Origin of the sequence: Salipiger sp. 1_MG-2023, assembly GCF_030547555.1 — a bacterium.
GTDB lineage: Bacteria > Pseudomonadota > Alphaproteobacteria > Rhodobacterales > Rhodobacteraceae > Salipiger.
In genome coordinates this window covers 56530-139954 of the sequence record NZ_JAUOQN010000004.1, presented here as the reverse complement: position 1 = coordinate 139954, position 83425 = coordinate 56530, and the positions used below count along the sequence as shown (strand labels likewise).

77 protein-coding genes (1 of these 77 cut by a window edge) are annotated in these 83425 nt (G+C 64.1%); 45 read left to right on the top strand and 32 right to left on the bottom strand.

The annotated features are described in order from the left end of the window. Positions 1-231: 231 nt before the first annotated feature. The 3 genes from typA to mnmA all read right to left on the bottom strand — a co-directional run bounded on the left by typA (position 232) and on the right by mnmA (position 3764). Positions 232-2049, bottom strand: a complete 1818-nt coding sequence (gene typA / locus Q4543_RS03900; protein WP_303436441.1) for a translational GTPase TypA — start codon at positions 2047-2049, stop codon at positions 232-234. 69 nt (positions 2050-2118) lie between these two features. Next, positions 2119-2448: an SMR family transporter gene (locus Q4543_RS03895; protein WP_216004780.1), complete on the bottom strand. Its 330-nt coding sequence runs from the start codon at positions 2446-2448 to the stop codon at positions 2119-2121. Positions 2449-2621: 173 nt separating this feature from the next. Next, positions 2622-3764, bottom strand: coding sequence for a tRNA 2-thiouridine(34) synthase MnmA (gene mnmA / locus Q4543_RS03890; RefSeq protein ID WP_303436440.1), 1143 nt, complete (start codon positions 3762-3764; stop codon positions 2622-2624). Between the two features lie 139 nt (positions 3765-3903). Between mnmA and Q4543_RS03885 the strand changes: the two genes are divergently transcribed. The 4 genes from Q4543_RS03885 to recG all read left to right on the top strand — a co-directional run bounded on the left by Q4543_RS03885 (position 3904) and on the right by recG (position 9451). Then, the gene (locus Q4543_RS03885) at positions 3904-4209 is read left to right on the top strand and encodes a DUF1153 domain-containing protein (RefSeq protein WP_216004782.1); all 306 of its coding nucleotides are present in this window, start codon (positions 3904-3906) and stop codon (positions 4207-4209) included. A gap of 110 nt (positions 4210-4319) precedes the next feature. Beyond that, positions 4320-5036, top strand: coding sequence for a response regulator transcription factor CtrA (ctrA, locus tag Q4543_RS03880; RefSeq protein WP_216004783.1), 717 nt, complete (start codon positions 4320-4322; stop codon positions 5034-5036). Positions 5037-5102: 66 nt separating this feature from the next. Further along, a complete protein-coding gene (ligA, locus tag Q4543_RS03875; RefSeq protein ID WP_303436439.1) occupies positions 5103-7364 on the top strand; it encodes an NAD-dependent DNA ligase LigA in 2262 nt (753 codons plus the stop codon). Further along, a complete protein-coding gene (gene recG / locus Q4543_RS03870) occupies positions 7361-9451 on the top strand; it encodes an ATP-dependent DNA helicase RecG (RefSeq protein ID WP_303436437.1) in 2091 nt (696 codons plus the stop codon). Before ligA ends, recG begins: the two co-directional genes overlap by 4 nt. Positions 9452-10014: 563 nt before the next feature. On the opposite strand, the gene Q4543_RS03865 is transcribed toward recG, so the two are convergent. Beyond that, entirely contained in the window at positions 10015-10467 is a 453-nt protein-coding gene (locus tag Q4543_RS03865) for an iron-sulfur cluster assembly scaffold protein (RefSeq protein WP_303436436.1), read from the bottom strand. Between the two features lie 69 nt (positions 10468-10536). On the opposite strand from Q4543_RS03865, the gene hisI reads away from it, so the two are divergent. Beyond that, positions 10537-10896, top strand: coding sequence for a phosphoribosyl-AMP cyclohydrolase (gene hisI / locus Q4543_RS03860; RefSeq protein WP_303436435.1), 360 nt, complete (start codon positions 10537-10539; stop codon positions 10894-10896). Here the strand turns inward: hisI and gluQRS are convergent. From gluQRS to trmFO, 3 genes are read right to left on the bottom strand one after another with little or no spacing between them, the layout of a single operon-like run. Next, entirely contained in the window at positions 10877-11743 is an 867-nt protein-coding gene (gluQRS, locus tag Q4543_RS03855; RefSeq protein ID WP_303436434.1) for a tRNA glutamyl-Q(34) synthetase GluQRS, read from the bottom strand. The genes hisI and gluQRS overlap by 20 nt on opposite strands. Position 11744: 1 nt before the next feature. Continuing rightward, positions 11745-11966 (bottom strand): hypothetical protein, encoded by a 222-nt coding sequence (locus Q4543_RS03850; RefSeq protein WP_216004789.1) that lies wholly within the window; start codon positions 11964-11966, stop codon positions 11745-11747. Further along, positions 11963-13315, bottom strand: coding sequence for a methylenetetrahydrofolate--tRNA-(uracil(54)-C(5))-methyltransferase (FADH(2)-oxidizing) TrmFO (gene trmFO, locus Q4543_RS03845; protein WP_303436433.1), 1353 nt, complete (start codon positions 13313-13315; stop codon positions 11963-11965). Before trmFO ends, Q4543_RS03850 begins: the two co-directional genes overlap by 4 nt. A gap of 267 nt (positions 13316-13582) precedes the next feature. Between trmFO and trpB the strand changes: the two genes are divergently transcribed. Further along, complete coding sequence (gene trpB, locus Q4543_RS03840) at positions 13583-14809, top strand: tryptophan synthase subunit beta (RefSeq protein ID WP_303436432.1); 1227 nt, start codon at positions 13583-13585, stop codon at positions 14807-14809. Between the two features lie 39 nt (positions 14810-14848). Here trpB and hpt read toward each other — a convergent pair whose 3' ends face one another. After that, the gene (hpt, locus tag Q4543_RS03835) at positions 14849-15391 is read right to left on the bottom strand and encodes a hypoxanthine phosphoribosyltransferase (protein ID WP_303436431.1); all 543 of its coding nucleotides are present in this window, start codon (positions 15389-15391) and stop codon (positions 14849-14851) included. Between the two features lie 90 nt (positions 15392-15481). Between hpt and Q4543_RS03830 the strand changes: the two genes are divergently transcribed. Beyond that, positions 15482-15928, top strand: a complete 447-nt coding sequence (locus tag Q4543_RS03830) for a type II toxin-antitoxin system RatA family toxin (RefSeq protein ID WP_303436430.1) — start codon at positions 15482-15484, stop codon at positions 15926-15928. Positions 15929-15967: 39 nt separating this feature from the next. Here the strand turns inward: Q4543_RS03830 and Q4543_RS03825 are convergent, their stop codons facing one another. From Q4543_RS03825 to Q4543_RS03815, 3 genes are read right to left on the bottom strand one after another with little or no spacing between them, the layout of a single operon-like run. Beyond that, the gene (locus Q4543_RS03825; RefSeq protein WP_303436429.1) at positions 15968-16444 is read right to left on the bottom strand and encodes a CinA family protein; all 477 of its coding nucleotides are present in this window, start codon (positions 16442-16444) and stop codon (positions 15968-15970) included. Then, positions 16441-16926, bottom strand: a complete 486-nt coding sequence (locus tag Q4543_RS03820) for a phosphatidylglycerophosphatase A (RefSeq protein ID WP_303436428.1) — start codon at positions 16924-16926, stop codon at positions 16441-16443. The genes Q4543_RS03825 and Q4543_RS03820 overlap by 4 nt, the downstream gene beginning before the upstream one ends. Beyond that, the gene (locus tag Q4543_RS03815) at positions 16923-18062 is read right to left on the bottom strand and encodes a bifunctional 2-C-methyl-D-erythritol 4-phosphate cytidylyltransferase/2-C-methyl-D-erythritol 2,4-cyclodiphosphate synthase (RefSeq protein ID WP_303436427.1); all 1140 of its coding nucleotides are present in this window, start codon (positions 18060-18062) and stop codon (positions 16923-16925) included. The genes Q4543_RS03820 and Q4543_RS03815 overlap by 4 nt, the downstream gene beginning before the upstream one ends. Positions 18063-18240: 178 nt before the next feature. Between Q4543_RS03815 and dusB the strand changes: the two genes are divergently transcribed. The 10 genes from dusB to hflX all read left to right on the top strand — a co-directional run bounded on the left by dusB (position 18241) and on the right by hflX (position 30920). Next, complete coding sequence (gene dusB / locus Q4543_RS03810; protein WP_303436426.1) at positions 18241-19245, top strand: tRNA dihydrouridine synthase DusB; 1005 nt, start codon at positions 18241-18243, stop codon at positions 19243-19245. Further along, positions 19242-20327, top strand: a complete 1086-nt coding sequence (locus Q4543_RS03805) for a nitrogen regulation protein NR(II) (RefSeq protein ID WP_303436425.1) — start codon at positions 19242-19244, stop codon at positions 20325-20327. Before dusB ends, Q4543_RS03805 begins: the two co-directional genes overlap by 4 nt. Further along, on the top strand, positions 20328-21701 hold the full coding sequence (locus tag Q4543_RS03800) for a response regulator (RefSeq protein ID WP_216004799.1): 1374 nt from the start codon (positions 20328-20330) through the stop codon (positions 21699-21701). A 247-nt stretch (positions 21702-21948) separates the two neighbouring features. After that, a complete protein-coding gene (locus tag Q4543_RS03795; RefSeq protein WP_303436448.1) occupies positions 21949-24180 on the top strand; it encodes a PAS domain-containing sensor histidine kinase in 2232 nt (743 codons plus the stop codon). Then, a complete protein-coding gene (locus Q4543_RS03790; RefSeq protein WP_303436423.1) occupies positions 24177-25595 on the top strand; it encodes a sigma-54 dependent transcriptional regulator in 1419 nt (472 codons plus the stop codon). Before Q4543_RS03795 ends, Q4543_RS03790 begins: the two co-directional genes overlap by 4 nt. 2 nt (positions 25596-25597) lie before the next feature. Beyond that, positions 25598-26191 (top strand): hypothetical protein, encoded by a 594-nt coding sequence (locus Q4543_RS03785; RefSeq protein WP_303436422.1) that lies wholly within the window; start codon positions 25598-25600, stop codon positions 26189-26191. 165 nt (positions 26192-26356) lie between these two features. After that, entirely contained in the window at positions 26357-27733 is a 1377-nt protein-coding gene (trkA, locus tag Q4543_RS03780) for a Trk system potassium transporter TrkA (RefSeq protein ID WP_303436421.1), read from the top strand. 3 nt (positions 27734-27736) lie between these two features. Beyond that, positions 27737-29251, top strand: a complete 1515-nt coding sequence (locus tag Q4543_RS03775) for a TrkH family potassium uptake protein (protein WP_303436419.1) — start codon at positions 27737-27739, stop codon at positions 29249-29251. Between the two features lie 158 nt (positions 29252-29409). Continuing rightward, complete coding sequence (hfq, locus tag Q4543_RS03770) at positions 29410-29649, top strand: RNA chaperone Hfq (RefSeq protein WP_076703775.1); 240 nt, start codon at positions 29410-29412, stop codon at positions 29647-29649. Positions 29650-29666: 17 nt separating this feature from the next. Continuing rightward, the gene (gene hflX, locus Q4543_RS03765; RefSeq protein ID WP_303436446.1) at positions 29667-30920 is read left to right on the top strand and encodes a GTPase HflX; all 1254 of its coding nucleotides are present in this window, start codon (positions 29667-29669) and stop codon (positions 30918-30920) included. A 61-nt stretch (positions 30921-30981) separates the two neighbouring features. Here the strand turns inward: hflX and Q4543_RS03760 are convergent, their stop codons facing one another. Both Q4543_RS03760 and Q4543_RS03755 read right to left on the bottom strand, forming a co-directional pair. Next, entirely contained in the window at positions 30982-31911 is a 930-nt protein-coding gene (locus tag Q4543_RS03760) for a phosphotransferase family protein (protein ID WP_303436418.1), read from the bottom strand. Between the two features lie 32 nt (positions 31912-31943). Next, positions 31944-34415 (bottom strand): penicillin acylase family protein, encoded by a 2472-nt coding sequence (locus tag Q4543_RS03755; protein ID WP_303436417.1) that lies wholly within the window; start codon positions 34413-34415, stop codon positions 31944-31946. 116 nt (positions 34416-34531) lie between these two features. Between Q4543_RS03755 and Q4543_RS03750 the strand changes: the two genes are divergently transcribed. Beyond that, positions 34532-35404 (top strand): NAD(P)-dependent oxidoreductase, encoded by an 873-nt coding sequence (locus Q4543_RS03750; protein ID WP_303436416.1) that lies wholly within the window; start codon positions 34532-34534, stop codon positions 35402-35404. A 170-nt stretch (positions 35405-35574) separates the two neighbouring features. On the opposite strand, the gene Q4543_RS03745 is transcribed toward Q4543_RS03750, so the two are convergent. Next, entirely contained in the window at positions 35575-36000 is a 426-nt protein-coding gene (locus Q4543_RS03745) for an OsmC family protein (RefSeq protein WP_303436415.1), read from the bottom strand. A 608-nt stretch (positions 36001-36608) separates the two neighbouring features. On the opposite strand from Q4543_RS03745, the gene Q4543_RS03740 reads away from it, so the two are divergent. The 6 genes from Q4543_RS03740 to Q4543_RS03715 all read left to right on the top strand — a co-directional run bounded on the left by Q4543_RS03740 (position 36609) and on the right by Q4543_RS03715 (position 44581). Then, positions 36609-39467, top strand: a complete 2859-nt coding sequence (locus Q4543_RS03740; RefSeq protein WP_303436414.1) for an Rne/Rng family ribonuclease — start codon at positions 36609-36611, stop codon at positions 39465-39467. 199 nt (positions 39468-39666) lie between these two features. Continuing rightward, a complete protein-coding gene (locus Q4543_RS03735; RefSeq protein WP_216004810.1) occupies positions 39667-40410 on the top strand; it encodes a cytochrome c biogenesis CcdA family protein in 744 nt (247 codons plus the stop codon). A gap of 122 nt (positions 40411-40532) precedes the next feature. After that, on the top strand, positions 40533-41756 hold the full coding sequence (locus Q4543_RS03730) for a hypothetical protein (protein ID WP_303436413.1): 1224 nt from the start codon (positions 40533-40535) through the stop codon (positions 41754-41756). Continuing rightward, positions 41753-43105 (top strand): cytochrome P450, encoded by a 1353-nt coding sequence (locus Q4543_RS03725; RefSeq protein WP_303436411.1) that lies wholly within the window; start codon positions 41753-41755, stop codon positions 43103-43105. The genes Q4543_RS03730 and Q4543_RS03725 overlap by 4 nt, the downstream gene beginning before the upstream one ends. An 89-nt stretch (positions 43106-43194) precedes the next feature. Next, positions 43195-44100: a fructose bisphosphate aldolase gene (locus Q4543_RS03720; RefSeq protein WP_303436409.1), complete on the top strand. Its 906-nt coding sequence runs from the start codon at positions 43195-43197 to the stop codon at positions 44098-44100. Between the two features lie 226 nt (positions 44101-44326). Continuing rightward, positions 44327-44581, top strand: coding sequence for a hypothetical protein (locus Q4543_RS03715; RefSeq protein ID WP_303436408.1), 255 nt, complete (start codon positions 44327-44329; stop codon positions 44579-44581). Position 44582: 1 nt separating this feature from the next. On the opposite strand, the gene Q4543_RS03710 is transcribed toward Q4543_RS03715, so the two are convergent. After that, the gene (locus Q4543_RS03710) at positions 44583-45203 is read right to left on the bottom strand and encodes a YitT family protein (protein ID WP_303436407.1); all 621 of its coding nucleotides are present in this window, start codon (positions 45201-45203) and stop codon (positions 44583-44585) included. A gap of 98 nt (positions 45204-45301) precedes the next feature. Beyond that, on the bottom strand, positions 45302-45829 hold the full coding sequence (ssb, locus tag Q4543_RS03705; protein ID WP_303436406.1) for a single-stranded DNA-binding protein: 528 nt from the start codon (positions 45827-45829) through the stop codon (positions 45302-45304). 244 nt (positions 45830-46073) lie between these two features. Here ssb and Q4543_RS03700 point away from each other — a divergent pair, with 244 nt between their 5' ends. Next, entirely contained in the window at positions 46074-46691 is a 618-nt protein-coding gene (locus tag Q4543_RS03700; RefSeq protein ID WP_303436405.1) for a lytic transglycosylase domain-containing protein, read from the top strand. Positions 46692-46792: 101 nt separating this feature from the next. Continuing rightward, complete coding sequence (locus Q4543_RS03695; protein WP_303436404.1) at positions 46793-47926, top strand: cytochrome-c peroxidase; 1134 nt, start codon at positions 46793-46795, stop codon at positions 47924-47926. Here Q4543_RS03695 and Q4543_RS03690 read toward each other — a convergent pair. Next, a complete protein-coding gene (locus Q4543_RS03690) occupies positions 47923-49587 on the bottom strand; it encodes an ABC transporter substrate-binding protein (protein WP_303436403.1) in 1665 nt (554 codons plus the stop codon). The genes Q4543_RS03695 and Q4543_RS03690 overlap by 4 nt on opposite strands. Positions 49588-49920: 333 nt before the next feature. Continuing rightward, entirely contained in the window at positions 49921-50808 is an 888-nt protein-coding gene (gene miaA / locus Q4543_RS03685; RefSeq protein ID WP_303436445.1) for a tRNA (adenosine(37)-N6)-dimethylallyltransferase MiaA, read from the bottom strand. 112 nt (positions 50809-50920) lie between these two features. Here miaA and pyrH point away from each other — a divergent pair, with 112 nt between their 5' ends. Further along, entirely contained in the window at positions 50921-51646 is a 726-nt protein-coding gene (pyrH, locus tag Q4543_RS03680) for a UMP kinase (protein WP_216004820.1), read from the top strand. An 87-nt stretch (positions 51647-51733) separates the two neighbouring features. On the opposite strand, the gene Q4543_RS03675 is transcribed toward pyrH, so the two are convergent. Together Q4543_RS03675 and Q4543_RS03670 are read right to left on the bottom strand one after the other, a co-directional pair. Further along, positions 51734-53086 carry a TrkH family potassium uptake protein gene (locus Q4543_RS03675; protein WP_303436402.1) on the bottom strand — a complete coding sequence of 451 codons (1353 nt, stop codon included), beginning with the start codon at positions 53084-53086 and terminating at the stop codon, positions 51734-51736. A gap of 9 nt (positions 53087-53095) precedes the next feature. Then, complete coding sequence (locus Q4543_RS03670; RefSeq protein ID WP_303436400.1) at positions 53096-53758, bottom strand: TrkA family potassium uptake protein; 663 nt, start codon at positions 53756-53758, stop codon at positions 53096-53098. Positions 53759-53907: 149 nt separating this feature from the next. On the opposite strand from Q4543_RS03670, the gene frr reads away from it, so the two are divergent. From frr to lpxB, 12 genes are all read left to right on the top strand, one after another. Next, on the top strand, positions 53908-54471 hold the full coding sequence (gene frr, locus Q4543_RS03665) for a ribosome recycling factor (RefSeq protein WP_216004823.1): 564 nt from the start codon (positions 53908-53910) through the stop codon (positions 54469-54471). Positions 54472-54506: 35 nt separating this feature from the next. Then, positions 54507-55232: an isoprenyl transferase gene (locus tag Q4543_RS03660; RefSeq protein WP_303436399.1), complete on the top strand. Its 726-nt coding sequence runs from the start codon at positions 54507-54509 to the stop codon at positions 55230-55232. Continuing rightward, on the top strand, positions 55229-56017 hold the full coding sequence (locus Q4543_RS03655) for a phosphatidate cytidylyltransferase (protein ID WP_303436398.1): 789 nt from the start codon (positions 55229-55231) through the stop codon (positions 56015-56017). Before Q4543_RS03660 ends, Q4543_RS03655 begins: the two co-directional genes overlap by 4 nt. Beyond that, positions 56014-57180: a 1-deoxy-D-xylulose-5-phosphate reductoisomerase gene (gene dxr / locus Q4543_RS03650; protein WP_303436397.1), complete on the top strand. Its 1167-nt coding sequence runs from the start codon at positions 56014-56016 to the stop codon at positions 57178-57180. The genes Q4543_RS03655 and dxr overlap by 4 nt, the downstream gene beginning before the upstream one ends. Positions 57181-57213: 33 nt before the next feature. Further along, positions 57214-58542, top strand: a complete 1329-nt coding sequence (gene rseP / locus Q4543_RS03645; RefSeq protein ID WP_303436396.1) for an RIP metalloprotease RseP — start codon at positions 57214-57216, stop codon at positions 58540-58542. Between the two features lie 124 nt (positions 58543-58666). After that, positions 58667-58792 (top strand): hypothetical protein, encoded by a 126-nt coding sequence (locus Q4543_RS03640; RefSeq protein ID WP_303436395.1) that lies wholly within the window; start codon positions 58667-58669, stop codon positions 58790-58792. Positions 58793-58928: 136 nt separating this feature from the next. Continuing rightward, positions 58929-61304: an outer membrane protein assembly factor BamA gene (bamA, locus tag Q4543_RS03635; RefSeq protein ID WP_303436394.1), complete on the top strand. Its 2376-nt coding sequence runs from the start codon at positions 58929-58931 to the stop codon at positions 61302-61304. 1 nt (position 61305) lies between these two features. Further along, positions 61306-61896, top strand: coding sequence for an OmpH family outer membrane protein (locus Q4543_RS03630; protein WP_303436392.1), 591 nt, complete (start codon positions 61306-61308; stop codon positions 61894-61896). 69 nt (positions 61897-61965) lie between these two features. After that, on the top strand, positions 61966-62427 hold the full coding sequence (fabZ, locus tag Q4543_RS03625; RefSeq protein WP_216004830.1) for a 3-hydroxyacyl-ACP dehydratase FabZ: 462 nt from the start codon (positions 61966-61968) through the stop codon (positions 62425-62427). Then, a complete protein-coding gene (gene lpxA / locus Q4543_RS03620) occupies positions 62424-63209 on the top strand; it encodes an acyl-ACP--UDP-N-acetylglucosamine O-acyltransferase (protein ID WP_216004831.1) in 786 nt (261 codons plus the stop codon). The genes fabZ and lpxA overlap by 4 nt, the downstream gene beginning before the upstream one ends. Beyond that, the gene (locus Q4543_RS03615) at positions 63206-63994 is read left to right on the top strand and encodes an LpxI family protein (protein WP_303436391.1); all 789 of its coding nucleotides are present in this window, start codon (positions 63206-63208) and stop codon (positions 63992-63994) included. The genes lpxA and Q4543_RS03615 overlap by 4 nt, the downstream gene beginning before the upstream one ends. Further along, complete coding sequence (gene lpxB / locus Q4543_RS03610) at positions 63994-65148, top strand: lipid-A-disaccharide synthase (protein ID WP_303436390.1); 1155 nt, start codon at positions 63994-63996, stop codon at positions 65146-65148. The genes Q4543_RS03615 and lpxB overlap by 1 nt, the downstream gene beginning before the upstream one ends. Before the next feature lie 51 nt (positions 65149-65199). Here the strand turns inward: lpxB and Q4543_RS03605 are convergent, their stop codons facing one another. Beyond that, entirely contained in the window at positions 65200-65826 is a 627-nt protein-coding gene (locus Q4543_RS03605; protein ID WP_303436389.1) for an invasion associated locus B family protein, read from the bottom strand. A gap of 416 nt (positions 65827-66242) precedes the next feature. Between Q4543_RS03605 and Q4543_RS03600 the strand changes: the two genes are divergently transcribed. Beyond that, on the top strand, positions 66243-67763 hold the full coding sequence (locus Q4543_RS03600) for a helicase HerA-like domain-containing protein (RefSeq protein ID WP_303436388.1): 1521 nt from the start codon (positions 66243-66245) through the stop codon (positions 67761-67763). A gap of 2 nt (positions 67764-67765) precedes the next feature. Here Q4543_RS03600 and Q4543_RS03595 read toward each other — a convergent pair whose 3' ends face one another. From Q4543_RS03595 to Q4543_RS03575, 5 genes are all read right to left on the bottom strand, one after another. Further along, a complete protein-coding gene (locus Q4543_RS03595) occupies positions 67766-69928 on the bottom strand; it encodes a PAS-domain containing protein (protein ID WP_303436387.1) in 2163 nt (720 codons plus the stop codon). Positions 69929-69990: 62 nt separating this feature from the next. After that, on the bottom strand, positions 69991-71154 hold the full coding sequence (locus Q4543_RS03590; RefSeq protein WP_303436386.1) for an FIST N-terminal domain-containing protein: 1164 nt from the start codon (positions 71152-71154) through the stop codon (positions 69991-69993). Positions 71155-71183: 29 nt separating this feature from the next. Next, entirely contained in the window at positions 71184-71888 is a 705-nt protein-coding gene (locus Q4543_RS03585) for a response regulator transcription factor (protein ID WP_216004838.1), read from the bottom strand. An 84-nt stretch (positions 71889-71972) separates the two neighbouring features. Next, a complete protein-coding gene (locus tag Q4543_RS03580; RefSeq protein ID WP_216004839.1) occupies positions 71973-72089 on the bottom strand; it encodes an entericidin EcnA/B family protein in 117 nt (38 codons plus the stop codon). 40 nt (positions 72090-72129) lie between these two features. Next, positions 72130-73950: an extracellular solute-binding protein gene (locus tag Q4543_RS03575; RefSeq protein ID WP_303436385.1), complete on the bottom strand. Its 1821-nt coding sequence runs from the start codon at positions 73948-73950 to the stop codon at positions 72130-72132. A 376-nt stretch (positions 73951-74326) separates the two neighbouring features. On the opposite strand from Q4543_RS03575, the gene Q4543_RS03570 reads away from it, so the two are divergent. The 3 genes from Q4543_RS03570 to Q4543_RS03560 are packed head-to-tail and all read left to right on the top strand — an operon-like array spanning position 74327 to position 76316. After that, entirely contained in the window at positions 74327-75100 is a 774-nt protein-coding gene (locus Q4543_RS03570; RefSeq protein WP_303436384.1) for a 3-hydroxybutyrate dehydrogenase, read from the top strand. Continuing rightward, a complete protein-coding gene (locus Q4543_RS03565; RefSeq protein ID WP_303436383.1) occupies positions 75097-75285 on the top strand; it encodes a hypothetical protein in 189 nt (62 codons plus the stop codon). Before Q4543_RS03570 ends, Q4543_RS03565 begins: the two co-directional genes overlap by 4 nt. Further along, positions 75282-76316: a patatin-like phospholipase family protein gene (locus Q4543_RS03560; RefSeq protein WP_303436382.1), complete on the top strand. Its 1035-nt coding sequence runs from the start codon at positions 75282-75284 to the stop codon at positions 76314-76316. The genes Q4543_RS03565 and Q4543_RS03560 overlap by 4 nt, the downstream gene beginning before the upstream one ends. A 3-nt stretch (positions 76317-76319) precedes the next feature. Here the strand turns inward: Q4543_RS03560 and Q4543_RS03555 are convergent, their stop codons facing one another. The 4 genes from Q4543_RS03555 to Q4543_RS03540 all read right to left on the bottom strand — a co-directional run bounded on the left by Q4543_RS03555 (position 76320) and on the right by Q4543_RS03540 (position 80016). Next, entirely contained in the window at positions 76320-77348 is a 1029-nt protein-coding gene (locus tag Q4543_RS03555; RefSeq protein WP_303436380.1) for a PHB depolymerase family esterase, read from the bottom strand. An 84-nt stretch (positions 77349-77432) separates the two neighbouring features. Continuing rightward, a complete protein-coding gene (locus Q4543_RS03550) occupies positions 77433-78140 on the bottom strand; it encodes a DUF502 domain-containing protein (RefSeq protein ID WP_303436378.1) in 708 nt (235 codons plus the stop codon). Between the two features lie 68 nt (positions 78141-78208). Next, positions 78209-79126, bottom strand: coding sequence for a pseudouridine-5'-phosphate glycosidase (locus Q4543_RS03545; RefSeq protein ID WP_303436377.1), 918 nt, complete (start codon positions 79124-79126; stop codon positions 78209-78211). Then, the gene (locus tag Q4543_RS03540) at positions 79123-80016 is read right to left on the bottom strand and encodes a PfkB family carbohydrate kinase (protein WP_303436376.1); all 894 of its coding nucleotides are present in this window, start codon (positions 80014-80016) and stop codon (positions 79123-79125) included. Before Q4543_RS03540 ends, Q4543_RS03545 begins: the two co-directional genes overlap by 4 nt. A gap of 191 nt (positions 80017-80207) precedes the next feature. Between Q4543_RS03540 and aroQ the strand changes: the two genes are divergently transcribed. Beyond that, a complete protein-coding gene (aroQ, locus tag Q4543_RS03535) occupies positions 80208-80651 on the top strand; it encodes a type II 3-dehydroquinate dehydratase (RefSeq protein ID WP_303436375.1) in 444 nt (147 codons plus the stop codon). After that, positions 80648-81412 carry a LuxR family transcriptional regulator gene (locus Q4543_RS03530; protein ID WP_303436373.1) on the top strand — a complete coding sequence of 255 codons (765 nt, stop codon included), beginning with the start codon at positions 80648-80650 and terminating at the stop codon, positions 81410-81412. The genes aroQ and Q4543_RS03530 overlap by 4 nt, the downstream gene beginning before the upstream one ends. Before the next feature lie 464 nt (positions 81413-81876). Here Q4543_RS03530 and tsf read toward each other — a convergent pair whose 3' ends face one another. Then, entirely contained in the window at positions 81877-82758 is an 882-nt protein-coding gene (tsf, locus tag Q4543_RS03525) for a translation elongation factor Ts (protein ID WP_303436372.1), read from the bottom strand. 130 nt (positions 82759-82888) lie between these two features. Next, positions 82889-83425, bottom strand: the 3' portion of a protein-coding gene (rpsB, locus tag Q4543_RS03520; protein WP_303436371.1) for a 30S ribosomal protein S2. Its footprint extends 228 nt past the window's final position; only the last 537 of its 765 coding nucleotides appear in the window; the start codon falls outside the window, past its right edge; it ends in the stop codon at positions 82889-82891.

The following is an 83425-nucleotide window of genomic DNA, read 5'->3' as shown; positions in this document are numbered from 1 at the left end:
CCGTGACCGAGGCTGTAGGATAAGTGTGTCCGGGGGAAGGGGCAGCTTGGCCATCAGCGGCTTTGTGCAACAGAGCCTCAACATGACCTAAGAACGGCTTGCTGAAACACTTCTGGTGTCAGGCCTAATCTAAAGTCTTCATAATGTGGGTGTAATTCAATTCAGGTTAGTCCATACAAAAACGCCCTCGCAAGAATGCGAGGGCGTTTTAGATCTAGTGCATTATAGGCCTTACTGCCCCTTGGACATCCGCTTGCGCTCGTTCGGATCGAGGTAGCGCTTGCGCAGGCGGATCGCGTTGGGCGTTACTTCGACCAGTTCGTCGTCGTTGATGTAGGCGATGGCCTCTTCCAGCGACAGGGTCACGGGCGTGGTCAGGCGGACCGCTTCATCGGTGCCCGAGGCGCGCACGTTGGTCAGCTTCTTGCCCTTGAGCGGGTTCACCTCAAGATCGTTGTCGCGCGAATGCTCGCCGATGATCATGCCGGTGTAGACCGGGGCCTGCGCGCCAAGGAACATCTTGCCGCGATCTTCGAGGTTCCACAGCGCATAGGCCACCGCCTCGCCGTTTTCCATCGAGATCAGAACGCCAGCGCGGCGGCCTTCGATCGGACCCTTGTGCGGGGTCATGCCGTGGAACACCCGGTTCAGAACGCCGGTGCCGCGGGTGTCGGTGAGGAATTCGCCGTGATAGCCGATCAGACCGCGCGAGGGCACATGCGCGATGATCCGCGTCTTGCCCGCGCCAGCCTGACGCATCTCGACGAGTTCGCCCTTGCGCACGCCGGTCAGCTTTTCGATTACCGCGCCGGAGTATTCGTCATCGACGTCGATGGTGGCTTCCTCGACCGGCTCCATCAGCTTGCCGTCGATTTCCTTCATGATCACCTGCGGGCGCGAGATCGACAGTTCGAACCCTTCGCGGCGCATGTTCTCGATGAGAACGCCCATCTGAAGTTCACCGCGACCCGAGACCTCGAAAGCCTCGCCGCCGGGGGTGTCGGCGATCTTGATCGCGACGTTGCCTTCGGCTTCCTTCATCAGACGCTCGCGGATGACGCGGGACTGCACCTTCTTGCCGTCACGGCCCGCCAGTGGCGAATCGTTGATGCCGAAGGTGACGGTGATGGTGGGCGGATCGATCGGCTGCGCATCGAGCGGTTCATCCACCGCCAGCGCGCAGATGGTGTCAGCCACGGTCGCCTTGGTCATGCCAGCGAGCGAGACGATATCGCCCGCGAGACCTTCGTCGATGTCCGACTGCGCAAGGCCACGGAAGGCCTGCACGCGGGTGACGCGGAACTGTTCGATCTTTTGGCCGATGCGGCTGAGCGCCTGCACGGTCTGGCCAACCTTGACCCGACCGGTTTCAACGCGGCCGGTCAGCAGGCGGCCGACGAACGGGTCAGAGCCCAGCGTGGTGGCCAGCATGCGGAAATCTTCGTCCTGACGCTTGACCTGCTTGGGGGCGGGCACGTGGTTGACGATCAGGTTGAACAGCGCCGAGAGATCCTTGCGCGACCCGTCCAGCTCGGCATCGGCCCAGCCGTTGCGGCCCGAAGCGTACATATGCGGGAAATCCAGCTGATCCTCATCGGCATCCAGCGATGCAAACAGATCGAAGCATTCATCCAGCGCGCGGTCGGGTTCGGCGTCGGGCTTGTCGACCTTGTTGAGCACCACGATCGGGCGCAGCCCGAGCGCAAGCGCCTTGGAGGTCACGAACTTGGTCTGCGGCATCGGGCCTTCGGCGGCATCGACCAGCAGGACAACACCGTCGACCATGCTCAGGATACGCTCGACCTCGCCGCCGAAATCGGCGTGGCCGGGGGTGTCGACGATGTTGATGCGCGTGCCTTTCCACTCGACCGAAGTCGGCTTGGCGAAAATGGTGATACCACGCTCGCGCTCAAGGTCGTTGCTGTCCATCGCGCGTTCGGCCACGGCCTGATTTTCGCGGAACGCGCCCGACTGTTTGAGCAGCTCGTCGACGAGGGTCGTCTTGCCGTGGTCAACGTGGGCGATGATCGCGATATTGCGAAGGTCCATAGGGCAGCCTTTGAAAGGAAGGGAGTTTGGAGCTTCGCCTAGCGTCATAGCGCCCGGATTGCCAGCCCCTTAATGCCCGGTCGTGGCGGAAAACAGGTTGATCACAAGGATTCCGGCAAGGATCAGCCCAATCCCGGCCACTGCCGGCAGGTCCAGCCGCTGCCCGAAGGCGATGAAACCGATTACCGCGATCAGCACGATGCCAAGGCCGGACCAGATCGCATAGGCGACCCCGACGGGCATGAATTTCAGCGCCATCGACAGCAGGTAGATGGCGATGGCATAGGCAACCACCGAGAGCGCCGACGGGCCGAGGCGGCTAAATTGCTGGCTCGCCTGAAGCGCAGAGGTGCCGATGGTCTCGGCCAGGACGGCGATGGCAAGAATGAGGTAGGGCATGACTTGTCCGTTCGTGTGCAAGCGGCAGGGCTTGCGCAGTCATGACGCGGATTTCACGCGCTGGCCAGTTAGAAGCTATCGATTGTGGCTGGGCAGGTATCCGGCGCCCGGTTCGCAGGCACCGCCGGAGGGGCGGTTGGCGCTCCTCCGGCAGGGTCGATTTGAAACCGCACTCAGTTGCCGCGCCAGATCCAGCCGCCGCCAAAGATGCGGGTGCCCTCGGGGTCGTAAAAGACGCAGGCCTGACCGGGGCTGATGCCTTCTTCTGCGGTGATCAGCTCGACGGTGGCTTCGGTGGCCGAGATCGGGCGCACGATGGCATCGCGCGGCGGGCGAGTCGAACGTACCCGGACCGACAGATGCCATTCTTCGCGGCTGGTGAAGGGCTCGTCGCCCAGCCAGTTGATCTCTCGGACGGGAACCGAGCGGGTGGCAAGCATGTCCTTGGGCCCGACGATGACCTGCTTGGCGTCGACATCAAGCTTCACCACGTACAGCGGCTCTTCGAGACCGCCGATGCCAAGGCCACGGCGCTGGCCGATGGTGTAATGGATCACGCCCTTGTGGGTGCCAAGGACGCGGCCATCGGCATGCACGATCTTGCCCGGATCGGCGGCGCCGGGGCGCAGCTTTTCGATCACGGCGGCATAATTGCCGTCGGGCACAAAGCAGATGTCCTGACTGTCTGGCTTGTCGGCGACGCTCAAACCATATTTCGCCGCCAGCGCGCGGGTCTCTGCCTTGCTTTTCAGATGCCCCAAGGGGAATCGCAGGAACGACAGCTGTTCGGGCGTGGTCGAGAACAGGAAATAGCTCTGGTCGCGGTTGGCATCGGCGGCCGAATGCAGCTCGGGGCCACCGCACCCGTCCATGCGCTGGATGTAATGCCCGGTCGCCATGCAATCGGCATCAAGGTCCTTGGCGGTTTCCAACAGATCCTTGAACTTCACCCGCTCGTTGCAGCGGATGCAGGGCACCGGGGTCGCGCCGCCAAGGTAGCTTTCGGCAAATTCGTCGATCACCGCATCCTTGAAGATGTTTTCATAATCAAGAACATAGTGGGGAAAGCCCATCTGTTCGGCAACGCGGCGCGCATCGTGAATGTCGACCCCCGCGCAGCAGGCGCCTTTCTTGGCCAGCGCCGCGCCGTGATCGTAGAGCTGCAGCGTCACGCCGATCACGTCATAGCCTTCCTCGGCGAGCATGGCGGCCACGACCGAGCTGTCGACGCCGCCTGACATCGCCACCACCACGCGCGTCTCCGAGGGCGGCTTGGGCAGGCCGAGCGAGTTCAGGGTAGGGGCGTCGAGGGGCATGGCCTCCTCCTTCGGACAGATCTGCGGGAACCGGGGAAATATAGGAAAATGCAACTCATTCTCAAGTGGTCGTTTTAGATGGCGTTAAATTGTGTCGGGTCAAATGGGTCAAAGCCGGAAAGACTGGGGCATAAGTTCAATGTATCTAAAGAAAATCGACGGACCTCGCGCGGTCCACCTTCCCGATGGCAGCGTGATGACGCGGGCCGATCTTCCACCGGTCGAAACGCGCCGCTGGGTGGCATCGCGCAAGGCGGCCGTGGTCAAGGCGGTGCGCTTCGGCCTGCTCTCCGAGAGTCAGGCGATGGAGCGCTATACTCTATCGGAAGAAGAGCTGGCAGAATGGATGGAAGCCGTCGCTCACCATGGCGAAGAGGCCTTGAAAGCGACGCTCGTCCAGAAGTTTCGCAGCCCCGGCGTCGATGGCGCTGAAGATAACGCCTGAATATGTGCAACCATCAGTTGTAATTTGCAATCGTTCACGTACAGTAAAGTTCCATTAACCTATTTCCGACAGTGTCGGGTCAAAGGGACAGAACAAGCGGAGAACGGATTATGCGCATCCTTCTGGTGGAAGACGACCCGACCACGTCGAAGAGCATCGAACTTATGCTAACCCATGCCAACCTGAACGTCTATTCGACCGATCTGGGCGAAGAAGGCATCGATCTGGCAAAACTGTACGATTACGACCTGATCCTGCTCGATCTCAATCTGCCAGACATCAATGGTCACGAGGTCTTGCGGCAATTGCGCCAGTCGCGGATCAACACGCCGATCCTGATCCTGTCGGGGGCCGATGACACCGAAAACAAGATCAAGGGATTTGGCTTTGGGGCCGACGATTACCTGACCAAACCCTTCCACCGCGACGAGCTGGTGGCGCGCATTCATGCGATCATCCGCCGCTCGAAAGGGCATTCCCAATCGGTGATCCGGACAGCCAAGATTTCCGTCAACCTTGACGCGAAGACGGTCGAGGTGGCGGGCAAGCCGGTCCATCTGACCGGCAAGGAATACCAGATGCTCGAGCTGCTTTCGCTGCGCAAGGGTACGACACTGACGAAAGAGATGTTCCTGAACCATCTCTACGGCGGCATGGACGAGCCGGAACTCAAGATTATCGATGTGTTCATCTGCAAGTTGCGCAAAAAGCTCTCCGAGGCGACCGGCGACGAAAATTACATCGAAACGGTGTGGGGGCGTGGCTATGTGCTGCGCGATCCCGAGCCGCGCGCTGGCGACCCCCCGGCGATCGCCGCCGCCGGCTGATCGGCTGGACGAGACCGGACTTGCGCCCTATCACTTGCCCGAACGTCGTAAGCAGGGGGCGCAACCATGGCCACGGATGCAATGCAGGACATCGCGGTCGATATGTTGACCGAGGCACAGGCGCGGGATGAACTCTCGCGCCTTGCCTCTGTATTGACGGCGGCGAACCAAGCCTATCATACCGAAGATTCCCCCGATCTGAGCGATGCTGATTACGACGCATTAAAGCGCCGTAACCTTGCGATCGAAGAGCGTTTCCCACAGCTCAAGCGCGCCGACAGCCCAAGCGAACAGGTTGGCGCGCCGCTGGCCGAAGGGTTCACGAAACTCGCGCATTCGGTGCGGATGATGTCGCTGGCGAACGCCTTCGACGCAACCGAGATCGAGGACTTCGACCGTTCGATTCGGCGCTATCTCGGCTTGGCAGACGATGCGCCGCTGGCCTTCACCGCCGAGCCGAAGATTGACGGGCTGTCGCTGTCGCTGCGCTATGAAAAGGGCATTCTGATTCAGGCTGCTACGCGGGGCGACGGTGCGGTTGGCGAGAATGTCACGGTCAATGCCCGCACGATCGACGATATTCCTCAGACGCTGTCGGGTGCGCCGGACGTGCTCGAAGTGCGCGGCGAGGTCTACATGAGCCACGCGGATTTCTCGGCGCTCAATGCGCGTCAGGAGGCGCGCGGCGGCAAACGCTTTGCGAATCCCCGCAATGCCGCCGCCGGCTCGCTGCGCCAGCTCGATGCCGAAATCACCCGCTCCCGCCCGCTGAAATTCTTCGCCTATGCTTGGGGAGAGCTCTCCGAGCCGCTCGCGCCGACGCAGATGGGCGCCATCGAGCGGCTGTCGGCGCTCGGCTTCAGCATCAACCCGCTCACCAAGCGGTGCGACGGTCCGACCGAGATGCTGGCCCATTACAGCGCCATCGAAGAGCAACGCGCCACGCTTGGGTATGACATCGACGGCGTGGTCTACAAGATCGACGATCTGGCGCTTCAGGCGCGGCTCGGCTTCCGCTCGACCACGCCACGCTGGGCCATCGCGCACAAGTTCCCAGCCGAACTGGCATGGACCCGGCTCGAATCCATCGACATTCAGGTCGGACGGACCGGGGCGCTGTCTCCGGTGGCGCGGCTGACTCCGGTGACGGTGGGCGGGGTCGTGGTCTCGAACGCCACGCTTCACAACGAGGATTACATTGCCGGGCGCGACGCCACGGGCGCGCCGATCCGCGATGGCAAGGATATCCGTATCGGAGACTGGGTGCAGGTCTATCGCGCCGGCGACGTCATTCCCAAGCTCGCGGATGTGGATCTGGGCAAGCGCCCGCCCGGGTCCGAGCGCTTTGTGTTTCCCGAAACCTGCCCTGAATGTGGCTCCGACGCGATCCGCGAGGACGGGGACGCGGTGCGCCGATGCACGGGCGGTCTGGTCTGCCCAGCGCAAGCGGTCGAGAAACTCAAGCATTTTGTCTCCCGCGCCGCCTTCGACATCGAGGGGCTTGGCGCCAAGCAGGTGGAACAGCTCTATCGCGACGAGTGGATCGCCGAGCCGGCGGATATTTTCTCGCTGAAAGAGCGGTTCGGCAGCGGCCTGCAGCAACTTCGCAACCGTGAAGGCTGGGGCGAAAAAAGCGCGAACAATCTCTTCGATGCCATTGATGAAAAGCGAAAAATCCCGCTTGGAAGGCTGTTGTTCTCGCTCGGTCTGCGCCATGTTGGCGAGGTTGTCTCGAACGATCTGGCCCGCCACTACCTGTCATGGTCGGCGCTGATCAACGCGCTGGACGCCGCGCGAGCCGCCGCCGTCCGCTACCGCGAGGCGGAGCAGGCGGTCACGCGGGAACGTCAGGCCGCAGCCGCTGAAGGGCGCCGCGCAAAGCTCAAGGAAACCCGCGATGGCTGCTGGGCGGCGGAGCCGGCGATCCCGGCAGAGGCCCGCGCGGCATGGGATGAATTGATCGGCATCGACGGTATCGGCGAGACCGTCGCTGTGTCGCTTGTCACCTCGTTCGGCCAGCCGACCGAGCGCGTCTCGATCGACCGGCTGGCGGCATGCCTCGACATCCAAGACGCCGAGCGCCCGGCGAGCGACGGCAGCCCGGTGGCAGGAAAGACCGTCGTCTTCACCGGCACGCTCGAACGCATGACCCGCGCCGAAGCCAAGGCCCGTGCCGAGGCGCTTGGCGCCAAGGTTTCGGGCTCGGTGAGCAAGAAGACCGACATCGTCATCGTCGGGCCGGGCGCCGGATCCAAGGAAGAAAAGGCCCGCGAACTTGGGGTCGAGATCATGGATGAAGACGCCTGGCTGGCGCTGATCGGCGCATGAGCCAACGGCCCGAACCGCTCTGGCCGCTTTTCGCCGAGCTGAAAACGCTTGACGGAGTCGGCCCAAAGACCGCCAAGGCGCTGGAAAGCGGCGGCATCGAGGCGCCGCGCGATCTGCTGTTCACGCTGCCACACGGGGTCATTGATCGACGCCCGAAACCGTCGGTTCAGGATGCGGAGCTGCCCGGCGTCGTGACGGTCGAGATCACGGTCGGTCGCCACATGCCATCGGCGCGCAAGGGCGGGCCGTACCGGATTCATGTCGAGGATTCGCGGGATCACTTTCAGTTGGTTTTCTTCCATGGTCGCGGCGATTACCTGCAACGCATTCTGCCGGAAGGCGCGCGCCGCATCGTGTCAGGCCGGGTCGAACGCTTCGACGGCATGGCGCAGATGGTCCACCCTGAACATGTGCTGCCGGTCGACGAGGCGGAGTCGCTCCCCGCGTTCGAGCCGGTCTATCCGCTGCTCGGCGGGGTGACACAAAAACTGATGGCCAAGGCGCTTGCCGATGTGCTGGCGCGCACGCCCGAGCTTGCCGAATGGATCAACCCGGGCCTCAAAGCCCGTGAGGGCTGGCCGGATTGGCGCTCCGCGCTGCTCGAGGCTCATGCACCGACCGGCGGGGCGGATCTTGTCCAGACCGTCCCGGCGCGGGCGCGTCTGGCTTATGATGAACTGCTGGCGCATCAGCTGACCTTGGCCCTGGCGCGCTCGCGGCGGCGCGCGGCCAAGGGTTTGGTCAGCGTCGGCAACGGGGCGCTGCGGCGCAAGGTGCTGGCATCCCTGCCATTTCGCCCGACCGGCGCGCAGATGCGGGCGATGGACGAGATTGCCGAGGACATGGCAAGCCCGGAGCGGATGAACCGGCTTTTGCAGGGCGACGTTGGTGCGGGCAAAACGCTGGTGGCGCTGATGGCGTTGCTGATCGCGGTCGAGGCGGGCGGGCAGGGCGTGATGATGGCGCCCACCGAAATCCTTGCGCGGCAACATCTTGAAGGGCTGCGCCCACTGGCTGAACAAGCCGGGGTGGTGCTGGAGCTGCTGACCGGGCGCGACAAGGGCGCCGAGCGGCGCGCCAAGCTCGAGGCCCTCGCGCGCGGGGACATCGGCATTCTCGTGGGCACGCATGCGGTATTTCAGGCCGATGTTCAGTTTTGCGATCTGCGGTTGGCCATCGTGGACGAGCAGCATCGGTTCGGGGTCCGGCAACGTCTCGAATTGGGGCGAAAGGGCGCTGCGGCCGACGTTCTGGTGATGACGGCAACGCCGATTCCGCGCAGCCTTGCCTTGGCGCAATACGGCGACATGGACGTGTCGCTGCTGGACGAGAAACCACCCGGGCGCAAACCGATCCGCACAGCGCTGGTGTCGAGCGAGCGTATGGAAGAAGTGGTCGACCACCTGCGCAAGGCGGTTGCCGAAGGGCGACAGGCCTATTGGGTCTGCCCGCTTGTCGAGGAAAGCGAGGTCACCGACCTGACCGCCGCCGAAGAACGTTTCCGGCATTTGCGCGCCGCGCTTGGCGAGGGCGTGGTGGGGCTTGTCCACGGCCAGATGCCGCCCGCCGAAAAGGACGCGGCGATGGCCCGCTTCGTTTCCGGCGAAACGCAGGTGCTTGTGGCGACCACGGTGATCGAGGTCGGAGTCAATGTGCCCAACGCATCCATCATGGTCATCGAGCGGGCGGAATGGTTCGGCCTAGCTCAATTGCACCAGTTGCGTGGGCGGGTTGGGCGCGGTGAGGCGCAAAGCACCTGTCTGTTGATCTACCAGCCGCCGTTGAATGCGTCGGGGACCCGGCGGCTGACGACGCTGCGCGAGACCGAAGACGGGTTTCGCATTTCGGAGGTCGACCTCGAGATGCGAGGGGCTGGCGATCTGATCGGCACGGCACAGTCGGGCCTGCCAAAGTTTCGCATCGCCGACCTGGAACACCAGGCCGGCTTGATGGCGATGGCCCAAAGCGACGCGCGAAAGCTGTTGCACGACGATCCGGGTCTGGAAAGCACCCGCGGCCGGGCGGCGCGGATGCTTTTGTGGCTCATGCGGCAGGATGAGGCGATCAGGCTGATCTCGGTCGGCTGAGGGAATGTTTGGGAAACGATCCGCCCGAAATCTGTGCCATTTTTGGGGATACAATCACCTATACTGCCTTTGTTCGCTTATGTTCTCATAAAGTTCTTTACAGAACGTAAAGGAAATGAGAACAAATAGGCAACAAACGACAGACAAGGGAGTTTACAGAATGATCAAGACCCTTTTCCGCGCGATGAGCCGCCCTGAATGCAACGTGCTTCAGGATATGATCGGCGCTCTGTGCCTTGTTGTCATCCTACTTGGGGCGCTGCATCTGCCCAGCCTCTGACGTTTCAGTCCGCTTTCTGCCTGCGGTCTTTCTCCTGTCAGGTCGCGCATTCCGTCCCGGATGCGCTGCGCCTGTCCCTGCAAGGCCTTGGATCTGCCCGATCCATCATAGGTCTGTCCTGCGGGAGCAGAGATACGCCACTGACCGCCGCCTTCGTTGTCCTGAAGTGCGGCGGTTTTTTTTATGCAGGGCGACAGGCGTGCTACAAGCTGCCAAGATCCGGCTATTTATGCTGGTCAATCAGTTCCGATCAGGCGATCGCCGTCACATCTCTTGCATGGTCCTAACCGGCACGGGCTTCTTCGGCCGCGTGCACCGCCTCGCTTGCCGCGTCGAGCGCCAGCAGGATCGACGCATGCCGATTCTTGTAGGTCTGCGCCGGGCGCAGCACCTCGAGCCCGTCGAAGGGCGCGGGCGGTGTCGGGCCGTCGTCCTTGAGCATGGTGCGCAGCCCGTCGCGCGCGGCGTCGATCTGCGCCGGGGTGCAGCCGATGATCGCCGCGCCAACCACCGAGGCCGAGGCCTGCCCAAGCGCGCAGGCCTTCACGTCCTGCGCATAATCGGAAACCTTGCCCTCATGCATCGACAGATCGACCGTCACCGTCGAGCCGCAGAGCGGCGAGCGCTTCTTGACGCTTGCATCGGGCGCCTCCAGCCGCCCGGTCCGCGGGATGTCGGCAGCAAGGGCAAGGATGCGCTGGGAATACAGCTTGATGAGGTCGGTCTCGGTGGACATGGCTTTCCCTTCTGGATCGTCTTTCCTAAATAGGGTTTGACGCCGCCGCTGCAAAAGGAAAATTCCGTCATGAGCTTTGATCCCAAGACTTTGGTCTATGACAGCCGCGGGTTGATCCCCTGCATCGCACAGGATGAGGCCAGCGGCGAGGTGCTGATGATGGCGTGGATGAACGCCGAGTCGGTGGCAAAAACTCTGGCCAGCGGGCGGGTGACCTATTGGTCTCGCTCGCGCGCCGCGTTCTGGATCAAGGGCGAAAGTTCGGGCCATGTGCAGGAACTGGTCGAGCTGCGGCTGGATTGCGATCGCGACTGTCTGCTGGCGCTGGTGCGGCAGACCGGCCCAGCCTGTCACACCAACCGGCGTTCATGCTTTTACACGGCGATCCGCGAAGGCGACGAGACGGAAATCATGGCGCCGATGACGTAAGGCCGACCATGGCGCGAATGTCGGCGGGGCTACGGCCTTCGGCGCGGAACAGCGCGATGGCGCGGGCGTCGTCGCGTTTCGCCAGCCGTTTGCCAGCGTCGTCGCGGATCAGCGCGTGATGGTGATAGACCGGCGTTGGCAGCCCGAGCAGGCGTTGCAGCAACGCATGGATGCGGGTGGCATCGAACAGGTCTTCGCCGCGCACCACATGGGTGATCTGCTGGGCGGCATCATCCACCACCACCGCAAGGTGATAGGCCGCGCCCATGCCCTGACGGGACAGCACAACGTCGCCGATGCCCTCGATCATACGCGCGCGCGGCGTTGCGATGAGGCCGGTCTCGGCCAAAGGCCCGGCGCCGGTTTCGGTAAATGGCGCCGGGCCGATGGCGCAGGCGCGGCGAATGTTCAGCCGAAGCGTCGCATCGCGCGGGCGCGGGCCGGTGGGCGTATGTGCGGGGCGGCAGGTGCCGGGATAGACCAGCCCGTCGGGGCCGGTGAGCGGCGCGCTTTCCTGCGGCGCGGACAAAGCGTCGCGAATGTCGCGGCGGGTGCAGCTGCAGGGGTAGAGCAGTCCTTGCTGCCATAGCAGATCGAGCGCGGCGTGGTATTCGGTGCTATGCTCGGATTCGCGGCGGCAGGGCTCGGGCCAGTCGAGCCCGAGCCAGCGCAGATCGTCCTTGAGCTGCGCCTCCCATGCGGGGCGGGCGCGGGATTGGTCCAGATCGTCGATGCGCAGCAGGAATGTCCCGCCAGCGGCGCGCGCCATATCCTGCGCCGTCAGCGCGGAAAACGCATGCCCAAGGTGCAGCGGCCCCGTTGGAGAGGGCGCGAACCGGGTGATCATCTTAGTCTTCGTCGCGCCAGGCCCGTTCCAGACGGCGGGTGCGGCGTTCCTCGCCGGATTGGTAGATCAGCACCCAAGCCAGCAGGATGAACATCGGATGGGTCAGCCCGCCGGAAAAGATGATCGCCGGAATCCAGATGATGAAGACGATGATCGACAGAAAGATCCGCCCGATCAGGAAGATCGACAGCGGCGGCAGGAAAAGCGCGAGGACGTAATTCATGCGGGAACCTCCTGTGCGGCGAGCCATGTCTCCCAGTCGGCCTTGGCCCGGTCGGTGTAAGCCTTGTAGCGGTCCTTGCGGCCACGACGCCCGCCCTTGATACCCTCGAGCGGGCGGAACAGGCCGAAGTTGACGTTCATCGGCTGAAAGCTCTTGGCCTCGGCGCCGCCGGTTATGTGATGGATCAGCGCCCCATGGGCGGTGTCCTGCGGGATCACGGGCAGAGGGCGGCCCAAGATCTCGGCCACGGCCATGCGGCCTGCGGCAAGGCCCATGGCGGCGGATTCAACATAGCCTTCGACCCCGGTGATCTGCCCGGCAAAGCGCAGATGCGGCTTGGAGCGCAGGCGCATCTGGTTGTCGAGCAGCGTTGGCGAGTTGAGGAAGGTGTTGCGGTGGATGCCGCCCAGCCGTGCGAACCGGGCGTTTTGCAGGCCGGGGATCATCCGCAGAACCTCGGTTTGCGCGCCGTATTTCATCTTGGTCTGGAAGCCGACGATGTTGAACAGCGTTCCGAGCGCATTGTCGCGGCGCAGCTGCACCACGGCATAGGGCTTGTCGTCGGGCTTGTGCGCGTTGGTCAGGCCTATGGGCTTCATCGGGCCGTGGCGCAGGGTTTCGCGGCCACGCTCGGCCATGACCTCGATCGGTAGGCAGCCATCGAAATAGCCTGCGGTTTCGCCTTCGTGGAATTCGGCCTTTTCGGCGGCCAGCAGCGCGTCGATGAAGGCCTCGTATTCGGGCTTGGTCATCGGGCAGTTGACGTAGGCGCGCTGTTCTTCTTCGGTCTCGCCCTTGTCATAGCGCGATTGCAACCACGCCGTGTCCATGTCGATGCTGTCGGCATGGACGATGGGCGCGATGGCATCGAAGAAGGCCAGCGCATCGGTGCCGGTCTCGGCGGCGATGGCCTGGCCCAGCGCGTCCGAGGTCAGCGGGCCGGTGGCGATGATCCAGTGGCCGCTGTCGGGCAGGGCGGTGATTTCCTCATCGCTGCGGCTGATATTGGGGTGGGCCATCAGCGCATCGGTCACCGCCTGGCTGAACGCCTCGCGATCGACCGCCAGCGCGCCGCCAGCGGGCAGACGATGCTGCCCGGCCATGGCCATGACGATGCCGCCCGCGCGGCGCATTTCCCAATGCAGCAGCCCGACGGCGTTCTGCTCGTCGTCATCCGAGCGGAAGGAATTGGAGCACACCATCTCGGCGAGCTTGCCGGTGCGGTGGGCGAAGGTTTCAACGCTGGGGCGCATCTCGTGGATGACCACCTTGAGGCCAGCCTGCGCGGCCTGCCAGGCTGCTTCGGATCCGGCCATGCCGCCGCCGACGATATGGAGTGTCTGTGTCATGACTGGGCAGATAGGCGATCGCGGGTGCAAAGTTAAGAGGGGATGCGTGCGATGGGCAGCGAGCAGGCGCCCGGAGTGGTCGCGGCGCTGTTGGGACCTTTGGGGCAGCGTGGCGACGGTTCGAAACGGCACAAGGGGGCGCTGCCCCCGCCCTTCGGGCTCCCCCGGGATATTTCGGGCCAGAAGAAACCGGGCGCGGGTGCGGGGGCTGGTCAATGCCGGGCGATCTGACTAGTTATGCTGAACTGCGAGACGGAGAGGCGCACGATGGACGATCTATTCAATTCCTTCATGAATGGCCCCGACGAGAAGGGCCGGTTCGGCATACACGGCGGGCGGTTTGTGTCCGAGACGCTGATGCCCCTGATCCTGTCGCTCGAGGCGGAATACGAGCGCGCCAAGACCGATGACAGCTTCTGGGCCGAGATGAGCGATCTGTGGAAGCACTATGTCGGGCGGCCCTCGCCGTTGTATTTCGCGCAGCGCATGACCGACGAGCTGGGCGGCGCGAAGGTCTATCTCAAGCGCGACGAGCTGAACCACACCGGTGCGCACAAGATCAACAACGTGCTGGGGCAGATCATTCTGGCCCGCCGCATGGGCAAGACGCGGATCATCGCCGAGACCGGCGCCGGGCAGCATGGCGTGGCGACCGCCACCGTCTGTGCCAAGTTCGGGTTGAAATGTGTGGTCTACATGGGCGCGCATGACGTTGAGCGGCAAAAGCCCAACGTGTTCCGCATGAAGCTGCTGGGCGCCGAGGTGGTGCCGGTGACCTCGGGGCGCGGCACGCTGAAGGATGCGATGAACGATGCGCTGCGCGACTGGGTGACCAATGTGCGCGACACGTTCTATTGCATCGGCACGGTGGCGGGGCCGCATCCCTATCCGGCGATGGTGCGCGATTTCCAGTCGATCATCGGCAAGGAAGTGCGCTGGCAGCTTCCCGAGCAGGAAGGCGAGGGTCGTTTGCCTGACACGGTGATTGCGGCCATCGGCGGCGGGTCGAACGCCATGGGGTTGTTCTACCCGTTCCTTGACGATGCCTCTGTCAACATCATCGGCGTCGAGGCGGGCGGCAAGGGCGTTGACGAAAAGATGCAGCATTGTGCCTCGCTGACCGGCGGGCGCCCCGGTGTGCTGCATGGCAACCGCACCTATCTGCTTCAGGATGACGACGGGCAGATCCTGGAGGGGTTCTCGATTTCGGCGGGGCTGGATTATCCCGGCATCGGGCCGGAACACGCCTGGCTGCACGATATCGGGCGGGCGAAATATGTCTCGATCACCGATGCCGAGGCGCTGGAAGCATTCCAGTTCTCGTGTCGGACCGAAGGCATCATTCCCGCGCTGGAACCGAGCCACGCGCTGGCACATGTGATGAAGATCGCGCCGACGCTGCCCAAGGACCACATCATCGTGATGAACATGTGCGGACGCGGCGACAAGGACATCTTTGCCGTCGCCGAACATCTTGGCCAGAAGCTGGGCTGAGGTTGCGGGCGCGGGGCACAAGACCCCGCGCCGGACCATTCAGTCTTCGGGGAAACGGACCTTGCCGATGAACGGCAGGTTGCGGTTTCGCTGCGCGAAGTCGATGCCGTAACCCACGACGAATTCATCGGGAATTTCGAAGCCGATCCAGTCGGCCCGCAGGTCGACCTCGCGCCGCACCGGCTTGTCCAGCAGGGCGATGGTGCGCAGCTTGCGCGGCTCTCGCGAGCGCAGCAGCCGCAGCACGTGGCTGAGCGTGAAGCCGGTGTCGACGATATCCTCGACCACCAGCACATCGCGCCCTTCGATGGGCGAGCGCAGATCCTTGAGGATGCGCACCTCGCGGCTCGACTGCATGGCATCGCCATAGGAGGACGCTTCGAGGAAATCCACCTCGATGGGCAGGTCGATCTCGCGCACCAGATCGGCAATGAAGACGAAACTGCCGCGCAGCAGGCCCACCACCACCAGCTTGTCGGTGTCGGCGTAGTCGCGTCCAATCTCGCGCGCCAGTGTTTCGATTCGCGCCGCGATGGCCTTGGCCGAGATCATCTCGTCGACGACATAGGGCCGCTGTGTCATGTATTCCCCGCAATCCGCTTGCAAATTCGCGCGCAGCATAAGAAACAGCCCGGGATTGTCACGCCGGAAACGGGGCCTAGAACCAGCGATATGCCAACGCATTCCGAAACAAGGCACCTGCCTTACACCGCCCAGCAGATGTACGACCTTGTGGCCGACGTTGAATCCTATCCGCAGTTTCTGCCCTGGACCGCGGCGGCGCGCATCCGCTCGCGCACGCCAGAGGGCGCGGCCGAGGTGATGCTGGCGGACCTCGTCATCAGCTTCAAGGTTTTCCGCGAACGCTTTGGCAGCCGCGTGACGCTGTATCCGGCCGAGCGGCGCATCGACACCGAATATCTCGACGGTCCGTTCAAGCACATGATTTCGAAATGGCGCTTTCAGGACAGCCCGCAGGGCGGCGTCGAAGTGCATTTCTTTGTCGATTTCGAATTTCGCAACCGTCTTCTGCAAGGGGCGGCGGGGATGTTCTTCTTTGAAGCGATGCAGCGCATCGTCAAGGCGTTCGAGCGGCGGGCCGATACGCTTTACGGCTAGGGCGGGATGAGCGCGATGTCCGCGCAGCCTTTCCGACCCTCAGTCGGTCAGCGCGTCCACCAGCAATTCCAGCGCATGGTGGGTGGCGGCGGCGCGTACGCTGGCGCGGCCTAGCGCCCCGAAGTCGACGGTTTGCGTGGCGATCCCGCTGGCGCTGGCCAGCGCGAAACAGACGCGCCCTTCGGGTTTCAGCTCCGAGCCTCCCGGCCCGGCGACGCCCGAAATCGCGATGGCAAGATCGGCCTTGGCGGCGGCAAGCGCCCCGGCGGCCATCTCGCGCACCACCTGTTCGGACACCGCACCATGCGCCTCGAGCGTCTCGTGGCGCACCCCGAGCATGTCCTGCTTGGCGGCGTTGGAATAGGTGACCATGCCGCGATGGAAGATATCCGAAGACCCGGCGATGTCGGTCAGCGCGGCGGCAACCATGCCGCCGGTGCAGCTTTCGGCGGTGGTCACCGTCAGGCCGCGCTCTCGGGCGCGGAGCAGGATGTCTTTGGCGAGAACTTCGGTCACATCAGCACTCCGTGGGCGATACCGGCCAGAACGATGGTCACGACAGCAGCGAACACCCCCGCGATCACGTCGTCAAGCATTACTCCCAGCGCGTCGCCGCGCCGGTCTGCCATGCCCACCAGCCACGGCTTGCGGATATCGAACAGCCGGAACAGCGCAAACCCCGCGATCCAGCCGGGATAGAGCTGCCAGTACTCCACCCCCATCATCGCCGCGCCGTATGCCACCGGGAACAGCGCGATCCACTGGCCGACGACCTCGTCGATGACGATCCACGAAGGGTCGTGATCGTCGCCGGTGGCGATGATGGCTTTGGTGGCGATCAGCCCCGCCACAAAGGCGATCAGCGTCGCACCGAGCAGCAGCCAGAAGCCTCCCGCCAGCAACAGAACATAGCCGACGGGCAGGGCGGCCAGAGATCCCCATGTGCCGGGCGCGGGCCGCAGGTAGCCGACACCGAAGAATGACGCGATGAGCTTCATGGTTTCACCAGTGTTGCGGTTGCTATGGCGGCGATGCCCTCTTCGCGCCCGGTAAAGCCCAGCCGCTCCGATGTGGTCGCCTTGATCGAGATCCGGTCGCAATCCATTCCGGTGATCCGCGCCATTTCCGCTGTCATGTCAGCGGCATGAGGCCCGATCTTCGGGCGCTCGCAGATCAGCGTGAGGTCGATGTTGGAAATCGTAAAGCCTTTGGCCCGCGCCAGTTCCACTGCATGGCGCAGGAAAATCTCGGAGGCCGCGCCCTTCCACTGCATATCGGAGGGCGGGAAATGGCGGCCGATGTCGCCCTCGGCCATGGCGCCGTACAGCGCATCGGTGACCGCGTGCATTCCGACATCGGCGTCGGAATGGCCTTGCAGCCCGCGCCCGTGCGGAATCTTGATGCCGCACAGCACGACGTGATCGCCCGGTCCAAAGCGGTGAACGTCGTAGCCATTGCCAAGACGGATATCCATCGGGGTGTCTCCATGGTCGAGAAAGGCCAGCGCGCGGGCGAAATCGCCGGGCGTGGTGATCTTGAGATTGCGCTCTTCGCCCGGAACGATGGCCACGTCCAGACCGGCGGCGCGGGCGACTTCGACATCGTCGGCGGCCCCGCCGCTATGGGCGGCATGGGCGGCGGCGATGGCGTCAAAGCGAAAGCCCTGCGGGGTCTGCGCCCGCCACAGGCCGCTGCGATCCTGCGTGCCGCTCACCCGCCCGTCAGCGCCCGTCCAGAGCGCGTCGGTGATGGCCAGCGCCGGGGCCGCGCCGTCGGCCTGTGCCAGCGCCGCGATCACCGCATCGATGACATGGCGCGACACGCAGGGGCGGGCCACATCATGGATCAAGACCGCATCCGGAGACTCGTCTTTCAACGACTCAATCCCTGCGCGAACAGAGCCGGCCCGATCGGCCGCGCCAGTGACCAGCCGCACCGGCAGACCGGCGCAACAGGCCTCGGCCCTTGCGCGGTCTTCGGGGTGGATGACCAGCACCAGTAGCGGAAGGTGAGAGAACGCCTGCAAGGTCCATGCCGCGACAGGCTTTTCCCCGAGCATCTGCCATTGTTTCGGCTCACGGCCGCCCGCTCGTGTCCCGCGCCCGGCGGCAACGATGATGACGGCTGTTTTCATAGGCTTCGGCGCTCCTTTGCGGCGTTTCTAGGGGTTGCGGTGGGGCGGCGCAATCCGCAGCACTGTCCTGATTAAAATTTAGGCATCGCCCGTCACGGCGGCGGCAAATGCCGTATCGATTGTTGAATGCCTTTGCCACACAGGTTACCTCACAAGCAACTGCACAAGGAATAGGCGCTTGACTTTGTCTCTGGGTGACCTCTCGATCACTCCCCCGGTTCTGCTGGCTCCGCTTGCGGGGATCACCGATTTGCCATTCCGGTCCTTGGTGTCACGATGGGGCGCGGGGCTGGTCGTCTCCGAGATGATCGCTTCGGGTGAGTTTCTCACCGCCCGTCCCGGCACGCGCGAAAAGGCCGAGCTTGGGGCCGGGGTTGCCAACACCTCGGTACAGATCGCCGGGCGTGCGCCGGGCCCGATGGCAGAGGCGGCGCGTATGGTCGCCGACATGGGCGCACGGGTCATCGACATCAACATGGGCTGCCCGGCCAAGAAGGTGACGGGGGGCTATTCCGGGTCGGCGCTGATGCGCGATCCCGACCATGCGCTGCGCCTGATCGACGCGGTGGTGTCGGCAAGCGATGTGCCTGTAACGCTCAAGACCCGGCTGGGCTGGGATGACGGGCTGCGCAACGCCGCCGAACTGGCGCGCCGGGCCGAGGGCGCGGGCGTGCAGATGATCGTCATTCACGGGCGCACCCGCTGTCAGTTCTACAAGGGGGCCGCCGATTGGGCCGCGATCCGCGAGGTGGTCGAGGCTGTATCTATTCCGGTGATCGCCAATGGCGACATCATCAATGCGCAGACCGCGCGCGAGGCGCTGTGCCTGTCTGGCGCCGCTGGCGTGATGGTCGGGCGCGGGGCGCAGGGGGCGCCGTGGCGGCTGGCTGAAATCGCCCACGCGCTTTACGGCACGCCCGCGCCGCAAGTGCCGCAAGGCGCCGCGCTGACGCACATCGTAAAGGAGCATTACGACGAGATGATCCGGTTCTACGGCATCGACCTTGGTGTAAGGGTCGCCCGCAAGCATCTTGGCTGGTACATGGACGCCGCCGGAACACCGCCTGATCTGCGTCGCCGCGTGCTGACCGAACGCACCCCATCCGAAGTTTGCGTGCTGCTGGACGACGCGCTGGACGCGGCCGCACACCTTCAGGCCTCTGACAAGGCAGTGGCGGCATGAACAGTGAACTTCAGATGCAGCTGTGGTCCTCGCTGCCGGTGCCCGCGATCCTGCTCGACGCCGAAGAGCGCATCGCCGACATGAATCCCGCCGCCGAGGGCTTTCTCAACAATTCCGCCAAATGGCTGGTCGGGCAGCCGATCTGGGACCGGCTCGCCGTCGATGCCCCGCTGGAAGAAAGCCTTGCCCGCGCCCGCGTTCACGGCACGCCGCTGTTCGTCAACGATGTCGATGTCGGCACCGGCAATCGCCCGCCGCTGGTGTGCAATCTTCAGATCGCACCGGTGCAGGGCTACCCCGGCTGGTTCATCATGCTGATTTCGCCGCGCGAGCTGGCGGGGCGCATGACCCAAAGCCATTCGGTGAAATCGGCCGCGAAATCCGCCATCGGCATGGCCGAAATGCTGGCGCATGAGATCAAGAACCCTCTCGCCGGGATCTCGGGCGCGGCGCAGTTGCTGTCGATGTCGCTGACCAAGGACGATCTGGAACTGACCGATCTGATCGTCGCCGAGACCCGCCGCATCGTGAAGCTGCTCGAACAGGTCGAACAGTTCGGCAATCTCTCGGCGCCGGAAAAGAAGCCGGTCAACATTCACGACGTGCTTGATCGCGCCCGCCGCTCGACCCAGCTGGGTGTCGGCGGCCATATGAAATTCATCGAGGATTTCGACCCCTCGCTGCCCGCCACCTATGGCGATCCCGACCAGCTGCTTCAGGTCGTGCTGAACCTGCTCAAGAATGCCGCCGAGGCCGCCGATCCACAGTCGGGCGGCGTGATCCGGCTGCGCACCTTCTACGAGCACAGTTTCCGCACCCGCAGGGCTGACGGCACCGCCCAGAGGCTGCCGCTTCAGGTCGAGGTCATCGACGACGGCCCCGGCCTGCCGGACGACATCCGGGGCGATGTGTTCGATCCCTTCGTGTCGGGCAAGGAAAACGGCACGGGGCTGGGCCTCGCGCTGGTGAGCAAGATCATCTCGGATCACGACGGCTGGATTTCCGTGGATTCGGTTCCTGGCCGCACGGTTTTCAGGATTTCACTTCCCCGCGCACCGCGCGAGACAGAGGAGAACAGGTAAATGGACGGCACCGTACTCGTTGCAGACGACGACCGCACCATTCGCACGGTCCTGACACAGGCGCTGACCCGTGCCGGGTGCAAGGTTCACGCCACCAGCTCGCTGACAACGCTGATGCGCTGGGTCGGCGAGGGCAAGGGCGACGTGGTGATTTCCGACGTGGTCATGCCCGATGGCAACGGGCTGGAGATGTTGCCCAAGATCCATCAGGATCGACCCGAGCTGCCGGTCATCGTGATCTCGGCGCAGAACACCATCATGACGGCGATTCAGGCCGCCGAGGCCGAAGCTTACGACTACCTGCCCAAGCCCTTCGATCTGCCCGATCTGATGAAGCGCACCGCCAAGGCGCTCGACAATCGCAACCGTACACCCAAGCGCGAAGACGTGGCGACGATTGGCGCCGATGCGCCCGACGAGCTGCCGCTGGTCGGCAAGACCCCGGCGATGCAGGCGCTCTACCGGCTGGTCGCGCGGGTGATGAACACCGATCTTCCGGTGCTGATCTCGGGCGAAAGCGGCACCGGTAAATCGCTGATCGCCCGCGCGATTCACGATTTTTCCGACCGGCGCACGCTGCCATTTATCACGGTGACCGGCGCCGATCTGTCGGATCTCGAAGGCCCGGCGCGGGTGCTGGCGCGGGTCAAGGGCGGCACGCTGCTGATCGACGAGATCACCGATATTCCCGACGAGATTCAGGCCCGCGTGGTGCGGATGATGGATATTCCGGGCGAACATGTGCCGCGCTTCATGGCCACCTCGCAGGGCGATCTGAGTCAGGCGATGGAAGAGGGCCGGGTGCGGCAGGATCTGTATTACCGGCTGTCCGGGGCAACGATCAACGTGCCCAGTCTGCGCGAGCGGGTCGAGGATATCGCGCTGTTGACCGATCACTTCCTTGCCCGCGCCGAGCGCGACGGCGCGCCCAAGCGCTGGCTGTCGCGCGATGCCTCTGAGCTGTTCCGCGCCTATAGCTGGCCCGGCAACGTGCGCCAGCTGGAAAACTCGGTGCGCCGGCTGTCGCTGACCAGCCGCGCCGAAGAGATCAGCCGCTCCGAGGTCGAGGCGGTGTTGGGCAACCAGCCCGACACGGGCCCCATCCTGCGCGGCGGCGATGCGGAAAAATTGGGCACCTCGGTCGCGCGGCATTTGCGGCGCTATTTCGATCTGCACGGCAACATGCTGCCGCCGCCGGGGCTCTACACCCGCATCCTCAAGGAGGTCGAAGCGCCCCTCATCGAGATCGCGCTTGAAGCGACAGGCGGCAATCAGGCCAAATGCGCCGATCTGCTTGGAATCAACCGAAATACCCTGCGAAAGAAGATCACCGATCTCGATATTCGCGTGACACGACGGCGCAAACTGATGTAAAAGGATCACATAGATGTGGCCGCGCCGCAGCGCTGGCCGGGGTTTCCCCAAGCTTATCCACAGGGGCCCCGTCCGGACTGGGTGACAGAAGCCACAGTATATGGCGGTTCGCTGCCCGCGATCTCCGATGCCGATCAGGCTGAGGCGGACAGGGCAGCACATTAGGCGAGGGTACTCTGTGGCCATCCGGGCACGGAAATCAGTAGCTCATGGCATGACCTGGGCGCGCATTCAGCGACTCCGTCGGATGCGCAGGGTGCAGAATGTCGCGACGCTCGGGCTTGTCCTTCTGGGGCCAGTGCTGGCGTTTGCAACCTTCATGGTGCTCGGGCCGCTTGGGGCGGCCAACAGCACGGAACTGAGCCTCAAGCTCATCTTGCTGGCCGATCTGGTCTATGTGTTGCTGTTGGCGACGCTGGTGCTGGGGCGGCTGGCAAAGATGATCGCAGAGCGGCGGGCGCAATCCGCCGGATCGCGGCTGCACCTGCGCCTGACGGGCGTGTTCGCGCTGATGGCGCTGCTGCCGACGGTCACGGTTGCTGTGTTTGCGGTGCTCACCATCAACATCGGCCTTGAAACGTGGTTTTCCAAGCGGGTTCAAAACGTTGTCGGCGCCTCTTTGGCCGCTGCCGAAGCATATGAGCTGGAGCAGAAAAAGGGGCTAAGCGAAGATGTCATCGCGCTGGGGAATTTCGTCGATGCCGCGCGTCGGGCCAATTTTGCCTTTGATGACGGGGACATCCGGCAGATTCTTCAACAAGGGCAGGGGCAGATCCAGCGCGGCTTGCGCGAGGCCTATGTCATTGACGGCGCGGGCACCATCCGTGCGCGCGGCGAACGAAGCTATCTGTTCGATTACGAACAACCGACTGTCGCGCAGCTGGCGCTGGCCGACCGCGAAGGCGTGGTGCTGATCCCGGACTGGGAAAACCACGAGCTGCGCGCGCTGGTGCCGCTTCAGGCCTTCGCCGACCGCTATCTCTCGGTGTCGCGCACGGTTGATGGCAACCTTCTGAACTTGTTGGATGAAACGCAGGAAACCGCCAAGTTCTATCAGCAGCAGGAAACCGAACGGGGCCGTCGCCTTTTCGATTTTGCGTTGCTTTACCTTGGCTTCGCGGTGCTTCTTATCCTTGCGGCGACCTGGCTTGGCCTGTGGTTTGCCGAACGGCTCGCCCGCCCCGTGGGGCGGCTCGCGGGCGCGGCGCAACGGGTCGGCGCGGGCGATCTTGACGTTCAGGTAATCGAGGACGAGGGCGATGACGAAATCTCGATGCTGGGCCGCTATTTCAACCAGATGACGCGCCAGCTGAAGGGCCAGCGAGAGGCTCTGCTGGAAAACACCCGCCAGATCGAACGTCGCCAGCGGCTGTTCGATTCCGTGCTCGGCTCGGTGACCTCGGGCGTGGTTGGGCTGGATGATGCGGGGCGGGTGACCTTTGTGAACCGCTCGGCCAAGCGCCTGCTGGGCTGGCAGGAGACCAAATCCGAGGTGCCAATCGTCGTGGCCGTGCCGGAATTCGGCGCGCTCTTCCACAAGCTGCAGACAAGCGGCCATGAAACGGTGACCGAAGAGCTGAAGGTCAGCCGTGAGGGCCATCTGGAACATCTGCTGGTGCGCATGTCGGTGCGCCGGCACGCCGATGGTGCGCTCGAAGGCTACGTGGTTGCCTTTGACGACGTGACCGATCTGGTCAGTGCGCAGCGCATGGCGGCATGGGGCGACGTGGCGCGGCGTATCGCGCATGAGATCAAGAACCCGCTGACCCCGATCCGCCTGTCCGCCGAGCGCATCCAGCGCAAGTTCGGACGACAACTGGTTGGAGAAGATGCGGAAAAGCTGGCGCAGATGACCGAGGTCATCGTCCGGCAGACCGAAGATCTGCGCCGCATCGTCGATGAATTCTCGAAATTCGCACGGATGCCCGCACCCGAGCGCAAGCCCGAAGACGTGGTCGCGATCCTGCGCGGGGCGGCGCTTTTGCAGGAAACCGGCCAGCCCGGTGTGCGCTTTGTTATCGATCTTCCCGATACCCCGATGTTGGCCGAGCTCGATTCAACGATGATTGGTCAGGCGCTGACCAACATTATCAAGAACGCCGGAGAAGCCATTGAAACGCTGAAGGAAAATGGCGCACCAGAAGGCTACACTCCGGAAATCCGCATTCATTTGGCCCAAGAGGCAGAGCGCGCCCTGATCAAGGTCAGCGACAATGGCATCGGGCTTCCCGAAGACCGTGCGCGGCTGTTCGAACCCTACGTGACCACCCGCGACAAGGGCACCGGCCTTGGCCTGCCCATTGTGAAGAAGATCATCGAGGAACACGGCGGCAGCCTGTCTCTCGAAGATGCGGCGCGCTTCGACGGGGCGAGCCATACCGGTGCCATGGCGGTGATCCGCCTGCCGCTCGGGCTCGGGCCGGGGCGCGCGGCCAACAACAAGCAGACGGCGACTTCCGAATTGGAGAGGCAGACATGAGCGACATTCTTATCGTCGATGACGAGCGCGACATTCGCGAATTGATCGGGGACATTCTCGAGGACGAAGGCTACAGCACCCGCCTTGCGGCAAACTCCACTGATGCGATGAACGAGGTCAATGCCGAGCCGCCCGGGCTGATGATTCTGGATATCTGGCTGAAGGACAGCAAGATGGACGGGATCGACATTCTCAAGACCGTCAAACGCGACAATCCCGACATCCCGATCATCATCATCTCGGGGCATGGCAACATCGAGATCGCCGTGGCCGCGATCAAGCAGGGCGCTTACGATTTCATCGAAAAGCCGTTCAATATCGACCAGCTGCTGGTGGTGATCCGGCGCGCCATGGAAACCTCGCGCCTGCGCCGCGAGAACCAGAAGCTGCGCCGGCGTGAAACCGAAGTCTCGGAAATGATCGGCGACAGCGCCGGGTTCCGCGGGCTGGTCAGCCAGCTCGACAAGGTGACGCGCTCGAACGGGCGGGTGATGCTGACTGGCCCTGCGGGCAGCGGCAAAGAGGTCGCGGCGCGCTACATCCACGCCCATTCCGGCCGCGCCTCGGCCCCGTTCGTGACGGTGAACTGCGCCGGCGTTGCGCCCGATACCATGGAAGAGGTGCTGTTCGGCCGTGAAACCCCCGAACGCGGCATCGAACCGGGCCTGCTGGAACAGGCCCACGGCGGCGTGCTGTATTTCGACGAGGTCGCCGACATGCCGCTTGGCACCCAATCCAAGATCCTGCGGGTTCTGGTTGATCAGAGCTTTGCCCGCGTTGGCGGACAGGACAAGGTGCGCGTCGATTTGCGGGTGATCTCGTCGACCAACCGTGACCTTGTCGAAGAAATCGACCGCGGAAATTTCCGTCAGGAACTCTACCACCGCCTGAACGTGGTGCCGATCGCCGTGCCCTCGCTGGCCGAACGGCGCGAAGATATCCCGCTGCTGGCCCGCCACTTCATCGACAGCTTCAACAAGGCGCAAGGGCTGCCGAAACGCGCCCTGTCCGATGACGCCGTGGCGCTGCTGCAGACGATGATCTGGCCCGGCAATGTGCGCCAGCTCAAGAACCTTGTCGAACGGGTGCTGATCCTTGGCGATGGCGCTGGCCCGATCGAGGCGCGCGAGCTGCCGCAAGACGCCCCGCTTGGCGATGACGAAGAAGGCCGGGTGGTGCTGTCGGGCACGCTCGCCACGCTGCCGCTGCGCGAAGCCCGCGAGGCGTTCGAGCGCGAATACCTGCTCACCCAGATCAATCGCTTCGGTGGCAATATCTCACGCACCGCCGCCTTTGTCGGCATGGAGCGCTCGGCGCTGCACCGCAAGCTCAAGTCGCTTGGCGTGGTCACCGGGCCGAAATCCGGTGGACGTCTCGCCTATGTCGACGAGGATCAGGCGCAAAAGGCAGGCTGACGGTGAAAGCGATTGTTGTGGCAGGCCTTGCGCTTGCCCTGAGCGGTTGCGGGCATACGCCCGCGCCGCCGCAAAAAATGCAGCTCGCAGCCAGCAAAGACAGCCTCGACGCGCAGGTGGCACAGCTCACCGAGGCGCTTCTGGCTCTTGGCCCGCAGGTCGATCCAGCCGAAGCAGCCCGCGCCGCTGACATCGCGGTCCGGCAACCCCTCGAATGGGCGCGCGCCTGGCGGGTGGAAGACTCCCCGCTTGTGCATAATTTCAAGGTGGTGAACGGGTTTCGCGACAAGGGCGTCTGTCAGGATTGGGCCGATGCCTTGGAAATCGCACTGACTGCCGCGCGCTTGCGAACACTCGATCTGCACCGCGCCATCGGCAACGGGCGCGGCATAACGCTAGAACACGCCACCGTGGTCATCACCGCAAAAGACCAGCCGTGGGAGCAAGGGCTGATCCTCGATCCCTGGCGCATCGGGCAGGGGCGCCTCTGGTGGGCACAGGTCGCAGACGATCCCAGCTACAAATGGGAAAGCCGCGAAAGCTGGCGCGCCTGGCGCAAGACGTGGCAATCCCGCAGCACCGCACCCTCCGGATAGCGCGCCGCGCCAGTCTTCATCTTGCCCCTAAACTCCGGGGAGCGCGAGGGGCTGGCCCCTCGCTGGCGCAACATCCCGACACGGCGCTGCGATGACAGGTGGGCACAGCGTTGACCCCCCGCACATCCCGTGCCATGCCGGAACACGAAGCAACGGGGACTTGGCATGAAAGTCATCATCTGCGGCGCGGGTCAGGTCGGCTGGCAGATCGCCCGCCACCTGTCCGGAGAGCGCAACGACGTCACTGTCGTCGACAGCAATCCCGATCTCGTACGCCGCGCCACCGATACGCTCGACGTGCAGGGCATCGCTGGCTTTGCCTCCTACCCGGATGTGCTTGAAAAGGCCGGGGCGCGCGATGCCGACATGATCATCGCGGCAACCTATTCCGACGAGGTCAACATGGTGACCTGTCAGGTTGCCCATTCGGTCTTTGCCATTCCGCGCAAGGTCGCGCGCCTGCGGGCGCAATCCTATCTGACGGCGATCTATTCGGATCTCTACCGGCGCGACCACATGCCTATCGACGTGGTGATCTCTCCGGAAAAAGAGGTCGCCGAGGCCGCGCAGCAGCGACTCGAGGCACCTGCCGCGTTTGATACCGAACGGTTTCTCGATGGCGGTGCGCATCTGCTTGGCCTGACCATCGAAGCCGATTGCCCGATCGTGAACACGCCGCTGCGCCAGCTCTCCGACCTGTTCTCGACCCTGCGCGCGGTGGTGGTCGGCATCCGCCGCGATGGCACGCTGTTTGCGCCCGAACCGCGCGACCAGATCTTCGCGGGCGATTCCTGTTATATCATCAGCCACAAGGACGACATTCACCGCACGCTGGAAATCTTTGGCAAGTCTCAGAAAAAACAGGAACGCGTGGTGATTATCGGCGGCGGCAACGTCGGGCTTGCCGTGGCAAGCGCGCTTGAAAAGCGCACCGACCGCATCCGCGCCAAGGTCATCGAACGCGACCGGCCCCGCGCCGAACGCGCTGCTGACGCGCTTGAGCGCACCATCGTTCTGCATGGGGATGGGCTTGACGCCGCGCTGCTGACCGAAGCCGGGATCGAGCGCGCCGATGCCGTTTTGTGCGTGACGGCAGACGACAAGACCAACATGCTGGCCGCGGTGCGCGCCAAGGCGGCGGGTTGCCCCTATGCCATTGCTCTGGTCAACGACCCGACGCTGATTCCGCTGATGGAACCGCTGGGCGTCGATGCCTTCATCAACCCGCGCGCCACCACCGTCAGCTCGATTCTGCGCCACATCCGGCACGGGCGGGTGCGGTCGGTCTATTCCATCGGCGACGCCGAGGCCGAGGTGATCGAGGCCGAGGTGCTGTCGACCTCTTCTCTGGCGGGCAAGCAGATCCGCGAGATCGACTTTCCCGAAGGCGTGCTCGTCGGCGCGGTCTGCAAGGATGACAAGGTGGTCAAGCTCACCGGTGAGCTGCGCATCGAAGATGGCGACCGGGTGGTGATCTTTGCCCTGTCCAAGGACGTGGCGCAGGTTGAAAAGCTGCTCCAGGTCTCGATCGATTTTTTCTGAGCCATGGCAGCGCTTTACAGATTGCCATTGCTGTTGCTGCTGACCGGGCTGTCCAGCGCGTCGATGATCCTGCCCGCCGCCGTGGCGCTGGCGGAACAGGAATTTCACGACGCGCGCAGTTTCTTTTACGCCGGGATCGTGGGGATGGTGCTGACTGCGCTGACCGGCATCGCTATGTCGAACCGGCGCTACAATCGCACCGCCTCGCGCCAGCTGTTTGCGCTGCTGCTGGCCTTCGTGCTGCTGCCGGCGCTGTTCGCCGTGCCCTTTCACGAAGCGGTGCGCACCACGACCTTTCTGAACGCCTTCTTCGAAATGGTGTCGAGCTTCACCACCACCGGCGCAACGCTGTTCGATCCGACGCGGCTGTCCTCGGCCGAGCATCTGTGGCGGGCGCAGGTCGGCTGGATGGGCGGGCTGCTGATGTGGGTCGCTGCCGCCGCGATCCTTGCGCCGCTGACACTGGGCGGGTTCGAGATCACCGCCCGCGGCGAGCCGGGGCAAAGCGTCGATGCTGGCGCTGCGCAGCGCGACATGTCCGACCCGGCGCAGCGGCTGATCGTCTCGGCGCGCCACCTCGTGCCGATCTACAGCGGGCTGACGCTGGCGCTGTGGATCATGCTGATGATGGCCGGAGACCCGCCATTGACCGCCATAAGTCATGCCATGTCGACGCTGTCGACCTCCGGCATTTCGCCGGTGGGCGGGCCGGTCGGGTCCAGTGCGGGTCTGGCGGGCGAAATGATTCTGTTCTGCTTCCTGTTCTTTGCACTGTCGCGGCTGACCTTTTCCAGTGACACCGGCGCTGCCTTCCGGCCCGGCCTGCGTGAAGACCCTGAATTCCGTCTTGGCATCGTCATTTCGGCGCTGGTGCCGCTGGCGCTGTTCCTGCGGCACTGGATCGCCTCGTTCGACATCGGCACCGAAAGCAACCTCACGCAAGGGCTGGGCGCGCTGTGGGGCGGGGTGTTCACCGCGCTTTCCTTCCTGTCGACCACCGGCTTTGTCAGCAAGCAATGGGTCGCGGCGCAGGGCTGGTCGGGGCTGCCGACGCCGGGGCTGATCCTGATGGGGCTTGCCATCGTCGGCGGCGGCGTTGCGACGACTGCGGGCGGGGTCAAGCTGCTGCGGATCTATGCGCTGTATCTGGCCGGAAAGCGCGAACTGGAACGTCTGGTGCACCCGCATTCCATCGGGCGAAACGGCGCGCTGGCCCGCCGGATGCGGCGGCAGGGCGCGTTCATCGCATGGGTGTTCTTCATGCTCTTTGCCATGTCCGTCGCGGTGTTTTCGCTGATCTTTTCGATCTTCAACATCGATTTCGAAAACGCCATGGTGCTGACCATCGCCGGTCTGACCAATTGCGGCCCGCTCATCCCCTTTGCCGCTGAAGTGCCGGTAAACCTTGCGCAACTCAACGACGGGGCCAAGCTGGTACTGGGCGGCGTGATGGTTCTGGGGCGGCTGGAACTGATGGCGATCATCGTCTTGCTGACGCCGGATCTCTGGCGCGACTGAATCTCGTTGCCTCGTGGTTGGGCGCAGGATGAAAGATGGTGCCGCATCGCGCAGTCACCGTTTGTTTTTGCACTGGAAGTTCCCACTCGCACGCGACATACTCGCCCGTACGAGGGATGGAAGCTCCGCCACAAGGGGCAGAAAAAAAAGGCAATTTAATGGCTTCGGATAGGCAAAACCTGCAGGACGCGTTTCTGAATCACGTCCGCAAGACCAAGGTTCCAGTGACTGTGTTTCTGATTAACGGTGTCAAGCTGCAGGGAGTCATCACCTGGTTCGACAACTTCTGTGTGCTTCTGCGCCGTGATGGCCAGTCGCAGCTGGTCTACAAGCACGCGATTTCAACGATCATGCCGTCGCAGCCGATCAACCTTTATGACGGCGACGGCAGCGATTGAAAGAGCACGACACGCATGTGACCCGCGCCTGGGTTCTGCATCCCGATATTCGCTACGACCGTGACCGGCGTGACGCCGACATGGCGCTTGAAGAAGCCGTTGCTCTGGCCGGTGCGCTTCCCAATCTCGAGGTCGTGGGCTCGACCGTCGTGCCGCTGCGCGACCCGCATCCGGGGATGCTGTTCGGCTCGGGCAAGGTCGAGGAACTGCGCGGCCTGATCGAAGCGGCAGAGGTAGAGCTGGTGCTGGTCGATGGCCCGGTGTCGCCGGTGCAGCAGCGCAATCTTGAAAAGCAGTGGAAGGTCAAGCTTCTGGACCGCACCGGGCTGATCCTCGAGATCTTTTCCGATCGTGCGGCCACCCGCGAAGGCGTGCTTCAAGTCGAAATGGCGGCGCTGAGCTATCAGCGCACCCGGCTGGTGCGGGCCTGGACCCACCTTGAACGTCAGCGCGGCGGGCTTGGCTTTGTCGGCGGCCCCGGGGAAACCCAGATCGAGGCAGACCGGCGCGCCATTGACGAGCAGCTCGTGCGCTTGCGTCGCCAGCTCGAACGGGTGGTGAAAACCCGCGAGCTGCACCGCAAGGCCCGCGCCAAGGTACCTTATCCGATCGTTGCGCTGGTGGGCTATACCAACGCTGGCAAGTCGACGCTGTTCAACCGGCTTACCGGGGCCGAGGTGCTGGCCAAGGACATGCTGTTCGCCACGCTCGATCCGACCATGCGGGCGGTGCGCCTGCCGACGGGCATCGACATCATCCTGTCCGACACCGTCGGGTTCATCTCGGATCTGCCGACCGAGCTGGTCGCCGCCTTCCGCGCCACGCTCGAAGAGGTGCTGGCCGCCGACATCATCCTGCATGTGCGCGACATTTCGCATCCCAACAGCGCCGAACAGGCGCGCGATGTCGATCAGATCCTGTCCTCGCTTGGCGTGCCCGAAGATGTGCCGCTGCTTGAGGTCTGGAACAAGACCGACCGTCTCGACCCCGAGGCGCGGGACGCGATGATGCTGCGGGCCGAGCGCGACGAGGGCATCTTTGCCACCTCGGCGATCACCGGAGACGGGCTGGACATGCTGCTGCGCTCGGTCACCGACCGGTTGCAGGGCGAGAGCATCGACGAAGAACTGCGGCTTGGCTTTGACGATGGCAAGCGCCGGGCGTGGCTGTTCGAAAAGGGCGTGGTGCAATCCGAGACACAGGATGACGACGGCTACATGCTGCAACTGCGCTGGAGCGCCAAGGACCGCGCCCAGTTCGAAACGCTCTGAGACGCTACAGTATCGGGCAGGCGCTGGTTGAGACGAGCGTCCTGCCCGATACCGCAGAGCGTCAAGCGCGGCCCGGCACGAACAGCGGCACCCTCAGCTCGGCCACCTGCCGAGCGGCGACAAAGCGCGCAACGTGGTGCTGCGACGGGCGCGCCGGCGTCGCCGCCCAGATCCCAAGCGCAACCATGCGCTGAATAAAGATCATTACGGCGGGCTCTGCCATCAGCGCACCATAGCCGCGCGCCAGCGCCGCGCCGGGAATATGGGCGTATTGCTCGGGGTCGCTGCGCGCCATGGCGTCGATCAGCAGCCAGACCAGATCGCGCAATGGCTCGTCGGCGCGGGTGTTCTCGAAATCAAGCCCGACAAGCCCGCCCGGCGCAGCCAGCAGGTTCGACAGGTGCATGTCTCGGTGCAGTATGGCGCGCTGCGAAGGCCGCCCGCGCACCAGCGGGAAAAAGCTCTCCAATTCGGCCACGTGGCGTTCGAAGATGGGGAATTCGGGGATCTCGCGTAGCCCGCTGCGGTGGCTTTCGACCAGCTTTGCCAGCCAGTCCAGCGGCCCGCGCGGGCGGAAGGGATGCGCCGCCATGCTAAGCCCGTGAAACCTCGACAACCAGCGGCCCGCCTGTTCAAGACGCATCAGCCGGGCGGCAGGCGCCAATCTGGGCCACAGCGCCGCCAGGGTCGGCCCGTCGATATAGCGCATGCCCAGAACCCGCAGCGCATCGTCAAAGAACAACACCTCGGGGGCGATGCCGGGCAACGCCTTGGTCACGCTTTGCTGACGGGCAAACTGCGCTTGCGCCTTGTCGCTGGCACCTGGCGCATAGACCTTGACCACCAGCAGCCTGTCCGGGCTGGCGGCGCACAGAACATGCGCCGCCGCGCCCGGGTCGGGTTTGAGACTGCCCAGCCCGAACGCTTCGCCGGGCCACTGCCGCGCTAGCGCCCGCCGGACGATCTGGCGGGCAGCGGTAAGATCAAACATATCCACATCGGTCCCGATCATATGCCGGATGCTCAGGGCTGGGGGGGCACAAGATGGGTCACGCCGATCGATGCGGCGCGGGCGAGGTCTTCGTCCAGCGACATCGGAATGTATTCTCCGCGCCGCCACAGCGTGCCCAGATTGTCGTAATGCCGCGACAGGAAGTGCCCCGACTGCCCGGTCGAGGAGATGTACACCGACGAATCCGGGTCGTTGAAATCGTAGACCCCGCGATAGGTCGCCGCATGAACGTTGAGAAACGGCTCTGGGTCCTTGCCAGAGCTGACGCCGCGCTGAAGGGTGAAATCGCCGCCCGAGGTATTCTGCCGGATGTTGACGAAGGCCCGCAGAATCGGCACGTCGCCCAGCACGCTGTGGCGATGGACCGCCTGATGCGCATCGCCCCAGCGCAGCGATTCCAGCGCGTTGCCGTAATGCTCGCCGATCCACACCAGCGCATCGTCCAGCGACAGGCGGGCGATGTCGGTGCAGCTTTCCACCGCGACAGAGCGGATCACGTCGCACCATGCACCGGCCCCGTCGACATCGCGAAACACCCGTTCGATGAACAATGGCTCGACATGGTCGAACTCGTCGGCCAGCGGGCCCAGCTCGTCGCGGATCAGCCGATCCTGCAAGGCGCGCAGCCAAGCGGCATAGATCAGCGGTTCGGGCAGATGCTCGCTCATCTCGCCGTTCCAGTTGGCAAGCAGATCCAGCGCCCGCTCGCGCTGGCGGGCGGGGGTGCCCTCGGCCGAGGCCTCACCGGTGTACCACAGATCGCGCCCGATCAGCGGCAGCAGGGTGCGCGCCGCCGGCGACACGGTATCAAGCTGCGCTTCGATAAAACTGTCGCGGGTGTGCACCTGCCGCCCCTGCATCATCTGTGTCCAGCGGGTGACGCGCTGGCTGTCACCCCAGTCAAAGCTGACATGCTCGGGGAACGGCCGATCGAGGATCTTGTTGTTGGTGTTGCCGATGATGCCGCCTTCGGGGTCGATCCATTCGGGATTGTCCTCGGGCGGGAAAACGCCCTGCCAGCGGTTGGTTTCGATCCAGCCGGGCGAGGGCAGGCGCCCCTGAGCCTGCATCGCCGCATCGCGCCGTGGCATCGCGCCGACCAGCTTCATGCCGATATGGCGCTCGTCGATCACCGTCAGCATCTGCGAGGGTGCCACGTAAAGCTTGCTGGCCTGCATCGCCGCGTCGACGTCCTGCGCCCCCATCAGCGCCAGCGCCGCGCTAAGAGATGTGTCCTGATCCGACAGCGCCGTCCAGCTCAGGGTCATCACATGCCCGGCGGGGGTGATCGCGTCGATGCCAAAGCGCGCCATCGGCAGCACCGGGCCGTTTTCGGTCCAGCGCAGGGTGACGGTGACGGGCGTGCTGCCCTTGATCTCGATGATCGAACGCCGCGTGGTGAAGCGGGCCCAGCCGTCCGGGGTGCGGTATTGCTGCGGATCATCGGGGTTCAGCTCTTCGATATGCAGGTCCTGATCGTCGAGGTAGGATGAGGTGATCCCCCATGCCAGTTTTGGCGAGCGCCCCAGCAACACCGTCGGAATGCCCGGAATGGTGCCGCCGATGACCCCGCCGCTTTGCAGTTGCAGCCGTGCAAGGTACCATGTCGACGGCGCCGTCAGGCCAAGATGCGGATCATTCGCCAGTAGCGTGCCGCCCCCGGCGGAGCGGGCAGGCGCCGCCGCCCAGACATTCGACGCCCCCGCCAGCCCGCGCCGCGGCACCGGCGACAGCGGATCGTCCGGCTCGGACGTCGCGGCGTAGCGCGGAAACTGCGCATCCGGCAGCAGGCTGGCATAGGCGGGCAGGGCGGCGGTGCCCTCGCCGGGAATATCGGGCAGGATGTCGGCCAGCCGCGCCGGATCGGGCAACAGCAGCGAGCTGCGCGCGCGCAGGATCTCGTCGCGGAACTGGCCCGACAGTTGCAGCGCCATCAGCTTGACCAGCGCGATGCTGTCAGCGGGCTGCCATGGCGCGATGGGCGCGTCGAAAACAAAGAACTCCGGCGCGCCGCGGCCAAGGCTTTGGTCATTGATCTCGGCGATACGGGCGTTGACGCCCTTGGCATAAGCCTTCAGCGCCGCCAGAGCTTCGGGGGTCTGCGCTGCGACCGACCGGGTGGCCAGCGTGTAAAGATCAAGCCGGCGCATCAGGATGTCGGTATCAAGCGTGCGCTGCCCGAACAGCTCGGACAAGCGCCCCTGCACGGTGCGCCGCATCAGCACCATCTGCCACAGACGGTCCTGCGCATGGGCATACCCGAGGCCGAAATAGGCATCTGCATCGCTGCTGGCAAAAATATGCGGCACGGCGGAATTGTCGCGCACGATCTCGACGCTGCTGGCGATGCCGTTTACCGCCAGCGTCTTGTCATACTCGGGCAATGAGCGCGCGGCGAGGTAATAGACCAGCAGCACAGCCACCACAGTGACAAAGATCGCCATGCTGGCCAGCCGCAGCAGCCATCGAAAGAGTGTCGCCATCGGGTGCCCCGCAAATCTGGCCCTGAGAGACTGGCTTATCGTCTCCCCGCCCCCTTGCCAAGAGCGCGGCCAGCGGCGTAGGTCACAGATGACAACGATAACGGGAGCTTGAACCAATGGCGAAATGCGCCTTTCTGGGCCTCGGGGTGATGGGATACCCGATGGCCGGCCACCTGGCCCGCGCCGGGCACGAGGTCACCGTCTACAACCGAACCGTCTCCAAAGCCGAAAAATGGGCCACCGAACATGGCGGAGCCGCCGCACCGACCCCGCGCGAGGCGGCGATGGGCGCCGATTTCGTGATGGCCTGCGTCGGCAATGACGATGATCTGCGCAGCGTCTGCCTTGGTGGAGACGGCGCTTTCGCGGGCATGGCGGCCGGGGCGATCTTCGTCGATCACACCACCGTCAGCCCGATGGTGACGCGCGAGCTTCAGGCGATCGCAGCAGAGCAGGGCAAGGGGTTCGTCGATGCGCCCGTCTCCGGCGGACAGGCCGGTGCCGAAAACGGCCAGCTGGTGGTGATGTGCGGCGGCGAGCAGGCGCAATACGATGCCGCCGAGCCGGTGATCGACGCCTATTCCAAGCTCTGCCGCCGCATCGGCGACAGCGGCGCGGGGCAGGTGGCCAAAAGCGTCAACCAGATCTGTATCGCCGGGCTGGTGCAGGGCCTCTCCGAAGGGCTGGCCTTTGCCGAAAAGGCCGGGATCGACGCGCGCAAGGTGGTCGAGGTGATCGGCGGCGGGGCGGCAGGCTCGTGGCAGATGGTCAACCGTTACGAAACCATGCTCGACGACAAGTTCGAACATGGGTTCGCGGTCGACTGGATGCGCAAGGACCTCGCGATCTGCCTCGCCACCGCCGAGGAAAACGGCGCCTCGCTGCCGGTCACGGCCCTTGTCGATCAGTTCTACAAGGATGTGCAGAACATGGGCGGCGGGCGCTGGGACACGTCGAGCCTGGTCAAGCGGCTCAAAAGCTTCGGCTGACAGGCTCTCGACACCGTCGGCCCGACGCGCTGCGCCCCGTCTTCATCTTGCCCGGTAAACTCCGGGGGGGCGCGAAGCGCGGGGGGCTGGCCCCCCTCCAACCTCAGCAACAAAGCGGCGCCCGATCATCGGACGCCGCCTTTATGATTAACCAAAGAAACAGCCATGTCTCAAACCAGCGTGGCCTCCATGGTGATCTCGGCGTTCAGCAGCTTCGAGATCGGACAGTTCGCCTTGGCGGTGTTCGCCGCCTCTGCAAACTCGGCCTCTGACGCGTTCGGCACCTTGGCCGTCACCACGAGATGGCTCTTGGTCACCGCGAAGCCGCCGTCCTGCTTTTCAAGCGACACAGTTGCCTCGGTCGAGATGTCATCGGCGGTGAAGCCCGCCTCGCCCAGAACCATGCTCAGCGCCATGGAAAAGCAGCTGGCATGGGCGGCAGCGATCAGCTCTTCGGGGTTGCTGCCGGGCGCGCCTTCGAACCGCTTGTTGAAGCCGTAGTTGACAGCATCAAGCACGCCGGATTCCGTCGAAATCGTGCCGGTCCCGTCCTTGAGGCCGCCTTGCCAGTTCGCCGATCCCTTCTTGCGGATCATGTCTTGCTCCTTTTCCCTGATCATCCACGCCATGCGGCGCGTGTTGTGTTTAACGCGCCAGGGCGCCGTGCGGTTGCATCGCCATTTGCCTTGGTCGGGATTAACTGCGGGCCGTGGCGCGCCCCTGACCAACTGGCAGGCCGTCTTCGCCAAGCTGCGCTGCCCGCTGCGGTGAATTTTCCCGCCAAAACCGCCCTGCGCAGCCGACATAGCGCCGTCACATTGGATATTGTCTTTTCCACAGCACTTCCCTTATGCTTTAGCTGAGGTGGTCGCACTGCGACCGCCCAATGAGTTTCGCTGCGCCGCCGCATCCCCTACCGGGAAGCCGTCGCAGACCGATCGGGCCGCAAGGTCACACGAAGACTGCCCGAACCGCTCAGGCGGAGGGCCTCAAACAGGCGCAGGCGGATACCCCGTGACGGGGATACGGACATGCGTCGGAGAAGAAACGCGATGAAGCGTGCGACGAACATCAGGCACTCGGGCGAAGACGGATCGTCTTCCCGTGCCTGCGCGCCGCAACTCGCCCAGACAAGCCACGCCGCAACACCTTTGAAACCGCCTCCGGGCGGGTCACGGGCGCATGCGCCGTGCAGACGGATACCATGCCCAAGAAAATGCTTATCGACGCCACCCACGCGGAGGAAACCCGCGTCGTGGTGGTCGACGGAAACAAGGTCGAGGAATTCGATTTCGAATCCGAGAACAAACGGCAACTCGCCGGAAATATCTATCTCGCCAAGGTCACGCGGGTAGAGCCCTCGCTTCAGGCGGCGTTTGTCGATTACGGTGGCAATCGTCACGGTTTTCTGGCGTTCTCGGAAATTCACCCCGATTACTACCAGATCCCGGTCGCCGATCGTCAGGCGCTGATGGAAGAAGAGGCCGCCTTTGCCGCCGAGGCGGAAGAGGAAGAAGACGACAAGCCCAAGCGCAGCTCTCGCTCGCGCCGTTCGCGCTCGCGCACCAAGGCTGAAAAGACCAAGACCGAAGACAAGACCACCGGCGCCGAGGTCTCCGAGATCTCGGGCATGGAAACCATCGACCTTGGCGATGACACCGAAGCCGCTGACGACGCACAGGCCACCCCTGCGGGCGAGCCCGCCGCTGACGCCGAGACGGCTGTGACGCCAGCACCGGTTCCGGATGCGACCCCGGAAGACGAGGCATCGCAAGACGAGGCCCCGGCCAGCTATTCGTCCGATGACGAGCAGAATGACGATGGCGACGACGAGCCGGATCAGGACAATGGCGATGACAGCATCGAATCCGTCGCCGACGATGACACCGAGGAAGACATCCGCCCGGTGCGCAAGCCCCGTGCGCGCAAGTACAAGATTCAGGAAGTCGTCAAGGTTCGCCAGATCATGCTGGTGCAGGTGGTCAAGGAAGAGCGTGGCAACAAGGGCGCCGCGCTGACCACCTACCTGTCGCTTGCCGGGCGCTACTGCGTGCTGATGCCCAACACCGCCCGTGGTGGCGGCATCTCGCGCAAGATCACCAACGCCGCCGACCGCTCCAAGCTCAAGCAGATCGCGCAGGAAATCGACGTGCCCAAGGGCGCGGGGCTGATCATCCGGACCGCTGGCGCCAAGCGCACCAAGACCGAGATCAAGCGCGATTACGAATACCTGCAGCGCCTGTGGGAACAGATCCGCGAACTGACGCTGAAGTCCATCGCGCCCGCCAAGATCTACGAGGAAGGCGACCTGATCAAGCGGTCGATCCGCGACCTCTATAACCGCGACATCGACGAGGTGCATGTCGAAGGCGAAAAGGGCTACCGGATCGCCAAGGACTTCATGAAGATGATCATGCCGTCCCACGCCAAGAACGTGAAGCATTACGCTGAATCGATGCCGCTGTTTGCACGCTATCAGGTGGAAAGCTACCTGTCGTCGATGTTCAACCCGACGGTGCAGCTGAAATCCGGCGGCTATATCGTGATCGGTGTGACCGAGGCGCTGGTGGCGATCGACGTGAACTCGGGCCGCGCCACCAAGGAAGGCTCGATCGAGGAAACTGCGCTCAAGACCAACCTCGAAGCCGCCGAAGAGGTGGCACGCCAGCTGCGTCTGCGTGACCTTGCCGGGCTGATCGTGATCGATTTCATCGACATGGAAGAGCGCAAGAACAACGCCGCCGTCGAGAAAAAGATCAAGGACAAGCTCAAGACCGACCGCGCCCGCATTCAGGTTGGCCGGATCTCGGGCTTTGGCCTGATGGAAATGTCGCGTCAGCGTCTGCGCCCCGGCATGATCGAGGCGACGACCCAGCCGTGCCCGGCCTGCCACGGCACCGGCCTGATCCGCTCCGATGACAATATGGCGCTGAACATCCTGCGCCAGATCGAAGAGGAAGGCACCCGCCGCCGTTCGCGCGAAGTTCTGGTCAAGGTGCCGGTCAGCATCGCCAACTACCTGATGAACCAGAAGCGCGAGCATGTCGCCATGATCGAGGCGCGCTATGGCATGTCCGTGCGCATCGAGGGCGATCTGCATCTCGTCTCGCCGGACTTCACCATGGAGAAGTTCAAGACCGCGACGCGCTCTGTGCCCGAAGTGGTCGTGCCGGTGGTTTCTGTCGACACCACGCTGATGGACGAGATCGACGAAGATCTCGATGTCGCCGAAGAGGAGACCGAGGTCGAGGCCGAGACCGAAGCCCAGACGCAGGAGGCCAGCGCCCCCGAAGCCGAAGGCGAGGACGAAACCAAGCCCAAGAAGCGCCGTCGCCGGCGTCGGCGGTCGCGCTCGAAGGACAAGGATGACACGTCCGATGGCGATCGCGCTGACTCCGACGGCGCCGGCTCTGATGATGCGCCTGAAGCCGTCGAAACACCCGCCGAAGTGGTCGCAGCCTCGGTTGAGGTGGTGACAGAGGAAGCGCCTGCCGAAACCCCGGAACCGACCGAGGAAAGCAAGCCCAAGCGGACCCGTAGCCGCCGGACCCGGACGCGCAAGCCGAAGGCCGACGAGGCCGAAGCGGCGCCCGCGCCAGAGGCCGCGCCCGCAGCTGAACCGGCTGGCGAAAGCGCACAGGCCGAGCCTGTCGCAGAGGCTGCGCCGGAGCCCGTCGTCCCGGCTCAGGAGCCGGTGATCGAGGAAGCTCCCGCCCCGGCGCCCACTCCGGTCGTCGAAGATGCGCCAGTGGAACAGCCCGCCGAGCCGGTCGCCGAAGCATCGCCGCAGCCCGAGGCGGCTCCCGCCCCCGAGGTTGCGCAGGCCTCTGAAAGCGTCGCGCCTGTAGAGCAAGAGGTCGCAGCTGCGCCTCAAGCCGAAGAGCCTGCTCCGGTGGCCGAACAGCCCGCGCCGCAGGCCGAACAGCCCGCACCGCAGGTTGAAGACGCGCCCGCCGAAACGCCGCAGCCCGAAGCGCCCCCCGTCGCTGAAACGGTCGATGCGGGTGGTGCCGAGGATGATGGCAAGCCCAAGCGCCGCGGCTGGTGGTCGATGGGCAACTGACCCCGGTCCTGGTACCGAGAAAACGCAAACGCCCCGGAGAGCATCCGGGGCGTTTTGCATTTCAAACCAGTGCATAAAGCCACATCCCTGATCGCAAAACCGTGGCACTACAGATGAAACCCCATGCAATCGTTGCGCTCCACGCGCTTGTGACAGCCCGCCGCGTGACGAAGGCGGCCCGATCTTCTAGGAAAGCACCATGTTCGGAATCGATCTTATAGATGCCAGCCTTCTGCCGGCGATGATGGTGGCGCTTGCCGCTGGGGTGATCTCTTTTCTCAGCCCTTGCGTGCTGCCCGTGGTGCCACCCTATCTGGCCTATATGAGCGGCATCTCGATGGCCGAGGTGCAGGGGCGGTCCGGCAAGGTGTTGCTTCCGGCACTGTTCTTCGTAATGGGTCTGTCGACGGTGTTCCTGTTGCTGGGCTTTGCCGCCTCGGCGCTTGGACTGGCGCTGCTGCAATACCAGCAGGCGCTGAATACGGCGGCTGGCATCGTCGTAATGATCTTTGGCGCGCATTTTGTTGGGGTGTATCGCATCGGCTTTCTCGACCGCGAGGCGCGACTTGATGTCGGTGATCGGGGCGGGTCTGCCTTTGGCGCCTATCTGCTGGGGCTGGCCTTTGCCTTTGGCTGGACGCCCTGCATCGGCCCGCAGCTGGGGGCGATCCTGACGCTGGCGGCCTCCGAAGCCTCGGTGGCGCGGGGCACCTTGCTGCTGGGCGTCTATGCGGCGGGGCTCGGCATTCCGTTTCTGCTGGTCGCGGCCTTCCTTGGCAAACTCGGCGGCGTCATGTCGTGGATGAAACGCCACATGGAGCGGATCGAGCGCCTGATGGGCCTGTTGCTCTGGACCATCGGCTTGCTGATGCTGACGGGGGGCTTTTCGGCGTTTTCCTTCTGGCTACTCGAGACCTTTCCGGGCCTCGCCACGCTGGGCTGACGCCGGTGTGGGCGCGAATCCGCGCCCTGTTGCACATTTGACCATCGCTGCGCCGCGCTCTTGCCCAAGTGATCCATCACGGTCAGGGTGGCACAAGAGGCAGCAACAGGGACGGAGCGTTGATGAGCGGGCAGGAGGTGCGGCGCAGGCGGGTGTTCTACATCCCCGGCTATGATCCGATTCATCCGCGCCGCTACCGCGAGCTTTACCGCAAGGAGGGCACGGCGCAGGCCGCCATCAGCGGATACGATATCGCGCTGTCGCCAAAAGCGGGCGGCGGGCCTTATGGCTGGCACGTGGTCAGCACGCAGGATGGCGCGCGGGTTCAGACCGATATCGAGGTGCTGGTCTGGTCCGACATCGTGCGCGCCAGCATGTCGACCAGCATCTCCGCGACCTATCTGCAACTGCTGCGCACCGCTTGGGAATACATCGCGACCGGGGCGCTGCGCCGTCTGATGCGGCTGCGCAAGGGGCCGGTGATCGCGGCGCTTTACCCGGTCGGGGCGCTGTTGTTGCAACTTCTGCTCGCGCTGTTGGCTGGCTGGGCCGTCCTGAAAATTGTGGCTCTGCTGGCGCCGTGGATCGGTGTCGTGGCCACGCTGCTTGGCGCCGTTGCGGGCGCGGCTGTGGCCGTGCTGATCCTGCGCTGGTTCAAGGCGAAGGACGGCAAGCTGTTCGCCTATTATCTGATGCATGATTACGCCTATTCGGCGCAGCACAAGGGCGCCAATCCCCCTGAGCTTGAAGCCCGCATGGCGGAGTTCGGGCAGATCATCGCGGCGGCGCTGCGCGAGGATGTCGACGAGGTGCTGGTGGTCGGTCACAGCTCTGGCGCGCATCTGGCGGTGTCGATCCTTGCGGATCTTGCCCGCGCCGGGCCCCTGCCTGCGCAGGGGCCGCAGCTGGCGTTTCTCAGCCTCGGGCAGGTGGTGCCGATGGTGTCGTTCCTGCGCGGCGCATGGCGGCTGCGCGCCGATCTGGCCGATCTGTCGATGCGCCCGGAGATCGCATGGATCGACGTCACCGCGCCCGGCGACGGCTGCGCCTTTGCGCTGTGCGATCCGGTGGCGGTCAGCGGCGTCGCCCCCGAAAGCAAGCTCTGGCCGCTGGTATTCTCGGCGCAATTTACCAGATCGCTCAGCCCGGCGCGGTGGGCTGAATTGCGCTGGCGGTTCTTCCGGCTGCATTTTCAGTATCTGTGTGCCTTCGATCAGCCGCTGGATTACGATTATTTCCGCATCACCGCCGGCCCGCTGACCTTGCGCAGCCGCTACGCGGGTCGCCCCCCTTCGGCCAGCCGCATCGAGCTGCCCGCCAGCAAATTCACCAGCACCGCGCCATGATCCCGCCCAAGCCACCCTCACGGCCCGACAAGGTTTCGCTGCTGCGCTATCTGCGACTGTTTCGCCAAGATATCCTGTCGGCGCAGCCGGCGCGGCTTTACCGGGCGTGGATGGCCGAATTCCGCACGCCATTCTTTCGCAGCTACCTGATCAACCAGCCCGATCTGGTGAAGACCGTGCTGAAGGAAAGCCCGATGGCGTTTCCCAAGTCGGGGCGCATCGCCGAAGGGCTGCGCCCGCTGCTGGGCGAGTCGGTGTTTCTGACCAATGGCGCAAAATGGCTCAGGCAGCGGCGCATCATCGATCCGGCCTTCGAGGGCGGGCGCCTGCGCGAGACCTTTCCCGCCATGTGGCAGGCCAGTCAGGCGGCCCGCGCCCGGCTGCGCAGCCGCGCGGGCGACACGGTCGAGATCGAGGAACAGACCAGCCACGCCGCCGCCGACATCATTTTTCGTACGCTGTTCTCGATCCCTATCGAAGACGATCTTGCCAGCCGGGTGTTTCACGAATTCCGGGCCTATCAGCGCAGCCAGCCGATCGTGAACCTTGCCGCCTTCCTGCCGCTGCCGCGGTTTGTGCCGCGGTTTCACCGGGCCGACACCAAAGCCTCGGCGCGGCGCATCCGGGCGCTGATCACCGAACTGACCGAAGCGCGCCAGCGCGAGATCGCGTCGGGCACCGCCCCCGACGATCTGGCCACCAAGATCATGACCACCCGCGATCCCGTGACGGGCGAGACCTTCACGACCGATGAAATGGTCGATCAGGTGGCGATCTTCTTTCTGGCGGGGCATGAAACCAGCGCCTCAGCGCTGGCATGGGCGCTGTATCTGCTGGCAACCCACCCCGAGTGGCAGGACAAGGTCGCCGCCGAAGCCCAGCGTCTGTGCGAGAGCGCCGATTTCGCCGACATGGCCAAGCTGCGCATCACCCGCGACGTGTTCCGCGAGACGCTGCGGCTTTACCCGCCGGTGCCGATGATGGTGCGCGAGACGTGCGGCGGGCAGCAGTTTCGCGGGCGCAAGCTGCCCAAGGGCGCGCAGGTGGTGCTGAGCCCATGGCACCAGCACCGGCACGAGCGGCTCTGGGAGCGCCCCGATGAATTCGATCCGGCCCGCTGGGGCAGCGAAAACGGCAAGCAATGCGCGCGCGACGCCTATATGCCGTTTTCCGCCGGGCCGCGCGTGTGCCCCGGTGCGGGTTTTGCCATGGTCGAGGGCCCGCTCTTGCTGGCGCTTCTGATGCGCGATCTGCGCTTTTCACCCGTCTCGAATCGGGTGCCAGAACCGGTCGCTTTTCTGACCGTGCGCGCCCGTTCGGGCATTCATCTGAAAGTCGCGCTCCGTTAGCGTTAAACTTGATCTGGATGCTATCCATCCGTTTGCACTTGGTCTAAGCCTTCCCGAGACAACAATTTCCGCACGGGAGAGGGATCTTCATGGCCCAGGATAAAGCTGTGTTCGCAAAGCAGAAAGCTCAGATGCAAACGGGCGGGGGCTTCATTGCGGCGCTCGACCAGTCGGGGGGATCGACCCCCAAGGCGCTGCTGCAATACGGCGTCGAGGAAAGCGAGTATTCCGGCGAAGCCGAGATGTACGGCGAGATCCACAAGATGCGCACCCGGATCATCACCGCCCCCGATTTCACCAATGCCAAGGTGCTCGGTGCGATCCTGTTCGAGCGCACCATGCGCGCTGAAATCGAAGGCATGCCCTCGGCGCAGTATCTCTGGGAAAAGCGCGGCGTGGTGCCGTTTCTCAAGATCGACAAGGGCCTTGCCGAAAAGGCAAACGGCGTGCAGCTGATGAAGCCGATGCCCGGACTCGAAGAGTTGCTGACCGAGGCCGCGCAGGAATTCGGCATCTTCGGCACCAAAGAGCGTTCGGTGATCTTCGAAGCCGATGCCGTCGGTATCAAGGCGGTGGTCGAGCAGCAGCTTGAAGTCGGCAAGATGGTGGTCGCGGCCGGCATGGTGCCGATCCTCGAGCCCGAGGTTGACATCAACGCCCCCGCCAAGGCCGAGGCCGAAGAGATCCTCAAGGCCGAATTGCTTGCCGCGCTCGACACGCTGCCCGAAGGCGACGACGTGATGATCAAGCTGACCATCCCGAACGTGCCCGGCCTGTATGACGCGCTGGCCGACCACCCGCGCTGTGTGCGCGTCGTGGCGCTGTCGGGTGGCTATACCACCGATGACGCCTGCGCGCGCCTGTTCAAACAGCCCAAGATGATCGCCTCGTTCAGCCGCGCGCTGGCCGAAGGCCTGTCGAAAAAGCAATCGGACGAGGATTTCAACGCGCTGCTCGGCAGCAACATCGACAAGATCTATCAGGCCTCGCTGTAAGCGCGCCATTTCAAACAGCTTCGAAAGGCCCGGCATTGCGCCGGGCCTTTTGCGTCTTGCAGGCAAGCTTTGCGCGCTTGCTTGCCGATGCCTGCCTTGCGCATAGGCGATCTGCTGCCGGTGCTGCGGTCGCGGGCAGGTTTGCCATGGTTCTCGCCCCACCGGATCTGATATTCAGCGGAACGCTGATCGCGGTCAACGCGGCGTACAGGCTAGGGAAATCGACATGAAGGGACGACTAGCGGCAGCCGCCGCGCTGGGGCTGATGGCCTCTTTCGCCATCGCCGGAGACTGGGTCGGGCTGGACGCCGACGCCAATCACGATGGCACGCTCACCATGCTTGAGGTGATGAGGGCATGGCCCGAGGTGTCGACCGATGATTTCATGCGGATGGACACCGATGGTGACGGGCTTCTGGATGCGGGCGAATTGACAGCGGCCCGGTCCAAGGGCGCGCTCGAGACGACCTGGGCGATCTGATCTAGCTGCGGGCGACGTAGCGGTCGCGGCGGTGGTTCATGATGATCAACAGGTTGAGGATGACCGCGCCCAGCAGCGACCACAGGACCTGTTGCCAGTCGAACAGGAACAGCGCCACGGTGAACACGCTCAGATCGAAGCCAAGCTGGATATGCCCGGCCTTGATGCCGCGCGTGTCCTGAAGCCACAGCGCCACAACCCCGATGCCGCCCAGCGTCGCCCCGTGCCGGAACAGCGACAGCAGGCCGATGCCCGCCAGTATTCCCGACAGCGACGCGCCCAGCGCCGGGTGCAGGTGGTTGATGGTCAGCAGATGCGGCAGGGCATCGGCCATGGTCGACATCAGCGCCACGGCGAAGAAGCTCTTGATGGTAAAGCGCCAGCCAAGCTGGCGCACCGCCAGCACATAGAACGGCAGGTTCAGCGCAAAGAAGATCGCACCGAAGGGCAGGCCGGTCGGATAGCTCAGCACCAGTGCCAGCCCGGCGATCTGCCCGGTAAACAGCTCGGACGCCCGCAGGAATTGAATCGCCAGCGCCACCAGGGTCGTACCGATGACGATGGCCGCGAGGTCTTCCCAGAGCGAATGCCGGTCCGGGGGCGGGGTCTGAAGCAATTGCATGTGTCAGGGCATGCCGCGCCGCGGCGTGCCGGTCAAGGGCACAGGCGACGTGGGCATGAAAAAGGCCCGGCCTCGATAGGAGCGCCGGGCCTTGATGCTTAAAACGGGATCTCGTCGTCGAGATCGCGCGACGGGGCGCTGCGGCCACCGCCGCCAGAGCCACTGCCGCCACCGTAGCCGCCGCCACCGCCGTAGCCTTCGTCGCGGCCACCGCCGTAGCTTTCACGACCGCCGCCCGAGCCGCCGCCGAAATCACCGCCGCCGCCGCCGCCCTGACGGCTGTCGAGCAGCGTCAGTTCCGAACGGAAGGGGCGCAGCACGACCTCGGTCGAATAGCGATCCTGCCCGGACTGGTCCTGCCACTTGCGGGTTTCCAGCTGGCCCTCGATATAGACCTTGCTGCCCTTGCGCAGATACTGCTCGGCAATGCGCGCCAGCGGCTCCGAGAAGATCGCGACCGAATGCCATTCGGTGCGCTCCCGGCGTTCGCCGGTGTTCTTGTCTTTCCACGTCTCGGAGGTAGCAATGCGCAGGTTGCAGACCTTGCCACCGTTCTGAAAGCTGCGCACCTCGGGGTCGGCCCCGAGATTGCCCACCAAGATCACCTTGTTCACCGATCCGGCCATGTCCGTCCTCTCTGGATTGCTTCGATTCTGTTCCCTTGCGGGGGTTCCTGAAGGGTTACATCGCGCCGCTGAAAATCGCCACCGCATCCTGTCCGAAACCTGTTCAACACAGCGGCGGCGGGTTTCTGCCCGTCCTGCGCCTCTGGGGTAGCGAAAAAGCGCCTGCGGCTGTAGGCTCCGACCAAAAGGGAGAGCGAAGGCCAGCGCGCCTTCGGACTGGGACACGCGGGGACGAGGCTGGCTCATGTTGACATTGGCACGCAAGGCGCTGCCTGCACTGGTAATTTGTGCGGGAACGGCGGGGTTGGCGCAGGCCGAGACGATCTCGACCAAGAACCGGGTGATGCTGTTTCGCCAACAGACCGGGGTTCTGGACAACCGCGCATCGGAACAATACCGCAGCTCGGTGCGGCTTCAGCCGCCCTCGGTGGTTACGCCCACGAAATGGGGGCCAATGGGCGCAGACGAGGGCCGCACGCCGGTTTATCGCGGCGGCTACAACGGGCCTTACGTCGATCTGGCCCGCATCGCGGCCCGGCGGCACGGCGTACCCGAAGACCTGTTCCTGCGCCTCGTGAAGCAGGAATCGAACTGGAATGCCAAGGCCAAGTCGCACAAGGGCGCGCTTGGCCTTGCCCAGCTGATGCCGTTCACCGCCAAAGCTCTTGGGGTCGATCCGCTCGACCCGGCGCAGAACCTTGACGGCGGGGCGCGGTATCTCAAGCAGCAATATCTGACATTCGGCTCGTGGCGGCTGGCGCTGGCGGCGTATAACGCCGGGCCGGGCGCGGTGGAAAAGCATGGCGGCGTGCCGCCTTACCGCGAAACCCGAAATTATGTGAAAACCATCTGGGGCAGCTGAGTATCGGGGTTATCCCGAGCGAAAACGTCGGGCAATTTGACCAAGGGCAACGGGTGGGGTAAAGCCGCGCCTATCCTCGTTCCCAACCAGAAGACGCCAAGATGAAAGCCGCCCCCATCCTTGCCGCAACCGTGATCGCCGCATTGGCGGCAGGGCTTGGCGCCTCGGCGCCGGTGGGCGCGCCCGATGACATCACGGCGCTTGGCGAGCGATTGTTCTTTGATACCAACCTGTCGGCCAACCGGACGCAAAGCTGCGCCAGCTGCCATGAGCCAGCGCGCGCTTTTTCCGATCCGCGCGGGGCGGCGTCTCCGGGCGACGATGGCGTCTCGCTAGGCGATCGCAACGCGCCCACCGCCACCTATGCCCAGTTCATTCCCGAATTCGCCCCCGACGCAGAGGGCGACTGGGTTGGCGGGCTGTTCCATGACGGGCGGGCCGGCACGCTCGAGTCGCAGGCAGGCGCTCCACCGCTCAACCCGATCGAGATGGGGATGCCGGACAAGGCTGCCGTGGTGGCGCGGCTGCGCGAAAACCCCGATTACGTCGATGCCTTTGCGGCGCTGTTCGGCGCGGGCGTGCTGGAGGATACCGACAGCGGCTTTGACGCGATGACCCGCGCCATCGCCGCCTATGAGCGCACGCCGGAGTTCTCGCCCTTCGATTCGAAATACGACCGGTTTCTGCGAGGCGAGGCCGAACTGACCAAGCAGGAGGATCTTGGTCGCCTGCTGTTCTTTTCGCAGCAATTCACCAATTGCCGGGAATGCCACCAGCTGCGCCAGAGCGCCATGGACCCCGAAGAGACCTTTTCCGATTATCGCTACTACAACCTTGGGGTGCCCGAAAACCGCGCCTTGCGCGAGAGCAACGGCGTTACCGTAACGGATGGCGGGTTGGCGCAAAATCCCGGCGTATCGGCGGCGGCAGACACGCAGGGGCGCTATCGCACCCCGACATTGCGCAACGTGGCGGTGACCGGGCCGTATATGCACAACGGCGTGTTCGAGGATCTGCGCACGGTGATCCTGTTCTACAACACCTACAACACCCGCAACGAAAAGCGAAAGATCAATCCCGAAACCGGCGCGCCCTTTGCCGCGCCCGAAGTGGCGCAGAACATCGCCATGGACGAGCTGACCGAAGGGCCGGCGCTTGACGATCAGCGCATCGATGCGCTGGTGGCGTTTCTCAAGACGCTGACCGATGCGCGCTACGAGGATCTTCTGGATTAGGGGCGCAGGCCCAGCTTGTAGAGGTGGATTTCAAAGGCGGGGTGCATCTCGGCGCCGGTGACGCCGGGGCGGACATGGCGATAGAGCGAGCGCCAGTAGGGCTGCACGATCACCGCATCCTGTTGCAGCATCGCTTCGAGCCGGGCCATGATATCGCGCCGGGCCTCGGCCTCGGCAATGCCAAGCGCTTCGCCCACCAGAACGTCGAAGTCATGGTTGGCATAACCGCTTTCGTTCCACGGCTCGCCGCTGCGATAGGCCAGCGCCAGCATCTGGATGCCAAGGGGGCGGTGATTCCATTCGGTGATCGACAGCGGATAGCTTTTCCACTCGGCCCAGAACCGCGCGCCGGGCAGCACCGTGCGTTTCACCTTCAGCCCGGCGTCGCGCAGCATCGCGGCGCAGGCATCGCCGGTGCGCATGGTCAGCCCGTCATCAAGGGTGACCAGCTCATGTGCAAAGTCCTCCATGCCCGCCTCGACCATGAGCGCCAGCGCGGCATCGGGATCATAGGCTGTCGGGCCGATGGCGGCATAGTCGGGATGCACCGGAGCGACGTGATGGTTTTCTGCCACGATGCCATGACCGCTATAGCCCAGTTCAAGCGCGATCTCATTGTCGATGGCCAGCTGGATCGCCTTGCGCACGCGCGCGTCGGCATAGGGCGCGCGGCCATCCAGCTTGGCGATCTGACTGCCGCGCAGCACCACGGTCGAGCCGGTGGTGACCTCGGAGCGCTGCCAGCCGAGGGCATCGGCGAGCGCAATGAAATCGCCGATGTTTTCATACATCATGTCGATTTCGCCCGCCTCGGCGGCGGCAAGCCAACTGGCCGGATCGGTGCCGTAATCGATGAATTCGATGGCATCGAGCGTCGCCCCGCCAAAGCCTTCGGTCCGCGCCCCCCACCAGTCGTGGTTGGTGTTGCGCACCAGCAGCGCGCGCACGCCGGGGTCGAGCGCCTCGGGCAGATAGGGGCCGGTGCCAAGCGGATTGTCGAGCATGGTCAGCGGGTCGTGATTGGCATGGACCACGGCGGCGGGATAATCCGACAGGCCGACCATCAGCGCCACGTCGGGGCTTTGCAGCGTCAGCGTCACGGTCAGCGGATCGATCACCGTTACCGCGCCATCGCGCAGCTGCCCGGTGTCGTGATCGACCAGCGACACCAGCCGCCCGGCCATGGAATTGCCCGCGACCTCGCGGTCGCACCAATAGCGGAACATCCGAGCCACATCTTCGGCGGTGAAGGCGTCGCCATTGTTCCAGCGCACACCGGGGCGCAGATGCAGCGTGTAGGTCAACGCGTCGTCGCTGACCTCCCAGCGATCAAGCAGCATGCCGCGCACGCTGCCATCGCTGTTGTATTCGACCAGATATTCCAGCCAGCCGCGGTAGATATTGGCAATCTCGGACCAGTCGGCGGTGCGCGGATCCTTGAGCGCGCGCACCTCCATCTGGATGCGCAGGGTGGTGCCCTCGGTCTCGGCAGTTTCATCGGCGCGGGCCGGGGCGGGCAGGCCGCCAAGCGCATAGGCCCCCGCCACGGGCACCCCAAGCGCGGTGACCCGCGTCAGGAATTCGCGCCGGGTCAGCCGCCCCTCGGCCAATTCGCGCGCGTGCAGCTGCGCGAGGGGATGTCGGGGCTGCGGAAGCGACATGGGGCTGTCCTTTCTTGCAGGGGCTCGGCCCCCTGCACGGCGACATGAAAGACAAAGGCGGCCACCGGGCGCAAGGCTTTTCGCCGTGAACAATTGTGTCAGTTGCGATGGCCGGGCCGCGCGGGAGGGCGACGGCCCGATTACTGACCGGCCGGTGTGGCGGCGGATGACGCAGGGGACACAAGGCAGGCTGTGAAACCCGCGCCTTTGCGCGATGCGGCTCGGATCGGATCGGTCAGCAGGCGCGCGCTCGGCCCTGCGTGAGCCAGATCAGCCTATTCGTGCAGCTGGCATCCCATTCGGGCAGCTGCCCCTGCGAGCGGACGCGGGCAGTTAAGCGAGATCCGCCGGGCACAGGCGCGGCCACGCCCCCATGCGGGCGCGGAACCAGCTGCGCTGGCGCTTGGCGAACTGGCGGGTCAGGGTCGTGGCGCGCCGGCTCGCCTCGTCCAGCGGGATCTCGCCGCGCAGATGGGCGATCAGCTCGGCCGCGCCGATGGCCTTGGCCGAAGGCAGCGTCGGCGACCATGTGGCGAGGTTGGCCCGCGCCTCGTCCAGCGCGCCAGCCTTGAGCATGGCCTCGAAACGGCCCTCGATTCGCGGGGTCAGCCAGTCCTTGGGCGCATCGAAAAGGATGGGCTGTGCTTCGGCCAGCGGCAGGCGCGGCGGCGGGGTGGCTTGCTGCCACTCGGCGATGCCACGCCCGGTGGCGCGCAGAACCTCCCATGCCCGCTGAACGCGCATCGGGTTGGCGGTATCGATTCGCGCCCGCGACGCAGAATCGAGCTCGGCCACCATGTCCGGCAGCGCGTCCGCAGCGAGCCGCGCCATCGCTTCGGCGCGAATCTGTGGCGGGGTGGGCGGTATTTCGGCCAGTCCTTCGGTCAGGGCGGTGAAATAAAGCCCGGTGCCGCCGGTGATGATCAGCCGCGTGCCCTGCGCCAGAAGCGGATCGAGATCGCGCAACCATGCGCCCACGGAATAGGCAATCTGTCCCGGCACATGGCCATAAAGTTCATGCCGGGCCAGCGCCTCGTCTTGTGCAGAGGGGCGCGCCGTCAGGATGCGCCAGTCGGAAAACACCTGCAATGCATCGGCATTGACAACAATACCGCCTGCCAGATCGGCTATTTTCAGCGCCAACGCCGATTTTCCCGACGCAGTCGGTCCGGCGATCAGAACGTGGCGGTCCGGATCGGGGGCCGCGCGCATTGCGGCCATGGTCAGCTTGTCAGCCAAGGGCGGTCCTCTTGCGGTGTCAGCCGTTGCAGCTGGCGGGGATTTCCGCCACATATGGCCGCGATCCTACCCCCTGCGAACGACGGAGCGCAACATGACCCAAGCCCCCCAGACCACCTTCAAACGGGTTATGCTGAAAATCTCTGGAGAGGCCCTTATGGGCGACCAGGGCTACGGGCTGCATCCGCCCACCGTCGAGCGCATCGCCTCCGAGGTGAAATCGGTGCAGGAGATGGGCGTCGAGATCTGCATGGTGATCGGCGGCGGCAACATCTTTCGCGGCCTTGCCGGATCGGCTCAGGGCATGGAACGCACCACCGCCGATTACATGGGCATGCTGGCAACGGTGATGAACGCGCTGGCGATGCAATCGGCGCTGGAAGAACAGGGGGTCTATACCCGGGTGATCTCGGCGATCCGCATGGACGAGGTGGCCGAGCCCTATATTCGCCGCCGCGCCGTGCGTCACCTGGAGAAAAAGCGGGTCTGCATCTTTGCCGCCGGGACCGGCAACCCGTATTTCACCACCGACACGGCGGCCACGCTGCGCGCCAACGAGATGGCCTGCGAGGCGATCTTCAAGGGCACCAAGGTGGATGGCATCTACGACAAGGATCCGGCCAAGCACACTGATGCGGTGCGCTACGACCGGGTGAGCTATGACGATGTGCTGATCAAGAACCTCAAGGTGATGGATGCGTCGGCAATCGCGCTGGCGCGGGACAACAAGCTGCCCATCATCGTGTTCTCGCTGGACGAGCCGGGCGGTTTCCGGGGCATTCTGGCCGGGCAGGGCACCTATACCGAAGTGCATCCCTGAATGCGGGCGTGGCAGGGGGGCGCTGCCCCCCGCGCAAGGCGCTCCCCCCGGGATATTTGAGGCCAGAAGAAGGCAGGACGCTGCGCCTTATCCGAGGTGCACGCGGCCCTCGGGGAAGCGCACCAGCGGCGCCGAGCGGGTGGCGAGGAAATAGCCCAGCGTCAGCGGGCCGACACGGCCGATGAACATTATGACGGCGATCACCGTCCGGCCGGATTCGCTCAGATCGTCGGTGAAGCCGCGCGACAGGCCAACGGTGCCGAAGGCAGAGGCGACTTCGAAGCTGACATCGAGGAAATGGCCTTCGTGGGTTGCGGCGAGCACGAAGACGCCGATGAAGCACAGCACCACGCTGATCGCCGTCAGCGCCATCACCTTGAGCACTTCGATGAGGCCGATCGAGCGCCCGAAAGCATTGAGCTGGGTGCGGCGCTGAAAGAAGGCGATAGTGGCAAGGCACATCACCACGAAGGTGGTCACTTTGATGCCGCCCGCTGTCGAGGTGGGGCCGCCGCCGATCAGCATCATCGAGATCATCATCAGCGCGGTGCTGTCATGGATATGGGCGATATCGACGGTGTTGAACCCGGCGGTGCGGGTGGTCACGCCCTGAAACCACGATGCCCAGAGCCGGGTTTCGGTGCTGTCAATCGCGCCGAGGGTGTGGGGGTTGTGCCATTCGAGCAAGGCAAAGCCGCCACAGCCCAGCAGGATCAGTGCCACGGTGCCGGTGAGCATGATCTTGGTGTGCAGTGAAAATGCGCTCCAGCGGCGCAAGCGGACGATGTCGTCGATCACCACATAACCGATACCACCGACAATGAAGAGCGCCGGGATCACCGTATTGACGATGCGATCCCCGGCGAAGGGCACCAGCCCGTTGGAAAACGTGCTGAACCCAGCGTTGTTGAAGGCCGAGACCGAGTGGAACAGCGCCGACCACAGGCCATCCCACCAGCCCAGCTGTGGCACGAAGCTGATGCACAGCAGGGCCGCGCCGAGCAGCTCGCAGATGAGGACCACCTGAAAGATCCGGCGCACCAGCGCCATCAGCCGGGCCAGCGAGCTTTGGTTCAGCTCTTCGCGCAGATAGATCTGCCCGGTGATGCCCAGCGGCACCCGCAGCGCCGCCAGCACCAGCACGGCGAAGGTCATCAGGCCCAGCCCGCCGAGCTGGATCAGCACCATCAGCACCGCTTCGCCGAACAGGGTGAAGCGCACACCCAAGTCGAACACCGCAAGGCCGGTCACGGTCACTGCCGAAGCGGCGGTGAAGAACGCATCCGACCAGCTGATCGGTGTGGTTGTCGACAGGTCGAGCTTGAACAGCAAGCCGCCCAGCAGGATAAGCATCGCATAGAGCGCCGCAAGGCTCAGCGGCGGCGACAGGTACAGCAGCTTGCGCAGCAGCCGGTTGCGGGCATGTCGTTTCAGCGCCATCGCCGGTCTTCAGAGAGCATCGCCAAAGGCGCGCAGATCAGCACGCTTACCAAGGATGACCAGCCGGTCATCGCATTTCATCGGGCGGTCGGGGTCTTCGCAAGGAATGAATTCGGTGCCGCGCATCATGCCCAGCAAGCGCAGTCCGCGCTCCGCGGTGATGCGCAGCTTTGCGGCGCTGACTCCGTCGTACCGTTCGGGCAGCACCACGTTGACCACGCTGTAACCATTGCCAAGGGTCATGTAATCCTGAATCGACGGGTTGTTGAGCATCTGCGCGGTGTGGCGCCCCATCTCCTGTTCGGGAAGGATAACCCGGTCGACGCCGAGCTTGGACAGGATCCGGTGGTGGGGGCGGTTCATCGCCTTGACCCAGATCGTCTTGAGCCCGAGCAGCTTCAGGTTCATGGTCGTGAGGATCGAGGCCTCGATATTTGTGCCAATGGCCACCAGCGCGGCGCCGTAGCGGTCGACACCGGCCTCGCGCAGGGCGGCCTCGTCGGTGCTGTCGAGAATCGCCGAAGAGGTCAGCGTGTCGGCCAGCCGCGACACCAGCTTTTCGTTGGCATCGATTCCCATCACGTGATTGCCGAACCGCAGCAGTTCCTGGGCGACGGTGGTGCCAAAGGCGCCAAGGCCGATGACGACGAATTTGGTGTCGGGGCGCGCCAAGCGGGCTCTCCTTTGTGTCGCGAACCGGTGCGACGGTATTCCCGCGCGGGACGGAGTTCAAGCGCACCCCCGGCTAGTGGCTATACATCCGTTACGTCCTGCCTTAGAAAGCGCGACGAAAGACAAACACCTGAGCGGGCAGACCAATCATGTCAGAAGATTTCGAACTCGATACCGACGACCTCAAGCGTCGCATGGATGGCGCCATTGCAAACCTGCGCACGGAATTCGCATCGCTTCGCACCGGGCGGGCTTCTGCCTCGATGCTTGAACCGGTTCAGGTTGATGCCTATGGGCAGATGACGCCGATCAACCAGGTCGGCACCGTCAACGTGCCCGAGCCGCGCATGGTCACCATCAACGTCTGGGACAAGGGCCTTGTGAACAAGGTCGAAAAGGCGATCCGCGAGTCGGGTCTGGGGATCAATCCGCAGATGAACGGCACGATCATCATGCTGCCGATTCCCGAGCTGAACGAGGAACGCCGCCGCGAGCTGACCAAGGTTGCAGGGCATTACGCCGAAAGCGCGCGGGTCTCTGTGCGCAATGTGCGCCGTGAAGGCATGGACCGGATCAAGAAGGCCAAGGCCGACGGTCTGGCCGAGGACGACCAGAAGTTCTGGGAATCCGAAGTGCAGGACCTGACAGACACCTACATCAAGAAGGTGGACGCCGCGCTCGAGACCAAGCAGGAAGAAATCATGCAGGTCTGAAGACCTGCATGACACCCGAAGGAGGGGCCAGTCGCATGCCCAAGCCGATCCGCGATGGCGCCGGACCGCGCCACGTTGCCGTCATCATGGACGGCAACGGCCGATGGGCGCAACGCCGGGGCCGGCCACGGCTCTTTGGCCACCATGCTGGCGCCAAGCGGGTGCGCGAGATCGTCGAGGCTTGCCCGGATGTCGGGGTCAAATACCTGACGATTTTCGCCTTTTCGACCGAGAACTGGAAGCGCACCCAATCCGAGGTGGCCGGGCTGATGAGCCTGTTCCGGCGCTACATCACCAAGGAAGCCCGCGGACTCAAGGAAGAGAACGTGCAGGTGCGCTTCATCGGTGACCGGGTCAAGCTGGACAATAAGCTGATCAAGCTGATGGACGAGCTTGAACTGCTGACCTCGAACTGCACCGGGGTCAACCTGACCATCGCCATCAACTACGGCGGCCGCGACGAGGTCGCGCGCGCGACCAAGCGCCTTGCCCAGGACGTTGCGGCGGGCAAGCTCGATCCCAACGAGGTGAACGAGGAAACGCTGCCGAAATACCTTGATACCTGCGTGCTGCCCGACCCCGATCTGGTGATCCGCACCAGCGGCGAGGCGCGGATCTCGAATTTCCTTCTGTGGCAATCGGCCTATGCCGAATACGAGTTCATCGATACCCTGTGGCCCGATTTCGGGGCCGAGGAATTTTCGCGGCTCGTCAATGCCTATGGCACCCGCGAACGCCGCTACGGAGGAGTAAAGGCATGAGCGCATCGCGCTGGACGGATCTGCGCCCGAGGGTGATCTCGGCCGCCGTGCTGATCGGGGTTGCGCTGGTCGCGGTCTGGATCGGCGGCTTTGTGTGGCGCGCCGTCATCTCGCTGGCCTGTGGCCTGATGGTGTGGGAACTGGTGCGCATGGTGGACACCGCGCGCGACAAGTCGGCGCCCTTGCTGGCCATCGTCGCCGGGGTCTGCGCGCTGGCCACCGCCTACCTGCCGCCAGCTTTCGCGCTGCCGCTGCTGCTGCTGCCCTCGATGGCGGGCTTTGGCCGGATGGAGCGGGGCGGCGTGACCTATGCGGTGTTTACCGCGCTGATCCTGCTGGCGGGCTATGGCTTCATGAAGCTGCGCGCCGATTTCGGTCTGGTCTGGATGTTGTGGCTGGTCTGCGTGGTGGTGATCACCGATGTGGGGGGCTATTTCGCCGGGCGGATGATCGGCGGGCCGAAGCTGTGGCCGCGCGTTTCGCCCAAGAAAACATGGTCGGGCGCTGTTGCGGGCTGGATCGGGGCCGGGATCGTCGGGCTGGTCTTTGCTGGCACGACTCGCGCCGGTGTCGGCCTCATGGGGGTGTCTATCGCGATTTCCATGGCCAGCCAGATCGGCGACATGGCGGAAAGCACCGTCAAGCGCCGGGCAGGGGTCAAGGACAGCTCGAACCTGTTGCCGGGCCACGGCGGGCTGCTCGACCGGTTCGACGGGATGCTGGGCGCAGCGCTGTTCCTGCTGATCGCAGGACAGATCGTGGATTTCCCGCCGGGGCTTGAATGAGACGCATTTCGATCTTCGGAGCCACCGGCTCGATCGGACAGAACACCATCGATCTGATTGCCCGCGAGCCCGATGCCTATGACATCGTGGCGCTGAGCGGTGGGCGCAATGTCGTGCAGTTGGCGCATGATGCGCGCAAGCTGGGCGCGCAGATCGCCGTGTGCGCCGATGAGACCTGCCTTGCCGAGCTGCGCGAGCTTCTTGCCGGAACCGGCATCGAGACCGCCGCGGGCGAGACCGCGCTGATCGAGGCGGCGCAGCGGCCCGCCGACTGGGTGATGTCGGCGATTGTTGGCGCGGCCGGGCTTGCGCCGGGGCTCGAGGCGCTGAAGACCGGGGCGACGCTGGCGCTGGCCAACAAGGAAAGCATGGTCTGCGCCGGGCCGCTGGTGATGCAGACCGCGCGCGCCCATGGTGCTGCCGTCCTGCCCGTCGACAGCGAGCACAGCGCGGTGTTTCAGGCGCTGGTGGGCGAGGATCTTGCCGCCGTCGAGCGGGTGATCATCACCGCCAGTGGCGGGGCGTTTCGGGATTGGCCGCTGGACCGGCTGGCCAGCGCAACCCCCGAACAGGCCGCGACCCACCCCAATTGGGACATGGGCCAGCGCATCACCATCGATTCCGCGTCGATGTTCAACAAGGCGCTGGAGGTCATTGAAACAAAAGAGTTCTTTGACATAGATCCAAGCCTGATCGAGGTCGTGGTGCACCCGGAATCCATGATACACGCGCTGGTCGGGTTCAACGACGGCGCGTTGATGGCGCATGTCGGCCCACCCGACATGCGCCACGCTATCGGCTATGCCCTGCACCATCCGGCGCGCCGGGCGTTGCCGGTCGAACGGCTCGACCTTGTCAAGCTTGGCGCGCTGACCTTTCGCGCCGCCTGCGAGACCCGCTGGCCGGCGCTGCGCCTCGCCCGCGAGGTGATGGCCGAGGGCGGACTGTCGGGCGCGGTGTTCAACGCCGCCAAGGAGCGCGCGCTGGATGCGTTTATCGCAAAACGGATCGGCTTTACTGGCATGGCGCATGTCGTCGAACAAACACTGAATCGTGTTTCGGCGCAAAACGGCCTCATTCACGCCGGGATGAGCCTTGATAACGTGCGTGCGGTTGACCATCTCGCCCGGGAGACCGCCGACATGATCATGCTGCAAAACTAAGAAAAAGGGGCAGGACTTTTGGACATCGCGCAGATGAGCTCGGACTTCGGGGGGCTGCTGTTCACCCTTGTCTTCTTCGTGATCGCCTTGTCGGTGATCGTCGCGATCCATGAATACGGCCATTACATCGTCGGACGCTGGACGGGCATCGAGGCAGATGTGTTCTCGATTGGCTTCGGGCCGGTGATCTGGTCGCGCGTGGACAAGCGGGGCACCAGATGGCAGGTCGCGGCGCTTCCCTTTGGCGGTTACGTGAAATTTCGCGGCGATTCCAATGCCTCGGGCGGGGCCGACGAAGATGCCTTGGCCGGCATGAGCGATGAGGAATTGCGCCACACCATGAACGGTGCGCCGCTTTGGGCGCGGTCGGCCACGGTGGCCGCCGGTCCGATGTTCAACTTCGCGCTGTCGATCCTTGTCTTCACGCTGCTGTTCACCTTTCAGGGCAAGGTCAGCGAACCCTTCGCGGTGGGCGAGCTGCGCGCGCTGCCCATTGCGCAAGAGTTGCGCACCGGCGATGTGATCTTGCAGATCGACGGTCAGCCGCTGCCGGGCTTTGACGACCCGGAAGCCTATGACGAATTCATGAAGGCGCTGCCTTATCAGCCGGTTCTGCCCTACACCGTCGAACGCGATGGTGCGCGCATGGTGGTGGATGGGCCCTATGTCTATCCGCCGCTGGTCAGTCAGGTGGTGCCACGCTCTGCCGCCTATGAGGCCGGGCTCGAACCGGGCGACACCATCCTCAACATCAACGGCACACGCGCCTTTGCCTTTTCCCAGCTCAAGGAGGTGGTCGAAGCCTCCGAAGGCGCACCGGTCGATCTGACCATCTGGCGCGATGGCGAGACCTTCGACGTGGTGATGACCCCGAAACGCACCGACGAGCCGCTGCCCGATGGCGGGTTTCAGGCGGTGTACCGGATCGGCATCGTCGGCGACATGGCGTTCCACCCGGCCACCACCATGATGAACCCCGCCGAGGCCGCATGGGGCGGGGTCAAGCGCACATGGGGCATCGTCACCGGCTCGCTGTCTGGGCTGGGCCACATGATCGCGGGCAATATCTCGTCGTGCAACCTGTCGGGACCGATTGGCATTGCCCAGACCTCGGGCGCGATGGCCAGTCAGGGCGGCACCAGCTTCATCACCTTCATTGCGGTGCTCTCGACGGCGGTCGGGCTGCTGAACCTGTTCCCGGTGCCAGTGCTCGACGGCGGGCATCTTGTGTTCCACGCTTGGGAAGCCGTGACCGGCAAGCCGCCGTCGGACCGCGCGCTGAATGTCGCGATGTCGATCGGGCTGGCGCTGATTCTGGGGCTGATGGTTTTCGCGCTCAGCAACGATCTGTTCTGCCCGTAACTCTGGCCGCGACGGATCTGCAAAAGGGGGCGCATCTGGCGCCCCTTTTTTCGTGAACGCCAGAATTCAGCCTTATTTTATTGCTATAATTGCAGCAGACACCAACAACGATGGGGTTATGCTCATGCAAACCATCCAGAGCGGATATCGCGGCCTCAACCTGCTGTTCAACCTCAACACGGACCGGTTGCTTTTTGTCATCGCCATTCCGGCTGCGCTGTTTCTCGGCGCCTGGCTTGGTTCGATGTAAGGCCCGCGAACTGCGCCACCCGATGCAGGGACGGCGCAGTTCGCGTTTCGATTGGCAAACGCCTCTCTAACGTTTTGACACGTCCTTCCGATGCCTTTACTCACGTAAAAAAAATACGGCGGAGTGGATTGGTGGCATGACCTACGGGCGTGAAGGGGCAACCCCCCTGCGTGGTATGCGCAAATTTTCGAATGGGTTCAGAAAAGGCGTATCGCTGGCGGCCCTGTCGGTTGCCTTTTCGGTCGCCGTGACGGCGCTTCCAGACGCTGCGGATGCGCAGACCTTTGCCTTTGGCAACGTGCAGATCGAAGGCAATGAGCGGATCGAAGCCGGGACCATCCTGAGCTATGCGGGCATTGCGCGCGGTGAATCCGTCAGCGCCGCAGAACTGAACGATGCCTACCAGCGCATTGTCGCCTCGGGCCTGTTCGAGACGGTCGAGATCCTGCCGCAGGGCGGCACGCTGGTGATCAAGGTTGTCGAATATCCCACCGTCAATGTCGTCGCCTTCGAAGGCAACAGCCGCATCAAGGACGATGACCTTGCGCCGCTGGTGCGCAGTCAGGGTCGGCGCGTCTACAACCCTCGCATCGCCGAGGAAGACGCCGCCGCCATCGCCAATGCCTATGTGCAGCAAGGCCGGATTTCGGCGCGGGTGACGCCCAAGCTGATCAAGCGCTCCGACAACCGCGTCGATCTTGTGTACGAGATCTTTGAAGGCGGCGTGACCGAGGTCGAGCGCATCGGCTTTGTCGGCAACCAAGCCTATTCCGATGGCCGCCTTCGCCGGGTGCTGGAAACCAAGCAGGCTGGCCTGCTGCGGGCGCTGATCCGCTCGGACACGTTCATCACCGACCGCATCGCCTTTGACCGCCAGTTGCTGCAGGATTTCTACGCCTCGCGCGGCTATGTCGATTTCCGCATCACCGGGGTGAATGCCGAACTGTCGGCAGAGCGCGACGCCTATTTCGTCACCTTCAACGTCGAGGAAGGCCAGTCCTTCGATGTCGGCGCGGTCAGGGTCGAATCCGATCTGCCCGAGGTCGATATTGCGAAATTCACCTCGGCGCTGAAGCTCAAACCGGGCCAGACCTATTCGCCCTCCGCAATCGACACGGCGATCGCCCGTCTCGAACGGCTCACCGTGCAGGAGGGGCTGCAATTCGTGCGGATCGAACCGCAGATCAGCCGCAACGACCGCGACCTGACGCTTGACGTGACTTTCCAGCTGACCCGCGGCGAGCGGATCTTTGTCGAACGCATCGACATCGAGGGCAACACCACGACGCTCGACCGGGTGATCCGTCGCCAGTTCGACACCGCCGAGGGCGATCCGTTCAACCCGCGCGCCATCCGCGAAGCGGCAGAGCGCATCCGGGCGCTTGGCTATTTCACCACCGCCGAGGTCAATGCCCGTGAGGGATCAAGCCCGCAGCAGGTGGTCGTTGACGTCAACGTCGAGGAAAAGCCCACCGGCGCGATCAGCTTTGGCGGGTCTTATTCCACGTCCAGCGGCTTTGGTGCGGCAATCTCGTTCAGCGAGCAGAACTTCCTTGGCCGCGGCCAGAAGCTGTCGCTGGGCGTCAACACCGCCAGTTCGAGCCAAGCCTACAGCTTCAACTTCACCGAACCGTATTTCCTTGGCCGTGACGTGTCGTTCGGTCTGGGGCTGAACTACACCGAGACCGACAGCTACTATTCGGTCTACGACACCGCCAAGGGGGCCTTCCGCCCGTCCATCGGCTTTGCACTGTCGGATCAGCAGCGCCTGTCGCTGCGCTACACCTACGATTACAACGAGATCACCGACTCGGATTCGGACGAGATCGGGCAGGTGATCACGGCTGAAGAGGACGAGGCGGCACAGTTCGAAAGCTCGATCGGCTATACCTACAGCTACGACAGCCGCCGTACGGGTCTGAACCCGAACGCGGGCGTCTTGCTGGAATTCGGGCAGGATTTCGGCGGGGTCGGGGGCGATACCACCTTCATCAAGACCAACCTGCGCGCCATCGCGCAGACCAAGATCTGGAACGAGGAAGTCACCCTGCGCGCGTCCTTCGAGGCGGGTAACGTGAATTACACCAGCGGCGAAAGCCGGGTGACCACGCGCTTCCTGCTGAGCGACACCACGATGCGTGGCTTTGAATACGGCGGCATCGGCCCACGCGAATACGACGAAAGCAGCGATGTCGACGACTCGCTGGGCGGCAACAACTTCGCTGTCGCGCGTTTCGAGGCGGAATTCCCGCTGGGTCTGCCCGAGGAATACGGCATCTCCGGGGGCTTGTTCTACGACATTGGCTCGGTCTGGGGGCTGTCGGATTCGACAAGCTCGAAAACCACGAACGATATCCTCTATACCGATTTCAGCGCGCGCCATGTGATCGGCGTTTCGGTGCTGTGGGATTCGATCCTTGGTCCGCTCCGGCTGAACTTTTCGAAAGCTCTCAAGAAAGAAGACTACGACGAGGAAGAGAACTTCAGCTTCGCGATCTCGACCGAGTTCTGATATGATTTCAAGACATTGCGCGGCGGTTTTGATCGGGCTTGCGGGGCTTTCCCCCGCAGCCCATGCCCAGACCGCCGCGCAAACAGGGGCCGATCAGCCCAATGTCGTGCAAAGCGCCGTGCTGACCATCGAGATCGACCGGCTGTTCTCCGAAAGCGCCTATGGCCAGCGTATCGGCGCCGAGCTTGAGGCCGAAAGCAACGCCATTGCCGTTGAAAACCGCCGCATCGAATCTGAACTCACCGAAGAAGAACGCAGCCTGACAGAGCAGCGGGCCACCTTGCCGCAGGCACGTTTTCGCGAGCTGGCCGATGCGTTCGACCAGAAGGTGCAGGCCTTGCGGCAGGAACAGGATGCCAAGGCGCGCGCGCTTGGCACCCTGTCCGAGGAAAGTCGCCGCCAGTTCCTTGCCCTTGCCGAGCCGGTGCTTGGCGACATCATGCAGGAAACAGGCGCGGCTGCGTTGCTCGACAAGCGCAGCGTGTTCCTGTCGGCCGATGCCATCGACATCACCAGTCTTGCGATCGCGCGCATCGACGCTGCGATTGGCGATGGCGCAGAGTCCGGCCTGCCGGACAGCCCGGACAACTAGCCTTTGCTTGCCCCTTGGCACGTGGGTTGCTAGGGACGGACCACCTGACTTGAAGGGAAAAGGCCCGAGATGACCGACACGCTTCTCTCCGCGGATATCCAGCTGATCCAGCGTATCCTGCCGCACCGCTACCCGTTTTTGCTGGTCGACCGGGTCGAACAGATCGACGGGATCAAATCCGCCGTCGGCATCAAGAATGTCACGATGAACGAGCCACATTTTCAGGGGCATTTCCCCGGCAAGCCGATCATGCCCGGCGTCACCATCATCGAAGCGATGGCGCAGACCTCGGCGGTGATGGTGGGCGTGGCGCTCGATCTCGCCGACAAGGAGCTCAAGGTCTATTTCATGGCCATCGACAAGTGCAAGTTCCGCCGCATGGTGGTTCCGGGCGATCAGCTGCGGATGAGTGTAACCACGACGCGCGGCAAGCCCGGCGGCAAGGTGTGGAAATTCGAAGGCCGCGCCGAAGTCGATGGCGAAATGGCCGCAGAGGTGGAATTCACCGCGATGATGGATCTGCCGACATGAGCGAGCCCGTGATCCATCCCGGCGCGATCGTCGAAGACGGCGCCCGGATCGGAGCGGGCTGCCGCATCGGCCCGTTCTGCCATATCGGCCCCGAGGTTGTTCTGGCCGAAAACGTCGAGCTGAAATCCCATGTTATCGTGACCGGGCGCACCAGCATCGGCGAGGGCACGGTGGTGTTTCCCTTTGCTGTGTTGGGCGAGATCCCGCAGGATCTGAAATTCCGGGGCGAGACGACCTCGCTGGAAATCGGCAAGCGCAATCGCATTCGCGAACATGTCACAATGAATTGCGGCACCGAGGGCGGCGGCGGCGTCACCCGTGTTGGGGATGATGGGCTGTTCATGGCCGGTTGTCATGTCGCCCATGATGTGCAGGTCGGCGACCGGGTGATCCTTGTGAACAATTCTGCGCTGGCCGGGCATTGTATCATCGAGGACGAGGTCATCGTCGGCGGGCTGTCAGGCGTTCATCAATGGGTGCGCATCGGGCGCGGGGCGATCATTGGCGCGGTGACCATGGTGACCAATGACGTGATCCCCCATGGCCTTGTGCAGGCGCCGCGCGGCAAGCTCGACGGGCTGAACCTCGTGGGGCTCAAGCGCAAGGGTGTCAGCCGCGCCGATATCACCGCGCTGCGCGCCGCGTTCCAGATGCTGGCGCAGGGCGAGGGCGCCTTTGCCGACCGTGCCCGCAGGCTTGGCGATGAAACCCAGAGCGATTATGTGCGCGAGATCGTGACCTTTATCCTTGGCGAGAGCGACCGCCACTTCCTCGTGCCGTGAGCCGTCTTGCGCTGATTGCCGGGCTGGGCGATCTGCCCGGCGCGGTGGTGGATGCCTGCGAGACCCGGCCGCTGATCTGCGCGCTGGACGGCTTTGCGCCAGAGCACCTGCACCCGGACCTGACCTTTCGGCTGGAAACGCTGGGCACGCTGGTACAGCAGCTGGTCGCGCGCGATATTCGCCGCCTGTGCATGTGTGGCACGATCCGGCGGCCTGCGGTGGATGCCTCGGCCATCGACGCGGCGACGCTGCCGCTGGTGCCACGCCTGATGCAGGCGCTGTCGCTGGGTGATGACGGTGCCCTGCGTGAGATCATCGCGATTTTTGAAGACGCCGGCATCACCGTGATCGGCGCGCATGAGGCCGCGCCTGCGCTTCTGCCGCCCATCGGCGTGCCGACCCGCGCCCGTCCCGGCCCCTTGGTCGAGGCCGAGGCCGCGCTTGGCGATCACATCAGCGCCGAGCAGGCGGCGCTGGATCTTGGCCAGGCCTGTGTCATTCGCGCCGAAGAGGTGATCGCCCGCGAAGACGACAGCGGCACCGACCAGATGCTTTCAGGCCTAGCGGACCTGGGCGAAGGCATTCTCTACAAGGCGGAAAAGCCGGGGCAGGACCGGCGCGCCGATCTGCCGGTCATCGGGCCGCACACCGCCGAGGCGATCCGCAAGGCCGGGCTGTCGGGGATCGTGCTGTCGGCTGGCGGTGTGATGGTGCTGGATCTGCCGGCAACCGTGGCCGCGCTGGATGCGGCGGGACAGTTCCTCTGGATCAGAAAGAGACCGTGATGCAGGTTTTCATCACCGCTGGCGAACCTTCGGGCGACCGGCTTGGCGCGGCGCTGATGCAGGGGCTGCGCGCCATGGTGCCTGACGTGACCTTCACCGGCATCGGCGGCGATCTGATGGCTGCGCAGGGCCTGCAAAGCCTGTTCCCGATGGACGAGATCAGCGTCATGGGCGTGAGCGAGATCCTGCGCCAGTACGGCGCGCTCAAGGCTCGCATCCGGCAGACCGCCGATGCGGTGATCGCGGCGCGCCCCGATGTGCTGATCACCGTCGATCTTCCGGAGTTCTCGCTGCGGGTGGCCAAGCTGGTGCGCGCGGCGTCGGATATTCGCATCGTGCATTACGTCGCCCCCACGGTCTGGGCCTGGCGTCCGGGCCGCGCGGCCAAGATGGCGCGCCACGTCGATCAGGTGCTGGCGCTGCTGCCGTTCGAGCCGCCCTATATGGAGGCCGCTGGGATGCGCTGTGATTTCGTCGGGCATCCGGTGGTCACCGAACCCGTTGCCAGTGACGAGGATGCCGCGGCCTTTCGCACCCGCCACGGGATCGGGCAGACGCCGCTGGCGCTGATGCTGCCCGGTTCGCGGCGCTCGGAGGTGTCGCGGCTTGCCCCGGTCTTTGGCGAAGTCGCCGCCCGGTTGCACGCCGCACGCCCTGATCTGCGCCTTGTCATTCCCGCCGCAGCGCCAGTGGCCGAGATGGTGCAGGACATGTGCTCAGGCTGGCCGGGCGCGCCGCTGATCCTTGATCCGCGCGCGCTGGGGGCGCGGGCGCTTGAGGAAAAGCGCGCCGCGTTCAAGGCAGCGGACGTGGCGCTTGCCGCCTCTGGCACGGTGTCGCTGGAACTTGCCGCGACCCATACGCCGATGGTCATCGCCTATGACATGGGCTGGCTGTCGCGTCAGATCATCGGGCGGATGCTGCGGGTCGATACCGTGACGTTGGTGAACCTCGTGTCAGACACGCGCGATGTGCCGGAATTCATCGGCAACGCCTGCCGTCCGGGGCCGATCTGCGATGCGCTGCTGGGTATCCTTGGCACGAAAGATGCGCAGGGCGCGGCGATGGAGCGGACGATGCAAAAACTCGGGCGCGGCGGGCCGCCTCCCGGTCAACGCGCCGCATGGGCGGTGCTGGACGGGCTTCGCGCATGAAAAAGGCCGCGCCGGGGCATCCGGCGCGGCCTTGAACAGATCTCGGCGCGCTTACTGGCGCAGTTGCGAGGTCTCGTCGATGGCGGCGGTGAAGCCCGACAGCGACATAGACAGCTCGACCGTCTGATCGGGAGCCATCGCCGGAGAGATGGTGATCGTGGCGGCATTGCCAGCCTTGAACTTCGCCACATCCTCGGCGGTGAACCCGACGCGCGCATAGCAGCCGACCTGGGTGCAGAACGAGAAATCATAGCGCTTCGGCTGACCGCCATCGACCGAGATCGACAGCTTTTGCGTCAGAAGCGTTTCCAGCGGCACAACAAAGGTGCCCCCGGCGGCGACCTGACCACCATTCTGCAGGCGGAACAGGCTGACCTCGGCGACGTTGCCGCCATTGCCGTCCTTGAGCAGCTGGTACATCTGGCAGGGATCTTCCGCATCGGTGCCTTCGGGAACGCGCAGACATTGCATCTGCCAGTCGCCGTGGGTTGTCTTGATGTAGGTCTCGGGCTTGGCGCCCGCCGCGGTCTCGGGGGCTTCGGTCTCGCCGATCGACAGGCCGCCGCCGATGGGCGCGGCATCCTCGGCCGGGGTTGCGGAATCTTGTGCAAGCGCCGGAACGCCCGCAAGCGACAGGGCAAGCGGCAGCGCCCAAAGAAGCGAAAGAGGTCTGGTCATGTAAACTCCCCTGGAATGTCAGGTCATGGTTGCCGCATCGAGTAGCACGCTGCGGTAGCGGTGTCAGGGAGGAAAATACCGGTTTCACGGAATGGCGAGCCGCTGAAGGCAGCTTGCACCCCGTTGTAAAGACGAGAAAAGGGACCTTTCGGTCCCTTTCCCCTTGCTCCCTGTCGGACCGGCCGACTTTGTCATTGGGCGAAAGCTACGAAACTCTGCGTCACCGGTCAACAGACTTGTAACTATCGTGCGACGTCTGTCGCACAAAAAAAGACCGCGCCATTGGGCGCGGCCAGTCTGACAGGGAGGAAGTCTGCCCGAAGCAGGAGAGGACATGTTGCTTCGGGCGAGTTTGATACTGGCATCAATTGGTTAATTAACTATGGTCAGCACCGTACGGAGCGTGGAGACAGTCAATGAACCAAGGGGTTTTTGTAGGCGGCGGTGGCAAGGGCTACGGCGAGAAACAGTATCTGCTCAACAACTATGCAAATCGCCACGGCCTGATCGCGGGCGCGACGGGCACCGGCAAGACCGTGACACTGCAGATCCTCGCCGAAGAATTCAGCGCCGCTGGCGTGCCGGTTTTTCTGGCAGATGTGAAGGGCGATCTTGCCGGGCTGTCGCGGGCGGGGCAAGCCACCGGCAAGCATCACGCCGCCTTTGCAGAGCGCAACGCCACCATCGGCTTTGACGATTTTTCCTATGCCGCTTTCCCCACGGTGTTCTGGGATATCTTCGGCGTGCAGGGCCACCCGGTGCGCACCACCATCGCCGAGATGGGGCCGCTGCTGCTGTCGCGCCTGCTCGAGCTGTCCGACGCGCAGGAAGGGGTTCTGAACATCGCCTTCCGCCTGTCGGACGAAGACGGCCTGCCGCTGCTTGATCTCAAGGATCTGCGCGCGCTGCTGACATCGGTGGGCGAGAACGCCAAGGCGCTGTCGCTGCGCTATGGCAATGTCTCGACCGCCTCGGTCGGCGCGATCCAGCGCCGGCTTCTGGTGCTGGAAAACGAAGGCGGCGCGCAGCTGTTCGGCGAGCCAGCGCTGGATCTGGCGGATCTGATGCGCCACGATGCGCAGGGCCGCGGGCAGGTCAACATCCTCGCCGCCGATGTGCTGATGAAGGCCCCAAGGCTCTATGCGACCTTCCTGCTGTGGCTGCTCTCTGAGCTGTTCGAAGAGCTGCCCGAGGTCGGCAACCCCGACAAACCCAAGCTGGTGTTCTTCTTTGACGAGGCGCATCTGCTGTTCGACGGTGCCCCCAAGGCGCTGATCGACAAGGTCGAGCAGGTGGCGCGGCTGATCCGTTCGAAAGGCGTGGGGGTGTATTTTGTCACGCAGGCGCCGGATGACATTCCCGATGATATCCTTGGCCAGCTTGGCAACCGGGTGCAGCACGCCCTGCGCGCCTTTACCGCGCGCGATCGCAAGGCCCTGAAACTGGCGGCGGAAACCTATCGCCCTAATCCCGCCTTCGATACCGAAGAGGCCATCCGCACCGTTGGCACCGGCGAAGCCGTGACCTCGATGCTGCAAGTCAAGGGCATTCCCGGCATCGTCGAGCGCACGCTGATCCGCCCCCCCGCATCGCGGCTTGGCCCGGTGACGCCGCAGGAGCGCGCCGAAACGATTGCGGCCTCTCCGCTTGCCGGGCGCTACGAGGCGCATGTCGACCGGCAATCCGCTTACGAGATGCTCAAGGCGCGCGCCAGTGCCGCCGCGTCCGAGGCCGATGCCGAAGCCGACCAACCGCGCGAGCACAGTCGCGCCCGCCGCTATCAGCCATCAGCGCCCGGTTCACGCAAATCCAGCCGCTACAGCGCCCCCGGGTCCATCGGCGAAGCATTGGGGCAGGCGGTGCTGAAGGAGCTCTCCGGCACCACCGGCAAGCGGCTGGTGCGCGGCATCCTCGGGGGGTTGTTCCGGGCGCGGTAAGGTCAGCCCGGCGCGCCGCTATGCAGGATCGCATCGAAGAACCGTCCAAGCCGGTGCCGGTCTACCGGCTTGTTCAGCAAGTCGATGTTCAGCGCCGCGCAGGCTTCGCGCAGGGTCGAAGAGCGATCCGCCGACACGATGGCGCAGGGCAGGCGGCCAAAGCGCGTGGTGATCTCGCCGAACAGCTGCGTCCCTGACATGCCCGAGCCAAGCTGGTAATCCAGCAGCAAGGCGTCGGGAGTGATCTCTAGATCCAGAAGCAGCTCGATCGCCCCGTCGGCGTGTTCCGCCTCGATCACGTTCACCCCCCAGCTTTCCATCAGCACCGACATGGCGCGGCGCAGCTGCGGGTCGTTCTCGACCAGCAGCACGATCAGCCCGGCCTGCGCCAGCCCTTGCGGGCGCGCCGGGCCCTGCGACACCGGCCGCGCCGGCAGCGCGCCGCCCAGCACCGGCAGACTGACCATGAAACACGAGCCGCGCCCCGGTTCGGACCACAGGCCCAGCGGATGGCCCAGCCGTGCGCAGGCACGCTCGACAATGGCCAGCCCGAGGCCCAAGCCGTCATTGGTCGACGCGCGGGTGTCAAGCCGCTTGAACTCCTCGAAGATTGCCGACTGGTCGTCCTCGGCGATGCCGGGGCCGGTGTCCCAGACCTCGATGCGGGCGGTTCCGCCGCGGCGACGCACCCCGACCAGAACCCGCCCGGAATCAGTGTAGCGGATCGCGTTGGCCATCAGGTTCTGCACCACACGGCGCAGGTAGGACGGGTCGGTCTCGACCACCAGATTGCTGTCGATGATCCGCAGTTTAAGCCCCTTGCGAGCAGCCAGAACCTCCATCTCGTCGCGCAGCCGCACGAAGATCTCGCGCAGCGCCACGGGCCGGATGTCAAAGGTCAGCCGGTCGGATTCCAGCTTTGAGATGTCGAGCAGGGCATCGATCAGCTGCTCGGCCGAGGTCAGCGCCGATTCCGTCTTGTCCAGCACCATGCGGTCGGCAGGATCGGTGCAGCGATCCGCCAGCGACGAGACGAACAGCTTGGCCGCCGACAGCGGCTGAAGCAGATCGTGGCTTGCCGCCGCCACGAAGCGCGTCTTGGACGCATTCGCCCGTTCGGCGGCAGACAGCGCATCCTCAAGTTCAAGCGTGCGCTCCATGACGCGGGCCTCAAGCATCTCGTTGACCTGCGTCAGCCGCCGCGCCGCCTCGCGTTCGGCGGTCACATCCATGCAGGAAAACAGGAAGCCTCCGTCGGGCATACCGCGGCCAAAGACCTGCAACACCACGCCGCCGTCGCGCGTCAGCTCGAAACTGATGGTGCCGCGCAGGCTCTGCCGCGACGCCCATTGCCGAAAGCGTTCGCGGCTGCGCCCCTCGCCAAAGGCAAAGGTCTGATCGACCAGCTCCAGCAGGCCGGAAAACGACGCGCCAAGGTGCAGACGGCGTACCGGAAGGTTCAGCAACGTCCCGATCTTTTCGTTCCACGCCACCAGCCGGGCGTTTTCGTCAAAGATGCACACCCCGTGATCGAGATGATCCAGCGTGGCGCGGATCATCCGGGTCTGCTTGTCCTTGAGCTTCAGCCGTTCCTGCCGTTCGAGCCGGATGATGTCGGTGACGTCGGTCTGCAGGATCACCGTGCCGCCATTGGCGGTGCGATGTTCGGACACCTGCAACCAGCGATCCGGCCCGTGCCGGACGTTGAACATCACCCGCCGGTCGGTGTGCTTGCGGATGCGATCCTCGGCCCAGGACTCGGGGGAAATGCCCTCGGGCAGGGCAAGATGGCGCGAGCGGCTCACCAGTTCGACATAGCTGTTGAACGGAAGACCGGGGCGCAGATCCTTGACCTTGTCGCGAAAATCCCTGCAAAATCGCGAATTGGACATGACCAGAAGATCGTCGCCATCGAACAGCGCAAAGCCTTCGGACACGGTTTCGATGGCATCGGCCAGATTGCGGCGCGCGGCCTCGGTTTCATCGCGGGCGCGGCCAAGCTGGGCGTTGGACTCGTGCAGCAGGTTGAGCGTGCGTTCCAGTTCCAGCGTGCGTTCGCGCACCCGGTCTTCGAGCAGGGCGGCGCGTTCGAACTGGGCATAGGCTTCGCCCGACTGGGCAGTGCCATGTTCGACGTTGCGCATCAGAACATCGGCGATGCGCAACAGTTTCTCGTTCTGCCTCGAAAGAGAATCTTGCGGATTTATCAATGAGCTGGTGACCATGGTTAATCCTGATCCGGCGGGTAGAACGCAACCCCCGTCAGGGTCTGGTTCACATGCAGGGCGCCATGCTGTTCGCCATAGGTGTTGAACCCGGTCACCCGGTGGCGCGACAGGATCTGCGATAGCGCACGGGTCTGCTGGAACTGCTCTGCCTCAAGCCGGCGCAGCAGGCAATCGCAGCCGAGAATCTGCGTCGGCGCGCCATCGCGCCCGAGGTTTTGCAGCGCATTTTCAAGGTGATGCGCCATGTCTTGCGTTTCGGCGAGGGTCAGCACCATGCCTTCGTTGATCGCCGAGAAGAATAGTAGGCTGCCGTCCTCTCCGACCTTGCGGATCGAGCGCACATGATGGCTGTGCCCAAGGCGCACCACCAGAGGATGCGCGGCAAAAGTACCGGTATCAAGCTGCGCCAGATCCTTGCCCAGCAGCCGGGCGTATTCCGTCGCGGCCGGCTCGGCGTTGATTTCAAGCACGGTGCGATGATCGGGCGCGGCGCGGGTGACCACCATGCGGATGTCGGTCGGCTCGAAATGATCGACGCTGAACACCTGCACCGGGCAGCGGCTGCGCACCAGCGCCAGCAGCGCCGCGTTTTGCCGCACCTGACCGTTGTAGGACAGCCAGGTCGTATCGAAATTCGTGCCATCGCCGGTCGAGCCGCCAAACAACGGCATCGGCCCCATAGCCGAGGCCAGAACCGAGGCGATGTTCTCTTCCTGAAGCGACAGCCCGTCGACCAGCAAGAAAGCGAATTCATGTGTCATGTCAGAGGCTTCCATGCTGAGCCTCAGCCGCCGTTGCATTAGGCGGTCGATCACCTCGCGGTCATTGATCGCATCCAGACCGTCGATCACCAGCGCATCGACGCTGAACAGCGTTGAGGGAAAGCCTATGGCGATGATCTGGCCTTCTTCATAGCCGGTGGCGCCGATCTCGCCCGCGGTGGTGCAGGCGAACACGTCGGCCCGCCCGAACGCGCCCTTCGCCGCGCCGTTCAATGCATGAAAATCCGCGCGCGGAGACACGAACAGGCAGACCAGCTCGAAAGGGCCAGGCCCGAGCTTACGCGTCAGCTTGCCGATTGGATCGGCATCGTTCCAATGTACTTGGGCGACGCGCAGCGCCTGATCATCCTCCGCGGAGCGCGTTGCGCTTCCGTCCAACACCGATCCTCCCTACCGACGTGAGGTCAAGGTTACGGCGTATGGCTCTGGCTTGGCAAGACCCGCCCGAAAGAGGCCTCTTGCGCGATCAGCACCGCCTGCGTGCGGCTGTGCACCCCAAGCTTGCGCATGATCGCGGTGACATGCGCTTTGACGGTGGTTTCGGCGATCGTCAGATCATAGGCGATCTGTTTGTTCAGCTTGCCCTCGCAGATCAGCGACAGGATGCGGGCCTGCTGGTTGGTCAGCGTGCCAAGCCGGGTCAGCGCGTCGTCGGGGGGGCTGTCGCTGTTCGGCTCATGCGGGTCGATGTAGCCATCGGGCACGAAGGGCACGCCGTCGGCCACCGCCTCGAAGGCGCGTCGAAACACCGAGCGCTGCGAATGTTTGGGCACGAACCCATCGGCCCCGGCCTTGAGCGCATGGCTGATCATGCGGTTGTCGGCCATCGACGAAGCGATCAGGATCGCGGCGCGCGGCGCGGCAGTGCGCAGGCGCACCAGCCCATCCAGCCCGTTGACGTCGGGCAGGTTGAGATCGAGGATCACCAGATCGGGCAAGGCGTCGTTGGTGACGATGCTCAGGGCCTTTTCCAGCGTGCCCGCGGTGCGGATCTCTTCGAAATCGGCGATGGATTGCAGCGTCAGGGTCAGCGCGTCGCAGAACAGCGGATGATCGTCGACCACCAAAGCCCGGATCTGCCTGCCGTCGTTCTTCAGCTTCAGTCGCTCGTTCATTGGCCCTGCTCTTTGTCTTCCTATCCTGCCAGCCTATCCCGGCGGGCGCGCCGCCGGAACTGCCAAAAGGTCGGAGGCGCGACGCTAGAACCAGCTTTGCACGGTGCGCGACGCCGAAGAGATATCCTGCCCGACACCGTCGACGGTGCCGCAACCCGCTAGCGTTGCCGCGAGGGCGGCGAGGAGGATGGCCTGTTTCATGTTGTCTGTCCTTCTGCTCGGTTTTCTTGGTCTTGTCGGTTTAGTCTTCCTGCCACCACCATGCGTTCGGCATCCAGTCGATCCAGTCGCCATAGACCGGGGTCTGCGCCGGATGATGCAGCTGGCGGGCATGAGCGATGCGCGAGACGTTCCACTGGTAGATCGGGATCACATAGCGCCCGGCGGTCAGCACCCGGTCGAGCCCACGCGCGGCGGCGATGAAATCCTCTTCGCTGGTGGCGTTCAGAAGTACGTCGATCATCGCATCCGCCGCCGGGCTTTTCATGCCCATCAGGTTGCGCGAGCCGATCTGGTCCGCCGCGCTGGAGCCCCAGTACAGCCGCTGCTCGTTGCCCGGAGACAGCGACAGCCCGCGCCGAAAGAAGGTCATGTCGAAATCGAAACTGTTGATGCGCTCGTTGTATTGCGCGCTGTCGATGACGGTGATCGTGGGGGTGATGCCCATCCGCTGCAGCCCTTGGGCAAAGATATCGACGATCGACTGCTCTTCGCCAGAGCCCTGCGCCAGCACGATTTCAAAGCTCAGCGGCTGGCCGTTCGGGGCAAGCATGACGCCGTCCTGAATGCTGTAGCCCGCATCCTGCATCAGCTGCATGGCTTGGCGCAGCCCGGCGCGATTGCGGGCGGTGCCGTCGCTGACGGGCAGGGCGTAGCCGTCGAGCGCGCCGGGGGGCAGCGTGTCGGCAAAGGGCGCGAGCAGCTCGCGCACCCGGCCCGTGGCAGGACCGTCCTGCATGCCCAGCTCGGAATTCGAGAAATACGAAGTGATGCGCGGCTGTTTCGAGCCGGTCATCGTCTCGTTGATATATTCGAAATTGAAGGCGTGCATCATGGCGTCGCGCACCCGCCAGTCGGCAAAGACGTCGCGCCGTGTGTTCATCACAAACCCGGTCATGCCGGTGGGCCGCCCGTGCGGAATTTCCGATTTTACCACGTCGCCGCGCTGCACCGCCGGGAAATCATACTGGCTGTCCCATTTCTCGGCGTTGGATTCGCGCATCACGGTCAGCTCGCCAGCCTTGAAGGCTTCGAACAGCACGGTGCCGTCGCCAAAGAATTCCATGCGGATCTCGTCCAGATTGGCCTGACCTTTCATGAACGGCAGATCCTTGCCCCAGTAATCCGGGTTGCGTTTGAGCGTCAGGAAACGGCCCGCCTCGAAGTCGTCGATGACATAGGGCGCGGTGGTGATCGGGATCACATTCAGCCCACTCGAGGCGAAATCCTTGCCCTCCCATTGCGCTTTCTGCAGGATCGGGCGCATCCCGATGATCAGCGCCAGTTCGCGATCGTCCGTCGCAAAGGTAAAGCGGATGCTGCCCGGCCCGGTCTGCTCCATGCTCTCGACCTGCGCCCACGAGCCGCGATAGCGCGGATGGCCGATGGTGCCCAGCGTCTCGTAGCTCCACATCACGTCTTCGACGGTGACGGGGCTGCCATCGGAAAACCTCGCCTCGGGGCGCAGGGTGAATTCGACCCAGTCGCGATTCGGCCCGGTCTCGATGGTTTCGGCCAGCAGGCCATAGAGCGTGAACGGCTCGTCCCAGCTGCGCCCCATCAGCGTTTCATAGGCCAGAAAGCGCAGCTGCCACGGGGTTGATCCCTTGAGGATATGTGGGTTAAGGCTGTCGAAACTGCCGGTCTCGCCAGTGACCAGCCGACCGCCCTTGGGCGCATCGGGGCGGGCATAGGGCAGGTGGTCATAATCTGCATCCAGCGCCGGTTCGCCATACATGGCGATGCCATGCATCGGCTCGGCCCGCGCGAATCCCCCAAAACCGAGACTCGCGCAGATCAGCGCCGCAGCCACCGTTCGCGGGTGGAAACAATCTGCTAACATTGTTGAATAGCCTCGTGTCTGCCCTTGTTTTCTTGGCTCTGGACCGTAGCGCCGGTTTTACGCCTTTTCAAACTTTTACCTTGGACTCTTTCCTCAAACCGCGTATAAAGAGGGCACTGCTCGATAGGTTTCTTGCCTGTATGAAACCTGCCTCAATGACTTAACGCCGGCTTCGCGCCGGCGTTTTTTTTGCTTTCACCCCGTCGCGCAAGGGCTTTGGAACGCTTGGGAACAGGGCTTCGTAACGCCTCGGCGCAGATCGTTCCAGTCGAGAAAGCGTGATCGCAGCGGGCAGAAGCCCCGCGCATCATATCTCCCCTTATCTTGCAGATGCAGCATGCTATGTTGCGCCACAGGTATGAAGGAGATTTCCACCATGTCACTCAAGGGCAAGACCGCCGTCGTCACCGGATCGAATTCGGGCATCGGGCTTGGCGTCGCACGCGAGCTGGCGCGCGCTGGCGCGTCGATCATCCTGAATTCATTCACAGATTCACCTGAAGATCACAAGCTGGCCGAGGACATGGCCAAGGAATTCGGCGTCTCCGTGCGCTACATTCAGGCCGACATGTCCAAGGGTGAGCAGTGCCGCGCGCTGATCGAACAGGCCGGGGCCTGCGACATTCTGGTGAATAACGCGGGCATTCAGTATGTCGCGCCGATTGATGAATTCCCGGTGGAAAAATGGGATGCGATCATCGCGATCAACATGAGCTCGGCCTATCATTGCACGGCGGCGGCGCTGCCGATGATGCGGCAGGCGGGCTGGGGCCGGGTGGTCAACATCGCCTCGGCGCATGGGTTGACCGCCTCGCCCTACAAGTCGGCCTATGTTGCGGCCAAGCATGGCGTGGTCGGCATGACCAAGGTCGTGGCGCTGGAAACCGCAAAGGAACCAATCACTTGCAATGCGATCTGCCCGGGGTACGTCAAGACCCCGCTGGTTGAGGCGCAGATCCCCGACACAGCCCGGAAATACGACATGACCGAAGAAGAGGTGATCGAAAAGGTCCTTCTCGAACGTCAGCCGTCCAAGGAATTTGCCACGGTCGAACAGATAGGCGGCACGGCGGTTTTCCTGTGCTCGGACGCGGCCGAGCAGATCACCGGCACCACCATTTCCGTTGATGGCGGCTGGACGGCGCTATGAGCGTCGCGCCCGAGGCGGGAACGGATCGGCTGGTCATCCTGGGCAGGGCGCGCCTGTCGCGCAGGCTCCGCAAGGACAGACAGATCACCGACTCCGCGCTTCGGGCGATGCCCACGCCGGTCACGGCGGGCGTCAGGACCGTTTCGGTCCGCGTGCAGGCGCAAAGGAATGAGGTATCGGCATGACCACGCGGATCTGTCTTGCACTTCAGGGTGGCGGGGCGCACGGCGCTTTCACTTGGGGGGTTCTCGATCGTTTGCTCGAAGAGGAGTGGATCGAGATTTCCGCAATTTCCGGCACCTCTGCCGGGGCGCTGAACGGGGCCGCTCTCAAGGCCGGTCTGGCGCGCGGGGGGCGCGACGAGGCGCGCGCGCTTCTCGACTGGCTCTGGCGCGAGATTTCGGGCGTGCGCGATATGTCGATTCCCGAGTGGATGTCCGCATGGCTGCCTGATCCCGGCCTGATGAGCAGCGCCCTGCACAATTCGCTGAGCTTTGCCGCTGGCGAGGCGATCACCCGCACCATGTCGCCCTATATCTGGGGGCCGCTGTACCGCAACCCGCTTGAAACCATCATCGAGCATCTCGATTTTGCCAGCATCTGCTGCCCCGAAGGTCCTGAGCTCTTTGTCGGTGCAACGGCGGTGCGCGACGGCAAGATCCGCATTTTCACCGGCGATACGCTCAGCCCCGGCGCGATCATGGCGTCGGCCTGCCTGCCGACGATCTTTCAGGCGGTCGAGCTTGAAGATCCGCAAACCGGCAAGCCCGGCGCGTTCTGGGATGGCGGCTATTCCGGCAACCCGGCGCTGTTCCCGATGTTTCGGCCCGATCTTCCCGAAGATCTCGTCATCATCAGCCTCAACCCGATGATCCGCGAGGCGCTGCCCATCACGGCGCCGGAAATCCAGAACCGGATCAACGAGATCAGCTTCAATTCCGCGCTGTTACGGGAATTGCGCGCCATCGAATTCGTGCAGCGGCTGATTGAAGACGGGTCGGTGAAACCCGGCGTGATGAAAAAGCTGCGGGTGCATATGATCTCTGATGACACGTTGATGAACCAGCTGTCGGTGGCGACCAAGCTGGTGGCGTTTCCCTCGGTCATTTCGCAGCTCAGGGACGCTGGGCGCGACGCTGCCGAGGGGTTTCTGTCGCAGCATGGCAGCGACCTTGGCCAGCGCCAAAGCGCCGACCTGCGGTCGATGTTCAACTAAGCGTCAGGGCAGGAGCCCCCAGAAATCGACGATCCTGCGCACCGCGCAGATCGTGCCGTTCGACATGTAGTCCGCCTCGGCGATGCCGCATGCTGGCGTTGCCTGCGCATTGACCGGCACGGCATGGGGCAGGTCGGGCAGCTCCCACGTCTCGAGCCGCGGCTCACCCGAGTGCAACCGCCAGACCTTGCGGGTGGCGCCGGTGACGGTCTCGTCGGTTTCGGGAATCTGCACCAGATCGGGTTGCAGCGCCGTCCACTGGTCGACCAGTTCGCGCAGGTTCTGCGGCTCCACCGTCTCATCTGCAGCGCCTTGCCAGATCGACAGGCGCGGCCATGTCTCGGGCACATCCTGCGCGACATCGGTGATATAGCGCGCCCAGTCAGCGGGATCGCGATCCACCGGCGCCAGCCCGGATTTCACCCCGCAGGCATAGGCCGCATCGGCGCCGTCGAACAGCGACGACCAGCGCAGCCCGCGCAGCCCGCTCCACCAGCCATCGAATGTGCCGCGCGGGCGGTTGCAGTCGAACGGCAGCCCAGCAATGATCGCGCCGCCATCAAACCGCGAAGGGTAATTGGCAAGCATCACCGCCGTCATCGCGCCGCCAGCGGACAGGCCCATGATCTCGACGCGGTCCGGGTCGATGGACTCATGCGCCAGCGCATGGTCGATCATCTGCAGGATCGACGCGCTTTCGCCAAGGCCGGGGCGGTTGTGGTCTTCGTCATACCAGCGAAAGCATTTACGCGGCTGGTTGTCGTCGGACTGCTGCGGCAAAAGCAGGACAAAGCCAAGCTCTTCCGCAAGCGCCGCCAGCCCGGTCTCATTGTCAAAACGGTCGGCGCTCATGGTGCAGCCGTGCAGCGCGACCACCAGCGGCATCGCATCCAAAGTCTCGGACGGGCGCTGTAGAAACATCTGTAACTGGCCGGGATTGCTGCCGAAATCGGTGATTTCTTCCAGCGCGGCAAGTGGCGCGGGCAGGGCGACCAGCAGGGCCCCCAGAAGGGTCTTTGCGAAAACTCTCATCCGCTCTCCAATCGCATGTCAATAAATTGCGATCACTCTCCCGTGGGTTGCGTTCCGTTGCAAGGCCGGACTGTCGCGCGCCGGTCAGGACACCTTGCGCACAGGCTCGACGCGCGGCTTGTCCGCAGCGCGCTCGGCAGGGCGTTCGGGCGGATAGACCAGCCCGGCAGAGATGATCAGCTTGGCGGCGTCCTCGATCCCCATGTCGAGCAGAACGACATCTTCTTCGGGGAAATACAACAGGAAGCCCGATGTCGGATTCGGCGTTGTCGGCACGAACACCGATACCAGCGCACCGGTGGTGCCAACGCGCGACGCGATTTCGCCGCGCGCTTCGGTCGAGACAAAGCCGACCGCCCAGATGCCCTTGCGCGGATATTGCACGAGGCAGGCTTTTTCAAAGCTGCGTTCGGATTGGGCAAAGACGGTCTCGGCGATCTGCTTGATGCCGGAATAGATCGAGCGCACCACCGGCGTGCGTTCGACCACGCTTTCGCCAAAGCGGATCAGCGAGCGCCCGATCAGCCCCTTGGCGACCCAGCCGACCACGATGGTGAACACCAGAAAGAAAATCACCCCGACGCCGCGCAGGTTGATGCCGATATATTCCTCGGGGTTGAACCAGCCGGGGATCAGCGGCAGCACGAAACCGTCGACCCAGCCGAACAGCGACCAGATCAGCCAGATCGTCAGACCGACCGGGGCGATCACCACCAGCCCGGTGAAGAAGCTGGCGTGCAACGACGCCAGCAGGCCTCGTTTGCGCGGAATGTCGTCAAAGGGCGTGTTCATCCGGGTCCCGCTATTGGCACAATGCTGTCAAGGTAAGGTCTTGCACGATGCGCCGCAATGGCGCCAGCTCATTTCCCGGGCAGCGCGCTGATGGCCTTGGCGATCTGCGCCCCAAGACGCGCGTTGTTGAGCACCAGCGCGATGTTCGCCTCCAGCGAGCGGCCCTCTGTCAGCTCGAAGATCCGTTGCAGCAGATAGGGCGTCAGCTGCTTGCCGCGAATGCCATGCGCTTCGGCGTCGGCATTGGCGCGGGCTATGACCGGGGCAAGCACATCGCGGGCGATCTCGGCTTCGGGCGGGATCGGGTTGGCGACAAGCTGACCGCCGGGCAGGCCAAGCGCGGCGCGCATGGCGCTGGCGCGGGCGATCTCTTCGGGGCTGTCCATGCGCAGCGGCGCGCGCAGACCGGCCTCGCGCGACCAGAAGGCCGGTAGTTGGTCCTGACCGTAGGCGATCACCGGAACACCAAGGGTTTCAAGCACTTCCAGCGTCTTGGGCAGGTCGAGGATGGCCTTGGCGCCAGCGCAGACAACCGTCACCGGGGTTTGTGCAAGCTCTTGCAGGTCGGCCGAGACGTCAAAGCTTTTCTCGGCGCCCTGATGCACGCCGCCGATGCCGCCAGTGGCAAAGGTTTTGATGCCAGCGCGCGCGGCGCCGATCATCGTAGCGGCGACCGTGGTGGCGCCAGTGCCACCCTGAGACATGCAGACCGCAAGATCGGCGCGGCTGAGTTTGGCAACGCCGCGCGCCTGTGCCAGCGCCTCGATCTGGGCATCCTCCAGACCGACGCAAAGCTTGCCGTCCAGCACCGCGACGGTGGCGGGCACGGCACCCTCGGCACGCACGGTTTCTTCGACCTTGCGCGCCATTTCAAGGTTCTGCGGCCAAGGCATGCCATGGGTGATGATGGTGGATTCCAGCGCGACGACGGGCGCGCCGCTGGCCAGGGCCTCGGCGACAGAGGCGGACAGCGTAACAAGGCTCATGAGGGGATATCTCCGGAAACATAGGTTGCGGCGGCAGAGAGCGCGAGGCCAAGCGCCTCGGCCCGGCCAGCGCCGTGCATTTCGGCCACGATATGGGCGGCCATGAAAGTATCGCCAGCGCCGGTGACGCGGGTCACCAGCACTTCGGGCGGGCGTTCAGCGATGACGCCATCCGCCGTGGCATCGCAAGCGCATTCTGCGCCGTTGGTCACGATGGCGCGGGCCGCACCGCGCTCGACCAGCCGCGCTGCGGCCTCTGGCGCAGATCCGAACTCGGCCTGACAGAGCAGTCCGGCTTCTTCGAGGTTCACGTACAGAACGCCGCGGGTTGTGCGCAGGAACGGCAGCAGGCGTTCGGCCTTGCCGGGACTGGCGGGCGCAATGCGCAGATCGGCGCAGGCCAGCGCCGGATCGCGCGAAATCTCATCAAGCAGCGCTGCCGTCAGGTTCCCATCCAGCGCCACGGTTCCGGCAAAGGGCGCGATGCTGCTGCCCAGCGTGCCATCGCGCAGCGGCGCAAGGATGCGCGCACCGGCGCGTTCCAGCGAATGGGCATCGGCAATGGCGGCAATCAGCCCGTTGGCGCCTTCGACCGCCATGTACCGATCGGTTGGAAGATCGTCAGAGCGATAAACCAGCGCAGTCTCGCAGCCCAGTTGCGCGCAAGCTTCGAGCAGCTCGTCGCCTTCGCGGTCACGCCCGACGGCGCTCAGCAGCGCGGGCCGCTCGCCGAACCGGGCAAAGGTCATCGCGATGTTCAACGCAACGCCGCCGGGAAGCCGGGTGATCCGGCCCGGAACGTCGGCGCCGAACCGCATGTGGCTCGCGGAACGGCCGATCACGTCCCATAGGACGGAGCCGATACAAAGAAGGTCAGGTGTCTGTGCCATAAGCGCTTTGTGCCGCAGGGAATGGCGCACGGCAAGACATGCCGGGTGGCGATCCAGAGGGTTCTTGTTATCTTGTAATCTGTATTATGTGTTTTAATCGCGTTTATGGCGAACACACTGCCACTTATGCAATCTGGACAAGCCCGCCCCAAGACCGCTATCTGCGCTGCATGACCCAAAGGAAGATGCACATGCCCGGGATCCTGATCCTCAACGGTCCGAACCTCAACCTGCTTGGCACGCGCCAGCCTGAAGTATATGGTCGCACGACGCTGGCAGATGTCGAGGACATGTGCCGCGCCCACGCAGGCAGCATCGGCGTGACGGTGGAATTCGCGCAAAGCAATCACGAAGGCGCGCTCATAGATGCGATTCACGCCACCCGTGGCCGCCTTGACGGGTTGATCCTCAATGCCGGCGCTTACACCCATAGCTCGATCGCGCTGATGGATGCGATCAGCTCTGCCGAAATTCCGACGATCGAGCTGCACCTGTCAAATGTTCACGCCCGCGAAGAGTTTCGCCACAAGAGCTATATCGCGCGCGTTGCGGTCGGCGTGATCTGCGGTTTTGGTGCCCGCGGCTACACGCTGGCGATGGATGCCATGAAGAGCCATCTGGAGAGCCGTGGATGATCTCGGCGCAAACCCGGCAGCAGTTGCTCGACATGACCAACGCCAGCTCGATCGAAGAGCTCTGGGCGATGCATGTGGCGCGCATGGCAAGCTACGGCTTCGACCGGCTGATGTACGGGTTCACGCGCTACCGCACCGTGACATCGCTTGGCGACCCCAATGATTTTGTGCTGCTGACCAACCACAGTTCTGATTATACCGATGTGTTCGTTGGCAAGGGATTGTATCGCCATGCTCCGATGGTGAACTGGGCGCTGGAACACGAAGGCGCCTGCTCTTGGTCGGTTCTGGGCGAACGCATGGCGCAGGGTCTTGTCGGCGACGCCGAACGGCGGGTGATCGACTTCAACCTGTCGCAAGACGTGCGGGCCGGCTATTCGATCAGCTTCCGCTCGGTATCGAGCCGCTCCAAAGGCGCCATTGCGCTGACTGCGGCGGCGGGCATCCAGCAGCATGAAATCGACGCGATGTGGACCGATCACGGCAGCGACATCGTGCTGATGAACAACGTGCTGCACCTCAAGATCCTCACCCTGCCCTATGTGCCGCCGAACCAGAGCCTGACCAAGCGTCAGCGCGAGGCGCTGGAATGGGTCGGCGACGGCAAGACCATGCAGGACATCGCCGCGATCATGGGTCTGACGCAGGCCACCATCGAAAAGCATCTGCGGCTGGCGCGCGAAGCGCTCAATGTCGAAACCACTGCCCAGGCAGTCGCCAAGGCGGCCTTTCAGAACCAGATGTTCGTCATCGACATCTAGTCCGGACGGTTGCGACTGAACCGTTCAGTCGAGTCGTATTTGGCGCGGATTCCGGATCAGGACCGTGACGTTGCGCCCCCGAAGCTTCAACTTTCCTGATAACTGACTTCAGAATTTCGAAATTGACAGCAGATTTAAACGATTTTTTCACGATTCCGCGTCAACTCGGGTTTCAGCCACTTCCATGACCGGCCGGAAATTGCCAATCTGGTGATGTTCCGTGAGTGGTGGCTTTTGCCATGGGACTCAAGAGACCTTATCCCTCGCAATTTCGGGGGCTCTGGATCTCTTACCGGTGAAAATCGGAGGCGGTGTCAGGCGGACGCAATTTTCTGCGTTAACCGAGCTGGTACCAACCCGGATCCGGTATCTTTGGATCATCCCCATCGCCGGGGGTACCGGAAAGGGAAACGGAGCCGCCCCGAGGGGCGGCTCCGCTGCGTTTTATTCCCAAGGAGAAAGGATCAGCCCTGTGCCGCTTTGGCGACCTCGGCGGCGAAATCCTCTTTTTCCTTCTCGATGCCTTCACCGACCTGCATGCGCACGAAACCGACGATGGTTGCGCCAGCTTCCTTGGCGGCCTGCTCGACGGTGACATCGGGGTTGATCACGAAGGCCTGGTTCAGCAGGGTGATCTCGGCGAGGAACTTCTTCATCCGGCCTTCGATCATCTTCTCGATCACGGCTTCGGGCTTGCCGGACTCGCGGGCGATGTCGATCTGGATCTGGCGTTCCTTTTCGACAACCGCCGGGTCGAGTTCGTCGGCGTTGAGCGCCTGCGGGCGCGGGTCAGCTGCGGCGACATGCATCGCAACCTGCTTGCCGAACGCCTCGTTGCCGCCGGTCATCGCAACCAGAACACCGATCTGGCCAAGGCCATCGGCAGCCGCGTTGTGCACGTAGGTCGCGACGATTTCGCCTTCGACCTTGGCCATCCGGCGCAGCGTCATGTTCTCGCCGATCTTGGCGATCTTGTCGGTCAGAACTTCCGACACCTTCTTGCCGCCCATGTCCGCATCGGCCAGCGCTTCGACGCTATCGACACCGGCAGCGGCCTTGGCGATGCCCGACACCATTTCCTGGAATTCGGCGTTCTTGGCGACGAAATCGGTCTCGGCGTTGACTTCAACGGCGACACCGGTGCCACCGGAAACTTCGACAGCCACGAGGCCTTCGGCCGCGGTGCGACCCGACTTCTTGGCGGCCTTGGCGAGACCCTTGGTGCGCAGCCAGTCGACGGCGGCGTCCATGTCGCCATCGGTCTCGGTCAGCGCCTTCTTGGCGTCCATCATGCCTGCGCCGGTCATTTCGCGCAGTTCTTTCACCTGTGCAGCGGTGATTGCCATGGTCGTGGCTCCCTCTCGAATGGGTCAATGCGGCCGGCCCTGCCCCGGGCCTTGCCGCCTATGTCATGCTCGCGTGACGCTTTCGCGACAGCATCGCGCAGGACTGGCCCGCGCGATGCGTGCAAAAGGCTTACTGCTGTACTTCGGCCAGCAGTTCTTCGGTCGGTGCAGCCTCGAGCGCGCCGATGTCGACGCCTGCTGCTTCCATCTGACCGGTCATGCCGTCCAGAGCCGCGCGCGACACCAGATCGCAATACAGCGCGATGGCACGGGCCGCGTCGTCGTTGCCCGGGATGATGTAATCGATGCCGTCGGGCGAGCAGTTGGTGTCGACGATGGCGACAACCGGGATGCCCAGCTTCTTGGCTTCGAGGATCGCCAGCGCTTCTTTCTTGACGTCGATGACGAACAGCATGTCCGGCACGCCACCCATGTCACGGATGCCGCCCAGCGAAGCTTCGAGCTTGGCCTGGTCGCGTTCCATGTGCAGGCGCTCTTTCTTGGTGAGGCCTTCGGCGCCGGATTCCATCTGCTCGTCGATCATCTTGAGACGCTGGATCGACTGCGAAACGGTCTGCCAGTTGGTGAGCGTGCCGCCCAGCCAACGGTGGTTCATGTAATACTGTGCGCATTTCTCGGCGGCTTCGGCGATCGGCAGAGCTGCCTG

Excerpts from the sequence above, each read along its gene's own strand:
- Q4543_RS03530 (WP_303436373.1), top strand. The coding sequence starts at position 80,648 with ATGATCTCGGCGCAAACCCGGCAGCAGTTGCTCGACATGACCAACGCC.
- trkA (WP_303436421.1), top strand. The coding sequence starts at position 26,357 with ATGAAAGTCATCATCTGCGGCGCGGGTCAGGTCGGCTGGCAGATCGCC.
- Q4543_RS03850 (WP_216004789.1), bottom strand. The coding sequence starts at position 11,966 with ATGAATTACGTCCTCGCGCTTTTCCTGCCGCCGCTGTCGATCTTCCTG.
- bamA (WP_303436394.1), top strand. The coding sequence starts at position 58,929 with ATGACCTACGGGCGTGAAGGGGCAACCCCCCTGCGTGGTATGCGCAAA.
- Q4543_RS03555 (WP_303436380.1), bottom strand. The coding sequence starts at position 77,348 with ATGAGAGTTTTCGCAAAGACCCTTCTGGGGGCCCTGCTGGTCGCCCTG.
- Q4543_RS03725 (WP_303436411.1), top strand. The coding sequence starts at position 41,753 with ATGATCCCGCCCAAGCCACCCTCACGGCCCGACAAGGTTTCGCTGCTG.
- pyrH (WP_216004820.1), top strand. The coding sequence starts at position 50,921 with ATGACCCAAGCCCCCCAGACCACCTTCAAACGGGTTATGCTGAAAATC.
- Q4543_RS03660 (WP_303436399.1), top strand. The coding sequence starts at position 54,507 with ATGCCCAAGCCGATCCGCGATGGCGCCGGACCGCGCCACGTTGCCGTC.
- Q4543_RS03760 (WP_303436418.1), bottom strand. The coding sequence starts at position 31,911 with ATGTTTGATCTTACCGCTGCCCGCCAGATCGTCCGGCGGGCGCTAGCG.
- Q4543_RS03720 (WP_303436409.1), top strand. The coding sequence starts at position 43,195 with ATGGCCCAGGATAAAGCTGTGTTCGCAAAGCAGAAAGCTCAGATGCAA.
- Q4543_RS03630 (WP_303436392.1), top strand. The coding sequence starts at position 61,306 with ATGATTTCAAGACATTGCGCGGCGGTTTTGATCGGGCTTGCGGGGCTT.
- Q4543_RS03800 (WP_216004799.1), top strand. The coding sequence starts at position 20,328 with ATGGACGGCACCGTACTCGTTGCAGACGACGACCGCACCATTCGCACG.
- Q4543_RS03815 (WP_303436427.1), bottom strand. The coding sequence starts at position 18,062 with ATGAAAACAGCCGTCATCATCGTTGCCGCCGGGCGCGGGACACGAGCG.
- Q4543_RS03655 (WP_303436398.1), top strand. The coding sequence starts at position 55,229 with ATGAGCGCATCGCGCTGGACGGATCTGCGCCCGAGGGTGATCTCGGCC.
- Q4543_RS03795 (WP_303436448.1), top strand. The coding sequence starts at position 21,949 with ATGCGCAGGGTGCAGAATGTCGCGACGCTCGGGCTTGTCCTTCTGGGG.
- Q4543_RS03545 (WP_303436377.1), bottom strand. The coding sequence starts at position 79,126 with ATGAGCCTTGTTACGCTGTCCGCCTCTGTCGCCGAGGCCCTGGCCAGC.
- rseP (WP_303436396.1), top strand. The coding sequence starts at position 57,214 with ATGAGCTCGGACTTCGGGGGGCTGCTGTTCACCCTTGTCTTCTTCGTG.
- Q4543_RS03600 (WP_303436388.1), top strand. The coding sequence starts at position 66,243 with ATGAACCAAGGGGTTTTTGTAGGCGGCGGTGGCAAGGGCTACGGCGAG.
- Q4543_RS03740 (WP_303436414.1), top strand. The coding sequence starts at position 36,609 with ATGCCCAAGAAAATGCTTATCGACGCCACCCACGCGGAGGAAACCCGC.
- Q4543_RS03580 (WP_216004839.1), bottom strand. The coding sequence starts at position 72,089 with ATGAAACAGGCCATCCTCCTCGCCGCCCTCGCGGCAACGCTAGCGGGT.
- Q4543_RS03820 (WP_303436428.1), bottom strand. The coding sequence starts at position 16,926 with ATGAAGCTCATCGCGTCATTCTTCGGTGTCGGCTACCTGCGGCCCGCG.
- aroQ (WP_303436375.1), top strand. The coding sequence starts at position 80,208 with ATGCCCGGGATCCTGATCCTCAACGGTCCGAACCTCAACCTGCTTGGC.
- dxr (WP_303436397.1), top strand. The coding sequence starts at position 56,014 with ATGAGACGCATTTCGATCTTCGGAGCCACCGGCTCGATCGGACAGAAC.
- Q4543_RS03550 (WP_303436378.1), bottom strand. The coding sequence starts at position 78,140 with ATGAACACGCCCTTTGACGACATTCCGCGCAAACGAGGCCTGCTGGCG.
- gluQRS (WP_303436434.1), bottom strand. The coding sequence starts at position 11,743 with ATGATCACCCGGTTCGCGCCCTCTCCAACGGGGCCGCTGCACCTTGGG.
- Q4543_RS03805 (WP_303436425.1), top strand. The coding sequence starts at position 19,242 with ATGAACAGTGAACTTCAGATGCAGCTGTGGTCCTCGCTGCCGGTGCCC.
- ligA (WP_303436439.1), top strand. The coding sequence starts at position 5,103 with ATGGCCACGGATGCAATGCAGGACATCGCGGTCGATATGTTGACCGAG.
- lpxA (WP_216004831.1), top strand. The coding sequence starts at position 62,424 with ATGAGCGAGCCCGTGATCCATCCCGGCGCGATCGTCGAAGACGGCGCC.
- Q4543_RS03710 (WP_303436407.1), bottom strand. The coding sequence starts at position 45,203 with ATGCAATTGCTTCAGACCCCGCCCCCGGACCGGCATTCGCTCTGGGAA.
- Q4543_RS03570 (WP_303436384.1), top strand. The coding sequence starts at position 74,327 with ATGTCACTCAAGGGCAAGACCGCCGTCGTCACCGGATCGAATTCGGGC.
- frr (WP_216004823.1), top strand. The coding sequence starts at position 53,908 with ATGTCAGAAGATTTCGAACTCGATACCGACGACCTCAAGCGTCGCATG.
- Q4543_RS03885 (WP_216004782.1), top strand. The coding sequence starts at position 3,904 with ATGTATCTAAAGAAAATCGACGGACCTCGCGCGGTCCACCTTCCCGAT.
- fabZ (WP_216004830.1), top strand. The coding sequence starts at position 61,966 with ATGACCGACACGCTTCTCTCCGCGGATATCCAGCTGATCCAGCGTATC.
- Q4543_RS03775 (WP_303436419.1), top strand. The coding sequence starts at position 27,737 with ATGGCAGCGCTTTACAGATTGCCATTGCTGTTGCTGCTGACCGGGCTG.
- hpt (WP_303436431.1), bottom strand. The coding sequence starts at position 15,391 with ATGACACAGCGGCCCTATGTCGTCGACGAGATGATCTCGGCCAAGGCC.
- Q4543_RS03715 (WP_303436408.1), top strand. The coding sequence starts at position 44,327 with ATGAAGGGACGACTAGCGGCAGCCGCCGCGCTGGGGCTGATGGCCTCT.
- Q4543_RS03830 (WP_303436430.1), top strand. The coding sequence starts at position 15,482 with ATGCCAACGCATTCCGAAACAAGGCACCTGCCTTACACCGCCCAGCAG.
- Q4543_RS03565 (WP_303436383.1), top strand. The coding sequence starts at position 75,097 with ATGAGCGTCGCGCCCGAGGCGGGAACGGATCGGCTGGTCATCCTGGGC.
- Q4543_RS03750 (WP_303436416.1), top strand. The coding sequence starts at position 34,532 with ATGGCGAAATGCGCCTTTCTGGGCCTCGGGGTGATGGGATACCCGATG.
- Q4543_RS03790 (WP_303436423.1), top strand. The coding sequence starts at position 24,177 with ATGAGCGACATTCTTATCGTCGATGACGAGCGCGACATTCGCGAATTG.
- Q4543_RS03560 (WP_303436382.1), top strand. The coding sequence starts at position 75,282 with ATGACCACGCGGATCTGTCTTGCACTTCAGGGTGGCGGGGCGCACGGC.
- ssb (WP_303436406.1), bottom strand. The coding sequence starts at position 45,829 with ATGGCCGGATCGGTGAACAAGGTGATCTTGGTGGGCAATCTCGGGGCC.
- Q4543_RS03675 (WP_303436402.1), bottom strand. The coding sequence starts at position 53,086 with ATGGCGCTGAAACGACATGCCCGCAACCGGCTGCTGCGCAAGCTGCTG.
- Q4543_RS03575 (WP_303436385.1), bottom strand. The coding sequence starts at position 73,950 with ATGTTAGCAGATTGTTTCCACCCGCGAACGGTGGCTGCGGCGCTGATC.
- hfq (WP_076703775.1), top strand. The coding sequence starts at position 29,410 with ATGGCTTCGGATAGGCAAAACCTGCAGGACGCGTTTCTGAATCACGTC.
- typA (WP_303436441.1), bottom strand. The coding sequence starts at position 2,049 with ATGGACCTTCGCAATATCGCGATCATCGCCCACGTTGACCACGGCAAG.
- ctrA (WP_216004783.1), top strand. The coding sequence starts at position 4,320 with ATGCGCATCCTTCTGGTGGAAGACGACCCGACCACGTCGAAGAGCATC.
- Q4543_RS03540 (WP_303436376.1), bottom strand. The coding sequence starts at position 80,016 with ATGGCACAGACACCTGACCTTCTTTGTATCGGCTCCGTCCTATGGGAC.
- Q4543_RS03585 (WP_216004838.1), bottom strand. The coding sequence starts at position 71,888 with ATGAACGAGCGACTGAAGCTGAAGAACGACGGCAGGCAGATCCGGGCT.
- Q4543_RS03640 (WP_303436395.1), top strand. The coding sequence starts at position 58,667 with ATGCAAACCATCCAGAGCGGATATCGCGGCCTCAACCTGCTGTTCAAC.
- mnmA (WP_303436440.1), bottom strand. The coding sequence starts at position 3,764 with ATGCCCCTCGACGCCCCTACCCTGAACTCGCTCGGCCTGCCCAAGCCG.
- Q4543_RS03700 (WP_303436405.1), top strand. The coding sequence starts at position 46,074 with ATGTTGACATTGGCACGCAAGGCGCTGCCTGCACTGGTAATTTGTGCG.
- recG (WP_303436437.1), top strand. The coding sequence starts at position 7,361 with ATGAGCCAACGGCCCGAACCGCTCTGGCCGCTTTTCGCCGAGCTGAAA.
- Q4543_RS03605 (WP_303436389.1), bottom strand. The coding sequence starts at position 65,826 with ATGACCAGACCTCTTTCGCTTCTTTGGGCGCTGCCGCTTGCCCTGTCG.
- hisI (WP_303436435.1), top strand. The coding sequence starts at position 10,537 with ATGAGCTTTGATCCCAAGACTTTGGTCTATGACAGCCGCGGGTTGATC.
- miaA (WP_303436445.1), bottom strand. The coding sequence starts at position 50,808 with ATGGCCGCAATGCGCGCGGCCCCCGATCCGGACCGCCACGTTCTGATC.
- Q4543_RS03735 (WP_216004810.1), top strand. The coding sequence starts at position 39,667 with ATGTTCGGAATCGATCTTATAGATGCCAGCCTTCTGCCGGCGATGATG.
- lpxB (WP_303436390.1), top strand. The coding sequence starts at position 63,994 with ATGCAGGTTTTCATCACCGCTGGCGAACCTTCGGGCGACCGGCTTGGC.
- Q4543_RS03895 (WP_216004780.1), bottom strand. The coding sequence starts at position 2,448 with ATGCCCTACCTCATTCTTGCCATCGCCGTCCTGGCCGAGACCATCGGC.
- Q4543_RS03745 (WP_303436415.1), bottom strand. The coding sequence starts at position 36,000 with ATGATCCGCAAGAAGGGATCGGCGAACTGGCAAGGCGGCCTCAAGGAC.
- Q4543_RS03695 (WP_303436404.1), top strand. The coding sequence starts at position 46,793 with ATGAAAGCCGCCCCCATCCTTGCCGCAACCGTGATCGCCGCATTGGCG.
- trpB (WP_303436432.1), top strand. The coding sequence starts at position 13,583 with ATGGACGATCTATTCAATTCCTTCATGAATGGCCCCGACGAGAAGGGC.
- Q4543_RS03755 (WP_303436417.1), bottom strand. The coding sequence starts at position 34,415 with ATGGCGACACTCTTTCGATGGCTGCTGCGGCTGGCCAGCATGGCGATC.
- trmFO (WP_303436433.1), bottom strand. The coding sequence starts at position 13,315 with ATGACACAGACACTCCATATCGTCGGCGGCGGCATGGCCGGATCCGAA.
- tsf (WP_303436372.1), bottom strand. The coding sequence starts at position 82,758 with ATGGCAATCACCGCTGCACAGGTGAAAGAACTGCGCGAAATGACCGGC.
- Q4543_RS03730 (WP_303436413.1), top strand. The coding sequence starts at position 40,533 with ATGAGCGGGCAGGAGGTGCGGCGCAGGCGGGTGTTCTACATCCCCGGC.
- Q4543_RS03865 (WP_303436436.1), bottom strand. The coding sequence starts at position 10,467 with ATGTCCACCGAGACCGACCTCATCAAGCTGTATTCCCAGCGCATCCTT.
- Q4543_RS03690 (WP_303436403.1), bottom strand. The coding sequence starts at position 49,587 with ATGTCGCTTCCGCAGCCCCGACATCCCCTCGCGCAGCTGCACGCGCGC.